We start from the raw sequence: 111435 nt of genomic DNA, 5'->3' as shown, positions 1-111435 counted from the left end.
CGCCACCCAGCCCGAGGTGGTGCGTCGCATCCGCGCGGAGGTGGCCGAGGTGGTGGGTGAGGGCGAGGTGGAATTCGAGCACACCCGCCGCATGCCCTATATCATGAATGTTTTCCGCGAGACGCTGCGCCTCTACCCGCCCATCACCTTCCTGCCGCGCGTGGCGCTGGAGGATACGATGCTGGGGGAAAGGCGGGTGAAGCGCGGTGCGATGATCATGGTGGCGCCCTGGATCCTCCACCGGCATGAGCTTTATTGGCGCAATCCGCATGGCTTCGACCCGGACCGCTTTCTGCCCGACCGCAAGGAGGAGCTGACGCCTGGCGCCTATCTGCCCTTCGGCATCGGCCCGCGCGTCTGTGTGGGTGCGGCCTTTGCTCAGACCGAGGCGGCGCTGATCGTGGCGCGGCTGATCCGTCGCTATGATTTCCATCTGGAAGCGCCAGAGGCGGTGCGCCCGGCAGCGCGCCTGACCACGCGGCCCACGCGGCAGATCATGTGTCGCGTCGCGCGGGCGTGATGCCAGGCACGGTGATGCTGACGCTGGGGCGCTTGCCCAAGGCGCTCGATATTGCGCGCAGCTTTGCCATGCAGGGCTGGCGCGTCATCATCGCCGAGCCCTTCCGGCAGCACCTCGCGGGTGCGTCGAACATGGTGGCCAGGAGCTACCAGGTGACGGCGCCCGCGGTCAGCAAGCGGCGCTACCTGGCGGAACTGGCCGCCATCATCGCGGCCGAGAAGGTGGATTGGGTCATCCCCGTCTCGGAGGAGACGATGCATGTGACCTTCCTGCGTGAGTTGGTGCCCGCAAGTGTCCGCATCTTCACCATGCCGCCCGAAGCCTTGCTGCCCGCCTATGACAAGCATGGCTTCATCCATCTGGCGCAGTCCGCCGGCGTCAGCGTGCCCGAGACCCATGCACTGGGCAGCCCGGCGGGCGAGGCCTTGGCAAGGCTTGGCCCCGTGGTGGTGAAGCCGGTGCATTCCTGTTCGGGGCGGGGCGTTCGCATCCTGGCGCAGGGGGCGCCCTTGCCGTCGGAAGCGGGCAGCGTGGTGCAACGCTTCATCCCTGGCGAGGTGCATTCCTCCTGCTCGATCGCGCAGGCGGGGCAGGTGCTCTCGACCGTGATCTATCGTGGGGCGTTGTTCTCGGGCTCGGTCGCCATTGCGTTCGAGCGTGTGGTGGAGCCGGTGCTGTTTGAAGCCTGGATTGCGCGCTTTGTGCGGCATGTGAACTGGACCGGCTTCATCTCCTTTGACTTCGTCCTGGATGCGCAAGGCGTGCCGCATGGTATCGAGTGCAATCCGCGCACCACCAGCGGCCTGCATTTCTTCGAAACCGCCGATCTCGCCCCCGCCATCCTGGAGGCGCGGCCGCCCCGGTTCCGGCAGGCGCTCCGGCTCCAGCAATTCTATTCCTGCCTGACAGAGACGCAGAAATCCGTGCTCACGCCGCGCCGGTTTCCGCGCAACCTGCATGCCCTGCTGACCACACCGGACGTCACCTGGAACCGCCAGGACAAGCGCCCCTTCCTGACGATGACCTGGACCTCCTGGGAGATCATCCGCCGCGCGATGCAGGCGGGCACGACCTTTGGCGAGGTCGCGACGCTGGATGTCGGCTGGTATGAAGGGGAGGGGACTGCGGAGGGGGGCACTGCCGCATAGCAGCGCGCTGCGGCGCCGGACGGACGGGCTTCGCCCCGGGGCTAGCGTCCGCCCATGCCCCTCAGATGCGGCCCGTCGCCAGCATCGTCGCCCGCGCGGCGGCCTCGACCTCCAGCGGGTCATCCGGTGCGCTGCGGGGCACGCGGCGGAAGCTGGCGCGGCGGGCATCATGGCCATAGGGGTCGGGATAGGCGACGACCCGGCCGCTCGCATCCGGCCAGGCGGTCAGATAGGCCAGCACCACCTGCACTTCCTGCAAGGGGTGAAGTTCGATCGTGCGTCCCGTCGCCACCTGCGCCTGGAGATCGCCAGCGGGCATGTCCAGCACCCAGGCGCAAAGGTCCCGGATGGCCTCGACCCGCACGCATCCATGCGACAGCGTCCGCGCCTCGCGCGCAAAGAGGGCCGGGCGGTTGGTGCCGTGCAGGAAGATGCCATCGGAATCCAGCAGGCCGAGGCGTAGCGGGCCGAGCGGATTATTCGGCCCCGGCGGCTGGATCAGGCGCCCGCCCACGGCCTGGAAGCCCCCCGCCCCGCTGGCGCGGATCTCGGCCAGGATGCTGGGCGGCACATGCCAGGGCGGGTTGCAACGCACCGAGGTCGCGAAGGTGAGGAGCTGCGGCGTGCGGTTGCGTGGCGTGCCGACCACCACGCGGGAGCGCATGATTTCGCGCCCTGCCTCGAAGGCGATCATCTCGGCCGCGGCGATATTGACCAGGATGAGGCGCGGTGCGGTCCAATCCACCCCCATCTCCGCCAGCCGTTCCATCGTGCGGTCCAGGGCGAGGCTGGCGCGCGGGTTCATGCCGGCTTCCGCCTCGCGCGCGCGGCGCAGCGCCTCGGGCACGGGCTGCGCTGATGCGGGTTGGGCTGATGCGGGTTGGGCCGAAGCGGGTTGGGCCATGGCATGCGGGGCCGCGGCCAGCGGCAAGAGCGCCGAGCCGAGCAGCAGACGACGGGAGAGTAATGGATTCATGGAGATGGCCGCTCGATGGAGAATTCGCCATGATAGGGCGAAACGACGCTGTATCGGCAAGAGAAATCGAGCAAAGGAGTTGGCTCCCGGAACGCGGCGTATAGGCTTGCCCCGTGCCGAACTCAGGCTGCTGTGGTAGGTTGCATCCATAACCAACAAGGATATGTCACATGGCTGATCTCGTTATCATTGCGTATGACTCGGTGGCCACGGCCCAGGCGGCGCGCGCCAAGCTCGTGGAACTCCAGGGCCGCTATCTGATCGAACTGGGCGATGCCGTGGTGGCGGAGCGTGAGGCGGATGGCGGCGTGAAGCTGCACCAGCCGGTCAACCTGACGGCCGTTGGCGCGGCCTCCGGCGGCATGTGGGGCGCGCTGATCGGCATGCTGTTCCTCAACCCGCTGCTGGGTGCCGCCATGGGTGCTGGCGCCGGCGCGCTGAGCGGCAAGTTCACCGATCTGGGCATCAACGACCAGTTCATGAAGGACACGGCCGCTGCCCTCGCCCCCGGCGCTGCCGCGCTGTGCGTGCTGGTGCGCAAGGTGACGGCGGACAAGGTGCTGCCCGAGATGGCGCATTTCGGCGGCAAGGTCCTGCAGACGAGCCTGAGCGCCGAGCAGGAAGCGAAGATTGACGCGGCCCTGAAGGCCGCGTGAACCTCGATTGGCTTGGCTGAATTCACCGTCGGGCTATGGGGGGCTGACCAAGGCCTTCCATTGGCTGACGGTGTTTCTCTTTGCGTTTCAGCTTCTCTCGGCATTGATCATGCTGCGGCTCGATGAGCATGGCCGCGTGATCGGGCTGGGCGGCAGCGATTGGTATAATTGGCACAAGACCCTCGGCCTCGTGGCGTTGCTGGTGGCGCTGGGGCGGCTTTGGGCCAGGCGGGCAGGGGCCTTGCCCGATTGGGCGCCCACCCTGACCAGCCTCGACAAGCGCGTGGTGCACCGGGCGGAGCAGGCGCTTTATGTGGCGATGTTCCTGATGCCGGTCAGTGGCTTCGTCTTTACGATGGCGGCGGGCTATGGCGTGCAATTCGCCGGGCTTTGGCCGCTGCCCAACCCGATCGGCCAATGGGAAGCGCTGGGCGAGGCGGCGCGTCGCGTGCATGTCGGCACGGCGATCCTGCTGGGCGTGGCGCTGGCGGCGCATCTGGCGGTGGTGCTGCGGCATGTGCTGCTGCTGCGCGATGGCCTGCTGCGACGGATGCTGCCGGGAAAATGAAGCGGTGCGAGGATCGCCGCGCCCGCGGCCGAGCCTCGCCAGTGGTGCCTGTGTGGTCCGAAATCCGTCAGCCCGGCAGCAGATGGATGACCACGATGGAGCCCTCGGGCAGCGGCGGCGTCTCCTCATCGCGGAAGCGGATATCGGGCACGTGGTCGCCATTCTGGACGTCCTGGGGGGAGAACCTGCGGATTCGGGTGGCGGTCCAACGCAGGGGAAGGCCCGTAGGCTTGCCCAGGGTCCATCTGTAATCGCCCAGCAGCTTGTCGCGCTGGGCCTGATCGGCGGGCAGCCTGAAATAGGCGGAGCGAACCGGCTCCTGGTCCCAGGCCACCTCGAACGCCGCAATCGCCAGGGGTGCTTGGTCCATGGGCGCGCCTCTCCATCAAGCAGCCGCAGGCTATAGGGCGGAAGCAGGCGCCACAATGCGGCGGATTTGCGGGAATGGTGGGCGCTGTAGGGCTCGAACCTACGACCCGCTGATTAAGAGTAAGAAATTACGTCCCGACACAAGACGCCCATAGACCGCCAGAAGCCAATTAAATCCTTGCTTTCGGCGTGGTCCGCAAAATAAGATACCGCCACAAACCGACTTGCGGACCCGGGTCCGCACGTTCTGCCGGGTCCGCAGGGGGTCCGCAAAAGTCGGGTGAGCGGGTCCGAGAAAATGCCGAAATTCACCGATGGATTTATTGAAGCCTTCAAGCCCATGGATGGTGCGAAGGACCGCTTGGCTTTCGACACTGAATGCAAAGGGCTGGGGGTCCGCGTGACCCGCATATCCGCGCGGCAGGATGGCGCCGAGCAATTCAACCGCATCTTCCTCGTGCAATGGACCGATACCGCCACCGGCAGGCGCGTGCGTGAGCCTCTCGGCGTTTGGGGTGCCTTGACCATTAAGCAGGCGCGAGAGGCGGCGAAAATTCGCCTGGGCCGGCTCGCCGCAGGTTTTGACCCCAAGGCCGAGCGGGAGGCGCGCAAGGCCGAGGATGACCAGAAGCGGCAGGATGCGGCGCGCGCAAAGATTGAGGCTCAATTCACTCTCGAAAAGCTGATTGAGGATTGGGCCAAGCTGCATCTGGCCAGCCGGCGCCCGCGCTATGCGGCCGAGGCCGAGCGGGCGTTGCGGGTCACCTTCGCCGCGCATCTGAAAAGCCCCGCGCGCCGTTTGGACCATGAGGCGGTGATTGCCGCGCTGGACGCTTTGGCCGGGGATGGCAAGGCCGCGATGGCGGGCCGCACCATGGCTTATGGCCGCGCTTGCTATGGGTGGGCGGTGAAGCGGCGCCGGCTGGCGCTGAACCCCTTTGCGGGTCTGCCCGCCATTGAGGGCGGCAATCCGGCACGTGACCGGGTTCTGACCGATGCGGAAGTCGGCGAAGTCTGGCGCGCGGCCGAGGGCTTGGGCCAGCCTTTCGGGCCAATCATCCGCCTGGGGCTGCTGACCGCGCAGCGCCGGGAGGAAGTTGCAGCCATGCGCTGGAGCGAATTGGCCGCCGATGGCGCATCATGGAACCTGCCGAATCGTCGGGCGAAAAATGGCCGCGCCCATATCATCCATTTGTCTGAGGCTGCGCGTGCGGTGCTGGCCAGCGTGGTGCGGATTGAAGGGCAAGACCTGATTTTCACCACCACCGGCAAGACGGCGCCGAGCGGGTTCAGCCGGGCCAAGCGGGCGCTAGATGCGGCCATCATGGATGCGCGCATCAAGGCCGGTGCATGCGGGGATCAGCCGGAAGGCGAAGGCTGGCGCTTGCATGATTTCCGTCGCACGGCGGTGACATGGATGGCTGGCGCGGGGTTTCCGCCGCATGTCGCGGACAAGATTTTGAACCATGTGCAGGGCACGATTAGCGGCGTGGCGGCGGTCTATCAGAAACAGGAATTTCTGGCCGAGCGGAAGGCCGCGCTGGAGGCCTGGGGCGCGCATGTCGTGATCTGCGGCGAGGGCAAGGCGAAGGATGCGAAGGTGGCCAGCCTGAGCGAAGCGCGGGCGCGGAAGGGGGCCGCGTGACCATGTCGGTTGTGGGGTGTCAATGAATGCGCTTGACGAATACGGGCGGCTTTTGGCAACAAGATTCCCGAGGTGCTTTTGCGCGTCCAGAGTTTGGCGCCTTAGCTAGTCCCTCCCGACGATAGTTTAACTTACGCCAAGCCTCGCTCACGCGGGGCTTTTTGCGTTTCTAGACCCCGTGCCGGCCGGATGCCGGTTCTCCCTGGACGCAGCCCCGTCCGGGGCAGAACCGCGTCCGCAGCCCATGAGGCATTTAAAAATGATTCAGCAATTGTTGGCGCCGGCAGAAGCCGCGCGCCTGCTTGGCGTTTCCGTGCGCTCCCTGGAGCGCATGCGGGTCGCTGGCGACGGGCCGCCATTTGTGCGGATCGGCAAGCGCCGGGTGGCCTATACGGCGGGGTGCATGGAAGCCTGGCTGGCCAGCCGGACCTTCGACCATCGCGCGGCCGAAATGGCGCGGCGAGCAAAGGGGGGCCTGTGATGCGCGTCTTCCTCGCCGCATTCGGCCCGTCCATCCTGTTCCTTGCGGTGCTGGCGCTGGCCGGCCTGCTGACCCTTTAGCGAAAAGCCCGGCGCACCTCTCGGCGGCCGGGCGGGTATTCGGATTCAGGCGACTTCGACAACGCTTTCATAGCGCATGCCTGCATCTGCCGCCACCGCGAAAAGGGCATTCCGGGCCAAGGATCAATTGACCATGGCTCATCATTTCGTAAAATCCGGCGCTCCCGATGGGCGCCATCATTTGCCTGTTCCGCGTGGCCGGGCGGTGCCTGTTCCGGCACCACGTCACGGCGCCAAGCTGGATTTCTCCAGCATCGCGCGGGCGGCAATTCCGCATCTGCCGAGCCTGCTGCCTGATTGGCTGCCTGGTGGCCGGCGTGAAGGTCACGAATGGACCTGCGGGAGCCTGAGCGGCGAGGCTGGAGCCTCTTGCAAGGTGAACCTGACCACGGGCCGGTGGTGCGACTTCGCCACGGGTCAGAAGGGCGGTGATGCCATTTCGTTGCTCGCTGCAATCCGTGACATTCGGCAGGGCAGCGCCGCGCGCGAATTGGCGGCACGCATCGGCATGGGGGGGCGCGCGCATGGTTGACGTGATCCTCCCGGCGCCGCTGGCGCTGCCTGAGACAATCCAGCACGCGCGCCACGGCGTTCCTGCGGCAGTCTGGAATTATCGCGCGGCCGATGGGGCGCTGCTGTTTGTGGCCTGCCGGTTCAATAAGCCCGATGGCGGTAAGGAGGTGATGCCTTACTGCGCCACCTCATCCGGCTGGGCCTGGAGGGCGCCACCGGACCCGCGCCCGCTTTATGGGCTGGACCGGCTCGCCGTGCTGCCCGATTCGCCTGTTTTGATCGTGGAAGGCGAGAAGACGGCGGATGCAGCTGCGGCGCTGTTTCCGGATCATGTGGCGATGACCTGGCAGGGTGGCAGCAATGCCACCGGCAAGGCCTGCTGGAGCGTGCTACAGGGCCGTGTGGTGGCCATGTGGCCCGACCATGACGACGCGGGTCAGAAAGCCGCCAGCGCCGTCCGGAAGGCCTTGCTGGGCATCGCCGCATCCGTGGCGGTGGTGGTGGTGCCGGATCATTGGCCAAATAAATGGGACCTTGCTGACCCGCTGCCCGATGGCGTCACGCTGGAGACGTTGCGCGCCATGCTCAACGCGGCGCACGCCACCACGGCTGAACCTGACCCGGAACAGGAACGCCAAGCCTATGACGCGGCCCTGCTGAACCTGGCCGGGATGGAACGGCATAGCCTCGATTATCAGCGCGAGTTTGATGCGGTGAAGCGCCGCTTCAAGGTGGGCGCCATGGCCATCAAGCAGGCGGTGGCGGTCAAGCGTGCCGACATTGATCGGCGGCAGGCGATGGAGGCCGGCGAGGAAATTGACGGCGCCACGGCGAGCGGCTTGGACCCGGACCCCAAAGGCCGCGAAGACCTGTTCATCTCTGCGGCGGACCTCCCGGATACGGCGGCCGAACTCGCGCAATATCTCCAGCGTTTGCCCGACCTGTTTGAGCGTGGTGGTCCGGTGCGGCTGGCCTTTGACGCGCAGCGCAAGGGCATGATGGCCGAGCCCTTGGGCATTGATGGCGTGGTCAATCAGGCGCATCGTGTATGCCGTCCCTGGAGGTATCGGCGAGACCGGGACATGCTCATTCCGGAGGCTGCCACGCTGCCCGAACGTGTGGCGAAGCTCTACCTGGCCGCGCGCGGTTCCTGGGGGCTGAACCCGCTGGATGGCATCGCATCGGCGCCGCTGCTGAGTGATGACGGCTCGCTTCGCGTGGCGGATGGATATGACCCCACCACGCGCATGTGGTGCGAGCGCATGCCAGTGGTTGAAGGCCTGCCCGACATGCCAAGCCGGGAGGATGCGGCGGCGGCGCTGTTGCGCCTGCGGACCTTCCTGCGGACCTTCGCTTTCGGGGATGCCATCAAGGTCAGGTTGCCCGGCGAGGCGGTGGATACGGTGGACCTCACCATGCCACCGGGCCACGACGAAAGCGCCGCGCTCATTGGCGTGATGACCGCGGTTTGCCGCCCGTCCCTGGATACCGCGCCGGCTGTTCTGTATCGCGCGCCAGCCATATCCGGCGCCGGCACCGGCAAGGGCCTGTTGGTCCGCACCACGGCGGCTATCGCTTTCGGGATGGCGCCAAGCGCCATGACAGGCGGCGGCACGCCTGAGGAGCGCGAGAAGCGCATCACGGCGGCGTTGATGGAGGCGGGGCCGGTGCTGTTCCTCGATAACGTCAACGGCACCGCGTTGAAGTCTGACACGCTGGCCAGCGCGATTACGGAACGGCCGGCGAGCGTGCGGCCATTGGGCTCCAGCAAAACGGTTCTGTTGAACGCCACCGCGTTTATCGCCTGCACCGGGAATGGCCTGACCCTGAGTGAAGACCTGGCCCGGCGCTTCCTCGTGGTGGAATTGGATGCTGGCACGGAAGACCCGGAGGCGCGCAGTTTCCAGAATGACATTGTGGACGATGCGATGGCGCATCGCGGGGAATTGCTGCGCGACGTGCTGACCATTTGGCGCTGGGGGCGGCTGAACCCGACTGCGCTGAAAAAGGGCCGCCCCATGTCGTTCCGGCAATGGATGGCGTGGTGCCGTGATCCGCTGCTGACACTCGGCTGCGCGGACCCGGCCGAGCGAATCGCGGAAGTCAAAGCGCGTGATCCGCAACGCATGCGGCTGGCCGAATTGTTCCGCGCGTGGTGGCAGCATCACCACGACACGCCCATGGCGGTGAAGGGCTTGGCTGATGACGTGAAGGAATGGGCGGACCCGTTGAACCGTGGGCGGCAGGCTTTGGCAGCCTCGATTGCGAAATTGGCAGGGACTCGTGCGGCAGGGTTTGCGCTGGAGCGGGTCAATACGGCCGGCAGATGGAGTGCGGACCTCTACAAGCTGAGCCGCACGGAAATAGATGCGCCATCCGGGGCCAGCCATGGCGAAGAGCATAGGGGTCATAGGGAGCATAGGGGGGCGGTTCAGGCTGATCCGCCGAAAACCGCCAATCCTGCGGCTGATGCGGACCCCTATGCTCATTCCGGCGCGTCTGAGCATAGGGAGGGCATAGGGGGCGGGTCTCTGCCACCGAAAGCCGCCGACAACCTGGGGTCCGGGTGGGCTGAACCCCTATGACCCCTATGGTCCCTATGCCGGGTGGCGTTGAAGTCGCGCGCGGCGGTGGAGATTTTTCAGCCGATGACGTGCTGGAGGTGGCGGCACGTCATGGGGTGGTTGTTCAGCTTGAAGCGGGACGGCCGATCATGCGGGCGGCGTCGGCACCGCCTGCGGAAATCGTCGCGCTGTTGCGCCAGCACCGGGAGGCGGTGGGCGCATTGCTGGCCCGCCGGGCAAGTGAACAGGATGTTGCGCCGGGCTGGCCTGAGGGGGTGGATTATTGGTTGACGAAGGACGCGGCCGAGATTTCGGGGATCGTGAATACGGGCGGCACGGGGCGCGTTTGCAGCAATGGCGGCTTGGACATGTGGCGCGAGAATGGGCTTTATCGGGGCTTCGCGCCTGACCTGGTGCGGCGGTTGCGGGAGGTGGGGTTGCTGCCTGAGGGTTTGGGATAGACCGCGCCGAGGCTCTCCATCAACCGCGCGCGGGGGCGCGCGCGAAGGGGCAAGTGGATGGCGGCTTAAATATCTGCCGTTATTTTATGCGTAAAACCACGCGCGCGGGGTCCGCAGGGGGTCCGCAAAAAATAGGTCCGCGAAGTAAGTGGACCACATGGGCGGTTAAACCATTGAAAAGAATGGTGGGCGCTCACGGGCTCGAACCGTGGACCCGCTGATTAAGAGTCAGCTGCTCTACCAACTGAGCTAAGCGCCCGCCTGGACCCGCTAACTAAAGCTCCTGGCGCGGTTGTCCAGCCCTGCCACGCATACCGGCCATGCCGAGGGGAATTTTTCCGCCCCCTTGCGGCTGTTCCTGAACATAGAGCGGCCAGGCCAGGCCCGTCATCCGGCCGCGCAGGCTGGCCATGAGCGCGAGGCCCTCTGCCTCCGGCACATGGAATCGGACCGTGCCAGGGGCTGGGTCGAGCTGATGCAGGTAATAGGGCTTTACCCTGGCGCGCAGCATGGCGCGGAACAGCGCTTCCAGCGCATCGGCGCTGTCATTCACGCCGCGCAGCAGCACAGATTGGCCAAGCAGCACCAGGCCGGCCCCGTGCAGCCCGCGCAGGGCCAGTGCCGCGGCCGGCGTGAACTCGGCCGCGTGATTGGCATGGACGCAGAGGAAAAGCGGCCGCTCCAGCGTCAGTGCCGCCAGCATGGCGGGCGTGATCCGGCCGGGCTCCGCCACCGGCACGCGGCTGTGGATGCGCAGGGTCTCGATATGCGGAATCGCCGCCAACCGTTCCAGAACATGCCCAAGCCGGCGGGGCGAGAGCATCAGCGGGTCCCCCCCGGTAAGGATCACCTCGCGCACCGCAGGCGTGGCGGCGAACCAGTCCAGCGCCGCCTCCAGCTCCGCCTCGCTCAGCAGGCCGCCATCGGGGCCGACAGCCTCGCGCCGGAAGCAGAAGCGGCAATAGACCGGGCAGGCCAGCAAGGGCTTCAGCAGCGCGCGGTCCGGATAGCGATGCACCACACCCTTGATGGGGGTGAAGGGCGCATCGGCCGTGGGGTCGTCCAGCTCATGCGGCGCGGTGAGAAGCTCCTCGGGCTCCGGCAGATATTGCCGGGCGATGGGGGCGCCGGCCTCGCGGATCAGCGCGGCCATGGCGGGCGTGACCGCGATGGCATAGCGCGCGGCGACGGCTTCCAGCGCGGGAGCCGCCGCGGCTGCGATCAGCCCGGCGTCAACAAGCTCCTGGGGGGTGCGCAGCGTGCGGGTCATGGCGGGGCAGGCTCTGCCCTGGTAAGGCCTCCCGCGCAATGCCCCATCCATCCTGGCACCCCGAAAGCCTGGCCGCGCGCCTGCCCTTCCTGGAGGCGCGCGCCCGCCTGACCGTCGCCACCCGTGCCTGGCTCACGGCGCAGGGCTACCGCGAGGTGGAGACGCCATGCCTTGTGCCGGCCCCCGGCATGGAGGTGCATCTGCGCGCCTTTCAAAGCGCGTATGAGCCGCATCTGGGGCAGGGGGCGCACCGCGCCCTCTGGCTGCGCACCTCGCCCGAGCTCGCGTTGAAGCGGCTTCTGGTCGGTGGCGCCGGGCCGGTCTTCGAGCTGGCGCGCGTCTGGCGGAATGGCGAGATCGGCTCCCGACACGCGCCCGAATTCACCATGCTGGAATGGTACCGCCCCGGCCTGACGCTGGACGGGCTGATGGCGGAGACCGAGGCCCTGATCCGTACCCTTTGCCCGCCCTTGGTCGCGCATGAGGGGGTAACGACGGACCTCTCGCTCCCCTTTGAGCGGATCACCTGCGCCGAGGCCTTCGCGCGCCATGCGGGGCTCGACCTGCTGGCCAGCATCCGCCCCGATGGCACGGGCGATGGTGCCGCCCTTGGCGCAGGCACCGATGAAAGCTGGGAGGAGGCGTTCTTCCGCATCCTGCTCGACCATGTGGAGCCCCATCTGGGCCGCGGGCGCGCGACCTTCCTGACCCATTGGCCCGCCCCCCAGGCGGCGCTCGCGCGGCGGGACCCGAATGATCCGCGCGTGGCGCTGCGCTTCGAGCTGTTCGCCGGCGGCATCGAACTCGCCAATGCGTTCGACGAGCTCACCGACGCGGCGGAACAGGCCACGCGCTTCGCGCATGACGTGGCCGAGCGCGAGCGGCTTTATGGCGCCGCCGATTCCTGGCCGGTGGATGCGGATTTCCTGGCGGCCCTTTGCCACGGCATGCCATCCGGCAGCGGCATCGCGCTGGGCTTTGACCGGCTGGCCATGCTGGCCAGCGGCGCGCGCCGCATCGAGGATGTGCTCTGGCTCGGCGGCTTTCCCTACGGCTGAGGCTGCGCCTATCCTGAGCGCGGATTCAGGAAAGGGCGAAGCATGACGGTCAGGACGCTGCGTTGGGGCTTGGTCGGCCTCGGTTCCCTCGCCGGCAATGTGATGGCGGCCTCACGCCGCGCACGGCATGCGGTGATCTCGGCCGGCGCCACGCGGGACCCGGCCAAGGGCCGCGCCTTCTGCAAAAAGCACGGCATCCCGAACTTCCATGAGAGCTACGAGACGCTGGTGACCGACCCGGAGGTGGATGCCGTCTTCGTCATGACGCCGAATGACAAGCACCTGCCTGTTGTTCTCGCGGCCGCCGCCGCGGGCAAGCAGGTGCTGTGCGAAAAGCCGCTGGCGATGACCGAGGCCGATGCGCTGACCATGATCGCCGCTTGTGAAAAGGCCGGCGTGATGCTGCGCCTGGGCTTGCATCTGCGCTTCGAAAAATTCCTAGACCGCGTGGCTGCCGTGCTGGCCGAGGGGCGGATCGGCAGCATCCGCGCCATCTCCATCGAGCGCGCGGCGCCACTCTCCGAACGCGCGCCCTGGCGCGAGGATCCGGCGCAGGGCGGCGGCATTCTCTATGATGTGGGGCTGCATCTGCTGGATCTCGTGCCCAAGCTGGCGGGCGGCGGCCTGGCCTCGGTCAGTGGCCTCGTCTATCCGCCGCCGGGCGGCGCGCAGGGGGCGGATACCATCACGCTGCTGCTGCGCACCGTGAATGACGTGCAGGTGAGCCTGCGCGCCTCGCGCGAGGCGCCCTATGCCGGCAGCGACCTCGTGGTGATCGGCACCCAGGGCATGCTGCGCACCGGCCCGCTGCGCTGGGTCCCGGAATTCACCATGACCCTCACCACCGCCGAAGGCGTGACGGAAGAACGCGTCCCCGCCTGCGACCTCTATCGCGACGAGCTGGACGGCTTCGCCGTGGACCTGGCTGATGGTGGCACCCGCATGGGCACGGGGCCGGATGGGCTGCGCCTGGTACGCCTCGCGCTACGGGTGGAGCAGGCGCTGGCCGAAGCGCGCAGCATCACCCTGGAGGACATTGTATGATCGCCCGCCGCACCGCTTTGGGCCTTGTGCTCGCCACGCCAGCTTTGGCACAGGAGCCATGGCCGCGCCGGCCGCTGCGGCTGATCATCCCCTATTCGCCGGGTGGTTCGACCGACACGGTGGCGCGCCTGATGGCCGAGCGCTTGTCCCGCGCGTTGGGCCAGCCGGTGGTGGCAGAAAACCGGCCTGGCCTGGCCGGCAGTATCGGCGTGGATGCGGTGGCGAAAAGCGCGCCGGATGGGCACACCCTTGTTGTCGCCACCACCAACCAGGCGATCAATGAGACGCAGCAATTGCGCCGCCCCTTTCGCCTCATGACGGACATGGCCCCCGTCGCGATGATGGACAGCTTCCCCTTCGCGCTGGCCGTGACCAACGCCCTGCCGGTGCGCTCCGTCGCTGACCTTGTGGCCTATGCCAAGGCCAATCCTGGCGTCCTGAATTACGCCTCCTCCGGCACGGGTGCCGCGCTGCATCTGACGATGGAGCGGCTGCGCAGCTACGCGGGCATCGAGATGCAGCATGTGCCCTATCGCAACTATGCCGAAGGGCGCACCGCATTGATCGCGGGCCAGATCCAGCTGTTGTTCGACGCGACATTCACCCTGACGCCGCTGATCCGGGCTGGGCAGATTCGCGGCATCGCGACCACCGGCCTGCAGCGTGCCGCCATGCTGCCGGAATTGCCGACGCTGGCCGAGACCTGGCCTGGCTTCCAGGCGGCACTCTGGAACGGGCTGATGGCGCCCGCCGGCACGCCGGAGCCCGTGCTGGATCGACTGAACCGCGAGGTGAACGCCATCCTGGCTGAGCCGGAGATGATCGCGGCGCATGAGCGGCTGGGGGCTGTGACGCTGCCCATGACCCGCACGGCGTTCCGGGATTTCCTGCTGGCGGAGATCGAGACGAATGCCGCCATTCTGCGCGGGGCGGGCGTGCAGCCGGAGTAGGAAGAAAGAAGGGCCTCCGGCGGCTGGGGCCACTGGCCCCAGACCCCTGGAGGCCCTTTTTTCTTTGATCCGTCTTTGCCCCCCCATCAGAGGTCCACGCGATCACGGCGCAGCTTGGGCATCAGCCCGGCGTCCAGACCGGCGGCTCGACCGAGCCCACCTGCTCCAGGATGCGGCCATAGGCCTCGGGCCGGCGATGCGCCGCAAAGTTGAAGATGGTGCTGCGGCCGAGCTTGCAGTCATCCAGGTCGCAATCGGCGGTGATGAGTTCGTCACCCCAGCTGGTCGCCTGGGCCATGATCTCGCCCTGCGGATTCACGATGATGGAATGGCCGAACAGCTCATGCCCATCCTCGGTGCCGCCCTTTGCGGTTGCGACGCCGAAGCAGGCATTCTGGTAGCAGCCCGCGCGGATCGAGAGATGCGAGTGTTCGACGCGCAGATGATGCGCCTCGAAGCCGCGGTTATCCATGTTCAGGCTGGGCGTGTTGTAGCCGAGCATGACGATCTCGACCTGCTGCAGGCCCATCACGCGCCACGCCTCGGGCCATCGCCGGTCATTGCAGATCATCATGCCGATATTGGCCTGCTGTTCCCCCACCGGCGCGCGGATCACGGGGAAGCCGAGATCGCCCACCTCGAAATAGCGCTTTTCCAGGTGCTGCACCTTGCGGATCGGGTCGAATTCCTTGTGCCCGGGCAGATGCACCTTGCGGTATTTCAGCACCACCTGGCCCGAAGGGTGCACATAGATGGCTGTGTTGTAGCGGTGGCCATCGGGCGTCTTCTCGGCATAGCCCAGGTGAAAGCCGATGCCGTATTTCTTCGCCGCCTCGAACAGCGGCGCCGTCTCGTTGGAGGGCATGGCGTGCTCATACCAATGGTCCGCCTTGCTGATGTCCTCCTCATACCAGCGCGGGAAGAAGGTGGTCAGCGCGAGTTCGGGAAAGACCATGACTTCCACGCCGCGGCGATGGGCGTGCTCCATCAGGCGCAGCATGCGGCCCACGGCCACGTCACGGCCCTCGGCCTTCTGGATGGGACCCAATTGGGCGGCGGCGAGGGTGACGCGGCGGGGCATGGCGGGCTCCTGGAAATGCTGCGGCAGGATTGCGGTGGAAGGCGCTGTCCGCAAGCCCGCCTGCGCATTGCCGCCCGATGCCTGGCCCGCTAGCTTCCATCCATGTTTTGGCCCTTCCGCCGGCGCAAGCCGGCCACCCCCGACGCCCTCCTGCAATCCGACCCCCGGGGCGAGCTGTATCAGCTTTTCCTGGAGCGAGGCGCGCGGGCGCACAAGACGGCGAAGTGGCACCACTACTTCGACATCTATGATGGCTTTCTGGCGCGGTATCGGGGGCAATCGCCCACGCTGCTGGAAATCGGCGTGGATGAATGTGGCTCGCTGGAAATCTGGCGCGAATGGCTGGGGCCGGGCGCGCGCATCTTCGGCATGGACATCAACCCGAAATCGGCCGAGCTGGCACCTCCCGGCACCAAGGTCTTCATCGGCGATCAATCCGACCCGGAATTCCTGCGCCGCGTCCTGGCCGAGATCGGCACACCCGATATCGTCGTGGATGATGGCGGCCATTCCAGCAACCAGCAGATCACCAGCTTCGAGATCTTCTACCCGGCCATGACGCCGGATGGCGTCTACATGGTCGAGGATACGCACACGGCACTCTGGGGTGGCGTCTGGGATGACCGGCCGGGCATGACCTTCCTGGACTACGCGGCCGAACGGGTGAAGGATCTGCATGCCTGGAGCGGCATCCACGCCAATTTCCGCCGCTATCACACCCACCCGAGCGAGCGCACGGGGGAGGAGGCCGCCGTTCCGGAATTCACCCGCACGACGCGCGCCATTTCCTTCTTCGACAGCATCGTGGCGTTTGAGCGCGGGGCGCGGCGGGAGCCCTGGCAGGAGCGGCGGTGATGGGGCCGAGGGGGCAACCCCTCGGGCTCCCCGGCAGGAAACTCAGTTTCCTGCACCCTCATGCGAGGGTCTTCCCGCAAAAAACGAAGGTCCAGGAAACTGGTTTCCTGGCGGGAGAGCGCGAGAGGGCAGCGCCCTCTCGCAGCCGCGCATCACTTCGCCTTGACCACGTCCATCACCGCGCGAAGCACCGCGGGCACGCCCTCACCGGTGGCGCCTGCCGCCAGCATCACGGTTGAGCCGGTGGCACGTTCCAGCGCCTTGAGGCGTGAGACGCGTCCCTGGGGCGTCATCGCATCCAGCTTGTTCAGCACGACAATCTCGGGCTTTTCCGCGAGCCCACCGCCATACTCCGCCAGCTCATTGCGGATCAGCCGATAGGCGGCGGCGGGGTCCGCCTGGCTGCCATCAATCAGGTGCAGCAGCACACGGCAACGCTCGACATGGCCGAGGAAGCGCGTGCCGAGCCCGGCACCCTCGCTGGCGCCCTCGATCAGGCCGGGGATGTCGGCCAGGACGAATTCTTCCGTCGCGTTCAGCCGTACGACACCGAGCTGCGGATGCAGCGTGGTAAAGGGATAGTCGGCGATCTTGGGGCGCGCGGCACTGGCGGCGGCCAGGAAGGTGGACTTGCCGGCATTGGGCAGCCCGACCAGCCCGGCATCGGCGATGAGCTTGAGCCGCAGCCAGACCCATTTCTCCTCGCCAGGCCAGCCCGGATCGGCCCGGCGGGGCGCGCGGTTGGTGCTGCTCTTGTAATTCGCATTGCCAAAGCCGCCATCGCCGCCCTTGGCGAGCAAGGCGCGCTTGCCCGGGACATCGAGGTCGGCGATCAGGGTTTCGCGGTCCTCATCGAGGATCTGCGTGCCGACGGGCACCTTCATGATCACATCATCGGCGCCCGCACCCGTGCGGTCACTGCCGGCGCCATTGCCACCCTTGCGCGCCTTGAAATGCTGCGCGTAGCGGTAGTCGATCAGGGTGTTCAGGCCGTCCACTGCCTCGGCGTAGACATTGCCGCCGCGGCCGCCATTGCCGCCATCCGGGCCGCCGAACTCGATGAAACGCTCGCGCCGGAAGGCGATGACGCCGTCACCGCCATCGCCCGATTTGATGAACACCTTGGCTTCGTCGAGGAATTTCATTTTGTGCCGCCATGCGAGTAGCCGCCACACCAACCCTACTCGCATGGCGGCAAGGGGGGGCAGGGCCCCCCCTATACCCCCCCTTGTCATGGGGGTGGGCGGGGGTTGGGGCGGGGTCGTCAAAAACGAAAACGGGGGCCACGAGGGCCCCCGCTGATCACGCCAATATACGGCGTGGATTACTCCGCGGCGAGCTTGATCGGCTCGACCGAGACATGCACGCGGTCTTCGGCCTTGCGCTCGAACTTCACATGGCCTTCGACCAGCGCGAAGATCGTGTGGTCCCGGCCGAGGCCGACATTGCGGCCCGGCTTCATCTTGGTGCCGCGCTGCTTGATCAGGATGTTGCCGGCCAGCACATGCTCGCCGCCGAACTTCTTGACGCCCAGCCGCTGACCGGGGCTGTCACGCCCATTGCGCGAGGAGCCGCCTGCTTTCTTGTGTGCCATGAGTGCTGCTCCTTATCAGGCTGCGATGGTGGCGATGCGCAGGACCGTCTGTTCCTGGCGATGGCCGCGCTTGCGGCGGCTGTTCTTGCGGCGGCGCTTCTTGAGGATCAGCACCTTGTCGCCGCGATTCTGGTCGAGCACCGTGGCCGTCACCGAAGCACCGGGGACGGTCGGCGCGCCGAGCTGAAGGCCGGCTTCATTGCTCACGGCCAGCACCTCATGGAAGGTGACCGTCGCGCCCGGCTCTGCCTCGAGGCGCTCAATGATGACGACGGCATTCGGCGTCACCCGATATTGTTTTCCGCCAGTGCGGATCACTGCGAAGCTCATCACACGCGCCCTTCGGGCGGCCGCGCAGGGCGGCGCTGCCCGTAATACTGAGAGGTTATGGCCACAGGCGGAGGAAGACCCCCACGAACGACCACGGGCGACACGCATGCGCCGCCCGGGAGGGGAGCGTTTAGGGGAGTCGGGGGCGGGACGTCAAGGCATCGCCCCGCCAAACTCCGGTGCCTCCACCGGAAAAACACCTTGAAGGGAGGTGATGGGGCGTCCGTGGCGCGCCCTGACCGGGGCAAGGCCTCTCCTGCATCTGGCCGCAACATCCGGCGCGCAACGCCAGCGGCGCGGGACGAGCCGCCTTCGCCACCCCCGGCGCGCGGTCAGCCAATGCGCTGCAACGCCGCGCCGTTGCGCCGAAGCCATGCCGTGGCCGCATGCCGGTGCTGCGATCGCTGCTCCACCAGGGCCCAGAATCGGGGGGAGTGGTTCATCTCGCGCAGATGCGCCACCTCATGCGCGACGACGTAGTCCAGCACCCAATCGGGGGCGAGGATGAGGCGCCAGGAAAAGGCCAGTGTGCGGTCCGACGCGCAGCTGCCCCAGCGGCTGCGCGTGTCCTTCAGGCGGATCGCGCGGGGCGTGACCCCCAGCCCTTCGCAATGCGGGCGCGCGGCCGCCGCGATTCGTCGCAGCGCTTCGGCCCGCAGGAAATCCCGGACGCGGCGGGCGATGAACTCTGCCTCCCCGGTGACCACCAGCGCGCCATCCTCCAGGAAGGCGCTGCCCCGGCGGGAAGGATCATGGCGGATGGCATGTTCCACCCCGCCGATGGGCACAGTGCCGCCCGGCGCAAAGGGCCGCTCCGGCGCGAGTCCGGCGAGCTTTTGCATCACCCAATTCGCGTGCTCGGTCAGCAGCGCCACGCCGTGCTTGCGGCCAACACGGTTTGGCAGGGTCACCACGACATCGCCGCGTGCCGCGTCAATGCGCAGCGAAACCCGCCGCGCGCGGGCGCTGCGCCGCCACCGCACCGGGCAGGGCTCGGCCGGCAGAAGCGGGTCACGTTGCAGCGGGATGATTTCCGAATCGGGCAGATCCATGGGTCACCATGTCGGCATCCGGGGCGCGGGTTCAACGGTTGACAGGCCGGGTCGTTCCCGGCCTTTGCGTCGCCATGAACTTCAAGCGCCATTTGCCGGGCCTGCTGATTCTGGGTGTGGTCTGGGGTTTGACGCCCTCGGTCGTGAAGCTGGCGCTTGCGGCGGGTATTCCGCCCCTGGGCTTTGGCTTCTGGGGGGCTTTCGGCTCGGCGCTGATCCTCTCGGTGCTGTGTGCGTCGAGGCGCCTTCGGGTGCCCCTGGATCGGCCACACATCATTCAATACAGCGCGGCGGGGCTGTCCGGCTTCGCGTTGGCGAATTTCGCCGGCTACACGGCGCTGCAGCATATCCCGGCCGGATTCTTCGCCCTGCTGGTGCCGCTCTCGCCCATCTTGACCGTCCTGGGGGCGGCGGCCTTGGGGATGGAGCGCCTGACGCCGCCGCGCGTCCTGGGGACGGTGCTGGGCTTTGCCGGCGTGGCCCTGGCCATGGCGCCGGGGGCGGCCCTGCCGGACCCCGCCTTGCTCGGCTGGGCCTTGCTTGCGGCGCTGACGCCCGTCTGTTTCGCCGTCTCCAACATCGTCGCGGTGCGCCTGGCCCCACGCGGGACCGATGCCTTGGTGCTGGCGACGGGCGCGCTGTATGGCGGGGCGTTTTTCCTGGCGTTGTTCAGCCTGTTGCGGGGCGAGTTCCACATCCCCGGCCAGGTGGGCTGGCCGGGCGAGATGCTGATTCCCTTCCAGGCCGGGATCACGGCCTTTGCCTACCTGCTCTATTTCCGGCTGATCGCCGCCACCGGCAGCGTAATCACGAGCCAAACCGGCTATATCGTCCCCATCGCGGGAGTTCTCTGGGGCGCCATGATCTTTGGCGAGCGCATGGGCTGGCTTGCGCTGCCGGCGGCAGCACTGGTCTTCGCCGGCCTCTGGCTGGTAACAGCAAAGCGATAGTGACCTGTTTCTACTGGAGTTTCGGCCCAGCGGCGACAGCGGCGGCCGGAGGTCCAGGAACCTGAGGTTCCTGGCGGGGCCCGGGGCAGAGCCCCGTCCTCACCCCCGCCCCAGGCACACCCCCGAATTCGTCCCCGCCAACCCGGTCTTCAGCGCCCGGATACGTTGGGCGCTGCTGCCATGGGTGAAGCTTTCCGGCACCACATGGCCGCGCGCCTGTTGCTGCAGGCGGTCATCGCCCACCGCCGCCGCGGCGGCCAGGCCTTCCTCGATGTCACCCGCTTCCAGGATGCGGCGCATCTGGTCCGCGCGATGGGCCCAGAAGCCCGCCAGGCAATCCGCCTGAAGCTCCGTCCGGACCGAGGCCGCATTGTCCCGGCCGCCGCCGAGCAATCCCAGCAGGTTCTGCACATGATGGCCAACCTCATGTGCGATGACATAAGCCTGGGCGAAATCGCCCGGAGCCCCCATGCGCTGGGCCAGATCCCGGAAGAAGGCGAGGTCAAGGTAAACCCGCCGGTCATTGGGGCAGTAGAAGGGCCCCATGGCCGATTGCGCCGTGCCGCAGCCTGAGGCCGCGCTGCCGGAGAACAGCACCAGCCGTGGCGCCTCGTAGCGCCGCTGCTGGGTGGCGAATTCGGCGGTCCAGACATCCTCGGTGCTGGCGAGGACTCGGCTGACGAAGCGTGCCGCCGCATCCTCGGCCGGGGGCGTGCGGGCCGCCTGGGAGGGTGCCGTCTGGGATTGGGGCGCCGGCGCGCCGCCACCCTCCAGGGTGGAGAGCACCACGCCCGGGTCCACGCCGAAGATCAGCGAAAGCACGACCACGGCAACCAGGCCCAGCCCGCCGATCCGCGCGCCGCCGCCCATGCCACCACCGCCGCCGCCACCGCCGCCTTGGCCACGCCGGTCTTCGAGGTTCCGGCTCTCGCGTTCATCGTCCAGTTTCATGGGCGCTCTGTCCTGGCGCCCTGTCAGACGCGTTCGAGGATACTCACATAATTCGCCACGGCCGCGCCGCCCATGTTGAACACGCCACCGATCTCGGCGCGCGGCAATTGCATGGCGCCCGCCTCGCCGGTGAGTTGCATGGCGGCGAGGGCGTGCATCGAAACGCCGGTGGCGCCAATCGGATGCCCCTTTGATTTCAAACCGCCCGAGCGATTGATCGGCAGGCGGCCATCCCTGCGCGTCCAGCCCTCCAGGATGGCCCGGCTCCCCTGGCCCTCGGGCGTCAGCCCCATCGCCTCATATTCGATGAGTTCGGCGATGGTGAAGCAATCATGCGTCTCGGCGAAGGAGAGATCGGCCAGCGTCAGGCCCGAGGCGTCGAAGGCCCGCGCCCAGGCCTCGCGCGCCCCCTCGAAGCGAATGATGTCGCGCCGCGCGATGGGCAGGAAGTCATTCACCTGCGCCGTGCCGCGGAAGCGCACGGCGCGGCGGGCGGAGGCCGCCACATCGCCCTCGGCGATGATGAGGGCGGCCGCGCCGTCCGACACCAGGCTGCAATCGGTGCGCTTGAGCGGGCGCGCCACATAGGGGTTCTTCTCGCTCTCGTTCCGGCAGAATTCATAGCCAAGATCCTTGCGCATCTGGGCATAGGGGTTGTCCACGCCATTGGCGTGATTCTTGGCGGCGATGGCGGCCAGCGCGTCGGAACTGTCGCCATGGCGCTGGAAATAGGCCTCGGCGATGCGCGCGAAGACGCCGGCGAAGCCCGCCTCGATCCCGCCCTCGGTCTTGAGGTGGGATGCCGAGAGCAGGATTTCGCCGACGCGCGGGCCCGGCGTGGTCGTCATCTTCTCGACCCCGATGACCAGCGTTACGCGGCCGCGCCGCGCCCCCAGGAAATCCAGCGCGCCATGGATGGCGGCGGTGCCGGTGGCGCAGGCATTCTCGAAGCGCGTGGCCGGCTTGAAGCGCAATTCCGGGACGGCCTGGAAGACCAGCGAGGCGGGAAAATCCTGCGCCTGGAAGCCGCCATTGAAGGTGCCGAGGAAGACGGCATCCACCTCATGCGGCTCAAGCCCGGCATCGGCGATGGCCTCGCGCGCGACGAGGCCGATCAGCGCCTCGGCGTCGGGAGCCTCTTCCAACTTGCCGAAGCGGCTATGCGCCCAGCCGATAATGGCGGCGTCATGTTGCATTGCGGTCATGGCAGCTTTCCTCCCGTTTCACGCAGGTTAGGGCATTGCGCTGGGTCGCGCCAAGGCTTCTGCCGATGGCGTGAGTGTTGCGGCCAGGCAACATATTTCAGGCTTGTTATACGATTGGCTATCGAAAGGGTATTGAAAGCGAGTTGTCCTGATCTATTTCAGGGGTGTCGGGTGCATCTCTCGCCCTGACAGCTTTGCCTTCCTCAACCTTGCCTTGGCCGCCCCGCATGGGGCGGCTTTTTTTTCGCCCAACGGCTGCCCCCCGGCGATGTCTGCCCGTCAGTCCGGCACCAGCAGGCTGACGGCCGCCTGGCAGGCAATCCCTTCGCCGCGGCCGGTGAAGCCGAGGCGCTCCGTCGTCGTGGCCTTCACCCCGACACGCCCGATCGCCACCCCCATGATTTCGGCCAGCCGCGCCATCATCGCTGGCGCATGCGGGCCGATCTTGGGCTGTTCGCAGATCAGCGTCACATCCGCATTGACCAGCATGGCGCCGCGGGCCGCGACGCGGCCCATGGCGTGCACCAGGAATTGCGCGCTGTCGGCGTCCTTCCAGGTCATCTGCGAGGGCGGGAAATGCCGGCCGATATCGCCCTCGGCCAGGGCGCCGTAGATCGCATCGCAAAGCGCGTGGATGCCGACATCGGCATCCGAATGCCCGTCCAGGCCGAGCGCATGCGGCACGGTAATGCCGCAAAGGATGAGGGGCCGGCCGGGCACCAGGCGATGCACGTCGAAGCCCGTGCCGATGCGGGGCAGTAGGCGGGGCAGGAGGGTGGATTCCACGCGGAGCAGATCCTCAGGGAAGGTGATTTTCACGTTGCTTTCATGGCCGGGCACCAGGGCCACAGCCTCGCCGAGCCATTCCAGCAGCTGGGCGTCATCCGTCGCCTCGGCCCCGGCCTTGTCATGGGCGGCGCGCAATGTTTCGAAGCGGAAGGCCTGCGGCGTTTGGGCGCGAAACAATCCGGCACGGGGCACCGTCTCGCCGATCAGCCCGCCCGCGCCGCGCTTCAGCGTGTCCGAGACGGGCTGGGCCGGGATCGCGCCGGCCTGTTGTTCCAGCGCGGCCAGAAGGGCAGGGATGGTGCCTGGCGGAATCACCGGGCGGGCCGCGTCATGCACCAGGACGATGCTCGGGTTGAGGGCCGCCAGGGCCGCCAGGCCGGCCTTCACGCTGGCCTGGCGCGTGGCCCCGCCGGTCACGGGCGGCAGATGCGGCAGACCCTCCAGCATGGCGGCGACCCGGGCTTCCTCGCCCGCCGCGCAGACCGGCTGGAGCTGCTGGACATGGCCGCCGGCCAGCAGCGCCTCGGCCGCCAGCCGCAGGACCGGGCGGCCGAGCAGCAGGGCATATTGCTTGGGTTCGGGGGCGCCGAAGCGCTCGCCGCGCCCGGCGGCCATCAAAAGTGCGACGATCATGATGCCTCCCGAATAGGCCAGATCGTCACGCCAGGGAATTCGGGGGGCGGAAATCTCGCCGGATGGCACGGCCGGCGTGGACGTGGCGCTTGGTTTTGCGTATGGCTGCACAAATGATGAGCAACCGCCTTCGGCCCATCGTGCTCTCGCCCGATGTGACCATCGAAACGCCCGTGATCCTCGCACCCATGTCCGGGGTGACGGATCTGCCCTTCCGCCGCTTGGCGCGCGCGGAAGGCACGGGGCTTGTGGTGAGCGAGATGATCGCCTCCGCCGCCATGATCCGCGAAAACCGCCAAAGCCTGAAGATGTGCGACACTTCGGACGAGCTGGGCGGCCCCTCCTCGGTGCAGCTCGCCGGCTGCGATCCGGCCGTGATGGCCGATGCCGCCCGCCTCGTGGTGGATAAGGGCGCCGCCATCGTGGACATCAATTTCGGCTGCCCGGTGAAGAAGGTCGCGGTGGGGCAGAGTGCCGGCTCCGCCCTGATGCGCGATGAATTGCGCGCGGCCGCCATTCTGGAGGCGGTGGTGAAGGCCGTCTCCGTCCCCGTCACGCTGAAGATGCGCATGGGCTGGGACCATCAGAGCCTGAACGCGCCCAAGCTCGCCCGCATCGCCGAGGCATGCGGCATCCGCCTGGTGACCATCCATGGCCGCACGCGCCAGCAGCTTTATACCGGCGTCGCGGACTGGGATTTCATCGCCTCGGTCAAGGCGGCGGTTTCCATTCCCGTCATCGCCAATGGCGATATCGTGACGGTGGACAACGCGCTGGATGCGCTGACCCGGGCCGGCGCGGATGGCGTGATGATCGGGCGTGGCTGCTATGGCCGGCCGTGGTTCCCGCGCCAGGTGGCGGCCTTCCTGCGGGATGGCACGCGCCTGCCCGACCCGAGCCTGGAGCAGCAGCTGGCCATACTGCTGCAACATTACCGCGCCATCCTGGAGCATCATGGCGAGGGGATCGGCGTGCGCATGGCGCGCAAGCATGTCGCCTGGTATTCGCGCGGCTTGCCGGGCAGCGCGGAATTCCGCGCCCAGGTGAATCGCGTCGAGATGGGGCAGGCGGCGGAATCGCTGATCCAGGGCTTCTACGGCCCGCTGATCGAAGGCGGGGCGGAACCGCCGGCCTGGCAGGAAGCCGCATGAGCGGCGTGATCAGCCGTGTGGCGGCCCTGGCCCGCCGCCCGCGCCCGCTGGCGCTGCCCGATACGGCGGGCATCCTCTCGGCCCTGCCCATGCCCGCCATTGTCCTCGATGGCGAGGATCGCTTCCGCTTCGCCAACCCGGCGGCCGAGCTGTTCTTCCAGCAATCGCTGCAAAGCCTGCTGGGCATGCAGCTTGCGGAGCTGCTGCCGCCGGATCATCGCCTTTTTGCCTTGCTGCACCAGGTTCGCCTGCAGGACAGCCCGGTTGCGGATCATGACCTGATCCTGGAGAGCCCGCGGCTGCGCCGGCATGGCGTCTCCGTCTATGGCGCCCCGATGCCGGACCTTCCGGAAGGCGTGGTGCTGACGCTGCAGGATGGCTCGACGGCGGCCATGCTGGACCGGCAGTTGCATTTCCTGGGTGCCGCGCGCGGCGCCACCGCCATGGCCGCGATGCTGGCGCATGAGGTGAAGAACCCGCTCTCCGGCATCCGTGGCGCGGCGCAATTGCTGGAACAGGGCGCCTCCGAGGGGGACCGCGAACTCTGCTTGCTCATCCAGGAGGAGAGCGACCGCATCCGCAACCTGGTGGACCGGATGGAGATGTTCTCCGACCGGCCGATCGAGCGGCAGGCGGTGAATATCCATTCCGTGCTGGATCATGTGCGCCGCGTGGCGCAATCGGGCTTCGCCTGCCATCTGCGCATGGTGGAGGAATATGACCCCTCGCTTCCTGCCGTCTGGGGGGACCGGGACCAGCTGATCCAGATTTTGCTTAACCTCGTGAAGAACGCCTCCGAAGCGCTGAGCGATGGCGGCGCCACGGGTGGGGCGGGCGAAATCCACCTCGCCACGGCCTATCACCATGGCGTGCGCATCGCCGTCCCCGGCAGCACCGAGCGCGTGCATCTGCCGCTGCAGGTCATCGTGCGCGACAATGGCCCCGGCATCCCCGAGCCGCTGCGCTCCACCCTGTTCGAGCCCTTCGTGACCACCAAGCGAGGCGGGCAGGGGCTGGGCCTGGCCCTCGTGGCCAAGCTCGTCGCCAATCATGGCGGCCTGATCGAATGCGACAGCCGCCCCGGCCGCACCAGCTTCCGCCTGTCCCTGCCGGCCGAGCCCCCCAATCATGCACGGGGCGAGCCGGCCCATGAGAGTGACGAATGACAGAATCCCGCACCATCCTGATCGCCGATGATGACCGCGCGATCCGTACCGTCCTCTCCCAGGCCCTGACGCGCGCCGGGTATAATGTGCGTGCGACCTCCTCGGCCTCCACGCTGTGGCGTTGGGTGGAGGATGGCGAGGGCGATCTGGTGGTGACCGATGTGGTCATGCCCGATGAGAACGGGCTGGACCTTCTGCCGCGTATCAAGCGGATCCGGCCGGATCTGCGCGTCGTGGTCATGTCGGCACAATCCACCTTCACCACGGCGGTGAAGGCGGCCCAGCGCGGCGCCTTCGAATATCTGCCCAAGCCCTTCGATCTGAAGGAATTGCTGAATGTGGTGGAGCGCGCCTTGGCGCAGCCCGCCACCGCCGTGCCCCCCGATGAGGAGGCCGAACCCGGCGAGCGCCTGCCGCTGGTGGGCCGCAGCACCGCGATGCAGGACATCTACCGGACGGTCGCGCGCCTCACCACGGCGGACCTTACCGTCATGGTCACGGGCGAGAGTGGCACCGGCAAGGAGCTGATCGCCCGCGCGCTGCATGATTATGGCAAGCGCCGGCAGGGGCCCTTCGTGGCCATCAACATGGCGGCGATCCCGCGCGAATTGATCGAGAGCGAGCTGTTCGGCCATGAGCGGGGCGCCTTCACCGGCGCCTTGACGCGCGGCATTGGCCGCTTCGAGCAGGCGGCGGGCGGCACGCTGTTCCTCGACGAAATCGGCGACATGCCGGCCGAGGCGCAAACCCGCCTGCTGCGCGTGTTGCAGGAGGGCGAGTTCACGACCGTGGGCGGCCGCCAGCCGGTCAAGGCGAATGTGCGCATCGTCGCTGCCACACACCGGGATTTGCGCGCCTCCATCCGCGCCGGCCTGTTCCGCGAGGATTTGTTCTACCGCCTGAATGTGGTGCCGATCCGCCTGCCGCCGCTGCGGGAGCGCACGGAGGATATCCCCCTGCTGGCGCGGCATTTCCTGGAGCGCGCGCGGGCCTCGGGCCTGCCCTTGAAGTCGCTCAGCAATGAAGCGCTGGAGCGGCTGAAGCGGCACGCCTGGCCGGGCAATGCGCGCGAATTGGAGAACCTGATGCGGCGCCTCGCCGCACTTTACCCGCAGGAAACCATCGGCGAGGAAGCGGTCGCCGCCGAACTCGCCGAGGCCGAGGCGCCGAGCGACGGCGCGCCGCGTTCGAGCGAGACGCTGGAACAGGCGGTGGAGCGCCACCTGAAGCTGTTCATGGCCGCCCATAAGGACGGCATGCCGATCCGGGACCTGCATGACCGCGTGATTTCGGAAGTGGAGCGGCCCCTGCTGCGCCTCGCACTCAGCGCCACACGCGGCAACCAGATCAAGGCGGCGGCGCTGCTGGGGCTGAACCGCAACACGCTGCGCAAGAAGCTGCGGGACCTGGAGTTGCCGGTCGTGCGCGGTCTGTCGTGACACGGGTTGGCATGACGCGACCTGGCATGAGCAAGCCCTGAGCATGTCCAAGCCAGCCCGGGTGCCGCTGCTGCGGCGCCTTGCCGATATGCTGCTCGGCCGGGGGGTGACATTGGGGCTCGCCGTGGGCGCGCTGGTGATGGGCATCCTCACCTTCGTCGTGCTTTCGGATGGCAGCCCGCTGGGGCCGACGCGTCCGGGCCAGGTGGTCGGCATCGTGCTGGTCAATCTGGCCATCATCCTGCTGCTGCTGGCCTCGCTGGCCGGGCAATTGGTGCGGGTCTGGGCAGAGCGGCGGCGTGGTTCGGCGGGCTCTCGGCTGCACACGCGGCTTGTGCTGCTGTTCTCCGTGGTCGCGATCGTGCCGGCCATGCTGCTGGCGGGGTTTTCCGCCATCTTCTTCAACCTGGGCATCCAGGCCTGGTTCAGTGACCGGGTGCGCACGGCGCTCGAAGCCTCGCTGGTGGCGAGCCGGGCCTATTTCGAGGAACACCAGAACAATATCCGCGCCGATGCGCTGGTCATGGCCAATGATCTGAACCGCGCCGTGGTGCTGCTGCCGGACCAGAGCCTCGCCTTCGCCCGCGTGCTGGCCACCCAGGCCAGCGCGCGCGGCCTGACCGAGGCCGTGGTGTTCGAGCCGCTGCTGGGCCGCATCGTGGCGCATGCGGGGGTGAGTTCCGCCTTCATGCTCTCCCCGCCGCCCGATTGGGCCATTGAAATCGCCACTGGTGGCGAGGTGGCCGTGGTGGCGGTGGAGGAGGAGAATCGCGTTCGCGCCATCATCGCGCTGTCCCAGGCCTCCGGTTTGCAGTTGATGATCGGGCGGCCGGTGGATTCCTCGGTGCTGGAGCATATGCAGCGCACCGAACAGGCGGTGACGGCCTATCAATCCATCGACCGCAACCGCGAGGGGTTGCAGATCACCTTCGTGATGATCTTCGCCATCGGCTCGCTGCTGGTGTTGCTGGCGGCGGTGCTGGTGGGGCTGGTGCTGGCCAATCAATTGGCCGGGCCGATTTCCCGCCTGATCACGGCGGCCGAGCGGGTGCGCGGAGGTGATCTCTCGGTGCGCGTGGAGGAGGGCGATGGCGATGACGAGATCGGCAGCCTGAGCCGCGCCTTCAACCGCATGACCAATCAGCTGGCCGGCCAGCGCAGCGAATTGCTGGAAGCCTACCGGCAGATCGCCGAGCGGCAGAACTTCACCGAGGCCGTGCTGGGCGGCGTTTCGGCCGGCATTGTGGGCCTCGACCAGGAGCTGCGCGTGAACCTGCCCAACCGCAGCGCCAGCCTGTTGCTCGGCATTGACCTGGAGCGCGAGATCGGCCGCCCCATGGCCGAGATCGCGCCCGAATTCGCCGGCCTGCTCGCGCAGCCGGGCACCACGCGCACGGCCGAAATCCGCGTGGGCCCGCCCAATGCGCGCAAGACGCTGCTGGCCCGCCTCTCGCCCGAGATGGAAAGCCAGGGCCATGTGCTGACGTTTGACGATATCTCCGCCCTGCTGACCGCCCAGCGCCAGGCCGCCTGGGCGGATGTGGCCCGCCGTATCGCCCATGAGATCAAGAATCCGCTGACGCCCATCCAGCTCAGCGCCGAGCGGCTGAAGAAGCGCTACCTCAAGCAGATCACGCATGATCCGGAGACCTTCACCGCCTGCACGGACACCATCGTGCGCCAGGTGGGGGATATCGGCCGGATGGTGGATGAATTCAGCGCCTTCGCCCGGATGCCGCAGCCGGTGATCCGCCCCGAGGAAATCGGCCGCCTGGTGCGTGAGGCGCTGGTGCTGCAACAGCAATCCCGCCCCGAGATCGCCTGGATCACGGATTTGCCGGAGCAGAAGCTCTATGCCGCCTGTGACCGGCGGTTGATCAATCAGGCGCTCACCAACCTGCTGAACAACGCGGCGGATGCCATCGCCATGCGGGTGCAGCGCGATGAAGAGGAAGGCCTTGCCTGCCCGCGGCCGGTCGGCCATATCCGGGTAGGGCTGTCCGGCGAGGGCGAGCGGCTGATCATCTCGGTGGAAGATGACGGCATCGGCCTGCCGGAGGGCGATGAGAGGGACCGGCTGACGGAGCCCTATGTCACGCATAAAACAAAGGGAACCGGCCTTGGTCTCGCGATCGTGAAGAAGATCATGGAGGACCACCGTGGCAGCATCCAGCTCACCGATGCGCTGTCGGGCCGCGGCGCACGCGCCGAGCTGATCCTGCCGGCGCGGGAGCCCGATGCGCTTGCGCCCGACGGCCTGACGTCCGGCGCAGCTACGTCTGGCGGGCACGAAATGGGGGAGCCTGGCCATGGCGCATGACATCCTGATCGTGGATGACGAACCCGATATCCGCTCCCTGATTGACGGCATCCTCTCCGACGAGGGCTATGAGACGCGACAGGCGCATAATTCGGATACGGCAATTGCGCATTTCCGGGCGCGCCGGCCCTCCCTCGTCATCCTCGATATCTGGTTGGCCAATTCGCGCCTGGATGGGCTTGGCATCCTCGATGCGTTGCATCGCGAGGAGCCGCATGTCCCCTGTGTGATGATCTCGGGCCACGGCAATATCGAGACGGCGGTGCAGGCGATCCAGCAGGGCGCCTACGACTTCATCGAAAAGCCCTTCAAGAGCGACCGCCTGCTGCTGATCGTCGCGCGTGCGCTGGAAGCCGCCAAGCTGCGGCGTGAGATCAGCGATCTGCGCCTGCGCGCCGGCTCCGAGGCGGAGCTGATCGGCGTCTCGCCGGCCATGACGCAGATCCGCTCGGCGATCGAGCGCGTGGCGCCGACCAATTCGCGTGTGCTGATCAGCGGGCCGGCAGGCACGGGCAAGGAAGTGGCGGCGCGCATGCTGCATGCGCGTTCGCGCCGCGCCGATGGGCCTTTCGTCGCGCTGAATTGCGCGACACTCGATCCCGGTCGCATCGAGGAGGAGCTGTTTGGCGTGGAGCCCCGCGGCGAGCAGCCGCGCCGCGCCGGCACGCTGGAGCGCGCGCATGGCGGCACGCTGCTGCTGGACGAGGTCTCCGACATGCCGCTGGAAACCCAGGGCAAGATCGTCCGTGCGCTGCAGGAGCAAGGCTTCGAGCGCATCGGCGGGGCGACGCGCGTGAAGGTGGATGTCCGCGTCATCGCCACCACGAACAAGGACCTCCAGGCGGAGATCACGGCCGGGCGCTTCCGCGAGGATTTGTTCTACCGCCTGTCCGTCGTGCCGTTGCGGATGCCGGCCCTGCGCGAGCGGCGGGAGGATGTGCCCGCCCTGGCCCGGCATTTCATGGCCCGCTCCATTGAAAGCTCGGGCCTCGCGCCGCGCGCCCTGGCCGAGGACACCATCGCCGCGCTGCAGACCCATGACTGGCCGGGCAATGTGCGGCAATTGCGCAACCTGATGGATTGGCTGCTGATCATGACGCCCGGCGATTCCGGTGCGCCGATCCGCGCGGAATCGCTGCCGCCCGAAATCGTCTCGACCGCGCCGTCCATGCTGCGGCTCGACCGCTCCAGCGAAATCATGACGCTCCCCCTGCGTGACGCGCGGGAGGCTTTCGAGCGGCAATATCTGGAGGCGCAGTTGCTGCGCTTCGGCGGCAATATCAGCCGCACTGCCAATTTTGTCGGCATGGAGCGCAGCGCCCTGCACCGCAAGCTCAAATTCCTCGGCGTGCAGGCGGAAGACAGGGCGTCCGGGACGGCGTAAACTCGAAGCCATGTCGAAAATCGCTTATGTGAATGGCGCCTATCTGCCGCAGCGCGAAGCCTCGGTGAATATCGAGGATCGGGGCTATCAGTTCGGCGATGGCATCTATGAGGTGGTGCATCTCTATCGCGGCCACTTCATTGACGAGGCCCGCCATCTGGACCGGCTGGAGCGTTCGCTCGGCGAAATCCATCTCCCCATGCCGATGGCGCGCGCGGCGCTGCGGATGGTGCTGATGGAGGTGGCGCGCCGCAACCGGGTGCGGGACGGGCTGCTCTACATGCAGGTGACGCGCGGCGTGGCGCGGCGGGACCATGCCTTCCCGCGCGTGCCGGTTCCGGTCTCCCTGGTCGTGACCATCCGCCATATCCCGCCCTATCCGAAGGATGTGGATCGCTGGACCATCACGGCCATCACCCATCCGGACCTGCGCTGGGCGCGGCGCGACATCAAGAGCGTGAACCTGCTGCCCAATGTGCTGGCCCGCCAGGCCGCGCGCGAGGCAGGTTCGGCCGAGGCCATCCTGTTTGACGAAGCGACCGGCATGGTGACGGAAGGGGCCGCCACCTCCTTCTGGATCGTGGATGCGCAAGGCGTGCTGCGTACCCGCCACCTGGACCAGGTGATCCTGCCCGGTTGCACCCGTGGCGCGCTGATTGCGGAGATGGAGGCGGCCGGCATCCCCTACAGCCTGGCCCCCTTCAGCCTGGAGGAATTGCGCGGCGCGCGAGAGGCGTTCCTCACTTCGGCCACCTCCTTCGTGAAGCCCATCCTGCGGATTGACGGGCGGGATGTGGGCGATGGGAAGGTGGGGCCGGTGACGCGGCGGCTGTTTGACGTGTTTTCGCGCCATGTGCATGCGGGCCTGGGGAATGCGGCGTGACCCCGCCCGATGGTCGGAGGGCGAAGCCCGGAGAGCTGAATCGGGCGGGCCACACCACGCCCGATGCGATCCTGTTTGACTGGGACAACACGCTGATTGATGGCTGGGCAGCCATCGAGGCCGGGCTGAACGCGGCCTTCGCCGCCTTCGGCAAGCCCGCCTGGACCCGCACGCAGGTGCTGGCGAATGTCCGCAAATCCCTGCGCGATTCCTTCCCCGAGCATTTCGGCGCGGAGTGGGAGCGCGCGCGGGATATCTTCTATGATGCCGTGCACGCCACGCATCTCCAGGTGATCCGCCCCTTGCCTGCGACGCTGGGCATGCTGGATGCGCTGACGCATCTGCCGCTCGGCGTCGTCTCCAACAAGCAGGGGCCGCTGCTGCGGGCCGAGGCTGCGCATCTGGGCTGGCAGGCGCGTTTCAGGGCTGTGGTGGGCGCCGGCGATGCCGTGGCCGACAAGCCCTCCGGCGCGCCGCTGCATCTGGCACTGGGGCAGATGGGCCTCAGCGCCGGGCCGCACATCTGGTATGTCGGCGACACGGCGATCGACATGCAGGCGGCCCGTGCGGCCGGCTGCGTGGCGGTCCTGCTGGGCGATGCCGAGCATGATGGCGGCATTGCCGCCTGCGCGCCCGACATGGCTTTTTCGGACGGGCTGCAACTCGCGGCCCGGTTGCACGCTCTGGACAAGTGATCCGGGACGCCCGACATTCATCATTGGCAAGGCGACGGGCCCAACCATCGCGTTGAACGGCCCGCGACGAAAAACAAGAAGGAGGCCATCATGGCCGAGAAATCCCAGAACGTGCAGGACGTGTTCCTGAATCACGTTCGCAAAAGCAAAACCCCGGTGACGGTCTTTCTCGTCAACGGGGTCAAACTCCAGGGGATCATCACCTGGTTCGACAATTTCTCCGTGCTGCTGCGGCGGGATGGGCATACGCAGCTCGTCTACAAGCATGCCATCAGCACGGTGATGCCCGGTGCCCCCATCATGCTGTTCGACCCCCAGGCGGCGGGTGCTGCGGCCGCACCGCCTGCCGGCGGTGCGCCCGTGCGCGAGACGACGCTGACCATGTCCCGGGAGCCAGCCCCTGCCCGCGAAGACTGAGGATGTGGCGGCGGCGCCGACGCGCGCCGCCGTCATTCTTCCCTTCGAACGCACCCAACGTTCGAACATCCTGGAATTCGCACCCACGGGCGGCCTGCCGCGTGCGGCTGAGGCGCGGCTGGCCGAAGCGGTCGGCCTCGCGGCTTCGATCGGCGTCACCATTGTGCATTCCGCCATCCATCCACTGCGCCAGCGCCGGCCCTCCACCCTGCTTGGCGAAGGCCAGGTCGAGATGGTGCGCCAGGCACTGGAGGAGCAGGAGGCGAGCCTCGTCATCGTGGATGCGGCTCTCACGCCAGTGCAGCAGCGCAATCTGGAGCGCGACTGGCGGGCGAAGGTGATTGACCGCACCGGCCTCATTCTCGAAATCTTCGGCGAGCGCGCCCGCACGCGGGAGGGTTCGCTGCAGGTCGAACTCGCGCATCTGGAATACCAGCGGACGCGGCTCGTGCGGTCCTGGACGCATCTTGAGCGGCAGCGCGGTGGCTTCGGCTTCCTGGGTGGCCCGGGTGAAAGCCAGATCGAGATTGACCGCCGGCTGATCGGCGAGCGCATCATCAAGCTGAAGCGCGAGCTGGAGCAGGTGCGCCGCACCCGCGGCCTGCACCGCAAGGCGCGGGAGCGTGTGCCCTATCCGGTGATTGCGCTGGTGGGCTACACCAATGCCGGAAAATCCACGCTGTTCAATGCGCTGACCGGTGCAGCGGTTTACGCGCAGGACCAGCTTTTCGCGACGCTGGACCCGACGATGCGGCAGATCACGCTGCCCTCCGGCCGGCATGCCATCCTCTCCGATACGGTGGGCTTCATCAGCGATCTGCCGACGCAGCTCATCGAGGCGTTCCGCGCCACGCTGGAGGAGGTCGCCGCCGCCGACATCATCCTGCATGTGCGCGATGTGGCGCATCCTGACAGCACGGCCCAGCGCAATGACGTGAACGCCGTGCTGGATGAAATGACCGAAGGCGCCGATGCGCCGCTGGATGGCGGCTGGCGCGGCCGCTGCATCGAGGTGCTGAACAAGGCTGATCTGCTGGGCGGACCGGAGGCCATCGCCTCCCGCGCGGCAGGCGGCCTCGCGGTCTCGGCCCTGACCGGGGAGGGGCTGGATGCGCTGCGGGAGACGCTGGATGCCAGGCTCTCGGAAAGCATGGTGACGGAGCGCTTCGAATTGCCGAGCGAGGATGGATCACGCCTCGCGTGGCTGTACCGCCATGGCGAGGTGCTGGAGCGGCATGAGGCGGAGGGAAGCATTCACCTCACCGTGCGGATTTCGCCCGCCAACCGCGCCCGCTACGCGTTGCTTCCATGAGGTTTTCCGCAAGCCAGGCGAGTGAGATCGCAGTGCTGCTGCGCAGCGTGGCGCAGGCCGAGATCCTGCCGCGTTTCCGCAAGCTCGCCAGTGGCGATATCCGCATGAAATCCAGTCCGCTCGATCTGGTGACCGAGGCGGATGAAGCGGCGGAACGCGTCCTGACGGCGGCCCTTTCGGCCCGCTTCCCCCATGCGATGATCATGGGCGAGGAAGCCGCGGCGGCGGACCCGGCGCAACTCACCCGCATGCTGGATGCGGAGCTGTGCTTCATCATTGATCCGGTGGATGGCACGGCGAATTTCGCGGCGGGCGTGCCGCTGTTCGGCGTGATGCTGGCCGCCGTGCACCAGGGTGAGACCATCGCCGGGTGGATCCATGACCCGATGGGCGATGACACGGTGATCGGCCTGCGCGGTGAGGGGGCCTGGATCGAGACGCCAGCGGGGGCCAGGCATGATTGCCGCGTGGCCCCGCCCGCGCCCCTGAGTGAGATGGTGGGCGCGATTTCCTGGAGCTACCTGCCGGCCGCGCAGAAGGCGCATCTACTGCCGCGCCTCGCGCAGTTGGCGGGGACGTTGAATTTCCGCTGTGCGGCGCATGAGTACCGGCTGGCCGTCACGGGTGGGCTGCACGCCCTGTTCTACAACCGCCTGATGCCCTGGGACCACGCGGCGGGTGTGCTGATCCACGCCGAATCGGGTGGCTATGCCGCGCAGTTCGACGGCACCGCCTATTCCCCCCGCAAGCATGCGGGGGGGCTGATCTGCGTGCCGGATGCCGCTGGCTGGCAGGCGCTGCGCGAAGCCTTGCTCGGCAGCGCCTGACCCTTGGCTCAGTAGCGCTGCTGCTGGCCCCAGCCATTGCCGCGGTTGTTGTTGTAACCGCGGTTATTGTTGTTATAGCCGCGATTGTTGTAGCCGCTCTGCTGCTGCGACTGGTCATACAGGTAGCCGCCGGCACCGCCGACGCCAGCGCCCAGCAAAGCGCCAAGCCCCGCATTTCCCGTGAAGGAGCCGATGATGCCGCCCACGGCGCCACCGCCGAGCGCGCCAGTGGCGGTGCGCTGCTGGGTGTCATTCATTCCGGCACAGCCGGAGATGCCGAGGCCAGCGGCGAGCAGGACGGCCATTTGGATGCGGCGCATCAGCGTGCCCTCCTCGTCGAAGTTTCGGTGGGGCAGGGGAAGCTCGCCTGCGCCCAGCGCAGCATGCCATCCAGGGCGGGCTCGTTGACGTAGCTGGGATTCTCCCGCGTCCAGCGGGCAAAGGCGATGCCGGATTGCGCGATGCTGGGGCCAGGGTTGGGCACGCAGAACAGCGGCCGGATGGGGCGGCCGGGCGGGTTCATCAGCGCGTGGTATTGGCCGGCCGCCGTCAGGAAGCCCTGGCAATAGGCGATCGCTTCCAGCCGCGGCACGCCGGTGGTGCTGGGGTCGCAGATGGCGGCGAGGTCCGCCACGGTCTGCACATGGTCCACGGGGCGGGGCTGGGCGAAGGCGGTGCCGCTGGCCAGCAATAGGGCCAGGGCCGGAATCATCCGTTTCATGGGTCTCTCTCCAGCGGCCCGAGCGGCCGCATGGAGGTGACAACACGCGAGGCGGCCCCAGGTTGCCCAGGGCGGTTGCTCCGGGGCGGTTGCCCCGGGGCGCCAGGATCACCTCACCCGCAATGCAGCCTGGCCGCCAGATCCGTGAAATCCGCCGCCACGCAGTCCCAGGGGTCTTCGGCCGTCAGGTCAATGCTCTGGCCCGCGCCATGCTCGACCGGGCGGGGAATGAAGGCGGTGGCCAGGCCCGCTGCGCGCGCCGCCCGCAAATCCCCGTTATGGGCCGCAACGAGGCAGACCTCGGACGGGTGCATGGCCAGCAGCTCGGCGGTGCGCAGATAGGCTTCAGGCTGCGGCTTGTAGGCCTGCACCGGCTCGGCGCCGAGGATGGCATCCCAGGGAATGCGCGCGCGCTTGGCCATGTTCGCCAGCAGCGCGATATTGCCGTTGGAGAGCGGCGCCAGGAAGTATTTGCGCTTCAGCCGGTGCAGGCCGAGCAGCACATCCGGCCAGGGGTCCAGCTTGTGCCAGGCGAGGTTCAGCGCATCCAGATCCGATGGCTTGCAGCCGGTGACACCATGATCGGCCAGCATGGTCTCGAGGTTTTCCCGGTGCAGCACATCGAGCCGGGTGAAGGCGCGCCGCCCGGAGCGGCATTCCTCCATCGCCGGCTGATAGCGCTTGCGCCACGCATCTGCGAGCAGGAAGGGATCAAGGTCGGTGCGCCCGATCGCCGAGAGATAGCCCGCCAATTCGCGCGCCACGCCACTGCGCCAATCCATCACCGTGCCAAAGACGTCGAAGACGAGAGCCTTGACCTGGTTCATGGCTTCACCGCCCATTTCTTGTCGAATTCCCAGACCTCGGGGAAGCCCATCAGCTCGCACATGCGGCCAAAGCCGTAGCTCTCCTGCGCGGGCAGGCCATTGGTGTCGCCCACCGCATGCAGATGCGCATAGACGCGTTCCAGCGCCGCCGCGACGGCCAGGAAGCCGGCCCCCGGATAGATCGCGATGCTGTAGCCGATCTCCTTCAGCCGTGCCGCCGTCAGGATGGGCGTGCGGCCGCCCTCCACGTTGTTGGCCAGCAGCGGCTTGTTGATGGAACGGCCGATTTCCACCATCTCGGCCTCGGTTTCCGGGCTTTCGATGAAGACGATATCCGCACCCGCATCGCCATACATGCGGCCACGGCGAATGGCCTCCTCCAGCCCGAGGCCGGTGCGCGCATCGGTGCGCGCGACGATCAGGAAATTCGGATCCCGCCGCGCCTCGACCGCGACCTTGAGCTTGAGGACCATGTCCTCGGCCGGGATCACGCTGCGGCCTGGCGTGTGGCCGCATTTCTTCGGCATTTCCTGGTCTTCGAGCTGAATGCCGGAGATGCCCGCCGCCTCATACCCCATGACGGTGTGGCGCACATTCAGCAGCCCGCCATAGCCGGTATCGGCATCGGCGATGATGGGCGTCTTCGCCATCTGCGCGAAGCGGCCCATGCGGGAGACCATGTCGGTGTAGGTCGCGATGCCGGCATCAGCGACACCCAGATGCGAGGCGACCGTGCCGAAGCCCGTGGCGTAGAGGCAATCAAACCCCATGCCATCCGCCACCTTGGTGCTGATCATGTCGAAAATGCCGGGGGCGACGACGAATTTCTTCGCATCGAACGCGGCCTTGAGGGAGGGGTGTGCCATGGGAGTCCTTTTCCTGTGTCCTGCCCCTGGAAGGGCGGCTTTTGGTGGCCCGTTCCGGGATCAGCAGGCCACGCGACAATGCTCAGTGGCGCGACTATGCCGCCCGCGGCAATGCCGCGAAAGGCGGCCCCGCATCACTGGCGGGTGATGTGGCCGGCTGCGGCGGCGGCCGCCCAGATGCGGTCCTCGCGCTGCATGGCGGCGAGGGTCTCGGCCGGGGGGCGCAGATCGGGCTCGATGCCGAGCGCGGTGAGGCGGGCGCGGAAGGCCGCATCGGCGAAGGCCGTGCCGACGTAGCCGCGAATGCGTGCCGAAATCGCGTCCGGCAGGCCCGCCGGCGCCAGCAGCGCCACCCATCCCGCGAGATCGAATTCGGCGATGCCCTGCTCCTGAACCGTCGGCACATCGGGGAAGAAGGGCGTGCGGGTGGATGTACTGACGGCGATGATGCGGGTGCGGCCAGTGGCCAGATGCGGCGTGGCGCTCGCGGTGCTGGTCCAGCCCAGCGGCAGGTGGCCGGCCACCACATCCGTCATCAATTGCCCACCCGAGCGGTATTGCACATCGGGGATTTCGAGGCGCAGGCGCCGCGCCAATTCCTGGCCGATGAACTGGGAGAGGGCCTCGGTGCTGCCGGTCGAAAGCCGTGCGGGATTGGCCGCGGCGAAGCTGCGCAGGCCGGCAAGGTCGGTGAAGGGCAGCGTGTGGGAGGCGGCCAGGACCATGGTGTTGCGCGTCAGCATCGAGACGGGCGTGAAGTCGCGGATTGGGTCGTAGGGGACCTGGCTCAGCACGTGCCGGTTCATGACATGGGTGGAGACCACGGCTGTCAGCGTATGGCCATCCGGTTCGGCCCGGGCCACCAGCTCGCTGCCGATGACGCCAGCGGCACCCGCGCGATTCTCGACGATGATGGGATGGGCGAGGGTGGGGCGCAAAGCCTCGGCCATGGCGCGCGCCAGGATGTCCGTGCCGCCGCCGGCCGCATAGGGCACGATCAGACGCACGGGCTTTTGCGGCCAGGTGCCTTGGCCCAGGGCAGTTGCGGGCAGCAGGGCCGGCAAGGCCAGCAGCGAGCGTCTTGAAAGCGCAGCTTTGCGGATCATGGTTTTTCCTCCGTTCCCGGGAGTTTCACCCGGCACGGCCGCGGGCGGAAGCCCCGGCGCCACGCAACGCAGTGACGGGCCGATCAGGGCCGTGCCATTCTGCGGTGATGAATCCACGCGTCACCGTGATCGGCCTTGGCTATGTCGGCCTGCCCACCGCCGCCCTGCTGGCCAGCCGCGGCATGGCCGTGCAGGGGGTGGACAGCAATCCGGCGGTGCGCGCCACGCTGGCCGAGGGCCGCATCCATATCACCGAGGCGGATGTCGAGGCGCTGCTGGAACGCGCCCTGCGCGCGGGGCTGTTCACCTTGCACGCGCAGCCGCCGCCGGCGGATGTGTTCATCATCGCCGTGCCCACGCCGCTGGGCGAGGATCATGCCCCCATGCTCGGCCATGTGCTGGACGCGACGCGGGCCCTGGCGCCGGCCCTGCGCCCAGGCAACCTGGTGCTGCTGGAAAGCACGAGCCCGATCGGCACCACGGCGCGCATCGCGGCCCTTCTCGCGGAATTGCGGCCGGAGCTGACCGACCTCGCCATCGCCTATGGGCCGGAGCGCGTGCTGCCCGGCCGCATCCTGACCGAGCTTGTGGAAAATGACCGCGTGGCCGGCGGGCTGACGCCCGAGGCGACGCAGCGCGCCCAGGATTTCTACCGGCTTTTCGTGCGCGGCGAGGTGGTCGGCACGGATGCCGCAACGGCCGAGATGGTGAAGCTGGCGGAGAACGCCTTTCGTGACGTGAACATTGCCTTCGCCAATGAACTCTCCCTGATCGCGGATGCGCAGGGGCTGGATGTCTGGCGCGTGATCGAAATCGCCAACCGGCATCCCCGCGTGCAGATCCTGCGGCCGGGGCCGGGTGTCGGCGGGCATTGCATCGCGGTGGACCCGTGGTTTCTCGCGCATGCGGCGCCGGATGCCGCACGGCTGATCCCCGCCGCGCGCGCGGTGGATGCGGCCAAGCGCGCCGCCGTACTGGATGCGGCCTCGGCGATCTGCGCCGGGGGCGAGCGGCTGATCTGCCTTGGCCTCACCTTCAAGGCGGATGTGGATGATCTGCGCGAAAGCCCCGCGCTGGACATCGCGGCCGAACTCGCACGGCGGCATCCCGGCCAGGTGGTGCTGGTGGAGCCGCATCTGCGCGCGGCACCCCCCGGGCTGACGGCGCCGCTGGTCTCGCTGGAGGAAGCCCTGGCGGGGCCGGGGGCGCTGCTGGTATTGACCGACCATGCCGCCTTCCGGCGCATCCCCCGTGCCCAGCGCGCGGGGCGCCGCATTCTGGACACCCGCGGAATCTTCCGCGACGAGGAGAGCCCCTGATGCCTGATGGTTCCGTGACCCTGCCCGCGCTCACCCAGATCGAAGCGGTGGTGCGCACCTATCTGGATGGCCTGTATGAGGGCGATGGCGCGAAGATCGCGGCCGCCTTCCATCCCGTTTCGCATCTCTACAATGTGGTGGAGGGGACCGTGGTGGATCTGCCGCGTGAGGAATGGCTCGCGCGCATCGCATCCCGCGCCAAGCCCTCCGAACAGGGTTTCACGCGGGAAGATCGCATTCTGGCGATGGACATGGCCGGCGATGACGCGGCCTGCGTGAAGGTCAATTGCTGCATCCCGCCGCGCTACTTCACGGATTACCTGCTGCTGCTGAAGACGGGCGAGGGATGGAAGATCGTGAGCAAGAGCTTCAACACGGAACTTCGTTCGGTTTGATTTTTGACGCCCTCAGACGCCGGGCGTCAGCTTGGCTTCGGAAGGCCGAAGCATTCCGCCGCGCCGATCCGGCGCGGATCGCCGATGGGTGTCGCTGATCCGGCCGGTCAACCTGCCGGCTGCAACACGTAAGCCACGCCCGCCCGCGTGGCCACGTCCCGCACATGCTGCACCAGGCTGTCCGGCATCGGGATGCCCTCCACCAGCCGCTTCGCGCGGGAGGCATCCTCCGGCTCGCCCGGCACCAGCACGGGCTTGGCGGGGTCGGCCGGGCGCGTCGCGTGCAGCACGTCAATCACCGCATCCATGTCGTTCTCATAGCCCTCGATATCGCGGAAGGCGCGCGGGTCCACGGCCAGCATGAAGTGGCCGATATTGTTCGGCTCCCCTGCCTTCTGCGTGCGGTTGCGGATCGGTGAGAAGCTGGCCCCTACCATGGCGCCGCCCAGGATATGCGCCATCAAAGCGAGGCCGTAGCCCTTGTGGCCGCCCAGCGCCTCGGGCCCACCCACGGGCGTGATGCCGCCTTCCTTGTGCTTGAAGACGTAGTCATTGGCGATGTGGCTGTCGGTGACCGGCCGCCCCTCGCCATCCTGCACCCAGCCTTCGGGGATGGGTTTGTCGTTCAGGTGATAGACCTTCACCTTGTTGCCCGCGACGGTGGTGGTCGCCATGTCCAGCAGCACGGGCCGGTGCCGGCCCGCGGGTGCGGCGAAGGCGATGGGGTTGGTGCCCAGCACCGGTTCGGCGCCCCGCGTCGGCACCATCAGGATGCCGCGCGTGGAGGAGGTGACCATGCCGATGAGCCCGGCATCCGTCGCAATCCGCGCATAGCAGCCCGCCGCGCCGAAATGATGGCTGTTCACCACGCCCACGGCGCCCACGCCGAAGGCGCGCGCCTTTTCCACGGCAAGCTTCATGGCCATGAAGGCGGCCGGATGGCCGAGGCCATCCGCCCCGTCCACCATCGCGGTCGCGGCGAAATCGCGCACCACACGCGGCTCGCCCGCGATGCGCAGCTGGCCTTTGTGCAGCAACTCCTCATAGGCCATCAGCATGGAGATGCCGTGGCTGTCCACGCCGGTCAGGTCGGTTTCCACCATGATGTCGGCGGTGGTCTCGGCCAGATGCGGCGGGCTGCCCCAGGCATGCAGGATGGCGAGGATCTGGGCCCGGATGGAGCCGTGCGTGGCGTGCAGCATGCTCAATCCACCGTCGCACCGGTGGCACGCACGATGGGCACCCATTTCTCGATCTCAGCGGCGATGAAGGCGCGGGTGCGCGTCGGCGTCATGTTCTCGGGGATGGTGTTGCCGAGTGCGAGGATGCGCTCACGCACCGGGCCTGCGGCAAGCTGCGCGGCGATCTGCTGTTGCAAGAATTCCAGGATCACGGGCGGCGTGCCGATGGCGCTGGACCAGGGCGTCCAGGTCGTCGCCTGGAAGCCGGGGAAACCCGCTTCGGCGGCGGTCGGCACGTCGGGCGTCATGGGCGAGCGTGTGGCCGTGCCGATCACCAGGCCGTTCACCGTGCCGGCGCGGATATGCTGCTCCAGGAAGGAGATGGTGTCCGCCTGGAACTGGATGCGCCCGGCCGAAAGATCGGCGAAGGAGGCCGCCGAGCCGCGATAGGGAATGTGCTGCGCCGTGACACCCATCTGCGCCAGCAACAGCGCGGCCGCGATATGCCCCGTGGTGCCGTTGCCGGAACTGCCGAAGGTGAAATGCCCGGGCCGCTCCAGCAGCGAGGCGCGCATCTCGTTCAGATTGCGCCAGCCGGTGGAGGGATGCACCGCCACCACCATGGCACTTTCCGAACTGATGGTGATGTGATCCAGCCCGGTCAGCGGATGCACCGGCAGGCTGCGATACAGCCCGACATTCAAGGCGTGCGAGCCGAGCGCACCGACCAGCAGCGTATAGCCATCGGGTGCCGCGCGCCCCACGGTTTCCATCGCCACGACGCCGCCGCCCGAGGGGCGGTTTTCCACGATGAATTGCTGGCCCAGGGCCTGGCTCAGCGCGGCAGAGACAAGCCGCGCATTGATATCGGCATTGCCGCCGGGCGCGAGTGCGACGACGACGCGCACCGGCCGGTTGGGATAATCGCCCGCGCGGGGCTGGGCCCAGGCAGGGGCCGCCAGCAGCAGAAGCAGGCTGAGTGCACGGATCATGGCGAGCTTCCTCATGCGATCGAATGTCGCAGCGTGCCAATGCCCGAGACGCCGAGCGCCAGGGCATCGCCGCTTTTCAGATAACGGGGCGGGGTGCGGAAATGGCCGGAGCCAGCCGGCGTCCCGGTGGCGATGACATCGCCGGTGTCGAGCCGCATGAAGCGAGAGATATAGGCAATCAGCGCGGGGACGGAGAAGATGAGATCGCGCGTATTGCCATGCTGCACCATCTCGCCATTCAGCGTGCAATCCACATCGAGTGCCCAGGGTTCGCCCAGCTCATCGGCGGTGACGATCCAGGGGCCGATCGGGCAGAAATCCGTCAGGCCCTTGGCGAAGCTGGTCATCGCCAGCGGCTGGTCGAACTGGAATTCCCGCGCCGAGATGTCATTCAGGATGGTGTAGCCGGCGACGTGGTCGAGCGCCACGCGCTCCTCCACCTCAAAGGCCGGCGCGCCGATGATGACGGCGAGTTCTGCCTCCCAATCGGGCTTGGTGACCGCGCGTGGAATCTGCACCGCCGTGCCAGGGCCACAGACCGAGGAGGTGGGCTTCAGGAACAGCTTCGGCGCCGCCAGCTTCGGCCCGCCGACCTCGCTGGCATGGGCGCCGTAATTGCGGCCAACGCCGATGATCTTGCCGGGGCGCAAGGGTGCCGCCAGCAGCGCTTCATCGAGGGGCAGGCGCACCGCGGACTGGCCAGGACGCGCCGCGAAGGCGATGGCGCGGGCGGCTTCGGTCATCGCCGCCTCGTCGCTCAGCAGTGCGATCATGTCATGGCCGGGCAGGGGCACCAGCGCGTCGGGCAGTACGCCAGCCAGGCGGCCATCCTTCAGGGTGGCCAGCCTCATGCCGCCAGCGCCGCATAATCCAGGCTCGCCATCACCTGCGCGCGCAGGATGAAGCGAGGTTCCCCGGCGGCGTAATCGGCCTTCGCATTATGGGTGGTGCCGATATTGTCCCACATCAGCACGTCGCCTGGACTCCAGGCGTGGCTGTGCAGGTATTTCGCCTGGGATTGATGGCGAAAGAGGTAGTCGAGCAGCGCATCGCTCTCGGCCTTTTCCAGCCCTTCGATCGCCATCGCATAGCCCGGGTTGCAATAGAGCACCCGCCGGCCGGTGATCGGATGCACGCGGAAGATGGGCTGGCGCACCGGCGGTTTCTTCGCGCGCTGCTCGGGTGTCAGGGGTGCGCGGATGGAGCCGGGGCGGATGCGCATCATGTCCCAGAATTTCACGAAGTCATGGATGGCGACGCGGCCTTCCAGGCGTTCCTTCACCTCGGCGGGCAGGTCGTCATAGGCGGCGTGCATGTTGCGGAATTGCGTGTCACCCAGCGGGCGGCCGTCGCGCATCGGCACTTCCTTCGCGTGCAGCACATTGGCCAGCGCGATCTCGGTCGAATAGCTCATATCGGTGTGCCAGCCCTGGCCTGCATCGTTCAGGCCAAGCGGTTTGCCCGCTTCGTCGCGCTTGTTGGAGAGGATCATGATCTCGGGCAGGTCCGGCGCGTGGAACATGTTGGCCACATTCACCTCCAGCGTGCCGAAGCGGCTGGCATAGGCGGCGAGCGCAGGCGCATCGAGATCCTGCTGCGGAAAACACAGCACGCCGTATTCGCCAAGGGCGCGCAGCACGGCGCGGAAATCTTCCGGCGTCAGCGCCTGGCTGAGGTCCACATCGAAAATGCGCGCGCCAAGGCCCGTGTTGTTGGGCACAATCCGCATAGTGTTCCTCCGTTCTTGCGGGGAGCTTCGGCGCGCATTGCGGGCGCGTCAATCATGCGCGAGCATCCCTGCAATGGAAACAAAACCGCGCATCCTCGTCATTGGCGCTGGCATCGTCGGCCTGTGCTGCGCCTGGTATCTCGCCCGCGGTGGCGCCGATGTGACGCTGGTGGATCGCGATGGCCCGGGCGAGGGCACATCCTCGGGCAATGCAGGGGCGATTTCGGGCGGCTCCGTGGCACCACTGGCGATGCCGGGCATCCTCAAGCAGGTGCCGGGCATGCTGCTGGACCCCAAGGGCGCCTTGCATATTCCCGCGCGCTACTGGCCCGCCGCCTTCCCCTGGCTGTGGCGCTTCGTGCTGGAAGCGCGGCCGGAGCGCGTGGCCGAAATCGCGCAGGCCCTGGCGCTGCTGATGCATGGCGCGGAGGAGCGGCATCTGGAAATCCTGGCGGCCGAGGGTGCCCTCGATCTCATCGTCAACAATGGCCAGCTCTACCTCTACCGGGATGCGCAGCACCTGGCCAAGGATGACGCGGCCTGGGCGCTGCGCCGCGCGCATGGGCTGGAGATGCGCGTGCTGGACCGCGCCGGCCTGCTGGAGCTGGAGCCCGAAGTTTCGGCGAACTATGCCGTGGCGGTCTTCGTGCCGCATCAGGGGCAATCGGTGAACCCGCTGCGGCAATCGCGCGTCATCGCGCGCGGGATCGAGCGGATGGGCGGGCGCATCCTGCGCGGCGTGGTCTCGGCGCTCATCACGCAGGATCATCGGGTGACCGGGGCCATGGTGGATGGCGCGCCGCTGCCGGCGGATCATGTGGTCCTCGCGGCCGGCGCCTGGTCGGCGCGGTTGCTCGCGCCGCTCGGCATCAAGGTGCCGCTGGAGAGCCAGCGCGGCTATCACATCATGCTGCCCCATCCGGGCGTGATGCCGCGGCGCCCCGTGGTGCCGGCCGATCGCAAGGCCTTCATCACGCCGATGGAGGAGGGCCTGCGCATCGCGGGCACGGTGGAATTCGGCGGCACCGAGGCGCCGCCCAACGCCGCGCGCGCGGCCCTGCTGCTCGAAGACCTGGCCAAGGTCTATCCCCAGGCCGATACGCGCGACGCCAAGCCCTACTGGATGGGCCATCGCCCTTGCCTGCCCGACAGCCTGCCCGTGGTGGGCCCTGTCGCGGCCTGGCCCGGGCTGTGGTGCGCCTTCGGCCATGGGCATCTGGGGCTCACCGGCTCGGCGCCGACCGGCGCGCTGATGGCGGCCGCCATGCTCGGCCCCAGGCCCAATGCGGATCTGGCCCCCTTCCGCGTCGAGCGCTTCGCGTGACGGTGCTGGAGCGTCCGGCCGCGCCACCCCGCCCCGGCTCGGCGGAACTGGCGAAGCGCATCTTCGCCCTGGCCGCACCCACCACGGTGCTCTCGGCCCTGCAGGTCCTCGCCTTGCTGCTGGAGACGGTGATCGCGGCGCGGCTGGGCCGCTCGGCCCTGGCGGGGTGGGCGGTGGTGCTGCCCTTCGCGCTGCTGCTCGGCCAGATGTCGGCGGGTGCGATGGGCGGCGGCGTGGTCAGCGCCATCGCCCGCGCGCTGGGGGCGAAGCAGAATGAGGAGGCTTCGGCCCTGGCCGTGCATGCGCTGCTGATCGCGCTGGGCTTCGCCGCCATGTTCGTAATCCTGCTGGCGGGCTTCCCCTGGTGGCTGCTGACCCTGATCGGCGGGCCGGAGGCCGCGGCGGCGGGGGCGCCCTATGCGGCGGTGCTGTTCGGGCTGGGCGCGGTGCCGGCCTGGATGGCCAATACGCTGGGCTCCATCCTGCGGGGGGCGGGCAAGCACGCGCTGGCGGCGCGCGTGCTGAACTTCGCCTGGCTGGCCTATCCCCTGCTGGGCTTCGTGCTTGCCGAGGCGCTGGGCCTGGGCCTGATCGGGCTCGGCCTGGCCTTCGCGCTGTGCTTCTGGGTGGCGGCTGGCGTGATGGCCAAGGTCGTGTTTTCCGGCGCGGCCGGCTTCACGCCGGATTTGCGCGTCAAGCTGCGCTGGGCCTTGTTCCGGCGCATTCTGGCGGTGGGGGCGATTGCCTGCACCCTGGCCCTGATCGCCAATCTGGCGACGATCCTGGTGACGGCGCGGCTCTCATCCTATGGCGCGGTTGTCGTCGCGGCCTATGGCGTTTCGGCGCGGCTGGAATTCATGATGATCCCGCTGGCCTTCGGCGTGGGCTCGGCGCTGACGGCCCTGGTGGGGCGCGCGGTGGGCCAGGGCGATTGGGAGACGGCGCGGCGCACCGCCTGGGTGGGCGCGTTGATGGCCTTTGGCGTTTGCTCGGCGGTGGGCATCACGGTTGCGATCCATCCGCTGTTCTTCGCCACGTTGTTCTCCTCGGATGCGGAGGTTGCCGGCATCGCCGCGCGGGCGCTGACCTTCATCGGCCCGGCCTTTGGCGGCTTCGGCCTCGGCATGGCGATGTATTTCGCGGCGATGGGGGCGGGGCGCATGGGCTATCCCATCGCGGCCGGGCTCTCGCGGCTGGGGCTTGCGGTGGGTGGCGGCTGGCTGCTGGGCGATGTGCTGGGCTTTGGCATGGATGGGCAATTCTTCGCCGTGGCACTCGGCGTCACCGCCTATGGCGCGTTGACGGCGGTGGCGGTGCGGTCCGCCGTATGGGGGCCGCGCTCATAGCCGGGCCGAAAGGATGACGCCGCCGCGCTTCAGCGCCGTGGCCAGGCCAATCAAAGCCGGCATGGCCCGATAGGCGCCCAGGGGCGGTGCCAGGCGGTGCAGCAGTCCCAGCGCCACGCCACGGCCATTGTGCTGCACGGCACTCACCGCCAGCAGCAGCGAAGCCTCGCCCTGCGTGACGATGGGGCAGAGCGGGCAGGCCAGATGCAGCCCAGGCAGGGCGCGCAGCAGCGGATCGAGCAGCAGGGCCGTGCCCTCCGCACTGGCGCTGGCCAGGACCAGGGCGGCATCCACCAGAGAGCCACGGATGGCCCAGGCGCGGGCGGCATCCAGGATCAGGCGCTCGGCCTCGGGCAGGGCATCCGGGCTGTCGTTCAGATGGGGCCAGGTGGGTAGGCCGCGAGTCGCCATGGGGAGCCTCCGTGCTGGCGGCAGAATAGTGCGAGTGAGAATGACTCGCAATACGCGGCGCGCGGCTGAAGGTTGCGGCCGCAAGGGCCGGCAAGCCCTTGGAGGGCTGCTTCGACAGGGGGCAAAACAAGGCGGGGGCGTCGAGCATCCCCAGCCACGGCCTCCCCATCCTCATCGCCGGACGGGGCTAGGCTGTGCAAGCCGCGGCGGCAGCGGCAAGCTGCCGGGCGGAAACACGCCGGCAAGGCTGATAGCCCCTGGTCCTGGCCGGGCCGGCTATCCGCGCCAGCAACACGGGCAGGAGATGGCGATGCGATGTGCGGTGATCGGCTTGGGCAGCATGGGCGGCGGTGCGGCCGCGAGTGCCCTGCGCGCAGGCCTGGACGTGACCGGCGTGGACCCGAGCGAGGCCGCGCGGGCGGCATTCGGCAATCGGGCCGTGGCGCGCGGCGCTGACCTGGCGGAGGGCCAGGCGGCGGTGCTGGTGCTGACGGTGAATGCCGCCCAGGCCGAGCGCGCCCTGTTCGGCACCGAGGGCGCTGCCCAGCGCCTGGCTCCGGGTGGGGTTGTGATCTGTTCGGCCACCATGGCGCCCGGCGATGCGAAGCGCCTGGCGGCCGAGGCCGCAGCGTTGGGATTGCTCTACCTGGATGCGCCGGTATCGGGCGGTGCGGTTGCCGCGCGGGAAGGGCGGATGACGGTGATGGCCAGCGGCAGCGAGGCCGCGTTCGCAGCCGCCGCGCCGATGCTCGATGCGGTGGCCGGCAAGGTCTGGAACCTGGGTGCCGAGCCAGGGCAGGGGGCGGCCATGAAGGTGGTGCACCAGCTGCTGGCCGGCGTTCACATCGCCGCCGCGGCCGAGGCCATGGCCCTGGCGCTGCGGGCGGGGCTGGACCCGCATACGGTCTATGGCGTGGTGAATGGCGCGGCGGGCGCCTCCTGGATGTTCCGGAACCGCATGGCGCATGTGCTGGCCGGCGATGACACGCCGCTCAGCGCCGGCGACATCTTCGTGAAGGATCTGGGGCTGGTGGAGGCCATGGCCCGCGAATCGGCTCTGCCGGTGCCGCTGGCCGCCCAGGCCCTGCAGCTTTTTGTGGCGCAGCGGGCGCTGGGCCAGGGCGGCCGGGATGATGCCTTCGTGCTGCGGGTCTGGCAGGCCATCGCGGGCTTCGCGCTGCCGGGCGAGCCGGGCGGGGCGGAGGCGCGGCTGCCCACGGAGTGAGCCAAGCGGGGCCACAGAAAAGAGAACAAAGGTAGAATAAACCGCTTGTGTTTATGATTTGTTCGTGTTTACCTTTGCCCATGAGCACGACCTACCCCACCCATGACAGCCTCCGCATCCCGCCCAAGCCCCGCTTGGCGAGGGCGCAACCGGCGCTGAACCTGCCCGTGCAGGTGGCGCTCTCCGCCGTGGCGGGCTTCGGCCTCGCCTGGCTGCTGAGCCGCCTGATTATTGGGTGAGTGGCGGGCATGATGGACCGGCGTGCCGGTCCATGCTGGATTGATCAGCATGCGCAGCGCTTTCCTCATCCTCGGCCTGCTGATCCTGCCCGGCGGCTGTTCCGCCTGGCGGCCCGAGCGTGAAGTTCTGGTCGCACCCGACCCGGTGATCTACCCGGCCCCGGCCCTGGATGAACGCTACAGGCCCTGGATCGGTCCCGGCTGGAGCCCCTTCCGGGGCTGAAATCAGTCCGCGAGGTCCAGCCAGACCGGCGCGTGATCCGAGGGCTGGTCCTCCGCCCGCGCCGCGACATCCACGCCGCACAGCGCCAGCCGCTCGGCCAGTTCCGCCGAGAGCAGCGCATGGTCAATCCGCAAGCCGCGATTGGTCTCGAAGGCCGCGCCATAATCCCAATAGGTGTAGGGCGCGTCCTGCGGGTGCAGCGCGCGCAGCGCATCGGTCAGGCCCAGATGTTCCATGGCACGCCAGCGGGCGCGGCTTTCAGGATGCACCAGCGCATCCAGCGGCGGCAGGGCGCCGGATGCGAGGTCCCGCTCGGTCGGGCAGACATTGAAATCGCCGAGGATGGCAAGCGGCGTGAAGGCGTCCAGATGCGCCGCGGCCCAGAGGCGCAGCCGGTCCATCCAGCGCCATTTATAGGCCATGCCCTCGGCGCCGCCGCTATTGCCGTTGGGGAGGTAGATGCCCGCGGCCACCATCCCGCCGGCCCGCACCGCCAGGAATCGGGCATGGCTGTCCTCCGGCTCGCCGGGCAGGGCTTCGTTCAGGATGTCGAAATCGACGCGGCCCAGCACCGCCACGCCATTGCGCCCGCCCGGCTGGCCGACGGCATGGATGCGGTAGCCGGTGCCGGCCAGTTCAAGGGCCGGGAATTCCTCCGTCTTGCACTTCAATTCCTGCAGGAAGACGAGGTCCGGCTCATGCCGCGCGAGGAAGCGCGCCAGATGCGGCACCCGGCGGCGGATCGAATTCACATTGAAGCTGGCGAGGCGCATGCCCCCTTGTGGCGGGCGGGCGCGTCAGCGGCAAGATGTGGGGCGGCAAGACGTGGGGCGGCGTTCAGGCCACCGCGAAGCTGACGCCGCAGCCGCAGCCGCTGACCGCCTGCGGGTTGCGCACCACGAAATGCGAGCCGATCAGCGCCTCATGCCAGTCCAGCTGCGAGCCATCCAGGAAATCGAGCGAGACGCCATCCACAAAAACCCGGGTCGCACCGACGGTCACGACCAGGTCATCCTCCGCCGCGGTGTCTTCCAGGGCGAAGCCATATTGCAGCCCCGAACAGCCGCCGGCCGAGACGGTGACGCGCAGCCCCGCTTCGGGCCGCCCCTCGCGCGTGGCGATGGCGGCGACCTCCTCCGCGGCGCGGGGGGTGACGTGAAAGGCGCGGGCGAGGGTGCCGTCGGGCATGGTGAAATCTCCTGACCCTTCATGTAGGCCGTCACAACCAGGATTTCCACCGCCGCGATCGCCTGATACGCCTGCGCGATGCATCCTTCGCTTGCCCCCTGGGCTGTGTCCTCCACCCGCGGCCGCCTCCATGCCGAGCCGGAGGACCTCAATCGCAGCCCCTGGCAGCGCGACCGGGACCGCATCATCCATTCGCGCGCCTTTCGCCGCCTGCAATACAAGACGCAGGTCTTCGTCTTTCATGAGGGCGATCATTTCCGCACCCGCCTGACCCACAGCATCGAGGTCGCGCAGATCGCCCGCAGCCTGGCCCGGCGCCTCAGGCTGGATGAGGATCTGGCCGAGGCGCTGGCCCTCGCCCATGACCTCGGCCACCCGCCCTTCGGCCATGCGGGGGAGGAGGCGCTGGACACCGCGATGCGCCCGCATGGCGGCTTCGACCATAACGCGCAGAGCCTGAAGCACGTCACGCTGCTGGAACGGCGCTATGCCGGCTTTGACGGGCTGAATCTGACCTGGGAGACGCTGGAGGGGCTGGCCAAGCACAATGGCCCGGCCCGGCGCCCGGCGACCTATCTGCGCGAATACAACGCCCTGCATGATCTGGAACTGACCAGCCATGCCAGCGCCGAGGCCCAGGTGGCGGCCATCGCCGATGACATCGCCTATAACAATCACGACCTGGAGGATGGCATCCGGGCCGGGCTTTTCGCGCTGGAGGAGGTGGCCGCACTCCCCATGCCCGGCGCCGCGCTGGCAGCCGCCCGGGCGGCGCATCCGGCCATGCCCGCGGGCCGCGAAGCACCCGAGATGGTGCGGCGGGTGATCGCCGCGATGATCGGCGATGTGGTGGCCGAAGCCACGCGGCGGATCACCGAGCTGGCGCCTAGATCCGCGGCGGATATCCGCGCGGCCCCGGGCCCGGTGGTGGGTTTCAGCCCCGAAATGGCCCGCGCCAATGCAGATGTCCGCGCCTTCCTGTTCGAGCGGATGTACCGGCATTTCCGGGTGAACCGGGCCACGCAGAAATCCAAGCGCGCGCTTCAGGTGCTTTTCCAGCTGCTGCATGGCGGCACCCAGATGCTGCCCGATGAATGGCGGATCCGGGCGGGGGAGGCGGGCACTCCGGCCGCGGCGGAAGTCGTCTGCGACTACATCGCCGGCATGACCGACCGATTCGCGCTGGAGGAACATCGCCGCCTGACCGACCCGCATGTGGGCGGGTAGGCGGGGCGGTTCATCGCGCGCTGCCCCGCATGTAGCGGCGCTCGGGCCGGTAGCCGATCCAGCGGCGGAGTTTATGCATCAGGCTGGCGAACATGGCGGGGAGTTCCCATCGTGTGGACCCGTTCTGGCGTGTTGCTGCGGCGGCACTTGGCCCGCTCTGGGGCGGTTTCATGGCAGGCGCGGGTAAAGAAAAGGTTGATCGGCCCGCCCCCCTCGCCCTTGGGCCATGCCTGCGTCATTCTGCGTCGCACAAGACCAACAAACCGAGGAAACCGATCCATCATGACCACCCGCCGCATTCTCCTGGCCGCTGGCCTTGCCACGCCCGCCCTGCTGCCGGCCGCCAGCCACGCACAATCCGCCTGGCCGGAGCGGCCGGTGCGGGTCATCGTGCCCTGGCCGCCGGGTGGCAGCACGGATGTGCTGTGCCGCCTGATGTGCGAGCGCCTGCAGGCGATCACCGGCCAAACCTTCATCATCGAGAATCGGCCCGGCGCCGGGGGCAATATCGGGGCCGATGCGGTCTCCAAGGCGACGCCCGATGGCTACACCATGGGCCCGCTGACGCTGACCGTCTGGTCCATCGCGCCGTATCTCTACGCCCGCCTGCCCTTTGACCCGGACAAGGATTTCCAGCCGGTTTCGCTGCATTGGGAACTGCCCAATGTCCTGGTGGTTTCAGCGGCGCACACCCCCTCGCGCACGGCGCAGGAATTCGTCAGCTACGCCAAGGCGCGCGCCAATGGCGCCTCCTATGGCTCGCCCGGCGTGGGCACCACGGCGCATCTCTGTGGCTCGCTCTTTGCGGCCCGCAACGGGATTGACGGCGTGCACGTCCCCTTCCGTGGCGCGGCGCAGACCATCCCGGCCATGCTTTCGGGCGATGTGACCTTCGCGATCGACAATCTGGCCAGCTACGTGCCGGTGATCCAGGAGGGGCGGATGCGGGCCCTGGCCGTGACCAGCGCGGCCCGCCACCCGGCACTGCCCGATGTGCCGACCATGGCCGAGGCGGGCATCCCGAACTTCACCGTCCAGTCCTGGTGCGCCTTCGGCATGCCGGCCGGCGTGCCGGCCCCCATCGTCGCCCGGGCCAGCGCGCTGATGCAGCAGGTGGCCAATGAGCCTGCCACGAAGGAGCGCTTTCTGCGCACCGGCGCGCATGCCATCGGCTCCTCGCCGGATGGCGTCTGGGAGCGTGCGCGCCGCGAGCGCCCGCTCTGGCAGGAGATGGTGCGGATCTCCGGCGCCCGTCTGGAGTAGGCGGCGCCGCCCCTGGCGCGGCGGTTCGTCCCAAGGCAAACTTCTCGCGCGCCGAATCTGCGGCGATGTGCTCCGGCGCGCATCCGCGCGTCGGCTGAGGGGCAAACTCATGAAGTCACGCGCGGCGGTTGCCTGGGGGGCGGGCAAGCCTCTCTCCATCGAAATGGTCGAGATCGGCGGTCCCAAGCCTGGCGAAGTCCTGGTCGAGGTGATGGCGACCGGCATCTGCCACACCGATGCCTACACGCTCTCCGGTGCCGACCCCGAGGGGCTGTTCCCCGCCATTCTGGGCCATGAGGGCGCAGGCATCGTGCGCGAACTGGGTGCGGGCGTCACCTCGCTGAAGGTGGGTGACCATGTGATCCCGCTCTACACGCCCGAATGCCGGCAGTGCAAAACATGCACCTCACAGCGCAGCAACCTGTGCACCGCCATTCGCGGCACGCAGGGCAAGGGTGTCATGCCCGACGGCACCTCGCGCTTCCGCTGCGAAGGCACCGAGGTGATGCATTACATGGGCTGCTCCACCTTCGCGAATTTCACCGTCCTGCCCGAGATCGCCTTGGCCAAGGTGCGCGAGGACGCCCCCTTCGAGAAGATCTGCTACATCGGCTGCGGCGTCACCACGGGCATCGGCGCCGTCATCAACACGGCCAAGGTCTGGCCGGGGGCGACGGTTGCGGTGTTTGGGCTGGGGGGCATCGGCCTGAACGTGATCCAGGGGGCCCGGATGGTGGGCGCCGACCGGATCATCGGCGTGGATATCAATCCGGGCCGCGAGGCGATGGCCCGCAAATTCGGCATGACGCATTTCGTGAACCCCGATGAGATCGGCCGCGACAAGGTGGTCCAGGCGGTGCAGGACCTGACCGATGGCGGGGCCGATTTCAGCTTCGAATGCGTGGGCAACACCACGTTGATGCGCCAGGCGCTGGAATGCACGCATCGCGGCTGGGGCACCTCGATCATCGTGGGCGTGGCGGCTTCGGGGCAGGAGATTTCGACGCGGCCCTTCCAGCTCGTCACCGGGCGGAACTGGCGCGGCACGGCCTTTGGCGGCGCGCGCGGCCGCACCGATGTGCCCAAGATCGTGGATTGGTACATGGAGGGGAAGATCGAGATCGACTCGCTCATCACCCACGTCATGCCGCTCGAAAAAATCAACGACGCCTTCGACCTGATGCACAAGGGCGAGAGCATCCGGAGCGTCGTGGTGTATTGAGCGGGCGCATGGCCTGGATCAACTCGCTGTTTGTGGACCACGCCTTCCTGCGCATCTCCTGGCGCAACTGGGGCGTGGTGGAAAGCGGCCGGCTCTACCGCTCCAACCACCCGCTGCCTTGGCAGATCCGCGAGGCGGCCAAGCGCCATGGCATTCGCAGCATGATCAATCTGCGCGGCCACCGCGCCACCTGCGGCTCGGACGCGCTGGGGCGGGAGGCGGCGGCCGAGCTGGGGCTGGTGCATGCCGACCAGCCCTTCGAAAGCCGGGGGGCGCCGCATAAGGACCGGCTGCTGAAGCTGATCGCGCTGTATCGCAGCCTGCCGCAGCCGATCCTGATCCATTGCAAATCGGGCGCGGATCGCACCGGGCTTGCGGCCGGCGTCTGGCATTTGCTGCAGGGGCGCGGCGCTGCCGCCGCCATGGCCGAGCTTTCGCTGCGCCACGGCCATATCGCCGCGGCGCGCACCGGGATCCTCGATGCCTTCTTCGCGCAATACGCCGAGGCCGAGGCGCGTGGGCTGGGCTTCGAGGCCTGGCTGGCCGATGAATATGACGAGGCGGCGCTCAGGGCCGGCTTCAAGCCGCAACCCATCGCCGCCTGGTTCACCGATTCGGTGTTGCGGCGCGAATAGCGCCCCGCGAAAAAGCGGAAAGCGGGCGTTTCCGCCGCCCGGTGAAGTGCTTTAGCCTGATGACTTCTTCCAAGGTGAGACACAGATGACCCGACCGCTGCGCGACGTGAAGGCCTTCCTGGCGCTGGCCGCCCTGCTCACGGGGGCGGCGTGCTCGGGGACGGGCGGGCAGGAGCCGCTTTACGTTCTGCGCGATTCGCTGGGGCGTTCGGTCGCGATGGCCGGGCGGTCCCAGCTGGGCGATGCGGCGCCAGGCACCATGGTCAGGGCCAATATCGGCGGGACGGAGCAGGATGTGATGGTGGGTGAGCGCGTCGGCCTGGGGCCGGTGATGCGGCCCGCCCCGGCCGGGGCTGATCCCGGCGCCGCGCCCATGACGAGCGAGGCCCTGGCCGCCCCGCCATTGGCCGCCCCTGCTGTGGCATCCGCACCGGCCGAGGCACCAGCGAGGACGCGCCGCGCCCGAGCCGCCACCACCGGCACGCCGGTGACCGGTGCGACTCCGACCGGCCGCCGGCGCGAGGCGCCGCCGCGCTCCGTCTCCCGCTCGGTGATGTAGGCCCGCTTCCGGCCCAGCCCTTGGCAAGACGGATCGAACTGTGTCTGAGAAGACGCGGTTGCGTCAAAAAAGCCACGGCACTGGCTGGAAGCGCAACCAACTCATGATTCGGCGCTATTGCCGACGCGTAAGTTGATGCTAGGGTTTTCACACGTTTGGGATGGTAGGCTGGAAGACCCTGCAGCTGGCCCTTTTTCCCGCGTATCCATTGCCAGGGGTTGGGATGATGAGAGAAATGAAGAAAGCCAACAAGTTCCTTGCGCTGATCGCGGTTGCCGGCCTCGCCGCCTGCGCGCCGAGCGGCCCGCCGGAAGACATGTACCCGCTGGTGGACAACACCGGCGCGACGGTCGCCATGGTGCGCGCCTCGGTCGTTCGTAACACCCCGCCCGGCACTGCCGTCCGCGCCAACATCAACGGCATGGACCAGCTCGTGACCCTCGGGCCACGCGTTTCCGCTGGCGTCTCGGCCGGCACGGCCGTGATCACCGGCACCGATGGTTCGGGCCGCCCGATCGTGGACCACGTTGGCCCCGCCAGCGGCAGCTTCGCGCCTGACGGCACGGCCGTCATCACTGGCACCAGCGATGGCCGCCCGACCATCACCCGCGTGCAGCCCGGCCAGCAGGCGCCGACCGGCACCGTCGCCGGCCCGCGTGGCAACCGTCGCGGCCCGGCCGTGGCCCCTGGCACGCTGGCGCCCGGCGTTGCCCCGGTCGTCAACCCCAGCGCGCCCGGCGTGACCACGCGCTAAGGGTACTCTTCCTGCCGGGCCCCGCACGGGGCCCGGCTTGAGACATGGGACCGCCTGTTACCGTTGAGGTGACAGGCGGTTTTTTGTTGTTCAGCGCCGTTCCGCGACAGCCGCAAGGATGGCGCTCGCCAGGGGGCTGTCGCACAGCGTCGCCGCCTCGGTCGCCATGCGCTGGCGCCAATTGGGCCGCTCCCGATCGGTTCCCGGCAGATTGACCCCAATCCGCTCCCCGCCCAGATCCTCGGCCTGCAGCAGCAGCATGAGGGAGGGCGTGGCGGAGACATAGGCATGGATGGCCGCGGTCACCTCGGCGGGCAAGGCGGTCGGCTGGCCGGGTTGGGCGGCAGCCTCGGGGCTCGGCCGCGCACACCCGGTCGTTGCCAGCAGGATATCGCGTTCCGCTGTCCTCTCGGCGCGCGCATCGGCTGCCGCGGCGGCGTCCAGCAGGCCCAGCTTCTCTCGTTCGGTGATATCCGTCCCCTCCCACCAGCCGGCCAGGGTCGGGATGTCATGCGTGGCGACGCAGGCGGCGGCGAGCCGGGGGTAATGCGCGGCGGGGCGGAATGCCTGGCCCTCGCGCTCAAACCACAGCACGCGATAGGAGAGGATGCGCGCCGCGCCCAAGGCCTCGCGCAGGCCATCCGGCACGGTGCCCAGATCCTCGCCCACCACGGCGCAATGGGCGCGCTGGCTTTCCAGGGTGATCTCGCCGAGCGCGGCCGCGAAGGGCTGGTCCAGATAGCAGCCCTCACCGGCGCTGGCGCCGTCCGGGACCAGGAACAGCCGCTTCAGCCCCAGCACATGGTCAATCCGCAGCGCTGCCGCGTGGCGCATATTGGCCCGGATCAGGGCGGCAAAGCCGGCATGACCCTCGGCCTCGGCGGCGAGGGGGTCGGGCGGCGGCACACCCCAGATCTGGCCCAGCGGCCCCAATGGATCGGGCGGGGCGCCGATCGAAACTCCGGCCAGGAATGCCGTGTCGCCCGCCCAGAACTCCGCGCCATCCCCCGCCATGCCCACCGCCAGATCCCGGTAGAGGCCGGCGCCGGCATGTGCCGCTTCGGCCATCTGCCGGTCGGCCAGGAATTGCAGCCAGAAGTGGAAGCCGACCGCATCGGCCTCGGCGGCCATAAAGCCAGCGAGGCCCGCATCGCGGCCATGGCGCAATCCTGCCGGCCAGCGGCGCGAATCGCTGTGGCCGTGGCGCTCAGAGAGGGCGTTGAACGCGGCGAAGCGCTCCAGCGCCGCACCGCCCCGGGTGCGGAAGGCCTGGAAATCGGCGTCTCCCCGGTCAAACCGCGCCCAGGCGGCGGCGAGCACACGGCGCTTGGCGGCCCAGACCGAGGGGTAATCCACCAGGTCACCCTGCCGCAAGGCGGCAAAAAGCGCCGCATCCGGGGCGGCTTCCGGCAGGCGGGAGACGTCAATCAGCAGGGGTTCGAGGAAGCGGCGGTCGGATGGCTGGTAGGGGCTCGCGCGCTCGCGATCCAGCGGCATCAGCGCATGTGGCGGGCTGATGCCGAGCCAGAGCGCGCCATGCCGCGCCGCGCCGCGCGCCAGATCGGCGATGGCGGTGAAATCGCCCATGCCCTGGTCCTGCGCATGGCGCAGCGCATAGCTTTGCGCGGTGATGCCGAAGCGGCGGCGTTCCACCGGCAGGAAGCAGGCTGTAGGGGCTGCTGTGATGCGGCAGAGCGCATCGCGCCAGCGCAGCACATGCCGGCCCTCGGGCAGGGGCGGAAGAAGGATGTGCTCCGCCTCGATGGTGGCGGTGAAATCCCGCGCGCTGCCATCTTCCAGGGCCAGATGCAGATCCAGCCGCAGGGGCAGCCCTTCGCCAACATGCAGCCGCGTGGGCGTATCGGCGCGGGCTGCGACATGCGGCGGCAAGGCGGGGCGATGGCGCCGCCGCGCCAGGCTGTCGCGCGCCTGGCTGGCGGATTCGGCCGGGAGCTGAAGGGCCGACAGGACGCAGCGCAGCGTGGCCTCCGGCACTTCATGTTCGCGGCCGGTCAGGTCATGCCAATGGGGCGCGATGCCCGCAGCGGCGGCGAGCTGGCCGAGCAAGGCAGGCTCCGCGGCCTCCGCGCGGGGCGGCAGGGCCGGGGCCTCGGTCAGGACCAGGACGGAACGCGGCGCGATCTCGGCGGCGGTCAAGCTGGCGGCGCTATCCGCCAGCACCTGCCAGCGAAAGCCCCAGCGCGGGCGGGGCGGGTGCAGCCGGCGGGGTTCGGCGCCGCCATTCACGCCGATCAGCACGCGGTCCGTGCCTTCGCTCAGAACAGCGACCAAGGCGCGGGAGGCACTCCAATCTTCCGGGGCCAGCGCGTGGCCCTCCGGATGGCGCCATTCCACATCGGGCAGGCTTGTGTCGTCAGCGGCCGTCCCGCTCAGCGGCGTGGTGGCGTGGAGTGCGGGGTGCGCGCGCCGAGCCGCGATCAGCCGGCCGGTGAAATCCACCAGGTCCTGATCGAGCTTGCGCCAATCCAGCCAGGAGGTCGCGTTGTCCTGGGCATAGGCGTTGTTGTTGCCACCCTGGCTGCGCCCACCCTCATCGCCCATGGCCAGCATCGGCGTGCCGCGCGCGGTCAGCAACGTCGTGAGCAAGGCGCGGATATCGGCCTGGCGGCGCGCATGCAGCGCGGGGTCCGGCCCTTCCGTTCCATGGTTCCAGGAATGATTCTCGCCCGAGCCGTCCCGCCCTTGCTCGCCATTGGCGAGGTTGTGGCGCTGCGTGTAGGCGACCAGGTCCGCCAGGGTGAAGCCGTCATGCGCGGTGATGAAGTTCACGCTGTCGGCGATGCGGTCCGGGAAGGCATCGGCGGAACCGGCCAGGCGCGTGGCGAGCGGCCCCAGCATGCCGCCATCGCCCCGCCAGAAGCGGCGGATATCGTCGCGGAAGCGGTCATTCCACTCGCCCCAGCCGGGGGGGAAGCGGCCCAGCTGATAGCCATCCGGCCCGATATCCCAAGGCTCGGCGATGATGCGGCGATGGCGCAGCACCGGGTCCTGGCGCATGGCTGCCAGGAGCGGGGCATGGGGGTCAAAGCCGGCATCCGCCCGGCCCAGGGTCGTCGCAAGATCCAGCCGGAAGCCATCCACCCCGGCCTGCTCCGCCCAATGGCGCAGCGCATCCATGACCAGGCGCAAGGGCCAGGGCCGGTCCAGCGCCAGCACATTGCCGCAGCCGCTTTCATTATGCCCCAGGCGATACCAGTGGGGCTCGCCGAGGCCGCGCAGGCTGAGGGTGGGGCCCAGCGCATCGCCCTCACCCGTGTGGTTGAACACCACATCCAGGATCACCCCGATGCCGGCGGCCCGCAGCGCGGTAACGGCGGCCCGCACCTCTGCCATGCCGCCCCCGTTCCCGACCCCGGGTGCGAGGCGCGGGTCGGGTGCGAGGAAAGCGATCGGATTATAGCCCCAGTAATTGGTGAGGCCGAGCGGCGGCAGATGCCGCTCATCCACCCAGGCGGCCACGGGCAGCAGCTCCACCAGCGTGACACCAAGGCGCGTCAGATGCGCGATGGCGGCGGGGTGGGCCAGGCCGGCGAAGGTGCCGCGAATGGCCTCGGGAATATCCGGATGAAGTGCTGTGAAGCCCTTCACATGGAGTTCGTAAATGACGTCTGGCCTTGGCGGCAGGGCGGTCCAGGGGGTGGCGGGCAGGGGGGGCGCCACCACCGCGCGGGTCACATGCGGGCCGCTGTCGCCGGCATGGGCGCCGAAGGCGGTGGGATGCAGGCGCAGCGGCGCTTCCAGCGCGCGCGCCCAGGGGTCGAGCAGAAGCTTGTCCGGATCAAACCCCGCCCCTTCCGCGCGCAGCCCATAGGCCATGCCGGGCGCGATGCCGGGGATGACGCCGTGAAACACATCGCCCTGGCGATGGGGCAGGGCGATACGCGCCGTCTCTGTGGCGCCATCAAACGTGCAGAAGAACAGCCGGGCCGCGCCGGGTGCCGGGATGGCCACCTCCACCCCATCCCCCCGCAGCGTGACGCCAAGCTCAGAGGGCGCGGTCAGCGATCATGCCTCGGAACAGCGCCGCATATTGCCGGGCGGAGCGCGTCCAGGAGACGTCGCTCGCCATGGCATTGGCCTGGATGCGCGGCCAGCTCTCGCCATCCCGATACAGCAGGATGGCGCGCTCGATCGCGGCGGCCAGCATTTCCTGGCTGACGGGCGCGAAGTTCAGCCCGGTGCCGGTGCCGGCCGAAAGCGCCATCTCATTCGCGTCAATCACCGTGTCCGCGAGGCCCCCCACGCGGGCCACGATGGGCGGCGCGCCATAGCGCAGCGCGCAAAGCTGGCCCAGGCCGCAGGGCTCGAAGCGGGAGGGCATGAGGATGGCATCGGCGCCGCCATAGCAGAGCCGCGCCAGCCCCTCGTCAAAGCCGATGAAGCTGCCCACACGGCCCAGCTGCGCGCCTGTCGCGCCATGCACGCGCTCCTCCAGGGCGGCCTCGCCGCTGCCCAGGATGGCGAGCTGCGCACCGTTGTTGAGGATGGCGGGCAGGGCTTCGAGGATGAGGTCCACGCCCTTCTGCCAGGCCAGCCGGCCGATGAAGCAGAAGAGCGGCGCGTCCGGCTCCGCATCGAGGCCCATGCGCGCCTGCAACTCGGCCTTGTTCAGGGCGCGCTTCGCGATCGAGGTGGGGTCATAATGCGTGGGCAGATGCGGGTCCGTCGCCGGGTTCCACTCCTCCGTGTCCAGCCCGTTCAGAATGCCGCTGACATGGCGCCCGCGCCCGCGCAGCAGCCCATCGAGGCCCATGCCCCATTGCGGCGTGCGGATTTCGGCCGCGTAGCCGGGTGAGACGGTGCTGATGCGGTCGCTGAACCAGACACCCGATTTCAGGTAGCCAACCTGGCCGAAATATTCGAGGCCGGCGGTGGCGAAGGCGGCGGCGGGCAGGCCGAGCATGCCAAAGAGATCGGCCCGGAACTGCCCCTGGAAAGCGAGGTTGTGGATGGTAAAGAGCGTCGGCACGGCGGAACCCGCGAAGCGCAGATAGGCCGGCGCGAGCCCCGCCTGCCAGTCATGCGCATGCAGCGCATCAAAGCCCAGATGCTCGGCCGCATGCGCCGCCGCCCGGCCGAGAGCCGCGAAGCGCATCGCATTGTCCGGCCAGTCCATGCCGCCCGGCGCCAGATAGGGCGAGCCGGCACGGGCGAAGAAATGCGGCGCGTCCAGCGCCAGGATATCGCGCCCGGCGGCCTGCGCCCGCACCAGCCTCGCAGGTGCGCCAAACAAATCCGCAAGGCTCTCCACCTGCTGCACCGGGCCGAGTGCGGCCATGACGGAAGGATAGCCCGGCAGCATCGTCGTGACGGCAACCCCCTCCGGGGCGAGGGCCGCCGGCAGCGCGCCCACCACATCAGCGAGGCCACCGGTCTTGATGAAGGGAAACCCCTCCGACGCAACAGCGAGGACGCGCAAGCTCATGCGAGTTTGTCGAGCATCGCCTGGGTGATCAGGCAGACGCCCTTTTCGGTGCGGCGGAAGCGGCGGGCATCCTCCACCGGGTCCTCGCCCACCACGAGGCCGGGCGGGATGCGCACATTGCGGTCGACCACGACCTTGGTCAGCCTGGCACCCTGGCCGACATCCACGCGAGGCAGCATGACCGCCCCTTCCAGCCTGGCGAAGGAGTGCAGGTGCACGCCGGTGAAGAGCAGCGACTTGCGCGCAGAAGCACCCGAGATGATGCAGCCACCCGAAACCAGCGAGGAGATTGCCTCGCCCCGCCGGCCCTCGATGTCATGCACGAATTTGGCGGGGGGAACGACCTCGCCGTAGGTCCAGATGGGCCATTCCTGATCGAACAGGTCGAGCGGGGGGACGATATCGGTGAGGTCGATATTCGCCTCCCAATAGGCGTCAATCGTGCCGACATCGCGCCAATAGGGCGTGAATTCCTGGGAGGAGCGCACGCAGGAACGCTCGAAGCGATGCGCCGCGGCACGGCCATGCTTCACGATATAGGGGATGATGTCCTTGCCGAAATCATGGGTGGAATCCGGATCCGCCGCGTCGCGCTTCAATTGCTCGATCAGGAAGCGCGTCTCGAAGACGTAGATGCCCATGGAAGCGAGGGAGAGCTCCGGCCGGTCCGGAATGCCGGGTGGGTCGGCGGGCTTTTCCACGAAATCGGTGATCCAGGCATTGCTGTCCACCGCCATTACGCCGAAGCCCTTGGCCTCCTCACGCGGGACCGCCATGCAGGAGACGGTGACATCCGCACCCTGGTCCACATGCTGGGCCAGCATGCGCTCGTAATCCATTTTGTAGATATGGTCGCCGGCCAGCAGGACGATGTGGCGCGGGGCCAGATCCTCGATGATATCAATGTTCTGATAGACGGCGTCGGCGGTGCCCAGATACCAGCTCTGCTCGGAGACGCGCTGCGACGCCGGCAGAATGTCGAAGCTCTCATTGCGTTCGTGCCGCAGGAAGTTCCAGCCGCGCTGCAAATGCCGGATGAGGCTGTGCGCCTTGTATTGCGTGGCGACGGCGACGCGGCGAATGCCCGAATTGATGGCGTTGGAGAGCGCGAAATCCACGATGCGCGACTTGCCGCCGAAAAACACCGCGGGCTTGGCGCGGCGGTCGGTCAATTCCATCAGGCGCGAACCGCGCCCGCCCGCGAGCACGAAGGCCATGGCGGTGCGAGCCAGGGGAGCGGAATTGGGGGCGGCGTTTTGCGCGCGGTCAGGCATGTTTCTTCCCGGGGATCGTTTCGCTTGCCGCAGCCTTTCGCACGTCCCAGGCCTCCGGCGCCAGATAGATCGTGCTGAGCGGCGGCAGGAAAACGCGCGCCGAGGCCGGCTGCCCGAAGGCAGGGGAGGGCTGGGCCTTCACCTGGCCGAGATTGCCCCGGCCAGAGCCGCCGAATTCCAGCGCATCGCTGTTCAGCACCTCGCGCCAGAGGCCCGGGCGCGGCAGGCCGATCAGCACCGCCTCGCGCGGGAGGGGCGTGAAGTTGCAGAGCACGGCGATGGGCGGGCCGCCGGCCGCGTCAAAGCGCAGCCAGGTGAAGATGGAGTGGTCCGCGTCATTCGCGTCAATCCAGCAGAAGCCCTCGGGCTGCGCATCGGCCGCGTGAAGGGCTGGCATTGCGCGGTGCAGCCGGTTGAGTTCGCGCAGCAGCGCCTGCATCCCCCGATGCGGCGCATATTGCAGCAGCCACCAATCGAGCTCGCGCGTTTCGGTCCATTCCGCCCAGGGGGCGAATTCCTGCCCCATGAAGAGCAGCTTCTTGCCCGGATGGCCCCACATGAAGCCGAAATACGCCCGCAGATTGGCGAGCTTCTGCCAGGTGTCGCCCGGCATGCGGCCGCCCAGCGTGCCCTTGCCATGCACCACCTCATCATGGCTGAGCGGCAGGATGAAGCGCTCCTTGAAGGCATAGATCAGGCCGAAATTCATGAGCTGGTGCTGCGCGCGCCGGTCGAGCGGGTCCTTGGCCACATAGCGCAGCGTGTCATTCATCCAGCCCATGTTCCACTTGAAGGCGAAGCCAAGGCCGCCTTCGGAAACAGGGGCGGAGATGCCGGTCCAGTTGGTCGCTTCCTCGGCGATGATCAGCGCACCGGGCGCCTGTTCGGCCAGCATCGCGTTGGTGCGCCGCAGGAACCCCACGGCATCCCGATTGTCATTGCCGCCATCCTCATTGGGCGCCCATTCGCCGGGGCCGCGCGAGTAATCGAGATGGATCATCGAGGAGACGGCATCCACGCGCAGGCCATCCGCGTGGTAACGCTCCAGCCAGAACAGCGCATTGGAGGCGAGGAAGGCCTGCACCTCCTTGCGGCCAAAATCATAGATGGCGGTCTGCCAATCCGGGTGCCAGCCGCGCCTGGGGTCCGGATGCTCATAAAGGGCCGTGCCGTCGAACCGCGCGAGACCATGCGCGTCATCCGGGAAATGCGCCGGCACCCAGTCGAGGATGACGCCAATGCCGGCCATATGCGCGGCGTTGATGAGGCGCGCGAGGCCCGAGGGGTGGCCAAGCCGCGCCGTCACCGCATGCATGCCGATCGGCTGATACCCCCAGGAGCCATCGAAGGGATGCTCCATGACCGGCATGAACTCGATATGCGTGAAGCCCAGATCCACCACATAGGGGATCAGGTCGGCGGCCAGCTCATCCCAGTTCCAGAAGCGGTCATCCAGGTGGCGCTTCCAGGAGGGGGCGTGGACCTCGTAGATGGACATGGGCGCTGTGCGGGCATCCCGCTTGCCGCGCGCTGCCATCCAGGCCGCATCCGTCCAGGTGAAGTCGTCAACGCGCGCGACCACGCTGGCATTGGCCGGGCGCATTTCGGCGGCGAAGCCGAATGGGTCCGCCTTGAGTGGCAGCAGCGCGCCATCGGAGCCGAGCAGCTCGTATTTATAGGCCGTGCCCTCGGTGATGCCGGGCAGGAAGATTTCCCACAGCCCGGAATCCACGCGCCGGCGCATCGGGTGCCAGCGCCCATCCCATCGGTTGAACTCACCCACCACCGAGACACGGCGCGCATGCGGCGCCCAGACGGCAAAGCGCACGCCCGCGACACCCTGATGCGTGACCAGATGCGCGCCGAGCCGTTCATAGAGGCGGTGATGCGTGCCCTCGATCAGCAGGTGGTCATCGAGCGGGCCGAGGCCGGGGCCGAAGGCGTAGGGATCGGGCGTTTCGGTGGTGGTGCCGCCTTCGGTGATGCGCAGGCGATAGGCCTGGCCCGGATGCACGCCGGGGATGAAGCCCTCGAAGAAACCCTGCGCGTCGCGTGGTTCCAGGCGCTGGGTGATGCCGGTGAAGGAGGCCTCCACCGAAGCGGCACCCGGCCGCAGCACGCGCAGCATGAGGCCGCCGGGGGCGGCATGGGGCCCGAGCACGGCGAAAGGGTCGGCGTGGCGCGCTTCCAGCAGGGCCGCCACATCGCCTTCGCTCGCCCGCATGCGGGCTATTCCGGCACAGGCACCCGCCAGATCTCCTGCGCATATTCCGCGATGGTGCGATCGGACGAGAACCAGCCCATATTGGCCGTGTTGAGGATCGCGGATTTCTGCCAGGCCGCCTGGTCCGCCCAGCGCTTCTCGACCTGCCGCTGCATGTCGAAATAGGCATCGAAATCGGCGGTGACGAGGAAGTGGTCATGCTCGCGCAGCATGTGCACGAGCTCGCCGTAGCGGTTCGGATCATCCGAGGAAAAGACGCCGGACGAGATGGATTCCAGCGCCTGCTGCAGGCGTGGCGAGAGATTGATGGAATCCTGCCCGCGCCAGCCCTCGCGCCGGCGTGCCGCCACCTGTTCGGTGGTCAGGCCGAAGATGAAGATGTTCTCGGCCCCCACATGCTCCAGGATTTCCACATTGGCGCCATCCAGCGTGCCGATGGTCAGGCCGCCATTCAGCGCCAGCTTCATGTTGCCGGTGCCCGAAGCCTCCATGCCGGCGGTCGAGATCTGCTCGGACAGATCGCAGGCGGGGACGATGACCTCGGCGAGGGAGACGTTGTAATTCGGCAGGAAGACGACCTTCAGCCGGTCCCGGATCGTCGGGTCGCGGTTGATGGTGCGGGCGATGTCATGCGCCAGCTTGATGATGAGCTTGGCGCGGTGATAGCTCGCCGCCGCCTTGCCGGCGAAGATCTTCACGCGCGGCGCCCAGTTGTTGTGGGGCTGGGCGCGGATTTCATTGTAGAGCGCCACCGTCTCCAGCAGGTTCAGCAGCTGGCGCTTGTATTCGTGGATGCGCTTGATCTGCACGTCGAACATGGCGGCCGGATCCACGCGGATGCCGGTCTGCTCGCGCATCACCTTGGCGAGGGCCTCCTTGTTGGTGCGCTTCACCTCGGCGAAGCGGCCCTGGAAGCCGGCATCGGTGGCGAAGGGGCGCAGCGCCGTCAGCGCATCCGCGCGATCGAGGAATTCGGCGCCGATGGTTTCGGTCAACAGCTCGGTCAGGCAGGGATTGCATTGCTGCAGCCAGCGCCGAAAGGTGATGCCGTTGGTCTTGTTCGTGATGCGCCCGGGAAACAGCATGTTGAGATCGTGGAAGACGGTCTTCTTCAGCAGATCCGAATGCAACGCCGAGACGCCATTCACCTTGTGCGAGCCGACAAAGGCGAGATTGCCCATGCGCACCTTGCGGCCATGCTGCTCCTCGATCAGCGAGACGGAGGAGAGCAGCGCCATGTTGCCCGGATAAGCCGCGGCAACATTGTCCAGATGGACTGCGTTGATGAGGTAGATGATCTGCATGTGGCGCGGCAGCAGCCGCTCCATCAGCGGCACGGGCCAGGTCTCCAGCGCCTCGGGCAGCAGGGTGTGGTTGGTGTAGGAAATGGTGCCCTGCGTCACGCGCCAGGCCTCGGCCCAGGGCATCTTGTGGTCATCGAGCAGGATGCGCATGAGCTCGGCCACGACGATGGCCGGATGCGTGTCATTCAGCTGGATCGCGACGCGCTCGGGCAGGGACTGGATGCCGCCATAGACGCGCAGATGGCGGCGAATGAGATCCTGCAGGGCGGCGGAGCTGAAGAAGAATTCCTGCCGCAGCCGCAATTCCAGCCCCTCGGGGCTGTCATCCGACGGATAGAGCAGGCGTGAGATCGCCTCGGCGCGGACCCGGTCGGAGAGGGCGCCGATATGGTCCCCGCGGTTGAAGGCATCAATGCGCAAGGGATCGGCCGCGCGGGCGGACCACAGGCGCAGCGTGTTCACATGCTTGCCGCGCCAGCCGACGATGGGCGTGTCATAGGCCACGGCCAGCACGGTTTCGGCGGGCTTCCAGACGTGGTGCGGCTCCCCGTCCTCGCCATTCACTTCCTCGACCGTGCCGCCGAAGCCGATGCTGTGTGCGATTTCGGGGCGGGCGAATTCCCAGGGATTCTGGAATTGCAGCCAATCCTCCGGATACTCCTCCTGCCAGCCCTGGCGGATGACCTGGCGGAACAGTCCGTGATCATAGCGGATGCCATAGCCGAAGGCGGGGATGGAGAGGCTCGCCAGGCTGTCCATGAAGCAGGCGGCGAGACGGCCGAGGCCGCCATTGCCCAGGGCCGCGTCAGGCTCACAGGCGGCGACCTTGAAGGCATCCACATCGAGCGAGGCCAGCGCCGCCTTCACCTCGGACATCAGGCCGAAATTGGAGATGTTGTCCCGCAGCAGCCGGCCGATCAGGAATTCGAGCGAGAGGTAATAGACCTGCTTCTGCCCGGTATTGTAGGCCGCGCGCATGTCATTCAGCCACGGCTCCACCACGCGATCCCGCACGGCTAGGGCCGTTGCCATGAACCAATCCCGGTCCAGCGCGCCGGTTCGGCTCTTGCCGAGGTCATAGGTCAGCTTGCGCAGGATCGCATCGCGCATCGCCTGGCCATCGGGCCGCGGCGTGGAGATATCCTCGGAGGGAAGCGGTGCTGTGGTCTCGTTCACGTGGGTCGCGGTCCTGGTTCCGTGGGAAGGAGCGGAGTGTTGCACAGATGCAGCATGGCCCGAAAGCGGCGTCGTCAAACGCCCTTGTAATCCGCGATGAAGCTCTCGACGTCCTTGCGGTGCGCCGTGGCTGCGTCACGCGCGCGCAGGGCGCCGGATGCGCTGGCGAGGCGAAGTGCGGCTTCCACCTCCATCCCCTCGGCCATGCCGAGCGCGAAGGCGCCGTGGAAGACATCGCCGGCCCCGGTGGTGTCCCGCGCCTCGATCCGGAAGGCCTTCATTTCGCGCGGCTTGGTCTCGCCGCGCATGAGCCAGAGCGTGCTGTCCTCACCCCGCGTGACGGCCGCCATGCGGGTGACGCCCTCGGAGACGGCGCGGCGCAAGGCTTCGGGAATGCGCTGGCCGGGCGCGAAGTTGTTGAGGCCTGGGGCGGAGAAGATGGCGTAGCGCACGCGGGGGACGAGATCGAGCAGCAGGCGCGTCTCGCTGCGCTCGCCATCCAGCACGGTGGGGATATCGAGCGCCTCGGCGGCGGTGAGGGCCGCGGCCGCGCCTTCAGGCCAGCGCGGGTCGCACAGGAAGCCGCGCGCATCCTTCAGCATGTCGAGCGGCAGCCAGGCCGGGTCGGTGCCCAGGCCCTCGCCGCGGAAGCCCATGATGGCGCGCTCGCCGAAGCGATCCACCAGCACGGCGGAGACGGGGCTGCGGGCACCGGGGAAGACATGCAGGCCCGTGAGGTCAACGCCCTCATCGCGCAGGCCATCGGTCAGCAGCCCGGCATTGGGGTCATCGCCGACGCGGCCCCAGAAGGCGGCACGGCCGCCCAGCCGCGCGACGGCGATGGCCGCATTGGCCGCCATGCCGCCGATGGCGAGCTTGTAGCCGCGGGCCTGCGCCTTGGCCGGGGGTTGCGGCACGTCATCCACACGGAACACGTGATCCGCCACGACATTGCCGAGACAGATGACCAAAGGCGGGGAGGATTGCTGCATCGCACCGACGCTAGAGGAGATTGCCGGCCAGGGAAAACCGAAATGCGCCGGTTGCCGATCTGCGGCGCTCTCGCTCATGATGCGCGAAAGGAACACCAAGGGATGAAACTATGACGCAACCCGGCACGCCGCGCTGATGGCCGCCCCCCTGCATCCGGATTGCCTGACGATCCTGGAGATGGTGAAGGCCAGTGGCCGCCCGCGTTTCGAGACGATGGCGCCCTGGGCCGCGCGCGCCCAATACGCGGCGGGACGGCCCATCCTGCAGCCGCCATCGCCCGATGTGGCGGAGGCGCGCAACCTGCGGCTGCCCAACGGGGTGGCCGTGCGGCTGTATCGCCCGATCGGCAGCGCGGCTGGCGATATCCTGCCCTGCCTGATCTTCGCGCATGGCGGTGGCTGGGTCTTTGGCGACCTCGACACGCATGACCATCTGGCGCGGAGCCTGGCCAATGGCGCGGGCTGCGCCGTGCTCGCCGTGGATTACCGCATGGCGCCGGAGCATGTGTTTCCCGCCGCGGTGGATGACGTGGCCGAGGCGGTGCGCTTCGCCGCGCGCGAAGCCGCCTCGCTCGGCATTGATCCGGGGCGCCTCGCGGTGGGCGGGGATAGTGCCGGCGGCAATCTCTCGGCCGTGGCGGCGCTGATGGCGCGGGATGGCACGCTGCCAGGCCTGCGTTTCCAGCTACTGCTCTACCCCGCCACCGACATGACGGCGACGCATGAGAGCTACACGCGCTTCACCGCGGGCCTGCCGCTGGTGGCCGGCGGGATGCATTGGTTCCGTGACCTCTACACGCCGGAGCCCGCGCAATGGCTGGACTGGCGAGCCTCACCCTTGCGCGCGGCGTCGCTCGCCGGGACGGCGCCGGCCTTCGTGCTGACGGTGGGGCATGATCCGCTCTGTGATGAGGGCCGCGACTACGCGGCGCGGCTGGAGCGGGAGGGCGTGCCCGTCACACTGCATCACGCGGCCGACATCATGCATGGCGCGCTGACCATGTGCGCCATTGTGAAGCCCGCCCTGTTCCTGATCGAGACCGCCGCGCGGGCGCTGCGTGAGGGGCTGCGCGCGTGATGCTCGCCGGCAAGGTGGCGCTGGTGACGGGCGGTGGCTCGGGCATCGGCCGTGCCACCGCGCTGCGCATGGCCGAGGAGGGGGCGCGGCTGCTGGTGGCCGACCGCGATGGGGAAGCGGCGGCGCGCACCGCGGCCGCGATCCATCAAGCGGGTGGGCAGGCGCGCGGCTGGGCCGCCGATGTGACCGATGAGGCCGCGGTGGCGGCCATGGTGCAGGCGGCCCTGGACAGCTTCGGCACGCTGGATTGCGCCTTCAACAATGCCGGCGTGGCCCCGGCCGAGGCGCAGCCCCTCGCTGAGATTTCCGCCGAGGAATGGGGCCGCGTGCTCGCGGTGAACCTGACCGGCGTGTTTCTCTGCATGAAGCACGAAATCCCGGCCATGCGTGGCGGCGGCGCCATCGTGAATACCGCCTCCATCGCCGGGCGCATCGCACTGCCCAAGGCTGGCGCCTATGTCGCGGCCAAGCATGGCGTGATCGGGCTGACACGCGCCGCCGCACTGGACCATGCGCGCGATGGCGTCAGGGTGAATGCCGTCTGCCCGGGCTATGTCGAGACACCGCTGGCCAGCCGCAGCATCGAACGCCGGCGGGAGGCGATCCTGGCGCGCGTGCCGCTGCGGCGCATCGGCACGGTGGAGGAGATTGCGGAGGTGGTCGTCTGGCTCTGCTCTGACCACTCGGGCTTCGTCACGGGCGAGGCGATCGCGGCGGATGGAGGGCATACTGCGAACTGACCGTGATCGCCCTGGCGCGCTTCGCAAGGGCGTGAATCGCTGGTCGCAACAACTGACCGTGATCGCTCTGGCGCGCTTCGCAAGGGCGTGAATCGCTGGTCGCAACAACTGACCGCGATCGTCCTGGCGCGCTTCGCCAGGGCGTGAATCGCTGGTCGCAACAGCTATCCGCGATCGTCCTCGCGCATCGCGCAGGGGTGTCGATCGTGGGGCATAACCAGGGAGAGAGAGATGCGCTTCGACAACAAGGCCGTGATCATCACGGGGGCGGCGAATGGCCTGGGCCTCGATGCCGCGCATGGTTTCGCGAGGGAAGGGGCGCGGGTGCTGATGGTGGATCGTGATCCACGCGGCGCGGATGCGGCGGCGGCCCTTGCTGCGCAAGGGTATGATGTGCGCTTTCGCGCGGCGGATGTGACCCAGGATGCGGATGTGCGCGGCTATGTGGCGGCCGCCATGCAGGCCTGGGGCCGGGTGGATTGCTTTTTCAACAATGCCGGGATCGAGGGCCATGTGCGCCCGCTGATCGAGCAGGAGGAAGCGATGTTCGATGCCGTCATCGCCGTCAATGTGAAGGGCGTGTTCCTGGGCATGAAGCATGTGTTGCCGGTGATGTTGGCGCAGGGCGGTGGGGCTGTGGTGAACACGGCCTCGACCGCCGCATTGGTGGGCTCGGCTGGGCTTGGCCCCTATGTCGCGTCCAAACATGCCGTGCTGGGCATGACCAAGACGGCCGCGGGCGAGGTGGCGCGGGGCGGCGTCCGGGTGAATGCGCTCTGCCCGGGGCCGACCGACACCCGGATGATCCACTCGCTGGAGGACCAGGCCGCCGCGCGCGGTGCGAATGACGTGGCGGAGCGCTACAAGGCCGCGATCCCGATGGGGCGCTACTGCACGCCGGCCGAGGTGACGGCGATGGTGCTGTTCCTGTGCTCGGATGAGGCATCCGGGATCACGGGCGGGCAGTTCCAGGTGGATGGCGGGCGGACGGCCTGCCCGGGCGGGAGTGCCTGGCGGTAGATCACGCGCCGGGCCGATCGTGGAAGCCGGGTCGCTCGATGGAAACGCGCGACCCCGATGGGCGTGGGTGATCCCCTATGCGGGGATCAGGCTGAATTTGGTGAGAGCCTCTTGAATCGCTTCGGTGGGGAGATGCTTGCGCCTGGTGCCGATCACCAGCGTGTTGACCTGTTCCTGCACGTCCAGGAGTTCCAACGCCGCAAGATAGGAAGGCCTGCTCGCCGAAACGTCATGCAAGGCGAACCGGCAGGTCTCTTGCGTGGAGAGGAGGCTGGCCGCCAGGCAGGCAGCGCGGAACCGGCCATCGATCAAGACGAGGTCCACTGCCGGGCCGGCAACTTCCCAAGGCGTCATCGGGTATTTGCGAATTTTCTCGATGTCATATGGCAGTATCGGATGGCCCCATTTGCCGGTTTGGCCGATATCAGCATGCATCAGGTTTAATATCTTACTATCCACCGCTGCGCTGACCAATTTTTCTTCAAGTAATTTCGCAATCCAGGCTGGATCAGTCTCAACGCTTATAATTTTTTTTACGTCAGATGAGATGGCAAGCATGGTGCTGCCTCCGCACCCATACTCTACAAAATTGCGTGTCTCCGACAAAAGCTTCGTGAGCCGAGCGACCTCTTCCGAACTCATACGTGGTCGCATCGATTCGTCCATCCAAAATATAGATCAATATATACGATCATAAACGAGACAAAGCCTGAAGCCAACGCTCACCGACTGTTGCGTAATGGTGATGTTCGGCTCCAAACGAACGTGCTCTTGAGCTGATCTCCGGAAATGATTCGATTGAAAGACAAAGTCCACTATGAATTTGATTTATATCTTCGAATGAATGAAAAAGGGCGCTCCGCAAATTTGCCGGAATTAATTCATCGGCAAGGTCCGAAACGTGAGCCGCAATGATGCCGCCAGAAAGATGCATTTCCATCACTTGATTTTCATACTGCCCAAGAAACATCCAGCGATCAGTTGATGTATTTACTTTTCTTGTATTATGTACTGTAGTGGAGTAATTAAAGGTAAAAATAATCCATGATGGAGAAATTTGCTGTTTATAAAAATCCCAAAACGGAGCTGATTTCGCCCTACGAACAAAATCTGGCGCCGTCTTATTGCCAAAGGTGGATATTTTTACATGCGGATAAGTTTCGCGAAGCTTCGAAAGCGCCAGCCATGCGTGTTTGAGTGAAATATCGCCTGTCCCATCAATGGGCTTGGGGGGCATGTCCACAAAGATGGTTGGCTCGGCGGCCTTGGGAACGCGGCTGAGCAATTCAGGGCAGGCGCCGCGCCCGATGAAAGCGAAGTGAACCGGATTTGGCAGTAAGGGGCGGATAACCTCGGCGCGGCGGTGGTCCTCATTCAATGCGAAGCCGATCAGATCAAACTTTCTGGCCAGGTTTTGTAAACGCCGGGCGTCGTCCTTATCGTCATAACAAAATAAGCGTGGCTGGTTTTTGGTCATAAGCCGCGATTTTTTGCGTAGAGCATCAAAGATGGTTTCTTCGTCCTTGGCGTAGCTCTGCCAAATTCCTACATCATAGGATGTATCATCGGCAAAAAACTCTTCGATTGTCTGCCATTTAACATGTGTCTTTGGCAGATAACTGGCTTCTAAATCATGAAAATCGCTGACCTCAGAATCAGTGGCCTGACGGGTGCTGTCTGGTGGATAAATGATAACCACATCGCAGCCCAATCTCGCGAAGCCCGCAGCATTGTAGAACGACATGGTGCTATTAAAACCGGGATGCAAAAGGGGGTGCCGTCCATAAATACCGATACGCATAGCGTGGATTTTCCCTTTTACGGACGCGTAAAAGTCACTTGACGGACACTGTCAGTAGTCAAGGGTAGATTACTGCTCAATGGAGCTTCAGAACAGGAATGCTATTGGAGCACCTCAAGCTTTGCCCAGCCATGTGGCTCCATCAAGAACCGGACTTGCCCGCCATCCCTGCTTTGTCATGCGAGCCGGCACGCAAAAGGCTACGCCCTGCCGAATGAGGAGAATAGTGCCGTTCAATGGCGGGTGAGCGACCACTGCCCCCGCGACCGCGCGGTCCTGGCGGCCCGCTACTCCGCTGCCTCCGCCTGGCGCCGGGCTGTCAGCCGAAACCCCGGATACCCACCTGCCGCGATCTCGTCGCAAATCTCCCGATAGGTCCCCACTCCACCCACATAGGGCATGAAAAGCTGTGGCTTGCCGGGGATATTGGCGCCCATGTACCAGCTATTGGCCTGCGGATAGAGCGTGCGATGCGCCACTTCATTCACATGCGCCACCCAATCCTCCTGCGCCTGCAGCGTGGTTTCCATCGTGCTCAGCCCTTGCGCGCGCAAATGCGCCAGTGCGTCGGTCACCCAATCCACATGCTGCTCGATCGAGACGATCATGTTGCTCAGCACGGAGGGGCTGCCAGGCCCCGTGATCATGAACAAATTCGGGAAGCCCGCCACCATCAGGCCCAGATGGGTGCGCGGCCCATCGGCCCAGACATCGCGCAGCGACACACCATCCCGCCCGCGCAGATCCATCGCCAGGATGGTGCCCGTCATCGCATCGAAGCCCGTGGCGAAGACGATGCTGTCCACGGCATGGCGGGTGCCCCCAGCCTCCACGCCTTCTGCGGTGATGCGCGTGATGGGCGATTGATGCACATCCACCAGCTTCACATGCGGCAGGTTGAAGGTCTCGTAATAGGCGGTGTCCACGCAGATGCGCTTGGTGCCGATGGGGTGGTTCTTTGGCACCAGGATTTCGGCGACCTCCGGTTTCTTCACCAGGCCGCGGATTTTCTCGCGGACGAATTCGGCCGCCGTGTCATTGGCCGCCCTGTTGGTCAATAAATCCGCGAAGGCGGCCATGAAGGCTGTGCCGCCCGCGGCCCAGCGCGCTTCATATTCGGCGCGGCGCTCGGCCTCGCTCACCTCCATCGCGGGCGTGCGGCTGAGGTTGTAGAGGATGCCCGTGCGCATCTGCCGCGCCGCCGCGCGCCTGGCCGCGTAATCCTGCTTCCAGCTTTGGGCGTAATCCTCCGTCATGGGGCCATTGCGGGAGGGGATGCTGAAATTGGGGGTGCGCTGGAACACCGTCAGATGCGCCGCCTCCCGCGCGATTACCGGAATCGCCTGGATCGCCGAGGAACCCGTGCCGATCACCGCCACGCGCTGCCCACTGAAATCCACGCCCTCATGCGGCCATTGGCCGGTGTGGTAGATCTGGCCCGCGAAATCGCCGATGCCCGGGATATCGGGCAGCCGCGCCGAGGAGAGGCAACCCGTCGCCAGGATCAGATGCCGCGTGGTGATCCGGCGCCCGGCCTCGGTCGTGACCAGCCAGCTCTCGCTGGCCTCATCGAAATCTCCGGCCGTGGCGCGGCTGTTGAAGGCGATGTCCCGCCGCAAATCCAGCCGATCCGCCACATGATTGGCATAGCGCAGGATTTCCGGCTGGGCGGCGAAACGCTCGGACCAGTCCCATTCCTGCTGCAACTCCTCGGAGAAGGCGTAGGAATACTGCATGCTTTCCACATCGCAGCGCGCGCCGGGATAGCGGTTCCAGTACCAGGTGCCGCCCACGCCATCGCCCGCCTCCAGCACCTGGGCGGCGATGCCAAGGCCGCGCATGCGGTGCAGCAGATACATTCCCGCAAAGCCGGCGCCGATGATCAGCACCTCGGTCGTGTCGGGCATGGGGCGCTCGGACATGTGCTTCTCCCGTTTATGGGTGGAATGATGCACCGTCATGGCCCTTCTATGTCAATGCGGATGCGTCCCGCAGCACGGCTTGGGCGGCCGGCGTGTAGCTCCCATCCGCCTCATGCAGCACGAGGCCGGGCAGCACCTCATCCGGCCCCAGCCCGCCGCGCCGGCCCTGGATCAGGATTCGCTTGGCCGCGACACCCGCCCGTGGCCAGAGCGGCAGCAGCCGGATGGCGCCGCATTTCGCCTCACGCAGGGCGGCCGCCGCTTCGGCGAAGCGCGCCGCGGGCAGCACCAGCGTCAGGCTGCCCTTGTGGCGCAGGGGCCGTGCCATGGCCTGCACCCAGTCGCTCAGCGCCGCATCCTCATGCGCGGCCTGGCGGCGCTGCGGCAGGGGGGAAGGGGTGCCGCCGCTCCAATAGGGCGGGTTGGCGAAGCTGTGATGGACCGGGGCGGTATGGCGCAAATCCCGCGCATCGGCCGTGCGGATATCGGCCAGCAGCAGGTTCAGCCCGGCATTGCGCTGGGCAAGTTCGACCAGGGTCTCGTCGCGCTCCACCGCCGTGATGAAGAGCCCGGGCACCCGGGCATTCAGGCAGAGGAAGCCGGCACCGGTGCCGCAGCCCAGTTCCAGCACCGCCTCACCTCCGCGGGCCGGGATGAAGGCGGCCAGCAGCACGGGGTCCACCGCCGCGCGAAAACCCTCGCGCGGCTGGATCAGCCGGACCCGGCCGCCCAGCAGCCCGTCCTCGGTCAGTTCCCTAGACACCGGCTTCGCTCAGCAGGCGCCGGGCGCGCGCCGCATCCTCGCCCCGGACGGCCAGGCGCTGCGGAAAGATGGCCAGCCCCAGCCCGGCCAGGTTGCGGTCCAGCAGTACGGCCTCGATCCCGGCATCGCGCAGCAGCGAGGCCAGAAACTGCATCCGGATCGGATCGGCATCGGCCGCCACCACTTCCATCGGCTGAAATCCTTGATTTCCCTTGCCTTGCCGCCATCTCGGCCTCTCGGTATCCTGCACAGCCCCGGCCGGGGTCAAGTTAAGGCCAAAAAGGCTGGGCATATGGAACGGGGAATGCAGCGAGTGGCGGGTGCGGTTCAGGCAAGGGATGATGGGGCCATGCGGGCCGACCGCGGGGAGGACGCGCTTGCGCGGCTGAATCGCCTGGTCGCCCAGGACCTCCAGGCCTGCAACACGCTGATCATCGAGCGGATGCAAAGCCCGGTGGCGCTGATCCCGCAATTGGCGGCGCATATCATCGCGGCCGGCGGCAAGCGGCTGCGGCCCTTGCTGACTCTCGCCGCCTCGCGCCTGTGTGGCTATGACGGCGCGCGGCATGTGGCCCTGGCCGCCTGCGTGGAGTTCATCCACACCGCGACGCTGCTGCATGACGATGTGGTGGATGAGAGCGCGCTGCGGCGCGGCCAGGCGAGTGCGAATGCGCTGTTCGGCAACAAGGCCTCGGTGCTGGTGGGGGATTTCCTCTTTGCGCGGGCCTTCCAACTGATGATCGAGGATAAGAGCCTCGAAGTGCTGCGTATCCTGGCGGGCGCTTCGGCCACCATCGCCGAGGGCGAGGTGTTGCAGCTCATCACGCAAAATGACCTGGGCAGCACCGAGGCGCAGTATCTGGAGGTGATCCAGGGCAAGACGGCCGCACTTTTCGCGGCCGCGACCCGGCTCGGCGCCGTGGTGGCCGACCGCCCGCTGGCCGAGGCCGAGGCGCTGGACTCCTATGGCAGCAATCTCGGCATCGCTTTCCAGCTGGTGGATGACGCGCTGGATTACTCGGCCGAGCAGGCGCGGCTGGGCAAGACGGTCGGCGATGATTTCCGCGAGGGCAAGATCACGCTGCCGGTGCTGACCGCCTTCCATGCCGGTGACGCGGCCGAGCAGGAATTCTGGCGCCGCACCCTCGAAGCGGGCGAGCAGAATGACGAGGATTTCGTCGAGGCGCAGCGCCTTCTGGCCAAGCATGGCGGCATTGAACGCACGATCGAGCGCGCGGAGCTCTATGGCAATGCGGCACTGACGGCGCTGGAGATTTTCCCGAAGGACGAGGCCCGCGCCGCGCTGGCCGATGTCGTTCGGTTCTGCATCGAGCGCGCCCGGTAGCAGGCGCGCGCGGGGCCAATCACCTCTGGTGGAAGCACCAAAGGTGATCAGCCTCGCGGCAAAATCTTGGCACGGCCCCGGACATAAGGGGCTGGCCATCAGGGAGAACGAAGATGACGAATACCACACGGCGCCTGGCGCTGGCCGGGCTCGGCACGTTGCTTGCCGCACCCGCGCTGCGGGCGCAGCCCTGGCAGCCCACGCGGCCCTTGCGCATCATCGTCACCTATCCGCCCGGCGGCGTGAACGACATTGTGGGCCGGATCATCGCCGAGCCGCTCTCGCGCGAATTGGGCCAGCCCGTCCTGATCGAGAATCGCGCGGGTGCCGGCGGCAATATCGGCACGGTGGCGGCCGCCCAGGCGGAGCCCGATGGTCTGACCATCCTCTTCGGCACCACGGCGCTGTTTGGCGTGAACCCCATTCTCTATGCAAGTTCCGGCGTGGATGCGGTGCGCGATTTCACGAGCCTCGGCATGATCGGCGAGGTGGCGAACATCCTCTCCGTCATTCCGGGCCGCGTGCAGGCGACGAACATGGCCGCCTTCATCGCGGAGGCGAAGGCGCGCCCGCTGATTTTCGGCTCCGTCGGCAATGGTTCCTCCTCGCATCTCTCGGCGGCACTGTTCCTGAGCATGACGGGCATCGAGGCGACGCATGTGCCCTATCGCGGCTCCTCTCCGCTGGTGGCCGCCATGTTGGCGCGGGAGGTGGATTTCGGCTTCGACACCACCGCGACCTCGACGGCGCAGATCCGCGCGGGTTCGCTGCGCCCCTTGGCGGTGACGACAACCACACGCGCCAGCGCCCTGCCCGATGTGCCGACGATGCAGGAGGCGGGGCTCGCGGGCTATGACCTCGGCATCTGGTTCAACCTCGGCGTGCCGCGGCGCACGCCAGCGCCCGTGGTGGCGCGCCTGGCCGAGGCGCTGGAGCGGGCGCGCAATGCGCCGCAAACGCATGAGCGGCTGCGCACCGCCTTCGTGGAACCGATGGCGCTGCCCTTCGCGGAGAATGAGGCCTTCATCCAGGCCAGTGCGGCACGCTGGCAGGCGATTGCCCGGGCGGCGCGGGTTTCGGTGGATTGAAGAGAAAATGGCCTCCGGCGGCTGGGGCCGAAAGGCCCCAGACCCCAGGCGTCAATTCAGGCGCAACTCCAAAATGTGTTTCGGGTCGGGCTGCAGTTCCCCGCGCTCTACGCGCTTGACGATCTCGGTGAGGGCGGCGTTGGCGGGGGTGGGGATGCCGAGCGGCGCCGCCTTTTCCACGATGAAGCCGTTGATGAACTCGATCTCGGTGCGGCGGCCCTTCACCATGTCCTGCCCCATGGAGGGCCGATGCGCGCCGCCGCCCTTTTGCGCCTCGGCGATGCGCTGGGCGTCATAGAGGCGCGCCGCCTCGGCATCGCCTTCGCCGGCGCGGGCGATGATCTCGGGGTCGAAATGCAGGATCTCCTCCAGCGTGTAGCCCAGGGCCTGGCCGACGCGGATCGCCTCGGCACCCAGGCGCGCGGTGAAGTGGCGCAGCGTGTCATTCAGCAGGATATCCTTGCTGATGAGGCCGGTGCAGGCGGACATCCCATTGCCCATGCCGTTGGTGACGAGCTTGGACCAGCGCTCACCCCAGAGGTTGCTGGTCACGGTGGTGCTGTCCGAGAGCGCGGTCAGCCGACCGACTTCCGTGGCGCGGTCGGTGATACGGCCATGCACCTCGCCCACGCGATAGACGGTATGGGCGGCGCCGCCCTTGCCGGAGGCGCGGCGCACATGGCCGGGCTCACTCAGCTCGACCGTGATGGAGCTGGCGATGGCGCCCAGTGTGCGGCCCCAGCCGACGATGCCGGCGATGGTTTCCTCATTCATGCAGTTCTGCAGGGAGACGACAAACCCGCCGGGCGCCAGGTATTGCTGGATCATCATCGTGGCCCAGGCGGTGTCGTAGGACTTCACGCAGATGAAGGCGATGTCGAAGGGCTGGCGCGCCACGGCCTGCAATTCCGTGAGGTGGATGGCCGTCACGGGCGTGGTGAATTCGGGCACGTCGCGGATATGGGTGATGCGCAGCCCGCTCTGGCGCATCGCCTCGACATGCTCGGGCCACATGTCCACGAAGGTCACATCCTCGCCGGCTTGAGCCATGTAGGCGCCGGCATAGCAGCCGACAGCGCCCGCGCCGATGATGGCGATGCGATGACCCATGAGTGTGTCCTTCCCCTTGTCGCGGGGGAGGCTAGATCACCTCACGCATCAGGACGAGGGGGCTTTGCTTCCTGGACCGCCAGAAGGGGTGAAAGCCTGCGTGGCTTCCACGTTTCCGGCACCCCTCAAACCGTCAGCAGCTTGCGCACCTCGGCCTCGTCCAGCTCGCTCGTCTTGCCGGAGAGCGCCACCTCGCCGCGCACCATCACGGTGATGGTGTCCGCCAGGTCCCGCGCGAATTCGAAATACTGCTCCACCAGCACGATGGCGAAGTTGCGATCCCGCGCCAGGTGATGGATCACCTTGGCGATGTCCTTGATGACATTGGGCTGGATGCCTTCGGTCGGCTCATCCAGGATGAGCAGGCGCGGGCGCGCGGTGAGCGCGCGGCCGATGGCGAGCTGCTGCTGCTGCCCGCCCGAGAGATCGCCACCCCGCCGCCGCAGGAATTGCCGCAGGATGGGGAAGAGGTCGAAGACCTCATCGGGCACATTGCTGCCGCGCGGGGCGGCGGCCAGCGCGGTTTCGAGGTTCTCCTGTACGGTCAGGAAGGGGAAGATTTCACGTCCCTGCGGCACATAGCCGATGCCCGCGCGGGCGCGCTCGGCTGGGCCCAGGCCACGCATCTCCTTGCCTTCCCAGAGGATGGAGCCGCCCTGGATGCGCTCCAGCCCGATGATGGAGCGCAGCAGGGAGGATTTGCCCACGCCGTTCCGCCCCAGCACGGCCGCCACCTGGCCCGGCCCGACGGAGAGCGACACGCCACGCAGGCAACGGCTGGCGCCGTAGGAGAGGTCAATGTCGGTGACGTTCAGCATGGGCCGCGGTCCGATCGTGGCTGCGCAGCAGCCGCGTGAATCGGCCCGCCAGCACGGTCCGATCGTGGCTGCGCAGCAGCCGCGTGAATCGGCCCGCCCGCCACGCCCATGATGATGCGCCGCGCGCCGGTGGAAGTAGGGCGGGTGAGGGCTCGCATCATCATCACCGCCCCAGATACACTTCGATCACGCGCGGATCATTCTGCACATGGGTGATGGAGCCCTCCGAGAGCACGCTGCCCTCATGCAGCACGGTTACGCGGCTGCCCAGCGCCTTCACGAACTCCAGATCATGCTCGACCACGACCACGCTGCGCGTGCCAGCGATGCCGACGAGAAGCTCGGCCGTCTGCTCGGTCTCGTGGTCGGTCATGCCGGCCACGGGCTCATCCACCAGCAGCAGCTGCGGGTCCTGCATCAGCAGCATGCCGATCTCCAGCCATTGCCGCTGGCCATGGCTGAGCAGGCCGGAGAGATCCCCGGCCCGTTCGGTCAGTCCAATTTCGGAGAGGGTGCGCTCGATGCGCGTGCGCGCTTCGCCGTTCAGCACCCAGCGCAGGCAGGCGAGGGGGCCGCGTGGGGCCTTGAGGGCGAGTTCCAGGTTTTCGAACACGGTCAGCGCGTCAAACACCGTGGGCTTCTGGAATTTGCGGCCAATGCCCAGATTGGCGATGGCCGGCTCATCCATCCGGGTCAGGTCCCGCCCGCCGAAGCGGACGATGCCGGAACCGGGGCGGGTCTTGCCGGTGATGACATCCATCATCGTGGTTTTTCCCGCGCCATTGGGGCCGATCACGGCGCGCAATTCGCCCGGCTCGACGATGAGCGAGAGGTTGTTCAGCGCGCGGAAGCCGTCGAACACGACGGAGACGCCGTCGAGGTAAAGCCCCTGGGTGGAATCGCCGTCCGGCAGCGCGTTCATGGCTTGCTCCCCTTGCGGCGAATCAGCCCGACCAGGCCCTTGGGCAGCAGCAACGGCACGGCGATGAACAGGCAGCCCAGCACGATCAGCCAGAGGTCAGGGGCAACGGAGGTCAGCCAGGTTTTCAGCGCATTCACCGAGAAGGCGCCCAGCACCGCACCCACCAGCGTGCCGCGCCCGCCAAAGGCGACCCAGACCACCGCCTCGATCGAATTGCCCGGGCTGAATTCACCCGGATTGATGATGCCCACCTGCGGCACATAAAGCGCGCCGGCCAGCCCCGCGATCATCGCCGAAAGCACGAAGACGAAGAGCTTGTGATGGGTGGTGTTGTAGCCCAGGAAGCGCACGCGGCTCTCGGCGTCACGGATCGCGGTCAGCACGCGGCCGTATTTGGTGCGCGTCAGCGCGCCGCACATCAGGAACACCAGGATGAGCGCGACGAGCGAGGCATAGAACAGCAGCGCGCGCGTATGGCCGCTGTTCAGCGGCTGGCCCAGCAATTCCTTGAAATCGGTGAAGCCGTTATTGCCGCCAAAGCCCATGTCGTTGCGGAAGAAGGCGAGCATCAGCGCATAGGTCAGCGCCTGGGTGATGATGGAGAGATAGACGCCTGTGATGCGGCTGCGAAACGCCAGGTAGCCGACGATGCCGGCCAGCAGCCCGGGCACGATCAGCGCCATGGCGAAGGCGAAGATGAACCAGTCAAAGCCCAGCCAATACCAGGGCAATTCGCTGTAGCCGAGAAAGACCATGAAGTCCGGCAGCACGGGGTGCCCATAGACGCCGCGCGGGCCGATCAGCCGCATCAGATGCATGCCGATCGCATAGCCGCCGAGTGCGAAAAACGCGCCATGGCCGAGCGAGAGGATGCCCGCATAGCCCCAGGCCAGATCGAGCGCCAAGGCCAGGATCGCGTAGCAGATCCATTTCCCGATGATGCTGACCAGGAAGTCCGAGACATGCAGCGGATGCTCATCCGGCAGCAGGTTGAACATCGGCAGCGCGGCCAGCACGGCGATGGCGAGCAGAAGGATGATGCGGCGATTCATACGGGCCGACCCGCGACCGCGCAGATAACCCTGGGGCATGATGGATGCATCATTGATCCGCCGCGCGCCCCTTCAGCGCGAAGAGTCCCTTCGGCCGGCGCTGGATGAACAGCATGATGCCCACCAGCAGCAGAACCTTGGCCAGCACGACGCCGGCATAGGGCTCCAGCAGCTTGTTCACGAGGCCGAGGGTGAAGGCGCCGATCAGCGTGCCCATCAGCGACCCCACCCCGCCGAAGACCACCACCATGAAGCTGTCAATGATGTAGCCCGTGCCGAGATTGGGCGAGACATTGTCAATCTGGCTGAGTGCCACGCCGGCCAGCCCCGCGATGCCAGACCCGAAAGCAAAGGTCATCGCATCCACCCGGCCGGTGCGGATGCCCATGGTGGCGGCGATCCGCCGGTTCTGCACCACGGCCCGCATTTCCAGCCCGAAGCGCGTCAGGCGGATCGCGGCCAGGGTCGCCAGGAGGACGGCGATGGAAAACACGATGATCCAGGCACGGTTCTGCGTGATGGCGACGCCGCCTGGCAGGATCAGCGTGCCCATCATCCAGTCCGGGCTGATCACCTCGCGGTTTTGAGCACCAAAGGCGAGGCGCACCACCTGCTGCAACACCATCCCCACGCCGAAGGTCAGCAGCAGTGTCTCCAGCGGGCGGCCATAGAGATGCCGGATCAGGCCGCGTTCCATGGCGGCCCCGATGGCCGCCGTGACCAGGAAGGCAGCGGGAATGGCCAGCGGCAGCGAATAGGGCTGCAGGGCGGGGATGTCCCGGCAAAGCTCCTGCACCACCACCGTGACATAGGCGCCCAGCATCACGAATTCGCCATGCGCCATGTTGATCACGCCCATCACGCCGAAGGTGACGGCCAGGCCCAGTGCCGCCAGCAACAGGACGGAGCCGAGCGAGAGCCCCTGGAAGAACGTCTCGGCCGCGCGGCGCAGTTGCAGGCGGCGGTCAATGGCGGCGACGGCGGCCTCGATCTCGGCCGCGAGTTCGGCATTGGCGGCACGCGCCGCCAGCAGCAGGTTGCGCGCCTCGGGCGAGGCGGAGGCGCCGAGTGTGGCGATCCCGGCGCGCTTGGCCGCGAGATCGGCGGAGGCGAGGCGCGCCCCACCCAGGGCCAGTTCCATGCGTGTGCGGATGTCGGGGCGGGATTCACGCGCCAGCGCGCGCTCCAGCAGCGGAATATCCTCGGCACTGCGGTTGCGCAGGATGGCGTCGGCGGCACCCAGCCGCGCGGCCGGATCGGGCGAGACGAGTTGCAGGCGGCCCAGCGCGCCGCGCAGCGCCACGCGGACGCGGTTGTTGATGCGGATCAGCGTGGCCCCCTCGGGCGGGGTGGCGCCGTCCTGGATGGCCAGGCTGCCATCGCCCAGCCGCAGCAGCCGCGCATCGGATATGGCCTGCAGCAGGGGCAGCGCCCGCGGATCACCCAGCGAACCCAGGCGTTCCACCGCCTCGGCCTGCTCGGCGAAGCCGCCGGTGAGGCCGGGCAGCAGCGCCTCGAAATCCTGGGCGCGGGCCGGCGCCTGCATCAGCGCAAAGAGCAGGGCGAATGACGCGCAACGCAGCAGGAAGGAGCGGATCAAATCGGAGAAATCCCTTGAGAAACCCGCCACATGGCGGCCGGAGAACCACGCCGCCGGATGGGCTGGCAGCGCGGCGTGGCCAGGCTGCGCAAACCGCCACCCGCCATGCCATCGGCATCGCGGGTGGCGGCCTCACGCATCAACGGCGGCGGTTGGCGTTCTCGGGGATGAAGGGGCTCCAATTCTCCGCCTGGATGGCGGTGGGCGTCTTGCTCACGATGTTGAACTGACCATCGGCCTGGATTTCCCCGATCATCACCGGCTTGGAGAGGTGATGGTTGCGGAACATCTCGACCTCATAGCCCGAGGGTGCGGCGACCTTCTGGCCGTAGAGTGCCGTGCGGACGGCATCCACGCTCGTCGTGCGGGCGGCGGTGACGGCCTGGGCCCACATCTTGAAGCCGATCAGTGTCGCTTCCATCGGGTCATTGGTCACGCGGCGCGGGTTGCGGATATAGGCGCGCCACATCGCCAGGAACTCGGTATTGGCGGGCGACTGCACCGACATGAAGTAGTTCCAGGCGGCGAGATGCCCGACCAGCGGCCGCGCATCAATGCCAGCCAGTTCCTCTTCACCGACCGAGAAGGCCACCGAGGGGATGTCCTCCGCCTTGATGCCCTGGTTGCCCAGCTCGCGGTAGAAGGGAACATTCGCATCGCCATTGATGGTGGAGACGATGGCGGTCTTCTTGCCCTCGCCGGCGAAGCGCTTCACCCGGGCCACGATGCCCTGCCAGTCGCTGTGACCGAAGGGGGTGTACTCCTCCATGATGTCGGCATCGGCGATGCCCTTGGAGTTCAGGTAGCCGCGCAGGATGCGGTTGGTCGTGCGCGGATAGACGTAGTCCGTGCCGAGGAGTGCGATGCGCTTGGCCTCGCCGCCGTCACGGCCGAGCAGATATTCCACCGCCGGGATGGCCTGCTGGTTGGGGGCGGCGCCGGTGTAGAAGATGTTCTTGCTCTCCTCCTCGCCCTCATACTGGACGGGGTAGAACAACAGGCCGTTCAGCTCCTCGAACACCGGCAGGACCGACTTGCGCGAGACGCTGGTCCAGCAGCCGAAGGTCACATCCACGCGGGACACGGCGAGCAGCTCGCGCGCCTTTTCGGCAAAGAGCGGCCAGTTGGAGGCGGGGTCCACCACCACGGCTTCCAGGCGGCGGCCGAGCAGGCCACCGCGGGCATTCTGCCATTCGATCATCATCAGCGCGGTGTCGCGCAGTGCGGTCTCGGAGATGGCCATGGTGCCGGAGAGCGAGTGCAGCACGCCCACGCGGATCGGGGCGGTCTGGCCAATGGCCGGAGCTGCGAGCGCGCCTGCCATGGGGGCAGCGAGCAAAGCCCGGCGCGAGACGGGGGGCAGGTTCTTAGCCAAGATATCCTCCAGATGACATGTGATCCGGGGAGCCTAGGAGCCTGCGCAGGCGAATTTCCATGTCCGGGACATGACTCCCCGGAGAGAAATTGCCCCTCCGCGCCGCTGAATGCTGATTGTCCGTGCAACCAGGGCGGATTTGCACGATCCGCAACCAAGCGCGTGTTTTCGCCGGCCGTGAACACTATCCCGGCAGGCAGAGCACGTCCTGATGCGCCACACGGGCGGAGAGGACGCCGGCATGGTAATGGCTGGTCCGCGCATCGGCCCAGGCCCAGATCTGCTTGGCGCCCCGTTTTTCGTGGCGCAGCGCCGCCTCGGCATGGCCCATCGCCAACTCATGCGCCATGTGGCCCTCCTGGCGGGGAATGATCCAGGGGCTGGCGCCGCGCAGCACGCGATAGCCGTGGCCCGTGAAGATGCGCGCAATGGCATCAGGGGCCGCGGCCCCCAGCGCCACGCCGCCAAAGCCCTTCACCCGCCGCTGGTCCCGCGCGAAGCCGCGCGCCACCAGCGCATCGCCCGGGCAGGGGGGCATGAAGCGCTCATGCCCGGCGACATTCAGCGCCGCGTAGAAGGGCAGCCGGCGCCGTGCCAGCTCCGCCGCCAGCCGCAGCAGCCAGGCCTCGGAGACGAGGTCGCACAGGGCGCTGCACGTCACCGCATCCACATTCTCCAGCGGCAGGCCGTCTGGCGCATCGGCCAGGTTGGTCAGCACGCCTTCGATGCGCCAGGCGCCTTCGGGCGGGTGCAGCAGCAGCACCTTGCGCTGCGGCCAGGTGGCGCGCCAGCCGGTGGAATCGGCCGAGTCCATCAGGGTATCGAAGGCGCGGGACATGAGTTCGGCATCGGCATCGGCCAGCACCCAGGCATGGGCGCGGCCCACGAAATGGCCGAGCCAGCGCGTCAGGCTGCCGGTGCCGGCGCCGAGGTCCAGGAAGCGCGGCCGGCCCTTCTGGTCCAGATGCTCCATCAGCGCGCGCGCGATGTCCTGGTTGCGGGCCATGGCGTCGAAGGGCTCGCGCAGGGCCAGCCAGTCGCCATCGAAGGATTCGACGCCGGGCTTATTGTCCATGGCCGGCGGCCTCCATCTCGGCCACGAAGCGCGCGGCGCGGTCTTCCCAGCGGGGCAGGGCCTGTCCGGCCCGCCAACTCGCCTCGGCCATCTCGGCGCGCAGGGCGGTGTCCATGATGGGCCGGCGCATGCCGCGGGACAGGCTGTTCGCATCGCCCGGTGCGGCCAGGATGGCGGCACCCGGGCCCACCACATCGGTGATGGCGCCGCCGGTGCACAGGATCAGCGGCAGGCCGCGAATCTGCGCTTCCGCCGCCGCCATGCCGAAGCCCTCGAACCAGGTGGCCAGGGCAAAGAGATCGGCCGCCGCGTATTCAGCCTCCAGCGCGCCATCGGTGATGGGGCCCAGGAAGCTGACGCGGCTGGCCAGGCCCAGCTCCTCGGCCAGGGCCCGCAGCCCGTCCGCATGCACCGGATCGGCCGCCGGGCCTGCAATGCGCAGCGTCCAGTCGAGATCGGTGAGGCGCCCCAGCGCCCGCAGCAGCACATCATGCCCCTTGCGCGGGATCAGCGAGCCCACCGAGAGAATGCGCGCCCCCGGCCCGCCCGAGCCCGCGGCGCGCGGTGCGGGGTCGGTCCCGGGCTCCACCACGCCAATGCGCGAGGCTTCGGCCCCCAGCGGCGGCAAGCCCTTGGCCGTGGCGCGCGAGGTGGCGACCAGCCGGCCGCAGGCGGCGAAGACCACGCGCTCGATGGCGGCCAGCTCGGCCTGATAAGGGCCGGGTTCCAGCGATGTCGGGTGATGGATCAGCGCGACCGCGTTGCGCGCCGCCAAAACCCGGGCGAGGGGGCGGAAGGCGGGCAGGGCCAGGCTGTCAATCAGCGGCACTTCATCCGGCGCAAGCCGCGCCCAGGCGGCTTCGACGGCGGCCTCGGCCGTGGCATCGGGCATGGGGAAGCGCCCCGCCAGCTCATCCACGCGCACGGCATGGCCCAGGGCCCGCAGGCCCTCCACCAGCCGGCGGTCATAGAGATACCCGCCCGAGATCGTGTCGAAGGGGGCGGGAACCAGAAGGGCGATCCGCAATGTCTTCATCGGCTGATTCACGCCTGCTGCCTCACGCGACGGGGCCTTCGAACGCGGCCCAGGCGATGTGGCTTTCGCGCAGCAGCACCTTGATGCCGCTGACGCCATCGCCACCCGGGCCCATGCGGCCATCGCGGCAGGCGGCTGAGAGCAGGCCATGGATGTGCAGGCAGAGATATTCGGTGGTGGTGTTCTTGCCTGCGAAGACCTGCTCCTCATCGAGGTTGCGGTAATCCATCCCGCTCAGGATCTTGCGCAACTCATCCTTGGCGAGGCCGATATCGATCAGCAGATGCAGATGGTCCAGCTTCTCGGCACGGAACTCGGCCTCCACCACGAAGGTCGCGCCGTGCAGGCGTTGCGCCGGGCCGAATTCCGCGCCGCGAAAGGAATGCGCGACCATGATGTGGTCCACGACGGTGAGGCTGAACATGCTGGAGATTTCCTTCAGGCGTAGCGGATGACGGGGCAAAGCGGTTGTGGCGCGCCGGGGGGCGGGTCCAGAAGCGCAGGTAGGGACGCGGGCAAATCTTCAAAGGCCACGACGGGGCCGAGCAGAGCGTCCAGCCGCGCATCCTCCAGCAGGGAGAGGGCAAGCGCCATGCGCTGCCCATGGCTGCGCCGCCCGCGCATGGCGGGCGAAACGCTGCCCACCTGCGTCGAGATCAGTTGCAGGCGCTTCTGGTGGAATTCCGCCCCCAGCGGCAAGGCGGGCTCGGCATCGCCGAACCAGCTGGCTTCGAGGATGCGTCCCTCGAACGCCGCGCAGGCGAGGGCGAGGCGCAGCCCGGCCGCGCTGGCGCTGGCATGGATGATGAGTTCCTGATCGCGCGGGGCGGCGTCCGGCAGGGCGAAATCCGCGCCGAAGCCGCGGGCCAGGGCGGCCTTGGCCGGGTCCCGGTCCACCACCGTCACCGCGACACCCGGCATGCGCGCCAGCAGGAAGGCGCAAAGCAGGCCGACCACGCCGGCACCGATGATGAGGGCGCGTTCGCCCAGGCGCGGTGCGGCGTCCCACATCACATTCAGCGCGGTTTCCATATTGGCGCCGAGGCAGGCGCGGTCATCGCTGACGCCATCGGGGATCAGCGCGCAGAAATGCGCGGGAATGACGAAGCGCGACTGATGCGGATGCAGCGCGAAGACGCGCCGGCCCAGGAATTCCGGCGCACCCTGCTCGACCCGGCCGACCGCCGCATAGCCGTATTTCACGGGGAAGCCGAAATCGCCCTCCTGCATCGGGCAGCGCATGGCCGCATGCTGGGAGGCGGGCACGCGGCCGTGATGCACCAGGCGCTCCGTGCCGCGTGAGAGGCCGGAGGTCAGCGCCTGGACCAGCAATTCACCCTCGGCCGGCAAGGCGAGGCGGGCCGCGCGCAGTTCGGCCTTCCCGGGCGCCACATGCCAAAGGGCCTGCGCCATGGTTTCGCGACGGTCACTCATGCGGTGTACGCCCATGCGGGGTGCGTCGGTCCAGCGCGATGTCGAATAGCACATCGGGGGCGATGTCGTGGCAGGTCCAGGTGAAGCGCATTCCCTGCTCGATGCGCCCGACTTCGGGCAAATCAAAGGCAGGCCGGCCGGAGCCGAGGATCATCGGCGCCACCGTCACATGCAGGCGGTCCAGCAGGCCGGCGGCCAGGAAGCCCGAGACGGTCTGCCCGCCGCCTTCGACAAAGATGCGCGTCAGGCCCCGGGCAGCCAGGGCCCGCAACAAGGCGGCAAGATCCAGCCCGCCCGATGGGGCGCGCGGCACAAGCAGCGCCTCGGCAGTGCCATGGGTGGCCGGGCCGGGCTCGGCCGTCACCAGCAGCGTGGGCGGGCCGCCGCGGAAGATGCCGTAATCCAGGCCCAGCCGCCGCCCCGCATCCAGCACCACCCGCACCGGGGAGGCGCCGCTGCATAGCCGGGTGGTGAGCTGTGGGTCATCGGCGCGGATGGTGCCCGCACCGACGATCACGGCATCGCACAGCGCCCGCAGCCGGTGCGTGTGGCGCAGATCACCCGGCCCGCCGATCCATTTGCTGTTGCCCGAGAGGGTGGCGATCCGCCCATCCAGCGTCTGCGCCAGGCGGCCGATGACGAGGCAGCCATCGGCGGCGTCGGGCGGCACCAGCAAGGGCGCGAAGAGCGCGGCGAGCCGGCCGCCCCGCCCTTCGCGCAGCGCCTGCCAGTCCGGGTCATCCTCAGCGCCATCCATGCTGGCGCTGATAGCCCAGGCGCGGCCGGCTGTCAGGCCAGCCGGTGCCGATGCGTCACACCCGCGTCGCCAAGGCCATGGCGGCGGCCTGGACCGGCGAGCGGCTGCGCCCCGCCCGGCCATAACCCGGCGCGGCCGCCAACGGCCGTGCCGCCCCGGCGATGGTCTCGATCACGCGCGATTGCAGCGCGATGGCCGCCTCCAGCAGCTTGCGATTCTCCTGGCCGAGGCTGGAGAGATTGGCGGCGAGGTGTTCCGCCGCCTCGCGCAGCGGCCCCTCGGCGCGGGACTGGGTCCGGGTGGCGGCGGCGGTGGCGGCGGCGAAGGCGTCCGTCGCCTGCATCTTGCGCGTGGCCATGGCAGCGGCGCGCGTCAGGTCGAGTGCGGCCAGCGCCTCGTTCTCGGCGCGCAGGGCCTCGGCCAGGCGCTCTCCGGCGGCGATCACGGCGTCCATCATGGGCGGTTCTCCTGTTGGGTGGTGGGGGTGGTGCCGGCTTGCTCCTGCAGCCGGAGCATGTGCCGCAGCACCATGTCCTGGATGCGGATTCCCTGGCCGGAACGGGCGGCGCCGGCGGCGAAGGCCTCGACCATCATCGGGCGCCACTGCGCCTCGGCCGAGCCGCCGCCAAAGGCGGATTTCGAGGTGTCCACCGTATCGAAGGCGGGCTGCATGAGCTGTGCGAGCACCTGCGCCTCGAAGGCCTGGGCGGTCTGCCGCATGCGCGGGGGCGTGGGCGTGCCGCCGGCGGGGGGGGCGGTGTTCAGGGTGATCATTCAACGAACCTCCAACTCGGCCTGGAGCGCGCCGGCCGCCTTGATGCTTTGCAGGATTGTGATGAGGTCGCGCGGGCCGACACCCAGGCTGTTCAGCCCGCGCACCAATTCGCTGAGGGTGACGCCGCCGCGCAGCACGCCCATCCGGCGCTCGGCCTGGTCATCCACCTCGATCTGGGTGCGTGGCACAACGACGGTCTCGCCGCCGGCCAGCGCATTGGGCTGGCTGACCTGGGGCGTTTCGCTGATGCGGATGGTCAGGTTGCCCTGCGCGATGGCGACGGTGGAGACCCGCACCTGCTCGCCCATGACGATGGTGCCCGAGGCTTCCTCGATGATGACGCGAGCGATCTGGTCGGGCTGGATTCGCAATTGCTCGATCTGGGTGATGAACCCCATGGGGTCCCGCCCACCCAGCGTCAGCAGCACCGTGCGCGGGTCCACGGCGCGGGCCACGCCGCCCGCGCGGCCATTGATGGCGGCGGCGATGCGCTGGGCCGTGGTGAAATCCGGATTGCGGAGCGAGAGGCGCACATGGTCCCGCCCCGCCAGGGTGTAGGGCACCGCGCGCTCGACGATGGCGCCCGAGGAAATCCGCGCCGAGGTCGGCACGCCGCGCGCGACGGAAGCGCCCGCCCCACGCGCCGCGATCGCACCTGTGGCCACCGCACCCTGGGCCACGGCATAGACCGCGCCATCGGCGCCGAGCAGAGGTGTGACCAGCAGCGTGCCACCGGTGAGGTTGGAGGCATCGCCCAACGAGGAGACGGCGACATCAATCCGGCTGCCCGGCTGGGCGAAGGCGGGGAGGTTGGCCGTCACCATCACGGCGGCGATGTTGCGCGTATCCAGCCGCGCCTCATTGTCACGCGTGTTGACGCCCAGCCGCTCCAGCATCCCGACGAGGGACTGGCGGGTGAAGATGGCCGTACGCAGCCGGTCCCCCGTGCCGGGCAGCCCGACGACGAGGCCGTAGCCGACCAGCTGGTTGTCGCGCACGCCTTCGACATCGGCGATGTCCTTGATGCGCACGGGCTGGGCGGCCAGCAGGGCAGGCCAGAGGACCAGCCCAAGCCCGAGCAGGATCATCGGGAACTTCATCAAACCGAAAGAATTTGCGCTCACTGTCTTTGCCACTCCGCGCTGCCGCCGTCACGATTTCGCCCTGCTGGTGTTTTGGTCTTCCGCAATCCGCATTGCGCAATCCGCGTGCCAGTTCAGGCGGGCGATTTTCCGGCCCAGGGCGGGTTTCAGGGGGCAGGACTTGCCGGGACAGGGGCGGGCTTGCCGCCTGGTGACACGAGGCGCCGGCAGAAAACGCCGCTGCCAGGAAAGGGTGAAAGATGCTGCCACCGATCCGGGGTTCCCAGGCCCCAGCACGCGATCAGATCCGCCGCCGTCCGGCCTCCGGCGGGTTCACCCTGCCCGAGGCGGCACCCCGGGCGGCTTCGGCGGCCGGGTCCGTCCAGGGCTCCTTCGGCATGCTCGGCCTGCAGGAGGGATGGAGTCCGGCCGAGCGTGATGCGGCGGCCCGGCGCCGGGGGGCGGCCGTGCTGCGGGAACTGGCGGGGCTGCAATTGGCATTGCTCGACGGCGGCATTGATTCGGCCCGGCTTTCCCGACTCGCCATGCTCGCCGAGGGCGAGGCCGGGGCCGACCCTGCGCTGCGCGAGATCACCGACGCGATTTCGCTACGGGCGCGCATCGAACTCGCCCGCCGCGGCGGGTAAGGCCGAGGACAATCGCGTTAAATCATTTCAGGACCATGCACTTGGCGTGATTCACCCCTTGGCGAGCGCCGCGCATTTGCCTATGGTCCGGCCGCCCCGGGATTGCTTCTGGCGTCGGGCCGGAAGCGCCACGAGGGGAGGTACAGGCTCATGGTCGTCACCCTGCCGTCCGATTATCGTCCATCAGAAGACGAAGAGTTCATGAATGCCCTGCAGCAGGAATACTTCCGTCAGAAGCTGCTGCGCTGGCGCCATGAATTGCTGCGTGAGGCTGGTGCCACGCTGAATTCGCTCTCCGCCGGGGGCATCACCGAAGCCGATCTGACCGACCGCGCCAGCGTCGAGACCGATCGCGCCCTGGAGCTTCGCACCCGGGACCGCGCCCGCAAGCTGATCAGCAAGATTGATCAGGCCATCGAGCGGATCGCCCAGGGCACCTATGGCTATTGCGAGGAAACCTTCGAGCCGATCGGCCTGCGTCGCCTCGAAGCCCGCCCCATCGCCACCATGTCCATCGAGGCGCAGGAGCGTCACGAGCGGATGGAAAAAGTCCACCGCGACGACTGACCTCCTCAGGGAGGCATCTGCGGATCGGCCAGTGGTTCCCCCCAATCGGGCGGGGAATCACGGAGGTTCGGCCATCCCTCAGCCACGCCTTCGGGTGACGGCAGAATGAGCCCCGCGTCATTTTCGGCGACACGGCCGATGCGGGGCGCAACCGGCCAGAAGGCCAGCAATCCATCATCGGCCGGCCGCAGCAAGGCGGGCAGGGCTTCTTCCGTGGCGTGTGTTTCGCCCAGCCAGGCGGGCCAATCCTCCGGGGGCAGGATCACCGGCATGCGCGGGTGCAGCTGGGCCTGCCGCCCGGCGGCGGCGCAGGTGATCACGCTGTAGCTGCGCAGCCAGGTGCCATCGGGCTGGCGCCAGCCTTCCCATAATCCCGCGACCGCCATCGGGGCGCCGCTGCGCAAGGCGACCGCAAAGGGCTGCTTCGGGGTGGCGTTCTGCGCCCATTCGAAAAATCCATCCATCGGCACCAGGCAGCGGCGCTTGCGGAAGGCGTCACGGAAGCTGGGCTTTTCCAGCAATGTCTCGGCGCGGGCATTGATCAGCCGTGCCGCACCTGTCGCGTCCCGGGCCCAATGCGGGACCAGGCCCCAGCGCAGCACATCCAGATGGCGGGTGCCGGTTTGCGGGTTTCGTCGCAACACGAGTCCTGGCTGGGTGGGTGCGATGTTCCAGGAGGGCGGGTGATTCGGCGTGGGCGGGCTTGCGTCGAAATACCGGACCAGCCCGGCCGGATCGCGCTGCAGGAAATAGCGCCCGCACATGGCGGCGCGTCAGCGGGCCTGGTTCAACCAGATCTCGGCCGTGGCCTCCAGGCGGCGGGCGGCGGCATGGCTCTTGGCCACATCCTGCTGCGTGGCGGCCAGCGTGCCGCGATAATTCTGCACGCTGCTTTCCAGCCCGGCGACGGCCCCGCCGAGTGCGGCGAGGTTGGTGCGGAATTCGGTGAAAGCGAGCTTCTGTTCGGTCAGCGCGTCATCCAGGCAGCGCAGGGCGGCGCGCAGGCGGTCTTCGGGCTTGTGCGGGAAGGGCAGGATTTCGGCCATCACGGTCTCCACAGGGATTGTGTTAACAATTTTATAACACATCTCCTATTTTAAGACAAGATTTACTTCTTTCCCGCATGCAGCCCAGGATGATCCGACCGAGGCCGGAAACAATTCCAGGTTGTGTAGCGACTTACCCGGTGATCGGCGCCATCAGGCAAAGTGCCGCGGCAATCGAGAGCACCCAGCGCAGCACGAGATAATCGGCAGGCACCAGGCCACGGCCATGGGCCCATTGCTCCATTCCGGCGGTGCCGAGTATCGCCAGCGCCAGGATGGTCAGCCCGAAGACGTCGGGCAGCAGCAATGCAACCCAGCCGAGCAGGGCGGGCACGATGCCCAGGGTCAGCCGCGCTGGCCCCATCGCAGCTTCCTCAACCGGGGCGCGCAGCGCGAGGCCCCAATGCACGGCCCCCAGGAAGCTGAGGATCACCGCGCCATAGGCGATCAGCGCCCCTTCCGCGAAGCCTTGCCACGGGTCTGGTGCGGCGAAAAACGCCAGCGCGCTGCCGGCGAAGGGAAGAAGCCCGGCCAGGCCCAGCAGCCAGGCGGTGCGGCGTGTCGTCGTGTCCATCGGCGCAGAACAACCCCATCGCGCGCGCCGCGCAAGTGATTCATGGCGCTGGTGATTTCAGTGGGGCGGTTTCTGCTCTACACGCTGCGCCATGGGTGTCAGCCTTGAAATCATCTTTGTTCTGCTCCTCACGCTGCTCAACGGCATCTTCGCCATGAGCGAGCTGGCGGTCGTCTCCTCGCGCAAGGGGCGGCTGCTGGCGATGGAGCGGCAGGGCAGCCTGGGTGCTGCCGCCGCACTTGCCCTGCAGGAGGACCCCCAGCGCTTTCTGCCGACGGTGCAGGTGGGCATCACCCTGGTGGGCATCCTGGCCGGCGTGTTCGGCGGTGCCGCCATCGCGGGGCCCTTTGGCGACTGGCTGGAAACCTACCCCTTCATGGTCAATCTGGGGCATGAGCTGGCCTTCTTCTTCGTCGTCATGACCATCACCTACCTGAATCTGATCCTGGGCGAGCTGGTTCCCAAGCAATTGGCGCTGCGCAACCCGGAGAAGGTGGCTTCCGCCCTCGCCTTGCCACTGACCGCCCTGGCCCGCGTCACGGGGCCCTTCATCTGGTTCCTCTCGCAATCCTCAGCACTGATCCTGCGCCTCTTTGGCGCCTATCAGCCGACCGACCAGAGCGTGACCGAGGAGGAGGTGAAGGCCGTGGTGGCCGAGGGCGCCCAGGCCGGCGCGCTGGACCACAATGAACGCCAGATGATCGAGCGCGTGCTGCGCCTGGCGGACCGCCCGGTGCGCGCCCTGATGACGCCGCGCCCCGAGGTCGGCTGGCTCGACCGCAACGCGTCGCCCGCCGATATCGCCGCCGCCATCCGGGCTGAGCCGCTGACGCGCTTCGTCGTCGCCGAGGGGCGGGTGGATAATGTGCTGGGCGTGGTCGCCGCCAAGGATCTGCTGGACCAGATGCTGGAGGGCGCTCCGCTGGATCTCGGCCGCGCCTTGCGCCAGCCCATCGTCATGCCGGACAGCCTTTCGGCGCTGGATGCGCTGGAGCGGCTGCGCACCGATGCGCTGGGCCTGGCCCTGGTGCTCGACGAATATGGCAGCTTCGAAGGCATCGTCACCGCGTCCGACCTGCTGGAAGCGATCGTGGGCGAGCTTGGCCCCGCGCCGGAATCGGGGAAGCCCTCCGCCGTGCAGCGCTATGACGGTTCGCTCCTGCTGGATGGGATGATGGCGCTGGATGAACTGCGCGAGCGGCTGGACGCCTTCGAACTGCCGCCGCAATCGGGCGCCTATCACACGGTGGCGGGGCTGATGCTGGCCCTGCTGCAGCGCATCCCGCGGGAGGGCGACCGCATCGCCCATGCCGGCTGGCGCTTCGAGATTCTCGACATGGATGGCCGCCGCGTGGACAAGGTGCTGGCGGTGCGTGAGGAAACCACCCCGCCGGCGGCTCAGTCCTTGGGCGGCACGAAGATATAGCCCACGCCGCGGACCGAGCGGATGGCCTCGGGCTTGGCGGGGTCCGCCTCCACCTTGCGGCGCAGGCGCATGATGCGGTTGTCAATCGCGCGGTCAAACACCTCGGCCTCGCGGTGGGCCGCCGTCTCCAGCAGCCATTCGCGGCTGAGCGGGCGATTGGGGTGCTTGACCAGCAGATGCAGCAGATCGAATTCGCTGGCCGAGAGCACATCCTCGGACCCATCGGCCAGGATCAGCACGCGGCGCTCCAGATCGAGTCGGGCGGTGCCCACGCGCATTTCGGTCAGCAGGGCGGGGGGCGGCGGGGCCTCGGCCGCGCGGCGCAGCAGGGCCTTGATGCGGGCGAGCAATTCGCGCGCCTCGAAGGGCTTGGTCACATAGTCATCGGCGCCCGATTCGAGGCCGACCACGCGGTCCACCGTATCGCCAGCGGCCGTCAGCATGATGATGCCCATGCGTGAGGAGCGCGCGCGCGCCCAGCGGGCCAGGGCGAAGCCATCCTCGGCCTCATTCAGATGGACATCGAACAGGGCGAGGTCCGGCAGGGCCTGGGCGTGCTCGCGCTTGAATTCCGCGCCAGAGGCGAAGGTGGTGGGGCGCAGGCCGTGCTGCGCCAGGTATTCGCTGACGATCCGCCGCTGCAGCGGATCATCCTCGACCAGGGCGATTCGCGTGGGGCCGCTCATCGCCGGATGGTCTCACATGATGAATGTGTTTCGCCCATGCATCATTGGAGGCGCATTGCGGGCGGAAAGGCAAGTCTGGGGCGGGCTACTGCTCGCCATCCGCTTCGGGGTGGCGCAAATGCCACAGGCGCTCATGCGCTGCGACCAGCGTCTCGATGTTGCGGCGGCGGTTGATGTCCGGTGAGACGGGGCGGCGGGTCAGCATCATTTCCAGCACCCGCAGCAATTGCTCGGCCACTTCGAAATCCGCCTGGTCGCATGCCTGATGGAAGGCCACCAAAATCTTGTCCGAAAGGCGACGGCCCTGTCGGGGCGCTGCACCGGCCCGCGAGGCATCATCGAGGCCTTCGCTCCGGTCATCGTCGTCCGCCATGAAAACACTCCCCTCGGCGGTCACGTAGCGGATCGCCATGCCAATTCCGGATTTATGCGCCGAATCAGGGGCGCTCGCCAAGAGTTACAAACCGGTGTTTCGCGCGGCGCGCAACTGGGCCGTGACGGCGGCGGCGATGGCCTCGGGGCTGGTCTCGGGGCGGAACAGCGCGCGCACCTTCGCGTCAGGCCCCACAAGGTAGATGAAACTGGAGTGGTCCATCAGGTAATCCGTCATCTCCGGCCGCTGGACCCGGGCGAAATAGACCCGGTAGCGCCGCGCGGCCGCCGCGATCTGCTCGGGCGTGCCGGTCAGCCCCAGCATGCGGGGATGAAAGCGGGAGACGTAATCGGCCAGTTGGGCCGGCGTGTCGCGCTGCGGGTCAATGGTGATGAGAATGGGCGTCACCGATTCGCCCGCGGGCCCCATGGCATCCAGCGCCGAGGCGATGGTGCCGAGCTCGGTCGGGCAGATATCGGGGCAATAGGTGAAGCCGAAATAGACCAGCAGCCAGCGCCCGGCGAAATCCCGCTCGGTGACGGCCTGGCCTGCCTGGTTGGTGAGTTCGAAGGGGCCGCCCAGGGACATGCCGGCGGGCAATTGCATGCCCCCGCCGGCCGCGCTGGGGGCCGCCATCTCCTGCCCGAAGACGCTGGCGAGGCGATTGGCAAAGGCCTCACCCACACTTTCTCCTGGTGATTTGCTGACCCAGGCATAGGCCCAGATGCCAGCGACCAGGGTCAGCAGGAGAAGGCTGGATAGTCGGATGATGCGGAGCATGGCGGGGAGTTACCCCCGCCACGCCGCCGCTTCAATGGCGCGCGTCGAGCTCGATCTCACCTTCGGGCTGGGCAGAGGTGAAGGTGCCGCCGGCGAAGGCATCTTCCCACGAGCCTTCCGTCGAGGCCTTGGAGTATTCGGTCGCGCGGTTTTCGAAGAAATTCGTGTGCTCGATGGCGTTCAGCATCTCATCCAGCCAGGGCAGGGGGTTCTTGTCCGTGTGGTAGAGCGGCTCAAGCCCCAGCTGCTGCAGGCGGCGGTCCGCGATGAAGCGGATATAGAGCTTCACATCCTCCGCACTCAGGCCTTCCACGCCGCCAAGCTCGAAGGCGAGGTCAATGAAGGCGTCCTCGTGATCCACGATGGTGGCGCAGATCAGATAGAGGTCGCGGCGCAGCTCCTCATTCCAGATCTCGGGGTTTTCCTGCACGAAGGTGCGGAAGAGGCGGATCACGCTGAGGCAATGCAGCGTCTCATCCCGGACGGACCAGGAAACGATCTGGCCCATACCCTTCATCTTGTTGAAGCGCGGGAAGTTCATGAGAATCGCGAAGGAGGCGAAGAGCTGCAAACCCTCGGTGAAGGCGCCGAAAGCGGCCAGCGTCTTGGCGATCTCGGTCTTGTTGTCCACCGAGAAGGCATGCATGTAGTCGTACTTGTCCTTCATCTCCTTGTACTTAAGGAAGGCGGTGTACTCGTTTTCCGGCATGCCGATGGTATCCAGCAGGTGGCTATAGGCCGCAATGTGGATCGTCTCGGTGTTGCTGAAGGCCGACATCATCATCAGGACTTCGGTCGGCTTGAAGACCTGGGAATACTGCTTCATGTAGCAGTTATTCACTTCGACATCCGCCTGGGTGAAGAAGCGGAAAATCTGCGTGAGCAGGTTCTTCTCGCTGGCGGAGAGGTTCTTCTGCCAATCCTTCACGTCATCGGCGAGCGGAACCTCCTCCGGCAGCCAATGGATGCGCTGCTGCTGCAACCAGGCCTCATACGCCCAGGGGTAGCGGAAGGGCTTGTAGACCGGGTTTGAGGTCAAGAGATCGAACTTCACGGGAAGCTCGTCGATGGAAATGCCGTCGGCCATGTATCAGGATCCCTGAATGTTAGAACTCAGGGGCTCTGCCCCTGAAACCCCGGCAGGAAACTCGTTTCCTGCACCTTCGTTTGATTTAAGGCATGCCTGAAAACGGCAAGGGGGCACCGAAAGATTATTCAAATATACAAATGAAGGTGCAGGAAACTAAGTTTCCTGCCGGGGTCCAGGGGCAGAGCTCCTGGTCACTGACACGCCAAACACTCTTCATAATTCGTCGAAGCCGGCGCCGGCGTCTCCAGCGGCAGCACCGCGTCATCCTTGTGCCGCGTCATCACGTCGCTTTGCCCCACCACCTTTTCGCTCACCGTATCGGCGCGCTGGATGGACAGGCTGCGGCAGTAGTAGAGCGACTTCACGCCCTTCTTCCACGCCATCATGTGGATCTGGTGCAGGTCCCGCTTATGGACATTGGCCGGCAGGAAGACGTTCAGCGATTGCGCCTGGCAGATGAAGGGCGTGCGGTCCGCGGCATGTTCGATCACCCAGCGCTGATCAAGCTCGAAGGCGGTCTTGAACACCGCTTTCTCTTGCTCGCTCAGGAAGTCCAGATGCTGGACCGAGCCCTTGCTGACGGTGATCGTCGTCCAGGTATCGGCATCGTCGCGGCCGTGCTTGGCCAGCACCTTCTTGAGGTACGGGTTGCGCACGATATAGGAGCCCGAGAGCGTCTTGTGGTTGTACACATTGGCCGCGATCGGCTCGATGCCGGGCGAGGCGCCGCCGCAGATGATGGAGATGGACGCCGTCGGCGCGATCGCCATCTTGTTCGAGAAGCGCTCCATGAAGCCGTATTCGGCGGCATCCGGGCAGGGGCCGCGCTCCTCGGCCAGGAGGCGCGAGGCGTTGTCCGCCTGGGTGCGGATGTGGCGGAACATCTTCTTGTTCCAGACCTTCGCCACCACGCTCTCGAAGGGCACGTTCAGCCCCTGGAGGAAGCTGTGGAAGCCCATCACGCCGAGGCCGACCGAGCGCTCGCGCATCGCGGCATAGCGCGCCTTGGACATGCTGTCGGGTGCGGTATCAATGAAGTTCTGCAGCACATTGTCCAGGAAGCGCATCACATCGGTGATGAAGAGCGGGTCGTCCTTCCACTCCATCCAGGTCTCGAGGTTCAGCGAGGAGAGGCAGCACACGGCGGTGCGCTGCTGGCCATGCTGGTCAATCCCGGTCGGCAGGGTGATTTCGGAGCAGAGGTTGGAGGTCTTCACCTCCAGCCCGGCCAGCTTGTGATGCTCGGGCCGCGCATTGTTCACATGGTCGGAGAAGATGAAATACGGCTCGCCCGTCTCGATGCGGGCGGTCAGCATGCGGATCCACAACGAGCGGGCCGAGATGGTGCGCACGATGGCGCCATCCTTGGGCGAGGTCAGCGCCCAGGCCTCATCGGCTTCCACGGCGCGCATGAACTTGTCCGACAGCAGGATGCCGTGGTGCAGGTTCAGCGCCTTGCGGTTCGGATCCCCCCCGGTCGGCCGGCGGATTTCAATGAATTCCTCGATCTCCGGGTGGGAGACGGGCAGATAGACGGCGGCCGAACCGCGCCGCAGCGAGCCCTGGGAAATGGCCAGCGTCAGGCTGTCCATCACGCGGATGAAGGGCACGATGCCCGAGGTCTTGCCATTCTGGCCGACCTTCTCGCCGAGCGAACGAAGATTCCCCCAATAGGAGCCGATGCCACCGCCCTTGGACGCGAGCCAGACATTCTCGTTCCAGAGGTCCACGATGGAGTCGAGGCTGTCATTCGCCTCATTCAGGAAGCAGGAGATCGGCAGCCCGCGTGTCGTACCCCCGTTCGACAGTACGGGCGTCGCCGGCATGAACCAGAGCTTGCTGATATAATCATACAGGCGCTGCGAATGGGCGGCATCATCGCCATAGGCGGAAGCCACCCGGGCGAAGAGGTCCTGATAGCTCTCGCCAGGCAGAAGGTAGCGGTCATCCAGGGTGGCGCGACCGAAGTCGGTCAGCATGGCATCGCGGCTGCGATCCATCTGAACCTGGAAATGTCCTTGAAGCTGAACGGCATCGAACACGGTACTTCCCCCTCAAATCCCCGGTGACGGAATATGCCCGAAACGCGTCCCCACAGCAACTACATATAGATGGCCGAACCACGATTTACACCAGATGCGGTAGGTTTCGGCCCTATTCACCCTTTGCGCAAAAGGCTTGTAACTCCGCCGATGTTCGCTGTTCGTTCATATCGGAAGAGGGGGCTCCAGCGCAAGGGAACTGTGTCATGCCAGCCACAGGAAGGTGGGGGAAGCGCAGATCGCGCCGGGGCCAAAACTATCCCCCGAATCCACAGGCTGGGCCCCCGGGCTCCGGCGACTCGCCCATGGCAGGGGTGGCGCAATCGCCCGCCCCCGCCCGCAGCCATCAGATCGGGCTGATCACGCCGAAGGCCATGCCGGGCACGGCCAGGCGGCCGGCCCGCCCCTCACTCCAGGGGCTGCAAGCCGCACCAATCGGCGATGAAGCAGGCCATGGCGAGCGTGGTGGTCTTGAGGTGTTCGAGGTTGGTGCGCTCGTCAAAGCCGTGGTTGTTCTCGCCCTTCGGGCCGTAGCAGAGGGCGGGCATGTCGAAATAGAGGCCGTAGAAGCGCGTATCATTCACCGCGGTGGTGATGCGGGCGGGCATTTCGCCGCCAAAGGCCGCGCGATGGGCCTCGCCCAGGATCTGCTCCGCCTCGCTGCCCGGCTCCAGCACGAAGCCATCGGCCAGGAAGCCGTGCCATTGCACCTCGGGCGGATTGTTGGAGAGAAAGAGGTCGCTGCGCGCCGCCGCCGCCACGGCCTGTTCCACCGCGCGCTGGCATTCGGCCACATCCTGGCCGGGCAGCAGGCCGATGCGGCAATCCACCTCGCACCAGGCGGGGGTGGAGCTGGCCCAGTCGCCACCCTTGATGATGCCGGGGTTGAATTTGATCGGGTCCTGGATCTGGGCATACCAGGGGTGGGTTTTCGCCACCTCGTTCAAGGCCTTGGTATGCTCCTGGAGGGCCAGGATCAGGTGATAGGCGCTCATGATGGCATTGCTGCCCGATTGCGCCACGGCGACATGGACGGGCACGCCGCGCACCTTCAGGCGGAACCACATCGTGCCCGTATGGGCGCGGGTGATGGTGCCGCCGGTCGGCTCGGGGATCAGGCAGGCATCGGCACGATAGCCGCGCAGCAGGGTGGCCAGCGCGCCGTTGCCGGTGCTCTCCTCCTCGGTCACGGTCTGCAGATGGACATCGGCGCCGGGGGTGTAGCCCGCCGTGCGCAAGGCTTCCATGGCAAAGCACATGGCCGCGACGCCGGCCTTCATGTCATTGGCGCCGCGCCCGTAGAGCCAGCCATCCTTCACTGTGCCGCCATAGGGGGGGAAGCTCCACATCTCGGCCGGGCCTTCGGGCACCACGTCGATATGGCCCTGGATGATCAGGCTGCGGCCGGAAGGGGCGGCGCTGCGCCGGGAGGCCACCACCTGCCAGGAGCCGGCGGGGTCCACATCCACCATGGGGCTGGCCTTGGGGTGCTCGGCCAGCGGGACATCGGCCAGCGAGAAGCGGTCCACGCTATAACCGCGCGCATTGAACCAGCGGGCCATGTGGTCCTGCAGCGGCGCCTCCCTGCCGCGCAGCGAGGGATGGCGCACGATATCCGCGAGGAAGCGCACCTGTTCATCGAAGCCACGTTCGACGGCTTCGGTCAGCTGGGCGAGAGTGGTTTTGTCGGGCATGGCTTGAACCTCGGATGCATCACTCCGCGGGCGAGGCCAGCAAAGCGTTGGTGTACCAGATTGGGCTTGCATCATAACGCACGCGGGCGCGCTGCGCTGCCCAACTGACACGGAGATAATGCACGGGAATCACGCCGAGATCATCCGTGGCGGCCCGCATCGCCTGTGCGGTGAGCAGATTGCGCCGCTCGGCGTTCATGGTGCGCAGCGCCTCGATCAGCGGTACATCCACCGCCGGGTTGGAATAATGCTGGCGGTTGAAGGGGCCGACACCGCTCACCGGATCGCGCGTGGTCACCACCTGGCGGAGCATGTTGGCGGCGGTCGAGGTGGTGAAGGTGGTCATGAACATGCCGAATTCGCGGGCCGTGGCGCGGGTGAAGAAATTGGCCGGCGGCAGCACCTCCACCCGAGTTTCGATGCCGATGCGCGTAAGCCCCTGCGCGATGGCCTGGAGAATGTCCGCGTCACTCGGGATGAAGCCGTTGGGGCCATGGATGGTCATGCGGAACCCCTCCGGATAGCCCGCCTCGGCCATCAGGGCGCGGGCGCGGACGAGGTCGGTCGGGATGGGCGGCAGGCCTGGCGCGCGGTCGGGCAGGGAGGGCGCGGCGAATTGCTCGGCGGCGCGCCCCTGGCCCACCAGCAGCCGCGTCACGATCGCCTCGCGCGGGATGGAGAGCGAGATGGCCTGGCGCACGCGCAGATCGCGCAGCGGGTTGCGGGGCAGGGGATTGCCCTGCTTGTCGGTGATGAAGGGCGCCTGGTCCCGCACCGTATCGGGCATGAGGTAGGAGGTGGTGATGCTGTCCGTCGTGAAGACGGCCAGGCGCGGATCATTCGACAGGCGCTGCACATCCTGCACCGGCACGGCGTCAATCAGATCCACATCGCCGGCCAGGAGGGCGGCGACGCGCGCGCCGTTATTGGTCATGTAGCGGGTGATCACGCGGTCCCACGGCGGGCGGGGGCCCCAGAAATCCGGGTTGCGGGTGAATTCATGCCGCTCGCCCTGGGCATAGCTGACATGGCGATAGGCGCCGGTGCCGATCAGCGCGCGGCCCTGGTTGAAATCGCCCAGCGTCGCATTCGCATGGATGCGGCGGGAGAGCATGAAGATCGCGGTGATGTCGCGGTCGAAGAAGGGTGTCGGCTCGCGCGTGATGAAGCGCACGGTGCGCGCATCCACGATCTGCACCTCGGCCACGGTGCGGACCATCGGCGTGAAGGGGCCGGGCGAATTGGGCACCTGCGGCACGCGCGCGAAGGAGAAGGCGACATCCTCCGCCTCGAAGGGCGTGCCGTCATGGAAGCGCACGCCTTCACGCAGGCGGAATTCCCAGGTGAGGTCATCCACATTGCGCCAGCTTTCGGCCAGCACGGGGAAGATGCGGCTTTGCGTGTCCAGATCAATCAGCGGGTTGAAGATCTGCCGCAGCTGCGCGTTGTTGTTGTTGGAGGAATGGTAATGCGGGTCCAGCCCCGTGGGGATGCCGGCCATGCCCACGGTGAGCGTGCGCTGCGCCTTGGCGCCCCCCGGGGCGGGCAAGGCGGCCGCAAGCAGGGCGGTGGCCAGCAGGGCGGGACGCAGCATGGGGCTCTCCTCGGGATGAAGCGATGTTCATCTTCCGGCCCGGGAGGCCAGCGTCAAGCTCTACCGTACGGGTTTGCGGTAGAAGGCCATGGGGATGGCGATGGCCAGCACCAGCGCACCCAGCAGGATATAGGGAATATTGCGGATGGATTCCGGCGCGCCGAATTTCTCGATGAAGATCGAGATGATGAGCCCGATGCCGATGATGCCAAAGGCCAGGAATTTGCCGCGGCCTGAAACCTCTTTGCGCATGGGCGCCTGACTGTCCTGCATGTTTGCGTGTCTCCTCGAAGCAGGAGGCCAGCCTATCGTGGCGCCGCGGGCGCGCCAACCATGGCGTGTTACCGGATGGGGGGCGCGTAGTGCAGCCCGCCTCGCGTCCAGATGTCGTTCAGGCCGCGCGGGATGCCCAGGGGGGCGATGTTGCGCTCGAAGATATCGCCGTAATTGCCGACATCGCGGATGATGCGCATCGCCCATTCATTGTCCACGCCGAGCGCCCGGCCCAGATCGCCCGTGCGGCCCAGCAGGCGCTGCACATCGGGATTGGTGGATTGCGCGAAGCTGGCGAGATTGGCCTGGCTGATGCCGAGCTCCTCGGCGTTGATCATGGCAAACAGCGTCCATCGCACCAGGTCGAACCATTTCCAGTCGCCCTTGCGCACCACGGGGCCCAGCGGCTCGCGGCTGATGCGCTCGGGCAGCACCATGTAGCGTTCGGCATTGGCGCCCTGGGCGTGGCGGAAGGTGGCCAGGGCGGTCGCGTCATTGGTGTAGGCATCGCAGCGGCCGGCCAGGAAGGCCGCGCGGATTTCCTCGATGCCCTCGATCACCACCGGCTGGAAGCGCATGCGGTTGGTGCGGAAATAGTCGGTGAGGTTGAGTTCCGTCGTCGTGCCGGGGGCCACGCAGATGGTGGCGCCCTCCAGCTGCCGGGCGGAGGTGATGCCGGAGTCGCGCTTCACGATGAAGCCCTGGCCGTCATAGAAATTGATGCCGGCGAAAGCGAGGCCGAGCGACGCCTCGCGCCCCAGTGTCCAGGTCGTGTTGCGCACCAGCAGATCAAGCTCGCCCGATTGCAGCATGGGGAAGCGCTGCACGGCGGTATTGGGCACGAAGCGGACCTTCTCCGCATCGCCGAGCACCACGGCGGCGACGGCCCGGCAGATATCGGCATCCATGCCGCGCATGATCCCGCGGCTATCGGGATTGGCGAAGCCGACCGAATTCACCGTCACCCCGCAAATGAGATGCCCGCGTGCGCGGATCACGGCGATGGTGTCCGGGGCCGGCTGCGCCTGCGCCAGGCTGGCCAGACATGCGGCGCCGGCGACGAGGGCTGCGAGGAATTTCACGGGGCGGCTCTCCGGAAGGGGTGTGGCGCAAGGCTAGCGGGGAAGCGGCGGATCGCGCGGTTACGACCGCTTCATGCGTAAATCAGCCCAGCGCCTTGGCGTAGCTCTCCGGGCTGAACCCCACGAGGCGGCGCGGGCCGAGATCGAGCACCGGGCGCTTGATCATGGAGGGTTGCGCCAGCATCAGCGCGATGGCGCGCGCTTCGGTCAGCCCCTGCTTTTCGGCCTCGGGCAGTTTGCGGAAGGTCGTGCCGGCGCGGTTCAGCAGCACCTCCCAGCCCAGCTCCGCCACCCAGGCGCTGAGGGTTGCGGGCGCGATGCCTTGGGTCTTGTAGTCATGGAAGACGTAGGCGAGGCCCTTCGCATCCAGCCAGGCGCGCGCCTTCTTCATCGTGTCGCAATTCTTGATGCCGTGGAGGGTGAGGGGCATGGTCCGTCCGATCGCGTCAGGGGTTCTGCAGGACCTTGAGTGCCGCGAGGCGGCCCGAGAGGGCGGCCATGGGCACACCGGCACCCGGATGCGCGCTGCCGCTCGCCACCAGCAGGCCCGGCAGCTTGGTTTGCGTGCCGGGCCGCGCGAAGGTGGCCGACCAGCCGTGCACCGCCTGGCCGTAGAGCGCCCCGCCCGTGGCCGGGAACAGCGCGTCAAAGCCGGTTGGCGTGGTGAGGATTTCGGCCTCGGCGTTGCGCGCGATGCTGAGGCCGCTGCGCGCCAGGAGGGCGAAGGTGGCGGCTTCGGCCTCGGCCAGGGCGGAGGCGGGCAGGGGGCGGTAATCGCCCCGGGCCGGCGCATTGATCAGGCAGAGCAGGCGCTCTGGCCCATCCAGCGCCGTGTCGTCATCGCCGCGATCCTGCGCGCAGACATAGACGGTGGGCGTGCTGGGCAGCCGGCCCTGCTGCGTGAGTTCATCGAATTCACGCGCGTAATCCTTGGAGAAGAAGACATTGTGCCGCACCAGCGGAAACCCCTCCGTCCGCGCATGCATCGCCCAGGTAACGGCGGAGAGCGAGCGGCGCGCCCGCGGCATGGCGGCCACGGCACCCGCTGCAGCCGCACCGAAGCGGCCGGCGCCCAGCGCCGCCACATCGCCATTGGAGATGATGCAGCCGGCCTCGAACACCTCGCCATCGGCCAGGCGAACCCCGGCGGCGCGGCCGTTCCTTACCAGGATTTCCGTCACATCGGCCTGGTAGCGGAAGCGCGCACCCTTGGCCGTGGCCAAGGCCTCGAAGGCGCGGGCCACACGATGCATGCCGCCTTCGACCAGCCAGACCCCTTCCTGCTCGACATGGGCGATGAGCATGAGTGTTGCGGGTGCCAGGAAGGGCGAGGAGCCGACATAGGTGGCATAGCGGCCGAAGAGCTGGCGCAGCCTTGGGTCCTGGAAATGCTCGCCCAGCGCGTTCCACAGCGTGGTGAAGGGCGAGGTGGCCAGCAGCCTGCCCATGCCCCCCAGCCCCGCGCGCCCGACCAGCGCCATGGGTGAAGGCCGGGAATCCCGGATGAAGGGCGCCTCCAGCGCGGCGAAGGTCTTTTTCGCGCGTGCGACGAAAGCGAGGTAGCCCCGCGCCTCGGCCGGGCCGGCAAAGGCGCCGATGGCATCGGCTGAACGCTGGATATCGGCGAAAAGATCGAGCCGACGGGGCGCGCCATCCCAGGCGTGGCGGGCCAGGACCTCGACGGGCTGCAAGGTCAGGTGCTCGGCCAGGCTTGTGCCGCAGGCGGCGAAAATCTCGTCAAACACCCAGCGCATGGTGAAGACGGTGGGGCCGCCATCAATCCGCGCATCGCCGATGGCCAGATGGCGCATCTTGCCGCCGGGTGCGGCCTGGCGCTCCAGCACGGTCACGTCACAGCCGCGCGCGGCCAGCATCGCGGCCGCGGTAAGGCCGGCGATGCCCGCCCCGATGATCAGGACGCGCTTCGTCATGCGGTCACGCCGGGGGCGTGCCGGGCAAAGCCTGGCAGGGCCGGGCGACATGGGGAGCGCGCATCAGGCAAGACCATGCCGAAGGCGTGCTTCAGGCGAACACATCCGCGGGCGAATCCACCAGCATTTCCTCGCCCAGTTCCCGCCCGACGCGCTCGGCATCGCAGGCATCGCCCGTGATGGTCCGGCGCAGAACGAAGCTGCCATCGGCACGGGCGATCAGGCCCGTCAGGCGGATCTGCCCATCTTCCAGCAGCGTCGCATGGCCACCGATCGGCGTCCGGCAGGAGCCGTCCAGCGCGCCCAGGAAGGCGCGCTCACACAGGCTGACCGGGCGCGAGCAGGGGTCGCAGATGGCGGAGAGCAATTCATGCAGCTCCACATCATCGGCGCGGACAGTGACGCCAATGATGCCCTGGCAGGCGGCGGGCACCATGTCATCGGGGCTGATCACCACACCCGCATGATGCTCCAGCCCCAGGCGCTTCAGCCCGGCCAGCGCCAGCAGCGAGGCGTCAAATTCCCCGGTTGAGACGCGGGAGAGGCGGGTCTGCACATTGCCGCGGATCACCTCGCAGCGCAGATCGGGCCGCGCATGCAGCAGCTGCGCCTGGCGGCGGACCGAGGCGGTGCCGATCAGGGCGCCCTTCGGCAGGGCCGCGAAAGGGTCCGCATTGGCGTGATGGGCGGCGCTGGTGAAGCCGCGCGGATCGCGGAAGGCCTGGCGATGGCAGGCATCGCCGAGCACGATGGCGTCGCGCGGGTCTTCGCGGCGCAGGGTGCAGGCGAGCAGCACGCCGGGCGGCAGCTCCGTCTCCAGATCCTTCAGCGAATGCACCGCGAAATCCACGCGGCCATCCAGCAGCGCTTCATGGATTTCCTTGGCAAACAGGCCCTTGCCGCCGATCTCGGCCAGGCGGCGGTCCTGCACGCGGTCCCCCGCGGTGCTGATCTCATGCTCCTCGAAGGCTTCGACCTCGCGCAGCAGCGGGCAGACCGCGCGGATCAGGTCGAGGAAATGCCGCGTCTGATACAGCGCGAGCGGCGAGCCGCGCGTGCCGACCTTCATGGGCAGGGTGGGGCCATGATGGCGCTTGGCGCGGGCCCGGGCGTGGTGGGGGTGAGCGAGGTCCATTATGCGCGCGCCAGGCCGAGGAGGTGGGCCATGTCCTTGAAGAAGATCTTGACGTGCGCCAGTGGGTCCTTCCGGACCAATTCCTTGTTCATGTAGGATTCCCACGTCAGGCGCTGGACATCCTTGTCCATGCACATCTTCACAAAGCGCTCCCGCACCCAGTCATTGCGGTACCAAAAGAACTGCATGATCCCGAGGACCATGAAGACCTTGCCGTGATCCTTCATGAAGCGCTTGCGCGCGCTCTTGAGGGCGGCGGGGTCCTGGGTGGCCAGGGCGATCTGCACCGCCTCGGCCGCCAGGCGCCCGCCCAGCATGGCGTAGTAGATGCCCTCGCCAGAGGCAGGGGCGACCACGCCGGCGCTGTCACCGGCGAGGACGACATCTCGGCCGTTATCCCACTTCTTCAAGGGTTTCATGGGAATGGGCGCGCCCTCGCGGCGCAGCGTCTCCACATGGGCCAGGCCGTTCTCCTCACGCACGGCCGCCGTGGCGCCGCGCAGCGAAAAGCCCTTCCTGGCGCTGCCCGTCCCGATGCTGGCCGTATCGCCATGCGGAAAGATCCAGGCATAGAAATCGGGCGAGGTGCGGCCATCATAGATGACGTCGCAGCGCTGGCTGTCGAAGCCGGTCTCGGGGATCTTCACGATCTCGTGATAGGCGAAGACGCATTTCGGATGGCCCTGCCCGGGGATGGCCTGCAGGGCCAATTCGCTGCGCGCGCCATTGGCGATGATCACCATCTTCGCGCGGATCCGCCGCATCCCGTCCTCGCCCTTGGGCGCGTAGGTGATGACGGCGGTACCATCGGCATCGCGCTCCAGATCATGCGAGGTGCCCTTGATCCATTCGGCGCCGGCCAGGGCCGCGCGCTCGCGCAGCCACTCGTCGAATTCGCAGCGATCCACCATGCCGACATAGCCGCCATTCTCGACCGGCATATCCACGCGGCGGCGCTTGGGCGAGACGATCTGCGCATTGTTGATGCGCGCCACGATCAGGTGATCGGGGATGGCGAAATCACGGATGGCGCGGGGCGGAATGGCGCCGCCACAGGGCTTGATGCGGCCCGCACGGTCCAGCATCGCCACGCGCTTGCCCGCACGGGCCAGGTCATGCGCGGCCGTGGCGCCCGAGGGGCCCCCGCCGACCACCAGCACATCATAAGTCTCTTGGATCACGAAATGGCCTCCTTCATTGGGGACATGCGGAGATTGGGCAGCCGGGATACGGCAAGCCGGGTGGCAATCAGTGCCGAAACAACAAACAACGCGGCCTCACCGAGGAAGACCGCCGCATAGGCGTGCTCGGCGCTGCCGAGCATCCAGCGCGCCAGGTCGCAGACGACCGTCCCGCCGAAGCCGCCCAGCGCGAAGGCAATGGCCTGGGCCGCACCCCAGAGGCCCATGCGGGTGCCGGTGCGCGCGGCCCCGGCCAATTGCATCATCGAGGCGATGGCCGCTGCGGCGAAGGCGCCATTCGCGAGGCCGAGCAGCACGTAAAGTGTCTCCAGCGAGACCGCAGCCTGCAGCTCCGCCGCCATCGCCAGCGCCACCAGGGCGGCGGCGGAAGCGAGGCAGCCCATGAACATCCAGCCGCGCAGCGAGGCGAGGCGCGCGCCGAACAGGCCGGAGCCGAAGATCGCCATGATGATCATGCCGACCAGGGTGCCGCCATTCTGCATGCCGGCCAGGGCGGTGGATTGACCGATGCTGCGGCCGAACACCTCACCCGCGAAGGGCTCCAGCACCAGGTCGGCCGCGCTGTAGGCCAGCATCGAGATGAAGACGAAGATGGTGAAGCGCCGCGCCGCCGGATCAGCCCAGACTTCCCGCAGCACTGCGGAAAACTCCGGGCGCGGACCCTCATGCGCCACGGGGGCCCGCGCGCCGCGCTCCAGCCCGATCAGGGCGAGGCAGGCCAGCAGGAAGGCAAAGAGAGAGACACCGGCGGTGACGGCGATGAGCCGCATGGGCGAGAAGGGGTCCAGCAGCTTGCCGGCCACGCCCGCCGTCACGGCGAAGCCCATGATCATCATCACCCAGAGGATGGTCGCGGCCGGTGCCCGGCGCTCGGCCTCGACCATGGAGGCCAGCATGGCCAGCAGCGACGTTCCGGCCGCACCCACGCCCAGGCCCACCAGGAAGAATCCCAGCGCCGCCAGCGCCACACCCCAGCCGAGCGAAAGGCTCATCAGCGCCACCGCACTCGCGGCGGTGACGCCACCAATGGCCAGGACCGCCATGCCGCCGATGATCCAGGGCGTGCGGCGCGCCCCCATGTCGCTGCCATAACCGAGGCGCGGGCGCAGCATCTGCACGGCGTGGTGAATGGCGACCAGCACGCCCGGCAGCATCGCCGGCAGCGCGTATTCCACCACCATCACGCGGTTCAGCGTGGAGGTGGTCAGCACGATGATCGCACCCAGCGCCGTCTGCACGAGGCCCAGCCGGATGATGCTGATCCAGGACAGACCCGCCGCCGATTGCCGGGGGGCCGTGGCCTGGAGGCGTGAATGGGCGGCGCCGAGGGCGTTCATGCCATCCCCCGCACCGCGATGGCGGATGCCAGCATGCCCAGCACATACATGCCGATGCCGGTTGCATTGTACCAGGGCGCCAGCTTCTTCGGGTCCCGCAGCATCTTCACCATGGCGGCGACCTGGCCGCCCAGAAGGGCGACGATGACCAGCGCGTAGATCGGCTCGCCCCACACGAAGAGCAGGCCGATCACCGCCACCTGCGGGATCGCCATGACCCAGCAGGCCACCAGCGCCGCGCGCTCGGCGCCCAGCTGCACGGGCAGGCTGCGCACGCCGGTGCGGGTATCGCCTTCGATGGATTTGAAATCATTCAGCGTCATGATGCCGTGGGCACCCAGGCCATAGAGCAGCGCCAGGATGACCACCGGCATGGCCGGCGCCCCGCCCGAGATCACGGCGGCGGCGGTGATCCAGGGCAGCGACTCGTAGCTCAGGCCGCAGGCGAGGTTGCCGTACCAGCCATTCAGCTTCAGCCGCAGCGGCGGGGCCGAATAGGCCCAGGCGAGGAGCAGCGCGACCACTGTGGCGGCAAAGCCCCAAAGGCCGAGCGTGGCGCCGATCAGCAGCGAAACGCCGCTCCAGAAGATCGCGATGTGCAGGCCCATGCGGCCGGGAATCCGGCCCGAGGGAATCGGGCGGTTGGGCTCGTTGATGG

The 111435-nt window shown here is 67.7% G+C and carries 111 protein-coding genes and 2 tRNA genes (2 of these 113 running past the window's edge); 45 read left to right on the top strand and 68 right to left on the bottom strand.

Features of this window, described 5'->3' with window-relative positions:
- Together LHU95_RS14535 and LHU95_RS14530 are read left to right on the top strand one after the other, a co-directional pair.
- Positions 1-520 carry the final stretch of a cytochrome P450 gene (locus tag LHU95_RS14535; RefSeq protein WP_248707672.1) on the top strand. The gene continues 848 nt to the left of window position 1, outside the view, so 520 of the gene's 1368 nt are visible here — the last part of the coding sequence; its start codon lies off the left edge, out of view; it ends in the stop codon at positions 518-520.
- Positions 499-1668 (top strand): ATP-grasp domain-containing protein, encoded by a 1170-nt coding sequence (locus LHU95_RS14530; protein WP_248707671.1) that lies wholly within the window; start codon positions 499-501, stop codon positions 1666-1668. The genes LHU95_RS14535 and LHU95_RS14530 overlap by 22 nt, the downstream gene beginning before the upstream one ends.
- 61 nt (positions 1669-1729) lie before the next feature.
- On the opposite strand, the gene LHU95_RS14525 is transcribed toward LHU95_RS14530, so the two are convergent.
- Positions 1730-2644 carry a L,D-transpeptidase family protein gene (locus LHU95_RS14525; protein ID WP_248707670.1) on the bottom strand — a complete coding sequence of 305 codons (915 nt, stop codon included), beginning with the start codon at positions 2642-2644 and terminating at the stop codon, positions 1730-1732.
- A 170-nt stretch (positions 2645-2814) separates the two neighbouring features.
- On the opposite strand from LHU95_RS14525, the gene LHU95_RS14520 reads away from it, so the two are divergent.
- Complete coding sequence (locus tag LHU95_RS14520; protein WP_248707669.1) at positions 2815-3300, top strand: DUF1269 domain-containing protein; 486 nt, start codon at positions 2815-2817, stop codon at positions 3298-3300.
- A gap of 7 nt (positions 3301-3307) precedes the next feature.
- On the top strand, positions 3308-3868 hold the full coding sequence (locus LHU95_RS14515; RefSeq protein ID WP_248707668.1) for a cytochrome b/b6 domain-containing protein: 561 nt from the start codon (positions 3308-3310) through the stop codon (positions 3866-3868).
- Positions 3869-3935: 67 nt separating this feature from the next.
- Here the strand turns inward: LHU95_RS14515 and LHU95_RS14510 are convergent, their stop codons facing one another.
- Both LHU95_RS14510 and LHU95_RS14505 read right to left on the bottom strand, forming a co-directional pair.
- Entirely contained in the window at positions 3936-4238 is a 303-nt protein-coding gene (locus LHU95_RS14510; RefSeq protein WP_248707667.1) for a hypothetical protein, read from the bottom strand.
- 75 nt (positions 4239-4313) lie between these two features.
- Positions 4314-4388 (bottom strand) — tRNA-OTHER (locus LHU95_RS14505).
- Between the two features lie 147 nt (positions 4389-4535).
- On the opposite strand from LHU95_RS14505, the gene LHU95_RS14500 reads away from it, so the two are divergent.
- From LHU95_RS14500 to LHU95_RS14480, 5 genes are all read left to right on the top strand, one after another.
- A complete protein-coding gene (locus LHU95_RS14500; protein WP_283094262.1) occupies positions 4536-5882 on the top strand; it encodes a site-specific integrase in 1347 nt (448 codons plus the stop codon).
- A 259-nt stretch (positions 5883-6141) separates the two neighbouring features.
- Positions 6142-6363, top strand: coding sequence for a helix-turn-helix domain-containing protein (locus LHU95_RS14495; RefSeq protein WP_248707666.1), 222 nt, complete (start codon positions 6142-6144; stop codon positions 6361-6363).
- A 213-nt stretch (positions 6364-6576) separates the two neighbouring features.
- Positions 6577-6975, top strand: a complete 399-nt coding sequence (locus LHU95_RS14490; RefSeq protein ID WP_248707665.1) for a hypothetical protein — start codon at positions 6577-6579, stop codon at positions 6973-6975.
- Complete coding sequence (locus LHU95_RS14485; protein WP_248707664.1) at positions 6968-9541, top strand: DUF6371 domain-containing protein; 2574 nt, start codon at positions 6968-6970, stop codon at positions 9539-9541. Before LHU95_RS14490 ends, LHU95_RS14485 begins: the two co-directional genes overlap by 8 nt.
- A gap of 68 nt (positions 9542-9609) precedes the next feature.
- Positions 9610-9981, top strand: coding sequence for a hypothetical protein (locus LHU95_RS14480; protein ID WP_248707663.1), 372 nt, complete (start codon positions 9610-9612; stop codon positions 9979-9981).
- Between the two features lie 183 nt (positions 9982-10164).
- On the opposite strand, the gene LHU95_RS14475 is transcribed toward LHU95_RS14480, so the two are convergent.
- Positions 10165-10240: transfer RNA gene (locus tag LHU95_RS14475), tRNA-Lys, on the bottom strand.
- Positions 10241-10255: 15 nt separating this feature from the next.
- On the bottom strand, positions 10256-11251 hold the full coding sequence (locus LHU95_RS14470; protein ID WP_248707662.1) for a lysine-2,3-aminomutase-like protein: 996 nt from the start codon (positions 11249-11251) through the stop codon (positions 10256-10258).
- A gap of 38 nt (positions 11252-11289) precedes the next feature.
- Here LHU95_RS14470 and epmA point away from each other — a divergent pair, with 38 nt between their 5' ends.
- From epmA to LHU95_RS14455, 3 genes are read left to right on the top strand one after another with little or no spacing between them, the layout of a single operon-like run.
- A complete protein-coding gene (gene epmA, locus LHU95_RS14465; protein WP_248707661.1) occupies positions 11290-12309 on the top strand; it encodes an EF-P lysine aminoacylase EpmA in 1020 nt (339 codons plus the stop codon).
- A gap of 42 nt (positions 12310-12351) precedes the next feature.
- Entirely contained in the window at positions 12352-13353 is a 1002-nt protein-coding gene (locus tag LHU95_RS14460) for a Gfo/Idh/MocA family oxidoreductase (RefSeq protein ID WP_248707660.1), read from the top strand.
- Positions 13350-14303: a tripartite tricarboxylate transporter substrate binding protein gene (locus LHU95_RS14455; RefSeq protein WP_248707659.1), complete on the top strand. Its 954-nt coding sequence runs from the start codon at positions 13350-13352 to the stop codon at positions 14301-14303. Before LHU95_RS14460 ends, LHU95_RS14455 begins: the two co-directional genes overlap by 4 nt.
- 121 nt (positions 14304-14424) lie before the next feature.
- On the opposite strand, the gene LHU95_RS14450 is transcribed toward LHU95_RS14455, so the two are convergent.
- Positions 14425-15384: an N-carbamoyl-D-amino-acid hydrolase gene (locus tag LHU95_RS14450; protein WP_248707658.1), complete on the bottom strand. Its 960-nt coding sequence runs from the start codon at positions 15382-15384 to the stop codon at positions 14425-14427.
- 102 nt (positions 15385-15486) lie between these two features.
- Between LHU95_RS14450 and LHU95_RS14445 the strand changes: the two genes are divergently transcribed.
- Positions 15487-16239 carry a hypothetical protein gene (locus tag LHU95_RS14445; RefSeq protein ID WP_248707657.1) on the top strand — a complete coding sequence of 251 codons (753 nt, stop codon included), beginning with the start codon at positions 15487-15489 and terminating at the stop codon, positions 16237-16239.
- A gap of 152 nt (positions 16240-16391) precedes the next feature.
- On the opposite strand, the gene obgE is transcribed toward LHU95_RS14445, so the two are convergent.
- The 4 genes from obgE to LHU95_RS14425 form a co-directional block, all read right to left on the bottom strand.
- A complete protein-coding gene (gene obgE / locus LHU95_RS14440; protein ID WP_248707656.1) occupies positions 16392-17384 on the bottom strand; it encodes a GTPase ObgE in 993 nt (330 codons plus the stop codon).
- A 179-nt stretch (positions 17385-17563) separates the two neighbouring features.
- Positions 17564-17833 (bottom strand): 50S ribosomal protein L27, encoded by a 270-nt coding sequence (gene rpmA, locus LHU95_RS14435; RefSeq protein ID WP_248707655.1) that lies wholly within the window; start codon positions 17831-17833, stop codon positions 17564-17566.
- Positions 17834-17848: 15 nt separating this feature from the next.
- Positions 17849-18163, bottom strand: a complete 315-nt coding sequence (rplU, locus tag LHU95_RS14430) for a 50S ribosomal protein L21 (RefSeq protein WP_248707654.1) — start codon at positions 18161-18163, stop codon at positions 17849-17851.
- 332 nt (positions 18164-18495) lie between these two features.
- Positions 18496-19215, bottom strand: coding sequence for a SprT family zinc-dependent metalloprotease (locus tag LHU95_RS14425; protein WP_248707653.1), 720 nt, complete (start codon positions 19213-19215; stop codon positions 18496-18498).
- Between the two features lie 74 nt (positions 19216-19289).
- Here LHU95_RS14425 and LHU95_RS14420 point away from each other — a divergent pair, with 74 nt between their 5' ends.
- Positions 19290-20165 carry a DMT family transporter gene (locus LHU95_RS14420; protein ID WP_248707652.1) on the top strand — a complete coding sequence of 292 codons (876 nt, stop codon included), beginning with the start codon at positions 19290-19292 and terminating at the stop codon, positions 20163-20165.
- 99 nt (positions 20166-20264) lie between these two features.
- Here the strand turns inward: LHU95_RS14420 and LHU95_RS14415 are convergent, their stop codons facing one another.
- From LHU95_RS14415 to ispD, 3 genes are all read right to left on the bottom strand, one after another.
- Positions 20265-21116: a neutral zinc metallopeptidase gene (locus LHU95_RS14415; protein ID WP_248707651.1), complete on the bottom strand. Its 852-nt coding sequence runs from the start codon at positions 21114-21116 to the stop codon at positions 20265-20267.
- Between the two features lie 23 nt (positions 21117-21139).
- A complete protein-coding gene (locus tag LHU95_RS14410; RefSeq protein WP_248707650.1) occupies positions 21140-22321 on the bottom strand; it encodes an acetyl-CoA acetyltransferase in 1182 nt (393 codons plus the stop codon).
- A gap of 279 nt (positions 22322-22600) precedes the next feature.
- On the bottom strand, positions 22601-23746 hold the full coding sequence (gene ispD, locus LHU95_RS14405; protein ID WP_248711569.1) for a 2-C-methyl-D-erythritol 4-phosphate cytidylyltransferase: 1146 nt from the start codon (positions 23744-23746) through the stop codon (positions 22601-22603).
- Between the two features lie 110 nt (positions 23747-23856).
- On the opposite strand from ispD, the gene dusB reads away from it, so the two are divergent.
- From dusB to LHU95_RS14355, 10 genes are all read left to right on the top strand, one after another.
- Positions 23857-24894: a tRNA dihydrouridine synthase DusB gene (gene dusB / locus LHU95_RS14400; RefSeq protein WP_248707649.1), complete on the top strand. Its 1038-nt coding sequence runs from the start codon at positions 23857-23859 to the stop codon at positions 24892-24894.
- Entirely contained in the window at positions 24891-26060 is a 1170-nt protein-coding gene (locus tag LHU95_RS14395; protein ID WP_248707648.1) for an ATP-binding protein, read from the top strand. Before dusB ends, LHU95_RS14395 begins: the two co-directional genes overlap by 4 nt.
- Positions 26057-27499, top strand: a complete 1443-nt coding sequence (gene ntrC / locus LHU95_RS14390) for a nitrogen regulation protein NR(I) (RefSeq protein WP_248707647.1) — start codon at positions 26057-26059, stop codon at positions 27497-27499. Before LHU95_RS14395 ends, ntrC begins: the two co-directional genes overlap by 4 nt.
- Before the next feature lie 43 nt (positions 27500-27542).
- Entirely contained in the window at positions 27543-29819 is a 2277-nt protein-coding gene (locus LHU95_RS14385) for a PAS domain-containing sensor histidine kinase (protein ID WP_248707646.1), read from the top strand.
- Positions 29809-31203 carry a sigma-54 dependent transcriptional regulator gene (locus LHU95_RS14380; RefSeq protein WP_248707645.1) on the top strand — a complete coding sequence of 465 codons (1395 nt, stop codon included), beginning with the start codon at positions 29809-29811 and terminating at the stop codon, positions 31201-31203. Before LHU95_RS14385 ends, LHU95_RS14380 begins: the two co-directional genes overlap by 11 nt.
- Positions 31204-31213: 10 nt before the next feature.
- A complete protein-coding gene (locus tag LHU95_RS14375) occupies positions 31214-32086 on the top strand; it encodes a D-amino-acid transaminase (RefSeq protein WP_248707644.1) in 873 nt (290 codons plus the stop codon).
- Positions 32083-32781, top strand: a complete 699-nt coding sequence (locus LHU95_RS14370) for an HAD family hydrolase (protein ID WP_248707643.1) — start codon at positions 32083-32085, stop codon at positions 32779-32781. The genes LHU95_RS14375 and LHU95_RS14370 overlap by 4 nt, the downstream gene beginning before the upstream one ends.
- Positions 32782-32868: 87 nt before the next feature.
- On the top strand, positions 32869-33198 hold the full coding sequence (hfq, locus tag LHU95_RS14365; protein ID WP_248711568.1) for an RNA chaperone Hfq: 330 nt from the start codon (positions 32869-32871) through the stop codon (positions 33196-33198).
- Between the two features lie 4 nt (positions 33199-33202).
- Positions 33203-34510 carry a GTPase HflX gene (gene hflX, locus LHU95_RS14360; protein WP_248707642.1) on the top strand — a complete coding sequence of 436 codons (1308 nt, stop codon included), beginning with the start codon at positions 33203-33205 and terminating at the stop codon, positions 34508-34510.
- Positions 34507-35337, top strand: coding sequence for an inositol monophosphatase family protein (locus LHU95_RS14355; RefSeq protein WP_248707641.1), 831 nt, complete (start codon positions 34507-34509; stop codon positions 35335-35337). Before hflX ends, LHU95_RS14355 begins: the two co-directional genes overlap by 4 nt.
- A gap of 8 nt (positions 35338-35345) precedes the next feature.
- On the opposite strand, the gene LHU95_RS14350 is transcribed toward LHU95_RS14355, so the two are convergent.
- The 5 genes from LHU95_RS14350 to LHU95_RS14330 all read right to left on the bottom strand — a co-directional run bounded on the left by LHU95_RS14350 (position 35346) and on the right by LHU95_RS14330 (position 38857).
- The gene (locus LHU95_RS14350; protein WP_248707640.1) at positions 35346-35657 is read right to left on the bottom strand and encodes a glycine zipper domain-containing protein; all 312 of its coding nucleotides are present in this window, start codon (positions 35655-35657) and stop codon (positions 35346-35348) included.
- Complete coding sequence (locus tag LHU95_RS14345; RefSeq protein ID WP_248707639.1) at positions 35657-36058, bottom strand: Rap1a/Tai family immunity protein; 402 nt, start codon at positions 36056-36058, stop codon at positions 35657-35659. The genes LHU95_RS14350 and LHU95_RS14345 overlap by 1 nt, the downstream gene beginning before the upstream one ends.
- 113 nt (positions 36059-36171) lie before the next feature.
- Complete coding sequence (locus LHU95_RS14340; RefSeq protein WP_248707638.1) at positions 36172-36885, bottom strand: haloacid dehalogenase type II; 714 nt, start codon at positions 36883-36885, stop codon at positions 36172-36174.
- Positions 36882-37751: an isocitrate lyase/PEP mutase family protein gene (locus tag LHU95_RS14335; protein WP_248707637.1), complete on the bottom strand. Its 870-nt coding sequence runs from the start codon at positions 37749-37751 to the stop codon at positions 36882-36884. Before LHU95_RS14335 ends, LHU95_RS14340 begins: the two co-directional genes overlap by 4 nt.
- A 134-nt stretch (positions 37752-37885) precedes the next feature.
- A complete protein-coding gene (locus tag LHU95_RS14330; RefSeq protein WP_248707636.1) occupies positions 37886-38857 on the bottom strand; it encodes a tripartite tricarboxylate transporter substrate binding protein in 972 nt (323 codons plus the stop codon).
- A 107-nt stretch (positions 38858-38964) separates the two neighbouring features.
- On the opposite strand from LHU95_RS14330, the gene wecC reads away from it, so the two are divergent.
- The gene (gene wecC / locus LHU95_RS14325) at positions 38965-40176 is read left to right on the top strand and encodes a UDP-N-acetyl-D-mannosamine dehydrogenase (RefSeq protein ID WP_248707635.1); all 1212 of its coding nucleotides are present in this window, start codon (positions 38965-38967) and stop codon (positions 40174-40176) included.
- The gene (locus LHU95_RS14320; RefSeq protein WP_248707634.1) at positions 40176-40571 is read left to right on the top strand and encodes a nuclear transport factor 2 family protein; all 396 of its coding nucleotides are present in this window, start codon (positions 40176-40178) and stop codon (positions 40569-40571) included. Before wecC ends, LHU95_RS14320 begins: the two co-directional genes overlap by 1 nt.
- A gap of 107 nt (positions 40572-40678) precedes the next feature.
- Here the strand turns inward: LHU95_RS14320 and LHU95_RS14315 are convergent, their stop codons facing one another.
- The 4 genes from LHU95_RS14315 to LHU95_RS14300 are packed head-to-tail and all read right to left on the bottom strand — an operon-like array spanning position 40679 to position 44473.
- Positions 40679-41773 carry an Ldh family oxidoreductase gene (locus LHU95_RS14315; RefSeq protein ID WP_248707633.1) on the bottom strand — a complete coding sequence of 365 codons (1095 nt, stop codon included), beginning with the start codon at positions 41771-41773 and terminating at the stop codon, positions 40679-40681.
- 2 nt (positions 41774-41775) lie between these two features.
- Positions 41776-42744 (bottom strand): tripartite tricarboxylate transporter substrate-binding protein, encoded by a 969-nt coding sequence (locus tag LHU95_RS14310; RefSeq protein WP_248707632.1) that lies wholly within the window; start codon positions 42742-42744, stop codon positions 41776-41778.
- Positions 42745-42755: 11 nt separating this feature from the next.
- The gene (locus tag LHU95_RS14305; protein WP_248707631.1) at positions 42756-43595 is read right to left on the bottom strand and encodes a fumarylacetoacetate hydrolase family protein; all 840 of its coding nucleotides are present in this window, start codon (positions 43593-43595) and stop codon (positions 42756-42758) included.
- Positions 43592-44473: a TauD/TfdA family dioxygenase gene (locus tag LHU95_RS14300; RefSeq protein WP_248707630.1), complete on the bottom strand. Its 882-nt coding sequence runs from the start codon at positions 44471-44473 to the stop codon at positions 43592-43594. Before LHU95_RS14300 ends, LHU95_RS14305 begins: the two co-directional genes overlap by 4 nt.
- 73 nt (positions 44474-44546) lie before the next feature.
- Between LHU95_RS14300 and LHU95_RS14295 the strand changes: the two genes are divergently transcribed.
- Both LHU95_RS14295 and LHU95_RS14290 read left to right on the top strand, forming a co-directional pair.
- On the top strand, positions 44547-45797 hold the full coding sequence (locus LHU95_RS14295; RefSeq protein ID WP_248707629.1) for an FAD-dependent oxidoreductase: 1251 nt from the start codon (positions 44547-44549) through the stop codon (positions 45795-45797).
- Positions 45794-47143, top strand: a complete 1350-nt coding sequence (locus LHU95_RS14290) for an MATE family efflux transporter (RefSeq protein ID WP_248707628.1) — start codon at positions 45794-45796, stop codon at positions 47141-47143. Before LHU95_RS14295 ends, LHU95_RS14290 begins: the two co-directional genes overlap by 4 nt.
- On the opposite strand, the gene LHU95_RS14285 is transcribed toward LHU95_RS14290, so the two are convergent.
- Positions 47138-47554: a hypothetical protein gene (locus LHU95_RS14285; RefSeq protein ID WP_248707627.1), complete on the bottom strand. Its 417-nt coding sequence runs from the start codon at positions 47552-47554 to the stop codon at positions 47138-47140. The two genes, LHU95_RS14290 and LHU95_RS14285, sit on opposite strands and share 6 nt — an antisense overlap.
- A 310-nt stretch (positions 47555-47864) precedes the next feature.
- Between LHU95_RS14285 and ltnD the strand changes: the two genes are divergently transcribed.
- The 3 genes from ltnD (at position 47865) to LHU95_RS14270 (ending at position 49241) form a co-directional block, all read left to right on the top strand.
- Positions 47865-48779 (top strand): L-threonate dehydrogenase, encoded by a 915-nt coding sequence (gene ltnD / locus LHU95_RS14280; RefSeq protein WP_248711567.1) that lies wholly within the window; start codon positions 47865-47867, stop codon positions 48777-48779.
- An 80-nt stretch (positions 48780-48859) separates the two neighbouring features.
- Positions 48860-49018, top strand: coding sequence for a hypothetical protein (locus tag LHU95_RS14275; protein ID WP_248707626.1), 159 nt, complete (start codon positions 48860-48862; stop codon positions 49016-49018).
- Between the two features lie 49 nt (positions 49019-49067).
- A complete protein-coding gene (locus tag LHU95_RS14270; RefSeq protein ID WP_248707625.1) occupies positions 49068-49241 on the top strand; it encodes a hypothetical protein in 174 nt (57 codons plus the stop codon).
- Positions 49242-49243: 2 nt separating this feature from the next.
- On the opposite strand, the gene LHU95_RS14265 is transcribed toward LHU95_RS14270, so the two are convergent.
- Both LHU95_RS14265 and LHU95_RS14260 read right to left on the bottom strand, forming a co-directional pair.
- The gene (locus LHU95_RS14265; protein ID WP_248707624.1) at positions 49244-50014 is read right to left on the bottom strand and encodes an exodeoxyribonuclease III; all 771 of its coding nucleotides are present in this window, start codon (positions 50012-50014) and stop codon (positions 49244-49246) included.
- A 64-nt stretch (positions 50015-50078) separates the two neighbouring features.
- Positions 50079-50429, bottom strand: coding sequence for an iron-sulfur cluster assembly accessory protein (locus LHU95_RS14260; RefSeq protein ID WP_248707623.1), 351 nt, complete (start codon positions 50427-50429; stop codon positions 50079-50081).
- Positions 50430-50507: 78 nt separating this feature from the next.
- On the opposite strand from LHU95_RS14260, the gene LHU95_RS14255 reads away from it, so the two are divergent.
- The 6 genes from LHU95_RS14255 to LHU95_RS14230 all read left to right on the top strand — a co-directional run bounded on the left by LHU95_RS14255 (position 50508) and on the right by LHU95_RS14230 (position 56089).
- Complete coding sequence (locus tag LHU95_RS14255; protein ID WP_248707622.1) at positions 50508-51656, top strand: deoxyguanosinetriphosphate triphosphohydrolase; 1149 nt, start codon at positions 50508-50510, stop codon at positions 51654-51656.
- Positions 51657-51938: 282 nt separating this feature from the next.
- Positions 51939-52919, top strand: a complete 981-nt coding sequence (locus LHU95_RS14250; protein WP_248707621.1) for a tripartite tricarboxylate transporter substrate binding protein — start codon at positions 51939-51941, stop codon at positions 52917-52919.
- 109 nt (positions 52920-53028) lie between these two features.
- Positions 53029-54141: an S-(hydroxymethyl)glutathione dehydrogenase/class III alcohol dehydrogenase gene (locus tag LHU95_RS14245; RefSeq protein ID WP_248707620.1), complete on the top strand. Its 1113-nt coding sequence runs from the start codon at positions 53029-53031 to the stop codon at positions 54139-54141.
- 8 nt (positions 54142-54149) lie between these two features.
- Positions 54150-54776 carry a tyrosine-protein phosphatase gene (locus tag LHU95_RS14240; protein WP_248707619.1) on the top strand — a complete coding sequence of 209 codons (627 nt, stop codon included), beginning with the start codon at positions 54150-54152 and terminating at the stop codon, positions 54774-54776.
- Positions 54777-54861: 85 nt separating this feature from the next.
- Positions 54862-55335 (top strand): hypothetical protein, encoded by a 474-nt coding sequence (locus LHU95_RS14235; protein WP_248707618.1) that lies wholly within the window; start codon positions 54862-54864, stop codon positions 55333-55335.
- Between the two features lie 235 nt (positions 55336-55570).
- Positions 55571-56089 (top strand): hypothetical protein, encoded by a 519-nt coding sequence (locus tag LHU95_RS14230; protein WP_248707617.1) that lies wholly within the window; start codon positions 55571-55573, stop codon positions 56087-56089.
- A gap of 90 nt (positions 56090-56179) precedes the next feature.
- Here the strand turns inward: LHU95_RS14230 and glgX are convergent, their stop codons facing one another.
- The 6 genes from glgX to LHU95_RS14200 form a co-directional block, all read right to left on the bottom strand.
- A complete protein-coding gene (gene glgX / locus LHU95_RS14225; protein WP_248707616.1) occupies positions 56180-60061 on the bottom strand; it encodes a glycogen debranching protein GlgX in 3882 nt (1293 codons plus the stop codon).
- 34 nt (positions 60062-60095) lie between these two features.
- A complete protein-coding gene (gene glgA, locus LHU95_RS14220; RefSeq protein ID WP_248711566.1) occupies positions 60096-61529 on the bottom strand; it encodes a glycogen synthase GlgA in 1434 nt (477 codons plus the stop codon).
- Positions 61530-61531: 2 nt separating this feature from the next.
- A complete protein-coding gene (glgC, locus tag LHU95_RS14215; protein ID WP_248707615.1) occupies positions 61532-62809 on the bottom strand; it encodes a glucose-1-phosphate adenylyltransferase in 1278 nt (425 codons plus the stop codon).
- The gene (glgB, locus tag LHU95_RS14210; RefSeq protein ID WP_248707614.1) at positions 62802-65033 is read right to left on the bottom strand and encodes a 1,4-alpha-glucan branching protein GlgB; all 2232 of its coding nucleotides are present in this window, start codon (positions 65031-65033) and stop codon (positions 62802-62804) included. Before glgB ends, glgC begins: the two co-directional genes overlap by 8 nt.
- Before the next feature lie 5 nt (positions 65034-65038).
- Positions 65039-67447: a glycogen/starch/alpha-glucan phosphorylase gene (locus LHU95_RS14205; RefSeq protein WP_248711565.1), complete on the bottom strand. Its 2409-nt coding sequence runs from the start codon at positions 67445-67447 to the stop codon at positions 65039-65041.
- 140 nt (positions 67448-67587) lie between these two features.
- A complete protein-coding gene (locus tag LHU95_RS14200) occupies positions 67588-68505 on the bottom strand; it encodes a PfkB family carbohydrate kinase (RefSeq protein ID WP_248707613.1) in 918 nt (305 codons plus the stop codon).
- A gap of 136 nt (positions 68506-68641) precedes the next feature.
- On the opposite strand from LHU95_RS14200, the gene LHU95_RS14195 reads away from it, so the two are divergent.
- The 3 genes from LHU95_RS14195 to LHU95_RS14185 all read left to right on the top strand — a co-directional run bounded on the left by LHU95_RS14195 (position 68642) and on the right by LHU95_RS14185 (position 71343).
- A complete protein-coding gene (locus tag LHU95_RS14195) occupies positions 68642-69583 on the top strand; it encodes an alpha/beta hydrolase (protein WP_248707612.1) in 942 nt (313 codons plus the stop codon).
- The gene (locus LHU95_RS14190; RefSeq protein ID WP_248711564.1) at positions 69583-70323 is read left to right on the top strand and encodes a glucose 1-dehydrogenase; all 741 of its coding nucleotides are present in this window, start codon (positions 69583-69585) and stop codon (positions 70321-70323) included. Before LHU95_RS14195 ends, LHU95_RS14190 begins: the two co-directional genes overlap by 1 nt.
- A gap of 231 nt (positions 70324-70554) precedes the next feature.
- Positions 70555-71343 (top strand): glucose 1-dehydrogenase, encoded by a 789-nt coding sequence (locus LHU95_RS14185; protein WP_248707611.1) that lies wholly within the window; start codon positions 70555-70557, stop codon positions 71341-71343.
- Positions 71344-71418: 75 nt separating this feature from the next.
- Here the strand turns inward: LHU95_RS14185 and LHU95_RS14180 are convergent, their stop codons facing one another.
- From LHU95_RS14180 to LHU95_RS14160, 5 genes are all read right to left on the bottom strand, one after another.
- Entirely contained in the window at positions 71419-71901 is a 483-nt protein-coding gene (locus LHU95_RS14180; protein ID WP_248707610.1) for a hypothetical protein, read from the bottom strand.
- A 133-nt stretch (positions 71902-72034) separates the two neighbouring features.
- Positions 72035-73144: a hypothetical protein gene (locus LHU95_RS14175; protein WP_248707609.1), complete on the bottom strand. Its 1110-nt coding sequence runs from the start codon at positions 73142-73144 to the stop codon at positions 72035-72037.
- A gap of 287 nt (positions 73145-73431) precedes the next feature.
- Positions 73432-75066, bottom strand: a complete 1635-nt coding sequence (locus LHU95_RS14170; protein WP_283094261.1) for an NAD(P)/FAD-dependent oxidoreductase — start codon at positions 75064-75066, stop codon at positions 73432-73434.
- 46 nt (positions 75067-75112) lie between these two features.
- Positions 75113-75829 carry a methyltransferase gene (locus tag LHU95_RS14165; RefSeq protein WP_248707608.1) on the bottom strand — a complete coding sequence of 239 codons (717 nt, stop codon included), beginning with the start codon at positions 75827-75829 and terminating at the stop codon, positions 75113-75115.
- Positions 75822-76019 (bottom strand): DUF2007 domain-containing protein, encoded by a 198-nt coding sequence (locus LHU95_RS14160; RefSeq protein WP_248707607.1) that lies wholly within the window; start codon positions 76017-76019, stop codon positions 75822-75824. Before LHU95_RS14160 ends, LHU95_RS14165 begins: the two co-directional genes overlap by 8 nt.
- 159 nt (positions 76020-76178) lie before the next feature.
- Between LHU95_RS14160 and LHU95_RS14155 the strand changes: the two genes are divergently transcribed.
- A complete protein-coding gene (locus LHU95_RS14155; protein WP_248707606.1) occupies positions 76179-77174 on the top strand; it encodes a polyprenyl synthetase family protein in 996 nt (331 codons plus the stop codon).
- A gap of 113 nt (positions 77175-77287) precedes the next feature.
- The gene (locus tag LHU95_RS14150; RefSeq protein ID WP_248707605.1) at positions 77288-78262 is read left to right on the top strand and encodes a tripartite tricarboxylate transporter substrate-binding protein; all 975 of its coding nucleotides are present in this window, start codon (positions 77288-77290) and stop codon (positions 78260-78262) included.
- A 51-nt stretch (positions 78263-78313) separates the two neighbouring features.
- Here the strand turns inward: LHU95_RS14150 and LHU95_RS14145 are convergent, their stop codons facing one another.
- The 14 genes from LHU95_RS14145 to LHU95_RS14080 form a co-directional block, all read right to left on the bottom strand.
- Entirely contained in the window at positions 78314-79372 is a 1059-nt protein-coding gene (locus tag LHU95_RS14145; protein ID WP_248707604.1) for a 2-dehydropantoate 2-reductase, read from the bottom strand.
- 125 nt (positions 79373-79497) lie between these two features.
- Entirely contained in the window at positions 79498-80190 is a 693-nt protein-coding gene (urtE, locus tag LHU95_RS14140; protein WP_248707603.1) for an urea ABC transporter ATP-binding subunit UrtE, read from the bottom strand.
- Positions 80191-80353: 163 nt separating this feature from the next.
- The gene (gene urtD, locus LHU95_RS14135) at positions 80354-81112 is read right to left on the bottom strand and encodes an urea ABC transporter ATP-binding protein UrtD (protein ID WP_248707602.1); all 759 of its coding nucleotides are present in this window, start codon (positions 81110-81112) and stop codon (positions 80354-80356) included.
- Complete coding sequence (gene urtC / locus LHU95_RS14130) at positions 81109-82164, bottom strand: urea ABC transporter permease subunit UrtC (protein WP_248707601.1); 1056 nt, start codon at positions 82162-82164, stop codon at positions 81109-81111. The genes urtD and urtC overlap by 4 nt, the downstream gene beginning before the upstream one ends.
- Positions 82165-82213: 49 nt before the next feature.
- Entirely contained in the window at positions 82214-83764 is a 1551-nt protein-coding gene (gene urtB, locus LHU95_RS14125) for an urea ABC transporter permease subunit UrtB (RefSeq protein WP_248707600.1), read from the bottom strand.
- Positions 83765-83903: 139 nt separating this feature from the next.
- Entirely contained in the window at positions 83904-85088 is a 1185-nt protein-coding gene (gene urtA, locus LHU95_RS14120; RefSeq protein WP_248711562.1) for an urea ABC transporter substrate-binding protein, read from the bottom strand.
- Between the two features lie 235 nt (positions 85089-85323).
- Positions 85324-86214: a class I SAM-dependent methyltransferase gene (locus LHU95_RS14115; protein ID WP_248707599.1), complete on the bottom strand. Its 891-nt coding sequence runs from the start codon at positions 86212-86214 to the stop codon at positions 85324-85326.
- The gene (locus LHU95_RS14110) at positions 86204-87250 is read right to left on the bottom strand and encodes a glycosyltransferase family 4 protein (protein WP_248707598.1); all 1047 of its coding nucleotides are present in this window, start codon (positions 87248-87250) and stop codon (positions 86204-86206) included. Before LHU95_RS14110 ends, LHU95_RS14115 begins: the two co-directional genes overlap by 11 nt.
- Positions 87251-87272: 22 nt before the next feature.
- On the bottom strand, positions 87273-87674 hold the full coding sequence (locus LHU95_RS14105; RefSeq protein WP_248707597.1) for a 6-carboxytetrahydropterin synthase: 402 nt from the start codon (positions 87672-87674) through the stop codon (positions 87273-87275).
- A 14-nt stretch (positions 87675-87688) separates the two neighbouring features.
- A complete protein-coding gene (locus tag LHU95_RS14100; RefSeq protein WP_248707596.1) occupies positions 87689-88684 on the bottom strand; it encodes a zinc-binding alcohol dehydrogenase in 996 nt (331 codons plus the stop codon).
- The gene (locus LHU95_RS14095) at positions 88677-89441 is read right to left on the bottom strand and encodes a RibD family protein (protein ID WP_248707595.1); all 765 of its coding nucleotides are present in this window, start codon (positions 89439-89441) and stop codon (positions 88677-88679) included. Before LHU95_RS14095 ends, LHU95_RS14100 begins: the two co-directional genes overlap by 8 nt.
- 55 nt (positions 89442-89496) lie before the next feature.
- A complete protein-coding gene (locus LHU95_RS14090) occupies positions 89497-89898 on the bottom strand; it encodes a hypothetical protein (RefSeq protein WP_248707594.1) in 402 nt (133 codons plus the stop codon).
- Positions 89895-90215 (bottom strand): rod-binding protein, encoded by a 321-nt coding sequence (locus LHU95_RS14085; RefSeq protein WP_248707593.1) that lies wholly within the window; start codon positions 90213-90215, stop codon positions 89895-89897. Before LHU95_RS14085 ends, LHU95_RS14090 begins: the two co-directional genes overlap by 4 nt.
- The gene (locus LHU95_RS14080) at positions 90216-91304 is read right to left on the bottom strand and encodes a flagellar basal body P-ring protein FlgI (protein WP_248707592.1); all 1089 of its coding nucleotides are present in this window, start codon (positions 91302-91304) and stop codon (positions 90216-90218) included.
- 254 nt (positions 91305-91558) lie between these two features.
- Here LHU95_RS14080 and LHU95_RS14075 point away from each other — a divergent pair, with 254 nt between their 5' ends.
- A complete protein-coding gene (locus LHU95_RS14075) occupies positions 91559-91945 on the top strand; it encodes a flagellar assembly protein FliX (RefSeq protein ID WP_248707591.1) in 387 nt (128 codons plus the stop codon).
- A gap of 150 nt (positions 91946-92095) precedes the next feature.
- The gene (gene dksA / locus LHU95_RS14070) at positions 92096-92512 is read left to right on the top strand and encodes an RNA polymerase-binding protein DksA (RefSeq protein WP_248707590.1); all 417 of its coding nucleotides are present in this window, start codon (positions 92096-92098) and stop codon (positions 92510-92512) included.
- Positions 92513-92517: 5 nt separating this feature from the next.
- Here the strand turns inward: dksA and LHU95_RS14065 are convergent, their stop codons facing one another.
- From LHU95_RS14065 to LHU95_RS14055, 3 genes are all read right to left on the bottom strand, one after another.
- The gene (locus LHU95_RS14065; RefSeq protein ID WP_248707589.1) at positions 92518-93276 is read right to left on the bottom strand and encodes an SOS response-associated peptidase; all 759 of its coding nucleotides are present in this window, start codon (positions 93274-93276) and stop codon (positions 92518-92520) included.
- Between the two features lie 9 nt (positions 93277-93285).
- Positions 93286-93558 (bottom strand): hypothetical protein, encoded by a 273-nt coding sequence (locus LHU95_RS14060; protein ID WP_248707588.1) that lies wholly within the window; start codon positions 93556-93558, stop codon positions 93286-93288.
- 133 nt (positions 93559-93691) lie between these two features.
- Entirely contained in the window at positions 93692-94132 is a 441-nt protein-coding gene (locus tag LHU95_RS14055; RefSeq protein WP_248707587.1) for a DUF3429 domain-containing protein, read from the bottom strand.
- Positions 94133-94223: 91 nt separating this feature from the next.
- Here LHU95_RS14055 and LHU95_RS14050 point away from each other — a divergent pair, with 91 nt between their 5' ends.
- Positions 94224-95558, top strand: a complete 1335-nt coding sequence (locus tag LHU95_RS14050; protein ID WP_248707586.1) for a hemolysin family protein — start codon at positions 94224-94226, stop codon at positions 95556-95558.
- Here LHU95_RS14050 and LHU95_RS14045 read toward each other — a convergent pair.
- The 15 genes from LHU95_RS14045 to chlG all read right to left on the bottom strand — a co-directional run.
- Positions 95531-96244 (bottom strand): response regulator transcription factor, encoded by a 714-nt coding sequence (locus LHU95_RS14045; RefSeq protein WP_248707585.1) that lies wholly within the window; start codon positions 96242-96244, stop codon positions 95531-95533. The genes LHU95_RS14050 and LHU95_RS14045 overlap by 28 nt on opposite strands.
- Positions 96245-96329: 85 nt before the next feature.
- Entirely contained in the window at positions 96330-96617 is a 288-nt protein-coding gene (locus tag LHU95_RS14040) for a hypothetical protein (RefSeq protein ID WP_248711561.1), read from the bottom strand.
- A gap of 84 nt (positions 96618-96701) precedes the next feature.
- A complete protein-coding gene (locus tag LHU95_RS14035) occupies positions 96702-97397 on the bottom strand; it encodes an SCO family protein (RefSeq protein WP_248707584.1) in 696 nt (231 codons plus the stop codon).
- Between the two features lie 31 nt (positions 97398-97428).
- Entirely contained in the window at positions 97429-98484 is a 1056-nt protein-coding gene (locus tag LHU95_RS14030; RefSeq protein WP_248707583.1) for a ribonucleotide-diphosphate reductase subunit beta, read from the bottom strand.
- A 194-nt stretch (positions 98485-98678) separates the two neighbouring features.
- Entirely contained in the window at positions 98679-100487 is a 1809-nt protein-coding gene (locus LHU95_RS14025) for a ribonucleoside-diphosphate reductase subunit alpha (RefSeq protein WP_248707582.1), read from the bottom strand.
- Positions 100488-100936: 449 nt separating this feature from the next.
- Positions 100937-102223: an ArgE/DapE family deacylase gene (locus LHU95_RS14020; RefSeq protein WP_248707581.1), complete on the bottom strand. Its 1287-nt coding sequence runs from the start codon at positions 102221-102223 to the stop codon at positions 100937-100939.
- Positions 102224-102242: 19 nt separating this feature from the next.
- Complete coding sequence (locus LHU95_RS14015; protein ID WP_248707580.1) at positions 102243-103817, bottom strand: ABC transporter substrate-binding protein; 1575 nt, start codon at positions 103815-103817, stop codon at positions 102243-102245.
- Positions 103818-103877: 60 nt separating this feature from the next.
- The gene (locus LHU95_RS14010) at positions 103878-104090 is read right to left on the bottom strand and encodes a hypothetical protein (protein WP_248707579.1); all 213 of its coding nucleotides are present in this window, start codon (positions 104088-104090) and stop codon (positions 103878-103880) included.
- A gap of 68 nt (positions 104091-104158) precedes the next feature.
- Entirely contained in the window at positions 104159-105172 is a 1014-nt protein-coding gene (locus LHU95_RS14005; RefSeq protein ID WP_248707578.1) for an amino acid ABC transporter substrate-binding protein, read from the bottom strand.
- An 82-nt stretch (positions 105173-105254) separates the two neighbouring features.
- The gene (locus tag LHU95_RS14000) at positions 105255-105602 is read right to left on the bottom strand and encodes an ArsC family reductase (RefSeq protein WP_248707577.1); all 348 of its coding nucleotides are present in this window, start codon (positions 105600-105602) and stop codon (positions 105255-105257) included.
- A gap of 16 nt (positions 105603-105618) precedes the next feature.
- Positions 105619-107103 carry a 1-hydroxycarotenoid 3,4-desaturase CrtD gene (crtD, locus tag LHU95_RS13995; protein ID WP_248707576.1) on the bottom strand — a complete coding sequence of 495 codons (1485 nt, stop codon included), beginning with the start codon at positions 107101-107103 and terminating at the stop codon, positions 105619-105621.
- 91 nt (positions 107104-107194) lie between these two features.
- A complete protein-coding gene (hemC, locus tag LHU95_RS13990) occupies positions 107195-108238 on the bottom strand; it encodes a hydroxymethylbilane synthase (protein ID WP_248707575.1) in 1044 nt (347 codons plus the stop codon).
- Complete coding sequence (locus LHU95_RS13985; RefSeq protein ID WP_248707574.1) at positions 108238-109419, bottom strand: geranylgeranyl diphosphate reductase; 1182 nt, start codon at positions 109417-109419, stop codon at positions 108238-108240. Before LHU95_RS13985 ends, hemC begins: the two co-directional genes overlap by 1 nt.
- Entirely contained in the window at positions 109416-110777 is a 1362-nt protein-coding gene (locus LHU95_RS13980) for a BCD family MFS transporter (protein WP_248707573.1), read from the bottom strand. Before LHU95_RS13980 ends, LHU95_RS13985 begins: the two co-directional genes overlap by 4 nt.
- Positions 110774-111435, bottom strand: the 3' portion of a protein-coding gene (chlG, locus tag LHU95_RS13975) for a chlorophyll synthase ChlG (RefSeq protein ID WP_248707572.1). It continues 226 nt past the right edge of the window; the window shows 662 of its 888 coding nt (coding positions 227-888); its start codon lies off the right edge, out of view; its stop codon occupies positions 110774-110776. Before chlG ends, LHU95_RS13980 begins: the two co-directional genes overlap by 4 nt.

The sequence above is a fragment of the Sediminicoccus sp. KRV36 genome (genome assembly GCF_023243115.1).
Lineage (GTDB): Bacteria > Pseudomonadota > Alphaproteobacteria > Acetobacterales > Acetobacteraceae > Roseococcus.
Note: the sequence above shows the minus strand (reverse complement) of the source record. Positions and strands in the feature narration are given on the sequence as shown.

Coding starts and splice junctions, on each gene's coding strand:
- LHU95_RS14525 (WP_248707670.1), bottom strand. CDS start 2,644: ATGAATCCATTACTCTCCCGTCGTCTGCTGCTCGGCTCGGCGCTCTTG.
- LHU95_RS14520 (WP_248707669.1), top strand. CDS start 2,815: ATGGCTGATCTCGTTATCATTGCGTATGACTCGGTGGCCACGGCCCAG.
- LHU95_RS14510 (WP_248707667.1), bottom strand. CDS start 4,238: ATGGACCAAGCACCCCTGGCGATTGCGGCGTTCGAGGTGGCCTGGGAC.
- LHU95_RS14500 (WP_283094262.1), top strand. CDS start 4,536: ATGCCGAAATTCACCGATGGATTTATTGAAGCCTTCAAGCCCATGGAT.
- LHU95_RS14495 (WP_248707666.1), top strand. CDS start 6,142: ATGATTCAGCAATTGTTGGCGCCGGCAGAAGCCGCGCGCCTGCTTGGC.
- LHU95_RS14490 (WP_248707665.1), top strand. CDS start 6,577: ATGGCTCATCATTTCGTAAAATCCGGCGCTCCCGATGGGCGCCATCAT.
- LHU95_RS14485 (WP_248707664.1), top strand. CDS start 6,968: ATGGTTGACGTGATCCTCCCGGCGCCGCTGGCGCTGCCTGAGACAATC.
- LHU95_RS14470 (WP_248707662.1), bottom strand. CDS start 11,251: ATGACCCGCACGCTGCGCACCCCCCAGGAGCTTGTTGACGCCGGGCTG.
- epmA (WP_248707661.1), top strand. CDS start 11,290: ATGCCCCATCCATCCTGGCACCCCGAAAGCCTGGCCGCGCGCCTGCCC.
- LHU95_RS14460 (WP_248707660.1), top strand. CDS start 12,352: ATGACGGTCAGGACGCTGCGTTGGGGCTTGGTCGGCCTCGGTTCCCTC.
- LHU95_RS14455 (WP_248707659.1), top strand. CDS start 13,350: ATGATCGCCCGCCGCACCGCTTTGGGCCTTGTGCTCGCCACGCCAGCT.
- LHU95_RS14450 (WP_248707658.1), bottom strand. CDS start 15,384: ATGCCCCGCCGCGTCACCCTCGCCGCCGCCCAATTGGGTCCCATCCAG.
- LHU95_RS14445 (WP_248707657.1), top strand. CDS start 15,487: ATGTTTTGGCCCTTCCGCCGGCGCAAGCCGGCCACCCCCGACGCCCTC.
- obgE (WP_248707656.1), bottom strand. CDS start 17,384: ATGAAATTCCTCGACGAAGCCAAGGTGTTCATCAAATCGGGCGATGGC.
- rpmA (WP_248707655.1), bottom strand. CDS start 17,833: ATGGCACACAAGAAAGCAGGCGGCTCCTCGCGCAATGGGCGTGACAGC.
- rplU (WP_248707654.1), bottom strand. CDS start 18,163: ATGAGCTTCGCAGTGATCCGCACTGGCGGAAAACAATATCGGGTGACG.
- LHU95_RS14425 (WP_248707653.1), bottom strand. CDS start 19,215: ATGGATCTGCCCGATTCGGAAATCATCCCGCTGCAACGTGACCCGCTT.
- LHU95_RS14420 (WP_248707652.1), top strand. CDS start 19,290: ATGAACTTCAAGCGCCATTTGCCGGGCCTGCTGATTCTGGGTGTGGTC.
- LHU95_RS14415 (WP_248707651.1), bottom strand. CDS start 21,116: ATGAAACTGGACGATGAACGCGAGAGCCGGAACCTCGAAGACCGGCGT.
- LHU95_RS14410 (WP_248707650.1), bottom strand. CDS start 22,321: ATGACCGCAATGCAACATGACGCCGCCATTATCGGCTGGGCGCATAGC.
- dusB (WP_248707649.1), top strand. CDS start 23,857: ATGATGAGCAACCGCCTTCGGCCCATCGTGCTCTCGCCCGATGTGACC.
- LHU95_RS14395 (WP_248707648.1), top strand. CDS start 24,891: ATGAGCGGCGTGATCAGCCGTGTGGCGGCCCTGGCCCGCCGCCCGCGC.
- ntrC (WP_248707647.1), top strand. CDS start 26,057: ATGACAGAATCCCGCACCATCCTGATCGCCGATGATGACCGCGCGATC.
- LHU95_RS14385 (WP_248707646.1), top strand. CDS start 27,543: ATGTCCAAGCCAGCCCGGGTGCCGCTGCTGCGGCGCCTTGCCGATATG.
- LHU95_RS14380 (WP_248707645.1), top strand. CDS start 29,809: ATGGCGCATGACATCCTGATCGTGGATGACGAACCCGATATCCGCTCC.
- LHU95_RS14375 (WP_248707644.1), top strand. CDS start 31,214: ATGTCGAAAATCGCTTATGTGAATGGCGCCTATCTGCCGCAGCGCGAA.
- LHU95_RS14355 (WP_248707641.1), top strand. CDS start 34,507: ATGAGGTTTTCCGCAAGCCAGGCGAGTGAGATCGCAGTGCTGCTGCGC.
- LHU95_RS14350 (WP_248707640.1), bottom strand. CDS start 35,657: ATGCGCCGCATCCAAATGGCCGTCCTGCTCGCCGCTGGCCTCGGCATC.
- LHU95_RS14345 (WP_248707639.1), bottom strand. CDS start 36,058: ATGAAACGGATGATTCCGGCCCTGGCCCTATTGCTGGCCAGCGGCACC.
- LHU95_RS14340 (WP_248707638.1), bottom strand. CDS start 36,885: ATGAACCAGGTCAAGGCTCTCGTCTTCGACGTCTTTGGCACGGTGATG.
- LHU95_RS14335 (WP_248707637.1), bottom strand. CDS start 37,751: ATGGCACACCCCTCCCTCAAGGCCGCGTTCGATGCGAAGAAATTCGTC.
- LHU95_RS14330 (WP_248707636.1), bottom strand. CDS start 38,857: ATGATCCGCAAAGCTGCGCTTTCAAGACGCTCGCTGCTGGCCTTGCCG.
- wecC (WP_248707635.1), top strand. CDS start 38,965: ATGAATCCACGCGTCACCGTGATCGGCCTTGGCTATGTCGGCCTGCCC.
- LHU95_RS14320 (WP_248707634.1), top strand. CDS start 40,176: ATGCCTGATGGTTCCGTGACCCTGCCCGCGCTCACCCAGATCGAAGCG.
- LHU95_RS14315 (WP_248707633.1), bottom strand. CDS start 41,773: ATGCTGCACGCCACGCACGGCTCCATCCGGGCCCAGATCCTCGCCATC.
- LHU95_RS14310 (WP_248707632.1), bottom strand. CDS start 42,744: ATGATCCGTGCACTCAGCCTGCTTCTGCTGCTGGCGGCCCCTGCCTGG.
- LHU95_RS14305 (WP_248707631.1), bottom strand. CDS start 43,595: ATGAGGCTGGCCACCCTGAAGGATGGCCGCCTGGCTGGCGTACTGCCC.
- LHU95_RS14300 (WP_248707630.1), bottom strand. CDS start 44,473: ATGCGGATTGTGCCCAACAACACGGGCCTTGGCGCGCGCATTTTCGAT.
- LHU95_RS14295 (WP_248707629.1), top strand. CDS start 44,547: ATGGAAACAAAACCGCGCATCCTCGTCATTGGCGCTGGCATCGTCGGC.
- LHU95_RS14285 (WP_248707627.1), bottom strand. CDS start 47,554: ATGGCGACTCGCGGCCTACCCACCTGGCCCCATCTGAACGACAGCCCG.
- ltnD (WP_248711567.1), top strand. CDS start 47,865: ATGCGATGTGCGGTGATCGGCTTGGGCAGCATGGGCGGCGGTGCGGCC.
- LHU95_RS14275 (WP_248707626.1), top strand. CDS start 48,860: ATGAGCACGACCTACCCCACCCATGACAGCCTCCGCATCCCGCCCAAG.
- LHU95_RS14270 (WP_248707625.1), top strand. CDS start 49,068: ATGCGCAGCGCTTTCCTCATCCTCGGCCTGCTGATCCTGCCCGGCGGC.
- LHU95_RS14265 (WP_248707624.1), bottom strand. CDS start 50,014: ATGCGCCTCGCCAGCTTCAATGTGAATTCGATCCGCCGCCGGGTGCCG.
- LHU95_RS14260 (WP_248707623.1), bottom strand. CDS start 50,429: ATGCCCGACGGCACCCTCGCCCGCGCCTTTCACGTCACCCCCCGCGCC.
- LHU95_RS14255 (WP_248707622.1), top strand. CDS start 50,508: ATGCATCCTTCGCTTGCCCCCTGGGCTGTGTCCTCCACCCGCGGCCGC.
- LHU95_RS14250 (WP_248707621.1), top strand. CDS start 51,939: ATGACCACCCGCCGCATTCTCCTGGCCGCTGGCCTTGCCACGCCCGCC.
- LHU95_RS14245 (WP_248707620.1), top strand. CDS start 53,029: ATGAAGTCACGCGCGGCGGTTGCCTGGGGGGCGGGCAAGCCTCTCTCC.
- LHU95_RS14240 (WP_248707619.1), top strand. CDS start 54,150: ATGGCCTGGATCAACTCGCTGTTTGTGGACCACGCCTTCCTGCGCATC.
- LHU95_RS14235 (WP_248707618.1), top strand. CDS start 54,862: ATGACCCGACCGCTGCGCGACGTGAAGGCCTTCCTGGCGCTGGCCGCC.
- LHU95_RS14230 (WP_248707617.1), top strand. CDS start 55,571: ATGAAGAAAGCCAACAAGTTCCTTGCGCTGATCGCGGTTGCCGGCCTC.
- glgC (WP_248707615.1), bottom strand. CDS start 62,809: ATGCCTGACCGCGCGCAAAACGCCGCCCCCAATTCCGCTCCCCTGGCT.
- glgB (WP_248707614.1), bottom strand. CDS start 65,033: ATGCGGGCGAGCGAAGGCGATGTGGCGGCCCTGCTGGAAGCGCGCCAC.
- LHU95_RS14205 (WP_248711565.1), bottom strand. CDS start 67,447: ATGCGCGATGCGATCCTGCGCAAGCTGACCTATGACCTCGGCAAGAGC.
- LHU95_RS14200 (WP_248707613.1), bottom strand. CDS start 68,505: ATGCAGCAATCCTCCCCGCCTTTGGTCATCTGTCTCGGCAATGTCGTG.
- LHU95_RS14195 (WP_248707612.1), top strand. CDS start 68,642: ATGGCCGCCCCCCTGCATCCGGATTGCCTGACGATCCTGGAGATGGTG.
- LHU95_RS14190 (WP_248711564.1), top strand. CDS start 69,583: ATGCTCGCCGGCAAGGTGGCGCTGGTGACGGGCGGTGGCTCGGGCATC.
- LHU95_RS14185 (WP_248707611.1), top strand. CDS start 70,555: ATGCGCTTCGACAACAAGGCCGTGATCATCACGGGGGCGGCGAATGGC.
- LHU95_RS14180 (WP_248707610.1), bottom strand. CDS start 71,901: ATGCTTGCCATCTCATCTGACGTAAAAAAAATTATAAGCGTTGAGACT.
- LHU95_RS14175 (WP_248707609.1), bottom strand. CDS start 73,144: ATGCGTATCGGTATTTATGGACGGCACCCCCTTTTGCATCCCGGTTTT.
- LHU95_RS14170 (WP_283094261.1), bottom strand. CDS start 75,066: ATGTCCGAGCGCCCCATGCCCGACACGACCGAGGTGCTGATCATCGGC.
- LHU95_RS14160 (WP_248707607.1), bottom strand. CDS start 76,019: ATGGAAGTGGTGGCGGCCGATGCCGATCCGATCCGGATGCAGTTTCTG.
- LHU95_RS14155 (WP_248707606.1), top strand. CDS start 76,179: ATGCGGGCCGACCGCGGGGAGGACGCGCTTGCGCGGCTGAATCGCCTG.
- LHU95_RS14150 (WP_248707605.1), top strand. CDS start 77,288: ATGACGAATACCACACGGCGCCTGGCGCTGGCCGGGCTCGGCACGTTG.
- LHU95_RS14145 (WP_248707604.1), bottom strand. CDS start 79,372: ATGGGTCATCGCATCGCCATCATCGGCGCGGGCGCTGTCGGCTGCTAT.
- urtE (WP_248707603.1), bottom strand. CDS start 80,190: ATGCTGAACGTCACCGACATTGACCTCTCCTACGGCGCCAGCCGTTGC.
- urtD (WP_248707602.1), bottom strand. CDS start 81,112: ATGAACGCGCTGCCGGACGGCGATTCCACCCAGGGGCTTTACCTCGAC.
- urtC (WP_248707601.1), bottom strand. CDS start 82,164: ATGAATCGCCGCATCATCCTTCTGCTCGCCATCGCCGTGCTGGCCGCG.
- urtA (WP_248711562.1), bottom strand. CDS start 85,088: ATGGCAGGCGCGCTCGCAGCTCCGGCCATTGGCCAGACCGCCCCGATC.
- LHU95_RS14115 (WP_248707599.1), bottom strand. CDS start 86,214: ATGGACAATAAGCCCGGCGTCGAATCCTTCGATGGCGACTGGCTGGCC.
- LHU95_RS14110 (WP_248707598.1), bottom strand. CDS start 87,250: ATGAAGACATTGCGGATCGCCCTTCTGGTTCCCGCCCCCTTCGACACG.
- LHU95_RS14105 (WP_248707597.1), bottom strand. CDS start 87,674: ATGTTCAGCCTCACCGTCGTGGACCACATCATGGTCGCGCATTCCTTT.
- LHU95_RS14100 (WP_248707596.1), bottom strand. CDS start 88,684: ATGAGTGACCGTCGCGAAACCATGGCGCAGGCCCTTTGGCATGTGGCG.
- LHU95_RS14095 (WP_248707595.1), bottom strand. CDS start 89,441: ATGGATGGCGCTGAGGATGACCCGGACTGGCAGGCGCTGCGCGAAGGG.
- LHU95_RS14090 (WP_248707594.1), bottom strand. CDS start 89,898: ATGATGGACGCCGTGATCGCCGCCGGAGAGCGCCTGGCCGAGGCCCTG.
- LHU95_RS14085 (WP_248707593.1), bottom strand. CDS start 90,215: ATGATCACCCTGAACACCGCCCCCCCCGCCGGCGGCACGCCCACGCCC.
- LHU95_RS14080 (WP_248707592.1), bottom strand. CDS start 91,304: ATGATCCTGCTCGGGCTTGGGCTGGTCCTCTGGCCTGCCCTGCTGGCC.
- LHU95_RS14075 (WP_248707591.1), top strand. CDS start 91,559: ATGCTGCCACCGATCCGGGGTTCCCAGGCCCCAGCACGCGATCAGATC.
- dksA (WP_248707590.1), top strand. CDS start 92,096: ATGGTCGTCACCCTGCCGTCCGATTATCGTCCATCAGAAGACGAAGAG.
- LHU95_RS14065 (WP_248707589.1), bottom strand. CDS start 93,276: ATGTGCGGGCGCTATTTCCTGCAGCGCGATCCGGCCGGGCTGGTCCGG.
- LHU95_RS14060 (WP_248707588.1), bottom strand. CDS start 93,558: ATGGCCGAAATCCTGCCCTTCCCGCACAAGCCCGAAGACCGCCTGCGC.
- LHU95_RS14055 (WP_248707587.1), bottom strand. CDS start 94,132: ATGGACACGACGACACGCCGCACCGCCTGGCTGCTGGGCCTGGCCGGG.
- LHU95_RS14050 (WP_248707586.1), top strand. CDS start 94,224: ATGGGTGTCAGCCTTGAAATCATCTTTGTTCTGCTCCTCACGCTGCTC.
- LHU95_RS14045 (WP_248707585.1), bottom strand. CDS start 96,244: ATGAGCGGCCCCACGCGAATCGCCCTGGTCGAGGATGATCCGCTGCAG.
- LHU95_RS14040 (WP_248711561.1), bottom strand. CDS start 96,617: ATGGCGGACGACGATGACCGGAGCGAAGGCCTCGATGATGCCTCGCGG.
- LHU95_RS14035 (WP_248707584.1), bottom strand. CDS start 97,397: ATGCTCCGCATCATCCGACTATCCAGCCTTCTCCTGCTGACCCTGGTC.
- LHU95_RS14030 (WP_248707583.1), bottom strand. CDS start 98,484: ATGGCCGACGGCATTTCCATCGACGAGCTTCCCGTGAAGTTCGATCTC.
- LHU95_RS14025 (WP_248707582.1), bottom strand. CDS start 100,487: ATGGATCGCAGCCGCGATGCCATGCTGACCGACTTCGGTCGCGCCACC.
- LHU95_RS14020 (WP_248707581.1), bottom strand. CDS start 102,223: ATGCCCGACAAAACCACTCTCGCCCAGCTGACCGAAGCCGTCGAACGT.
- LHU95_RS14015 (WP_248707580.1), bottom strand. CDS start 103,817: ATGCTGCGTCCCGCCCTGCTGGCCACCGCCCTGCTTGCGGCCGCCTTG.
- LHU95_RS14010 (WP_248707579.1), bottom strand. CDS start 104,090: ATGCAGGACAGTCAGGCGCCCATGCGCAAAGAGGTTTCAGGCCGCGGC.
- LHU95_RS14000 (WP_248707577.1), bottom strand. CDS start 105,602: ATGCCCCTCACCCTCCACGGCATCAAGAATTGCGACACGATGAAGAAG.
- crtD (WP_248707576.1), bottom strand. CDS start 107,103: ATGACGAAGCGCGTCCTGATCATCGGGGCGGGCATCGCCGGCCTTACC.
- hemC (WP_248707575.1), bottom strand. CDS start 108,238: ATGGACCTCGCTCACCCCCACCACGCCCGGGCCCGCGCCAAGCGCCAT.
- LHU95_RS13980 (WP_248707573.1), bottom strand. CDS start 110,777: ATGAACGCCCTCGGCGCCGCCCATTCACGCCTCCAGGCCACGGCCCCC.